This window comes from Aurantiacibacter odishensis, from assembly GCF_003605195.1.
Lineage (GTDB): Bacteria > Pseudomonadota > Alphaproteobacteria > Sphingomonadales > Sphingomonadaceae > Alteraurantiacibacter > Alteraurantiacibacter odishensis.
This window is the reverse complement of the sequence record NZ_QYOS01000018.1, coordinates 1-108,763: the sequence shown is the minus strand read 5'-3', so window position 1 is coordinate 108,763 and position 108,763 is coordinate 1. Positions and strand designations below refer to the sequence as shown.

Sequence of the window (108,763 nt, the reverse complement as noted above, 5' to 3'; positions counted from 1 at the left end):
GAGATAGCCGATGGCATTCTCGCTGATTGGCTTGAGGCCCGAACGCGCGCCGGGAAAGACAAACGGCGATCGCCCCGTAAGCCAGCGCACAGCGCGGAGAGCTTCGACAGCCTGCCGCGATAGCGGAATAGGATGGCTGAAGGCTTCATCGCTGCGCAAGTGAAGCTCCTGCTTGATCTTCTCCGCAGGGACCGTCCACAAGGCATCGCTGCTATCAGCCTGAGGACTAGCCCAGTCTATACCGATAATGTCGTCCCATTCCATGAAGCGCACCATACCGGGGCGTTGCGCGGTGAGTGCAAGTACCCGCGCTGCCAAACGATTCACCGGCGAAGCCCCTGCCCGATCGATATCTCCCATCAATTCAAGTATCGCCTCAACCGACAGCAAGGCCGGATAGCGCTTCGCCGGTGGCAGTGGCTTCAGCGCATCGTTGATCTCGGTAGCGGGGTTTTCGAGCTTAGCACCCTCGGCATTGGCATAGCGATAGACCGCAGCGACGCGCTGCTTGAGACGCCTAGCCGTCTCGATGGCACCACGGTTCTCGACCTTGCGCAGAACAGCCAGAAGCAGCGGCTTGTCGATATCGGCCAAGCGCATAGATCCGAGATCAGGAAAGATGTCACGTTCGAGGCTGGTAATGACATCGTTGGCGTGCACCGGCTTCCAGCGGCCCAATTGAAGCCCATGCCATTCGCGGGCCACCGTCTCGAAGGACTTCGGCGCCCCCTCCTCACCTACGAGTCGTCCGCGCTTCACCGCATGCCGAGGGTCCCGGCCCTCACGCAGTATCTTCTTCGCCTCGTCACGCTTTTCACGGGCCTCGGCGAGAGAAACCTCCGGATAGGTGCCCAAAGTGAGCAAGCGCTCCTTCTTCTCGAAGCGATATTTGTAGCGCCAGCTCTTGTGACCCTTGCCCGATATGTGGAGGTACAGTCCTCGGCTATCGGTGAGCTTGTAGGCCTTGTCCTTCGCCCCCGCCGCGCGCACCGCCTTGTCCGTCAGCATCCGATACCCCCAATCCGAGTTTTCGCTACCCCCAATTTACCCCAACATGCATTTGGCTAGGGGCAGACTGGCGTGGACGGGATTGGAGTCGCAAATGGCGCAATTGTAAAGGTTTTTGCGCATTTCTGGAGATGTCTGGATGGCCCTGAAAAGGCCGGTGGCGGAGAGGGAGGGATTCGAACCCTCGGAACCCGTAAGGGCTCAACAGTTTTCGAGACTGCCCCGTTCGACCACTCCGGCACCTCTCCGCAAGGGGTATCCGCTGTCTGCAAAACTGCAGTCGATAGGGAAGCGCGGCGGTTAGCGGAGTGATCCGTGCTTGCCAAGTCCCTTCCTCACGAAATCTCGCAAAATCGGGGGACTGCCAGGCCCCGACGCTTGTCGAAAGGCGCATCCAACATATATTTGCACTATGGATCGCTCGGAATTCTACTCGTCTCAGGCCGGTCGTCGCATCGATGCTCCCCGCCGGTCGCGTGCCCGCTTTGCCATCGGCGACATCGTGAAACACCGCAAGTTCGACTTTCGCGGTGTGATCTTCGATATCGATCCGGTCTATGCCAATTCGGAAGAATGGTACGAGCAGATTCCCGAAGGCCAGCGGCCCGACCGGGACCAGCCCTTCTATCACCTGCTGGCAGAGAACGAAGACAGCTCATACGTCGCTTACGTCAGCCAGCAGAATCTGCTGGCCGATACCGAGGGTGAGCCTATCGATCACCCGCAGGTGGATCAGTTGTTCGAGCACTTCAGCGCCGGGCGCTATCGCCTGCGCCGCAGCTTGACCCACTGATCCCTTACGACTTGATCTTCCAGCCGCTCTTCAGCACGCGGTAGGTAATCACGCCCAGCACCAGGTTGAGCACGCCGACGCCGATGGCCGCGCCGACCACATGGGCGTTGTCATTCCCGATATCGCTGACACCCAGGAAGCCGTAGCGGAAGCCCGAAATCATGTAGAAGAACGGGTTGGCCTTGCTCACCGCCTGGAAGAAGGGCGAGAGGTTGGAAATCACGTAGAACGTGCCCGACAGCAGGCTCAGCGGCGCGACGATGAAATTGGTGATCGCGGCGTTGTGATCGAACTTCTCCGCCCAGATGCTGGCCAGCAGGCCGAAGATCGCCAGCATGGTGGCGCCCATCAGGCCGAACCATACGACCGCCCAGGGATGCGCCACGGAAAGGTCGACATCCGGGTACAGCAGCATGGCCAGCGCCACCGCGCCGCCGACCATCACCGCGCGCGTGATGGCTGCCATGACGATGCCGATCATCAGTTCGGCCTCCGACAGTGGCGGCATCAGCAGGTCGATGATCGTCCCTTGCAGCTTGCCGGCCAGCAGGCTGAAGCTGGAATTGGCAAAAGCATTTTGCATCATGCCCATCATAATCAGGCCGGGCGCCACGAAAGTGCCGAAGTTCACCCCCAGGATTTCACGCCCGCCGCGCCCCAGCGCGACGGTGAAGATCACAAGGAACAGCAGGGTGGTAACGGCAGGTGCCCACACCGTCTGCGTCTGCACCTTGAGAAAGCGGCGGATTTCCTTAATATAGAGGCTCCACAGCCCGATCCGGTTGATCCCGGTGATCTGCGGCTCTCCCTTCGGCGGGAATTTGCGCCCGGCATTGCTGCCTGATGCGATGAATTCGCCTTGTGCGGAGTTTGTAGCGGGTGCTTGATCGACCATGGGGGCGCGACTATCTCCCTATGGCCGGGCTGGCAAGAACTAGAGATGGCCCTACAGGGGCCGACACGAACGGAATCTGTTTATCCCATGAGTTGGACCGAAGAACGCATCGCCACCCTTACCAAGATGTGGGAGGGCGGCGCGACCGCGAGCGAAATCGCCACCGAACTCGGCGGTGTCTCGCGCAACGCTGTCATCGGCAAGGCGCACCGGCTGGGCCTGAAGGCACGCCCCAGCCCGGTGAAGGCGAACGAGAAGAAGAAGGCCGCCAAGAAGAAGGAAGCCGCGGCGAAGCCCGCTGCCGCCAAGCCAAAGCCGAAGGCACCCGCGCCCAAGAAGGCAAAGGAGCCCGAAGCTCCCAAGGCGGCCGAACCCAGGAGCGAAGAAGCAGCGCCCACCAACGCCAACCAGCCCATGCCCGACAAGCGGGAAGACTTGCCCAAGATCGTTTCCTACGGTCCTGGCGGCTTCCTGCGGCAGGGTCCGGGCGACCAGCAGGCGCCGATTCCCCCTGCCCCGCCCCGTCGCCTCGTGCCGGCCAAGCCCGATCCCTCTATCGCGGACAAGACCAGCCTGCTCGATCTGAATGACCGGGTGTGCCGCTGGCCGATGGGCCATCCGGGCGAACCCGACTTCCATTTCTGCGGCGAGAAGGTGAACCCTGGTTTCCCATATTGCGTGGAGCACTGCGGTCGGGCCTATCAGGCGCAGCTTCCGCGCGGCGTGCGCCGCCCCCCGCCCCCGCTGCCTTTCGGTGGCCCGCGGGTTCGCTGACCGCGCGACAGCGACAGGCCATACTGAGTTGGAAAAGGCCCGCTATCCGAGACCGGATGGCGGGCTTTTTCTTTGTCCCGCAATGCTGGGAATCTGGCCTAACTGGCCTCTACGGGTTCCTTCCAGCCCCAAACAAGCAGACATGGTGGTATGTTGCGCCAGACGAAGCCAGTCTCGATCCGGTCGAAATATTCTTCCGTCAGTTCCTTCGCCGTCGGCCGGAACTGGTAGGTAAGGAATGCGCCGCCGGGCCGGATCACTCGCTGGGTGGCCTTTGCGATGGCCGTTGCGACGTCCTCCGGCAGGCTGGAGAACGGCAGGCCTGACAGCACGTAATCCGCTTTCTCGTGTCCCAGTTGCTGGACATACTTCTCGACATCAGCAGCCGAGCCGAGCACTGCATGAAAGCGTCCGTCGTCGATCGTCTCGTTCAGGTACTCGATAAATCGCGGGTTGGTGTCGATCACCAGCAATTGCCCCCCGGGCGGCAAGCGGTCGAGGATATGGGGACAGAATGTCCCCACGCCCGGTCCGTATTCGACGAACAGCTTGCAGTTCTTCCAGTCGACCCGTTCCAGCATTGCATCGATGGTGACGCGCGAGGACGGGATAACCGAGGCAACCATACCCGGATTTTCGATGTAGCCGCGAAGGAATACGGCGAAGGGGCCCAGCAACCGGCTGATAGGCCCGCGCCTCGTGCCGTTCCTGGTCAAAGCCTGCTCATTTGAACTCACGTGGCTGGCGCCCTTTTCTCTACTTCACGGTCCCACCGGCCCGGTGGATGCCACCCCATGCCAATCATGCGCGGCAATTCCAAGGGCGGCGTTGGATCAAGGCCCGACGGCTCGAACTTCTGCTACTCCCGACAGCATGGCTGTGTTCCCTCGAAATCAGGGGAAAACAGGACTGATCCACAGTCTGAACCGACGTGTCAGCCAGCTTGCCCGAGCGGAGGCACGTGCCGGTCGACGACAAATGCGGCGGCAGCGACTAGCGCCCCCGCAGCAGCAAGCGTACCGAAGAACGGCCAGACGCTTTCGCCTCCGAAATCCAGCAGCGCACCGCCCAGACCCGTGGCGGAAACGGCGCCCACGCGGCTCATGAAGATGCCGAAACCGATACCTCCTGAGCGGCAACTGGGCGGATAGCCATGCGTCATCATCACGTACATGCCTGCGATCGCGGCGCTGAATGCAAAGCCGGAGAGGCCGACAAGCCAGGTCACAGAACTGCGGGTTTCGTCGTCCAGCACGGCGGGAAGCCCCTCGATCGTGGAGCCGATAACCAGCATCCACACCACCATCATCGCGGAAAGCACTGCCATGACGATGCGCGAGCCGAAGCGGCGCATCACGATGCCGACGAGGATGGAGCCGACCATCGAGCTGATCCCTGCCAGCGCTACGGCGTCACCCGCCTGATCCAGAGTAAAATCCTGCGCCGTCAGGAACGTGGTTCCCCAGCTGAGAATGCCGTAGGCGACCAGCGTGGCTGCCGCGAAAGCGATACCGATGCCCAGATTGAGGCGGAAATTGCTTGGATGCAGCACGCCGATCTGCGGGCCGTCGGCAACATCTGTCTCGTGCCGGTCGGGTGCCAGATCAATGTCCTCGTCCAGAACCAGCTTCGCGTTCTTTTCCGCCTGTTCACGCCGTCCGCGCGCCAGCAGGAAGGACGGACTGTCCCGCAGCACGGCCCAGATCGCCACCACCACCAGCAGCGTGCCCATGCCGAAAATCAGGAAAGTGCCTTCCCAGCCGTATGCGCGTTCCAGGTCCGGTCCGATCCAGCCCACGATGGTTCCCCCAATGGGCGTGCCCACCGCCAGCGTGCTGACCACCACCGGGCGCCAGCGATCCGGCAACCATTCACCGGCCATCGCCAGCGCGTTGGCATAGGCCCCGCCAAAGCCGAGCCCTGCGAACATGCGCCAGAAGGCCATGGTCCAGACCCCTTCCGAGGTCGCCGCCGCCATCGTGCCCAGCGAGAATACCAGCGCCGCGATCACCAGCGTCCAGCGCCGCCCAATGGCATCGCCCAGCCAGCCCCCGCCCCAGCCGCCAAGGCCAAAGCCGATCAGCGCCGCCATCATGGCAATGCCGAAGGTGGAGCGGGTGACGTCGAAAGCCTCCATCACCTTGGGCGCAACAACGCCGAGCAATTGCAGGTCGATACCGTCGCACACCAGCACCAGCATACAGACGGTGACAATCGCCCACTGCACGGGTTTGACAGGCTGCGCATTCAACGCATCGCCGAACGTGGTCTTCACTGGGTTGCTCGCCATGGTCAGGTATTTCCTTCCGGGGGCCGGGAGCCGAGATCGAGTGTCATATCGCCATAGTCCGCTTGCGGCACGGGACGATTGCCGGGCGCCATCAGGTTCTTCACCATTGCGCGCCGGGCGTTTTCGAATTTCACGCGGCCGGGGGTCGGCTCGTCATCGGGGAACGCCTCCTCGATCTCGCGGTGCCGCTCCGTCACTTCCTCGAGGAATTCCCTGTTGGTGAAGATGTAGAAACGGTTCTCGCGAATGGCCTCCACCACGGCGCGGCCGGTATCTTCAGGGTCGATCGCTCCGCGCATCGCGTCCCACAGGTCCTTGAGGAACTGCGGCGCGTTTTCCTCGTCCAGTGTCGAATCGTCTTCCGGGGTCGGCACCAGAGCGGTGCGGGTGGCACCGGGAAACAGGCAGGACACGCCGATACCCTTCTCGGCAAGCTGGATACGCAGGGACTCAGAGAAACCGCGCACCGCGTACTTGGCCGTGGAATAGGCGGCGAGGCCCGGCAGCGGGACGACACCTGCCATCGAACTGGTGTTGACCACGTGGCCGCCCTCGCCCTGCGCACGGATGATAGGCACGACGATCTTGGTGCCGTTGACCACGCCGCCGAGGTTGACCGAAAGCGCCTTGTCCCAATCGTCGAAATCGGGGCTGGCTGCCGTACCGCCGCCGTTCACCCCGGCGTTGTTGCACAGCACGTGGATCTTTCCGAAATGCTTCAGCGTCTCGTCAACGGCGGCGCGGAGGTTGCCCCGGTCGGCCACGTTGGCTTTCACGAAATAAACGGCATTGTTGCCTGGCAGCGCGGCCTTTGCCTTGGCGATGTGATCGTCGTTCCAGTCCGCTAGACTGACCTTCATGCCCTCTGCCAGGAAGGCCTTGGCCATGCCGAGACCGATGCCGCTGGCACCGCCGGTGATGAAGGCGACGCGGCCCTCCAGATGTTCCATGAATCGCTCCCTCTCCGCGCTCCACAATGCCAGCAGGCTCGTGAATGTCACGCATAAAGGAATGAGGCCAAAGGTCCGTCCAAACTTGCAGATGGGTGCCACTGGTGGCAGCTATGAAAGCGGGCTGGCGCAGGGATACGCGCCGTATGAGGGAACAGACATGCCGATTTCGCTGTACGATGCCACGGTGCCGACCATGATCCAGATGCTGAATGCAGCGCAGGGCTGGATCGAGAAAGCCAAGGCCAGCGACATATCGGAAGAAACCATCGCCACGGCCTGCCTGCGGGAAGACATGGCCCCGTTCCCCAAGCAGGTGAACTGGATGATCTGCCACTCGCTGGGCGCGATCGAGGCGGTGCGCAAGGGCGAGATGAACCCCGACCTCGAAGACCCGACGACCGAGCTTGAACAGATGCGGCTGAACCTCGGCGCGGCGGAAAACAAGCTGCGCGCGCTCTCCATCGGTGAACTGGAAAGCTTCGTGGGGCAGGAAGTGCATTTCGTCTACAAGCCGCACAACGTCGACATTCCGTTCGCTGGCGAGCATTTCCTGCTCAGCTTCTCGCAGCCGAACTTCTTCTTCCACGCAACGACGGCCTACGCCATCCTGCGCCACGTCGGGGTGGACGTGGGCAAGATGGATTACCTCGGGCAGATCCGCGCCGCTGCGGTCTAGGCAGCGAAGTCGGATTAGACCCTGGCTTCGAGCACCATGTTCGACGGCGTCTCAGTCGCCCGGCGCACGTTCGCAAATCCTGCCTCGTTCAGCACCGCTGCCAGCCGTTTCTGCCCGGCCTGTGCGCCAAGGCCCAGCCCAACTTCCTGGGATAGCGACACCGGCACGCAGCCCATGCAGCTGAAGCCGTAGAATATCTGCCCCATCGGGTGCATGTTCTCCGCCATGGTGTCGCCCGCCATCGGTTCCACCACCATGAAGGTGCCGTCCGGTTTCATCGCTTCGCGAATATGCTTTGCCGCGCCGACAGGGTCGCCAATGTCGTGCAGGGCATCGAAGATGCAAGCGAAGTCGAAGCCGTCGCCCTCGAAATCCTGCGCCTTCGCGACGTGGAACTCCACGTTTTCCACGCCCTGCTCCTTCGCCCGCGCTCTGGCGGTCTCGATGGAAGGCTCGTGAAAGTCGATGCCGACGAAGTGCGACTGCGGGTATTCCTTCGCCATCAGGATGGTGGAACTGCCGTAGCCGCAGCCGATGTCGGCCACCTTGGCCCCGGCCGCCAGCTTCTCCGTCACGCCTTCGAGCGAGGGGAGCCAGTTGGAAATCAGGTTCGCTTCGTAGCCCGGACGGAAGAAGCGGTCCGTGCCGCAGAACAGGCACTGCGAGTGGTCCGACCACGGGCGCCCCTCGCCGGACTTGAATACCTCCACCGCCTTCTCATGCGTGTCGTACTGTGCCACCACGGCCTGGAAGAAGCCCTGCATGCACAGCGGCTGGCCTTCTCGAGTGAAGATCAGCGCGGCCTCTGGCGTCAGTTCGAAGGTCTCTTTCTCGCCATCGAATTCGACGTACCCCGCCGCCGCGACCGAACCCAGCCATTCGCGCAGGTACTTGGGCTCAATTCCGGTCTTCGCGGCCAGCTGGTCCAGCGTCATCGGGCCTTCACCGTCCATCGCCGCCCAGACCCCCGCCTGATCGCCCATGTATGCCATCATGACACTGACAGCACCTGCCACGTGCCCCATGACCTTGCCGGCCATCGCCTCCACCTTGCCGAAATGGATATCCTGTTCGCTCATCGCTCAACCTTCCCAGATTGCTTTTGTCCGGAAGACTAGCACCGGACTGCGCGGAGGGAAGATGGTTTGCGCTACCGCTGGCGGCGAGCGAACCAGATGGTGTGCTGGGGGCCCTTGTTGTTGGGTCGGGCACGCACGCGCTGCACGTCGACATCGAGCCCCGCATCCATCAGGCGGCGGGTGAACTTGTGATCGGGCGCGGCAGACCACACGGCCAGTACGCCGCCCACGTTCAAGGCATCGCGCAAGCGGCCGATGCCGGTGCGGGTGTAGAGCCGTTCGTTGCCCTCTCGCACGATCCCGTCGGGGCCGTTGTCCACGTCCAGCAGGATCGCGTCGTAGCGAGGCGTGGTGCCGTCCACCGCATCGTCCACCAGCGCGGCGACATCGGCGATGACGACATCACCGCGCGGGTCGTCCAGGCAATCGCTCGTCAACCCGGCCAGCGGGCCCTTCGCCCATTGAAGGATGTCCTCGACCACTTCGGCCACAACCACTTCGCCGCCGGTGTCGGGCAGCGCCGCCAACGCAGCACGGAAAGTGAAACCCATGCCGTAGCCGCCGATCAGCACGCGCGGGGCAGGCGTGTCCAGCCGCTCCAGCGTCAGGCGGGCAAGTTGCTCCTCGCTGAACTGCATGCGCGTGCCCATAAGCTCGTCGCGGCCCAGCATGATGATGAAATCGCGCCCGTGGCTGACCAGTGTCAGCGTGTCGCCGCCGGGTATCTGCGCGGTCGCCAGTTCCTCACGCGGTAGCATTGGTGTCCTCCTCCACGGGCAGGGGAATGACGAGGCGGGCGATTGCGCCTTTTCCGTCTTCGCGGTTATCGAGCGTGAATTCGCCATCGAGGCCGCGAGCGAGGCTTACCGCGATACGCAGGCCGAGGCTATCGGCACATTTCAGATCGAAGCCCTCTTTCAAACCTTGACCCTCGTCCTGGACGCAGATGATGTAATCGTCACCGTTCTCGCCTCCCACCAGCGTTACCTCGATCGGACCACCGCCATCAGCGTAACCGTGCTCGATGGAATTGCTGATGGCCTCTGCGACGATCAATGCCGTGGGCACCGCGCTCTCCGTCGGCAAGGCACCGCTCGCCTGGGCATCGAAGATATAGGAGATATCCGTCCGTCCCGAAGTCTCCAGCGTATCCTTCACGATACGGTCGATATAGCTCGCCAGAGACAGTTGCGCGCCATCGGCGCTGTAGAGCGTGCGTTGCAATCGGCCCACGAGCCCGAGCCTGCGTGACGCGTCGGACAAGGCCGACTTGCCCGGCCCTTCGGCCACGCGTCGCTCCTGCAGGTTGAGGATGGAAGACATCATCTGCAGGTTGTTGCCGACCCGGTGCTGCAATTCCTGGAACAGCATCTCGCGCGTTTCGGCGAGTTCGGTGCTGCGCTGCTGCTCTATCGCAAGTCGCGCGTTGGCCACCTGCATCCAGTGCACGAGGGCGATGTCCACCACCACGATCCCTGCAAAGAACAACAGCGCCACTACTGCACGGTAATCCAGCGCGAAGCTGCCGAGAGGCGGGATGAAGAAATACCAGCTCATCAACCCGCACAGCAGACCGGCCAGCGCGCCGGGACGAGCCCCGAAGAAGAAGGCGGTGAGGATCACCGGGGGGAAGAAGGTGATGTAGGGGAAGCCGTCCGGCAGGGCATCGCTCACCCAGACGCGGGCGAAGTATCCTGCCAGGCTCGCCAGCGCAGCCACGAGGTATCCCACCCACGGCTTGTCGCGCGCGAGCGGGAGTTTCTGCAGGAACGACAGGCTGCCTGCCGACAGGTTATCGAGAGTCTTCAGCATCTTGCAGCCGTATCAGTCACCGCAGTTCACAAAGCAATAGGGGCCGCAAGGGATATCCCCTCGCGGCCCCGATCACTTGCCCGGAGTATCGAGCGTGTGGCTTAGTCGTCCTTCAGGAAGGCGGGCATATGGTCTTCGCCACCGCCGTTGTCGCCGCCCTTGTTGCCGCCACGACCGCCACGGTCGCCGCCACGGCCACCACGACCACCGCCATCACGGCCGCCACGCGGTCCACGACGATCGCCGCCGCGACCACCACGGTCGCCGCCCTCACGCTTTTCGCGCGGAGGACGGGTGTCTTCCAGCTCTTCGCCGGTTTCCTGGTCGACAACGCGCATCGACAGGCGGACCTTGCCGCGGTTGTCGATCTCGAGGACCTTGACCTTAACTTCCTGTCCTTCGGACACGACGTCGGTCGGCTTCTCGACGCGCTCATTCTTCATTTCGGACACGTGGACGAGACCGTCCTTGCCGCCCATGAAGTTCACGAATGCACCGAAGTCCACGATGTTGACGACCTTGCCGGTGTAGATCTTGCCGACTTCGGCTTCTTCCACGATGCCTTCGATCCAGGCCTTCGCAGCCGCGATTTCATCGGCGTTGGAGGACGAGATCTTGATCGTGCCTTCGTCGTCGATGTCGACCTTGGCGCCGGTCTCGGCAACGATCTCGCGGATCACCTTGCCGCCCGTGCCGATCACGTCGCGGATCTTTGACTTGTCGATCTGCATGGTCTCGATACGCGGAGCATGCTTGGACACTTCACCGCGCGAGCCGGACAGGGCTTCGTTCATCTTGGCGAGGATGTGAGCACGGCCACCCTTGGCCTGCTCCAGCGCCTGCGCCATGATTTCCTGCGTGATGCCGGCAACCTTGATGTCCATCTGGAGGCTGGTGATACCTTTCTCCGAACCGGCCACCTTGAAGTCCATGTCGCCCAGGTGATCTTCGTCACCGAGAATGTCGGACAGGACAGCGAAGTTGTCGCCTTCCAGGATCAGGCCCATGGCGATGCCGGAAACCGGGCGTTCGATCGGAACACCGGCATCCATCATCGACAGACAGCCACCGCACACGGTCGCCATCGAGGACGAGCCGTTGGACTCGGTGATGTCGGACAGGACGCGGATCGTGTAGGGGAAGTCCTCATGCTTCGGCAGCACCGGGTGCAGCGCACGCCATGCCAGCTTGCCGTGGCCCGTCTCGCGACGACCCGTAAAGCCGAAACGGCCCACTTCGCCAACCGAATAGGGCGGGAAGTTGTAGTGCAGCATGAAGTGGTTGTACGAAAGGCCTTCCAGCCCGTCGATCATCTGCTCGGCATCCTTGGTGCCCAGCGTGGTGGTGCAGATCGCCTGCGTTTCACCGCGCGTAAACAGCGAGGAACCGTGCGTACGGGGCAGCAGGCCGACCATCGCCTCAATCGGGCGAACCTCGTCCAGCTTGCGGCCGTCGATGCGGGTGCCGTCCTTCAGGATGGAGCCGCGCACGATGTCGCTTTCCAGCTTCTTCACCAGCTTCAGGCGGCCCATGTAGCCAGCCGGATCGCTCTCGGCGAGATCGGCGAAGTGTTCGCGTGCCTTGGTGCGTGCCTCGTTGATCGCGTCCTGACGCTCGGCCTTGTTCGTGATCTTGTAGGCAGCTTCCAGATCGGCACCGATCACGCCGCGCAGCTCTTCCAGCAGGCCCGACTTGTCTTCGACCTTGTCAAGTTCCCACGGATCCTTGGCAGCCTGTTCGGCCAGATCGATGATCGCGCCGATGACCTTGCGGCTTTCCTCGTGCGCGAACATGACGGCGCCGAGCATTTCTTCCTCGGTCAGTTCCTTGGCTTCGGACTCCACCATCATCACCGCGTCCTGCGTGGCGGCGACGACGAGGTCGAGGCGACCATCTTCGTCCAGCGCCTTGTCCAGCGACGGGTTCAGTTCGTATTCGCCGTTGCGGAAGCCGACGCGCGCGGCACCGATCGGGCCCATGAAGGGCACGCCGGAAATGGTCAGCGCGGCAGAGGCAGCGATCATGGCAACGATATCGGGCTCGGTCTCACCATCATAGGAAAGGACCTGGCAGATCACGTTGATCTCGTTGTAGAAACCTTCCGGGAAGAGCGGGCGCACGGGGCGGTCGATCAGGCGGGAGGTCAGCGTTTCCTTCTCCGTGGCGCGGCCTTCGCGCTTGAAGAAGCCACCGGGGATACGGCCCGCGGCAGAGAATTTTTCCTGGTAGTGAACGGTAAGGGGGAAGAAGTCCTGCCCTTCCTTAACGCTCTTGGCGGCGGTCACGGCGCACAGCACCACGGTTTCGCCATAGGTGGCCAGAACGGCGCCGTCGGCCTGACGGGCAATACGGCCGGTTTCCAGAGTGAGGGTCTTTCCGCCCCACTCCAGCGATACAGTTTTCGTGTCGAACATTGATTTTCCTTCTGAACCCATGCGCCACATTGCGTCATGGGGCCTACTTTTTCCGGGAGATCCGGCCCGGTCCGGTGCGAGGCCTCTCTTGGCCTCATGGCCCCTTCACCGAATTGCGAAGGATGCCCTTTCAAAATGCCAGCCGAATGTGACGGCTTGCAGATAGACGAAGGGGCGGCTCTTGGAGCCGCCCCTTCGAGAAACTCTTACTTGCGAAGACCCAGCTTCTGGATCAACGCGTTGTAGCGATCGAGGTCCACCTTCTTGAGGTAGGCCAGCAGGCTACGGCGCTTGTTGACCATCTTGAGCAGGCCACGACGGGAGTGGTTGTCCTTGTGGTGATCCTTGAAGTGCTCGGTCAGGTTGCGGATACGCTCGGTCAGGATGGCGACCTGTACTTCCGGAGAACCGGTGTCGCCCTTGCCAACGGCGTTGTCCTTGATGATTTCCTGCTTCTTCTCGGCAGTAACCGACATATTTCATTTCCTTTTCGCAGTATCCTCAGACGTTGAACCCGCGCACGACTTTCATGTCGCCCCCTTCGAGTTCCACCAGTGCCACCGGAGTTTCCTCCAGCTTGGCGAAGTAGAGCCCGTCGGGTTGGGGCAATCCGGATACGACCCGGCCCTGTCGGGCCGCCTGCGCACTATCCGGATCGAGAGCGAGGGCCGGGATACCGTCCAGCCCCGCCTCCAGTGGCAGGAGGTGGTCTTGAAGAGGCGCGCCCTTACCGATTTCGTTCAGCTTGTCCAGCGAAATCGCCTGATCCTCGCTGAAAGGGCCTGCCTTGGTGCGACGTAGATAGGTGACATGACCCAGCGCTCCAAGGGCATGCGCGATATCCCGTGCAAGGCTGCGGATATACGTGCCCTTGCTGACACGGGCGACCAGCGTTGCCGTCTCCGCCAGTTCCAGCGGTGCCTGCGGATCGTAGGGATCGGGACGGCCGAGGGTGGTGGCGAAAGCGGAACCCAAGCGGTCGTCCGCCGCGCCCCCGCCCAGCACTTCCAGCGAATGGATCGTCACCCGGCGCGTTTCCAGCTCCACGTCCTCGCCTTTGCGCGCAAGATCATAGGCGCGCTTACCGTCCACTTTCAGCGCAGAATACTTGGGCGGAACCTGATCGATCTCGCCGGTGAAATGCTCGCAGATCGCCGCGATGGCCGCACGCGGGGGGCGACGATTGGTGCTGTCCACCACCTCGCCCTCCGCATCAAGGGTATCGGTCTCCTCGCCGAACTGGATGGTGAACTCGTAGGTCTTGTCGCTGTCCAGCATCCGGCCAGAGAGCTTCGTAGCCTCTCCCAGCGCAATCGGCAGCACTCCCTCGGCTTCCGGGTCCAGCGTGCCACCATGGCCGACTTTCACCTTGCCGAAGCCCGCTTCGCGCAGGTTCCGCTTTACCGCGCCCACGGCCTGCGTGGAGCCGAGGCCGCGCGGCTTGTCGAGGATGATCCAGCCGTTGACAGTGGGTTTGTCTGACATGGCGCATGCCCTAGCCCTGCCCCCGCGCCCCGTCCAGCAACAGTCCGCCCAAGGGTTTTTGCGTAGGGGCGGGTCCGCCGGGCCTTCACCGCCGATGGCTACTGCCACGGGCATGAAGCTGATCGTCCATCCCGGCCTGCACAAGACAGGCTCCACCTATCTGCAGCACGTGCTGAACGACAACCACGCCGCGCTGGCTGCGCAAGGCGTGTGGTATCAGCCGCAGCAGGGCTATCCTGCGCACCATCACGCAGCATGGCGCATCCTGCTGGGCGATCCCGCCCCGCTGGTGGCGATGGTGGAGAATGCCCGCAGGGCGCAGTGCCATACACTGGTGCTGTCTTCGGAAGACCTCGAGGGCGCGCTATACGACGATCGCCCGCTGGCGGCGATCGGAGCAGCGGCAGCATCAGCCGGTGTTTCCCACATCGAATGGCACGTGGTCCTGCGCGAACCGGGTAGCGCCTTTGCCAGCCTGTTCGCGCAGTTGCAGCACCACGTCTACGCCGATGCCTTCCAGCTGTTCTGCGACGTCATGCGGCGCGGTTTCGTGCACATGGCGCAGCCCACGCCCGGCCACGGCACGCCCTACTGGTATTACGCTTTCGATCACCTTGCCGATCTCGACCGGCTTCAGGAACGTGCCGACGCGCCGCTTTTCGCGCACGACTTCGCCCACGCCGCGCCCTTCCCCGGCGCGGGGCTACTCGATCACCTCGGCGTGCTGGATGCGCTGGTCACCTTTCCCGGACGCTCGGCTCGTAATGCGCGCCCCGCGACCGACGAGATCATCCGTGGCTTTGCCGAGCGTGTGGAGGAGGCCGTACCGAACGACGCCGACCAGGCGCGCATTCTCGACGGGTTCCTCACCTGCATGCAGAATGGGCTAGACAATATCGAGACCTACGCCGCGATCATAGGTGAACGTTACGCCGAGAGTCACAGCAAGGCACTGCGTTGCTTCGCGCCGATCCAGTCGGCCGTGGCCTAAAGCGCCGCAATCCAGTCCGCCACCGCGAAGTAATAACCCATCGCCCACTCGACCGGCGGCACGACGAACCTCTCGATGATGTTCGCTTCCGGGAAAACGTAAGGCACGACCAGCAGCAGCGCGAACAGCAGGATCATGCCGAAGGGGCGCAGCTTGTCGTAGATGCGCGCGGCGGAGGGCGGCAACAGTCCCTCCACGATGTGCGATCCGTCGAACGGCGGGATCGGCAGCAGGTTGAACAGCGCAAGGAAGAGGTTGATCGAGATGAAGTAGACGAGCGCGGTCGTAACAAGATCAGGCGCTGCCCCGCTGGCCGCGTTGCCGTCGAACGAAAGGCCCAGGAGCACCGCGCCAATCAGCGCCAGTATGAAATTCGTTCCCGGCCCGGCAGCGGCGACAGCCATCATGCCGAAACGCGGGTTATCCAGCCGCTGCTTTATCACCGGCACGGGCTTGGCCCAGCCGAACACCGGCAGGCCCGCCAGCGCGAGGCCGCCGGGCACCAGCAGCGTGCCGACAGGATCGACGTGGCGAATGGGGTTGAGCGACAGGCGTCGCTGCTCCTTCGCCGTGGGATCGCCCAGCATCAGCGCCGTCCAGCCGTGCGCCACCTCGTGAAACACGATGGCGATCACCAGGCAAGGGATAAGGATAGCCGCGAGGATCAAGGTCTCTGTCATCGCTTTTCAAGATGGGGAGAGGCGCCTCCCCGTTAAAGAGCACTGGACCGCGCGAAGGCCGCGTGACAGTCTTGCCGCCTTTCAGGCGGGGGCTTCGATGGCGGCAACAGCGGCACCAACAGCGCAGACAGGATTTCTCGGCTGGGTGGAGAGAACAGGCAATCGCCTGCCAGATCCCGTATTCCTGTTCCTGTGGTTCATCCTGGCGCTGGTGGCCGTCTCCGTCGTGGCTGCATGGGCGGGGTGGTCTGCCCCGCACCCCGTGGAGATCGACCCCGACACCGGCACCAACCGCATCATCGCGGTGGAGAGCCTTCTCTCGGGCCAGAACCTGCGCCGCCTTCTCACCGAAATGCCCGAGACGTTCACGCACTTCCCGCCGCTGGGATACGTGCTGACCGTGATGCTGGGCGCGGGCGTGGCGGAGCGATCGGGCCTGTTCGCCACGGCCATGCGGGCGAGCATGGCAAAGGTCTCGACCTTCTGGCTGACACCCGCCGTCGCGCTCGTATCCATGATGGGCAACCATGCGGCGGATGCAGCATTCGTCGTCATGATCCCGCTGGCGGGCATCATCTACCACGCCGCCGGTCGCCACCCTCTGGTGGGCATCGCCGCCAGCTTCGCCGCAGTATCGGGCGGTTTTTCCGCAAACCTGCTGCCGGGCCAGCTCGACGCGCTTCTGCTGGGCATCACCGAGGCCAGCGTGAACACCGTGTTCGAGGGCTGGACCGCCAATATCGCGGGCAACTGGTACTTCATCGCTGCCATGACCATCATCTACCTGCCGGTGATCTGGTACGTGACGGACCGGATGATCGAGCCGCGCCTGTCGGGCTACGCGCTGGACGGTTCTGCCGTGGAGGCCGAGAAGGGCGCGGGCGAGCAGACCGCGACCACGCCGGAGCAGCGCCGCGGCCTGAAGCACGCAGGGCTTGTCGTGCTGGCACTGGTGGCCCTGTGGGCCGTGCTGGTGCTGATGCCGGATGCGCCGCTGGTCGATCCCGACGCGCCGCCAGAAGGCCGTCTGACACCTTTCTATCGCAGCCTGCTGCCCTTTTTCCTGCTGGTCTTCCTGCTGCCCGGCTGGGCCTATGGCCGCGCGGCGGGCACCATCGAGAGCCAGGCCGACCTTGTCGAGATGATGGCAGGTGCGATGAAAGACATGGGATACTACATGGTTCTCGCCTTCGCTGCCGCGCATTTCGTGGCCATGTTCGCATGGAGCAACATAGGGCTGGTGCTGGCGGTGGACGGGGCCGACGCCCTGCGTGCCAGCGGCCTGCCAAGCTGGGCAATGCTGCTGGGCGTCCTGATCTTCGGTGCGACGCTCAACCTGTTGATCGGCTCCGCCAGCGCCAAGTGGGCGGTGCTTGGCCCGGTCATGGTGCCGATGCTGATGCTGCTGGGCCTGTCCCCCGAAATGACCACCGCGGCCTATCGCGTGGGCGACAGCGGTACCAACATCATCACTCCGCTGATGCCCTATTTCCCGCTCGTGCTGGTGTTCTGTCAGCGCTGGACCAAGGAATTCGGCCTCGGCAGCCTGACGGCGACGATGATGCCCTATGCGCTGGGCATCATGGTGACGGGCATGATGTTGACCGCAGGCTGGGTCATCCTCGACCTGCCGCTGGGTCCGGGCGCACAGGTGTTCATGGACGTGCCCGCTGCTGTTACCATGGGCGAATGACCACGCTTGCGATCATCTGGTACTCGCGCACCGGCGGCAGCCGCCAACTGGCCGAGGCTGCGCGCGATGCGGCGCTGGAAGCGGGCGATATCGATGTGCGGTTCCTGAAAGCGGAAGACGCTGAAGCGGACGACCTGCTGGAGGCAGACGGCTACGTCTTCGCCTGCCCGGAAAACCTCGCCGCGATTGCGGGCGTGATGAAAGCCTTCTTTGATCGCACCTATTACGAGGTGCTCGGCAGGATAGAGGGTCGCCCTTACGCCGCTATAATCTGCGCCGGATCGGACGGCGAGAACGCAAAAAAGCAGCTCGAGCGGATATGCACGGGCTGGCGTCTCAAGAAAGTGGCCGACACGCCGATCATCAACGTCGGAGCGCAGACGAAGGAAGAAATCCTCGCGGAAAAATCCATCGGTGACAGCGATCTTGAAAAGGCCCGCGAACTGGGCGGAACGCTGGCGGCGGGGCTGGAAATGGGCGTTTTCTAGCGTCTAGCGATACATTCCCAGCGCTTCAGCGAAATGCTTGCGGCACAGCGCGGTGTAGCGCTCGTTGCCGCCGATCTCGGTCTGCGCGCCCTCGCCCACGGCCTCGCCGCTCTCCCCGACCCTCAGGTTCATCGTCGCCTTCCGCCCGCAGTGGCAGACCGCCTTCAGTTCCTCCAGCGAGTCCGCGATGCCGAGCAGAACGGCGGAGCCGGGGAACAGGTCCCCGCGAAAATCGGTGCGCAGGCCGTAGCAGAGCACCGGGATATTGCCCTCGTCCGCAATGCGCGCGCATTGCCATGCCTGCTGGGCCGTCAGGAACTGAGCCTCGTCGATCAGCACGCAGGCGAGCGGGCCTTCGCGGTGCTGTGCCATAACTTCGCGCCACAGGTCCGTGCCGGGCGTGAATCGGCGCGCGTCGGCGGACAGGCCGATGCGGCTGGCGATGGGGCTTTCCGCGCGGTTGTCGATAGCGGCGGTCCACAGCATCGTCGCCATGCCGCGCTCACGGTAGTTGAAGTCCGCCTGCAACAGCGTGGTCGATTTGCCCGCGTTCATGCTGGCGTAGTAGAAATAGAGCTTGGCCATGGCCCGATTTATGGGAGGTAGGACCGCCTCTCGACAAGTTCAGGCCGAGCGGAAAAAGGGGAGAACTCCTAGTCCTCGTCGTCCAGGTCGCGACGGACCTTGGGATCGTCCAGCAAAGCTTCGATCCGGCTCGCCTCGTCGAAACTCTCGTCGGCGCGGAATTGCAGCTTCGGCGCGAATTTCAGGCCGAGACGCTGGGCGACTTCGCGCTGGAAAAAGGCGGTGTTGGTCCGCAGGGCTTTCACCACAACGTCCTCGTCCTCACCCAGCAATGGCTTCACGTAGACCTTGGCGTTGCGGAGGTCGGGCGACATGCGCACCTCGGTGACGGAGATGTTGTGCGCGCGCAGCACGTCGTCGTGCGCCTCGCCGCGTGCCAGCAATTCGGAAAGGATATGCCGCACACGCTCACCCACTTTCAACAGGCGGACGGACTGGTCGTCGGGCTTGGAATGACGAGCCATCAGCCGTCTCCTTCGACTTTCCCGCGATCGGGCCATTCGGTCGTCATGGTCGTCGCTGTGGCGCGGGCGCAGAGCTTCCCCTCGGCATCGAACAGTTCGCCTTCGACGAATGTGACACGCCGACCGCCCTTCACCGCGCGCGCTGTCACCGTCACCTTTCCCAGCGGCACCGGGCGCAGAAGCGACAGGTTGATGTCGAGCGACAGTTGCAGCTTTCCGCCACTGGACAGGAACACCGCCGCGCCCATGGCCTCGTCAAGCGGCCCCGCCAGCAATCCGCCCTGCACCGTGCCGCGCATATTGGCGAAGCTTTCGGGCAGGTCGAACGCCATGCGCGCCGTGTGGCTCTCGGCATCGTAGCCGACGAATTTCGCGCCCATCGTGCGGGCGGAAGGCCAGTGCGGCTCGGTCGGAAGGTTGTCCATTACGAAAACACCTCGTCATCCCGGCGCGGGCCGGAAGGCGGTTGAACTTGGCAGGCAGGGCCCCGACTTTCGCCGGGGCCACAGCCGCTATCAGAGCGTGCGCTCTTCTTCCTTCACCTCGTACACTTCCAGCTGGTCGCCAGCCTTGATGTCGTTGGTGTCTTCCAGAACCACGCCGCATTCGAGGCCCGCGCGGACTTCGTCCACGTCGTCCTTGAAGCGCCGCAGCGACTGGATGACGGTTGCCGAGACGATAACGTCGTCGCGGGTGAGACGGGCGTGCAGACCCTTGCGGATGACGCCTTCTTCCACCAGCAGACCGGCGGCCTTGTCGCGCTTGCCGGCAGGGAACACCTGCTTGACCTCGGCGCGGCCGACCACGTTTTCCACCTTGAGCGGGCCGAGTTCGCCCAGCAGCTCCTTGGTGATCTCGTCGGTCAGGTGATAGATCACATCGTGATACATCATGCGCACGCCATCGCGCTTCACCAGTTCGCGTGCCTTGGCATTGGGACGCACGTTGAAACCGATGATCGGAGCCTTCGAACCCGCGGCAAGCTGCACGTCGGTCTCGGTGATGGCACCCACGCCTGCGTGCAGCACGCGCACCTTGATATCGTCGTTCGACAGGTTGTGCAGCGCCGAGGTAATTGCCTCGACAGAACCCTGCACGTCGGCCTTCACCACCACCGGCCATTCGATCACGTTCGACTTGTTGAACATGGTGTCGAAGCTGGTCGGCGCGAGAGCGGTGCGCTTCTCGGTCGCCTTTTCCTGACGATACTGCGCCACTTCACGGGCACGCTGTTCGTTCTCGACAACGGTCAGCATGTCACCGGCCGAAGGAACGCCGGACAGGCCCAGCACTTCCACCGGAACCGACGGCCCGGCTTCCTTCACCTGCTTGCCCTGGTCGTTGATCAGCGCGCGGACCTTGCCGCTCTGTGTGCCGACAACGAAGGTGTCGCCGCGCTTCAGCGTGCCGCGGTTGATCAGCACGGTGGCAACCGGGCCGCGGCCCTTGTCCAGCTGTGCTTCCACCACGGTCGCCTCGGCATCGCGGTCCGGACGGGCCTTCAGCTCCATCAGTTCGGCCTGCAGGTTGATCTTCTCGATCAGTTCCTCGAGGCCGGTGCCTTCCTTCGCCGACACTTCCACGTCCTGCACGTCGCCGCTCATCTCTTCCACGATAACCTCGTGTTCGAGCAGGCGGTTGCGGATGTTCTGGGCGTTGGCCTCGGGCTTGTCGATCTTGTTGATCGCCACGATCATCGGCACGTTCGCCGCCTTGGCGTGATTGATGGCCTCGATCGTCTGCGGCATGATGCCATCGTCGGCCGCCACCACCAGCACCACGATATCGGTGACATTGGCACCGCGCGCACGCATTTCGCTGAAAGCGGCGTGGCCCGGCGTGTCGAGGAAAGTAATCTTCGACTTGTCCTTCGTGGTGACCTGGTAGGCCCCGATGTGCTGGGTGATGCCGCCCGCTTCGCCACGCGTGACATTGGTTTTGCGCAGGGCATCGAGCAGGCTGGTCTTGCCGTGATCGACGTGACCCATCACCGCCACCACCGGCGGGCGCGGCTTCATGGTTTCCTCGGGATCAACATCTTCCTCGGCGGAAATGTCGACATCGCTTTCGGAAACCTTCTGGATGTTGTGGCCGAATTGCTCGACCAGCAGCTCCGCCGTGTCCTGATCGATGGTCTGGTTCACCGTCACCATCATGTCGAGGTTGAAGAGTTCCTTCACGAGGTCGGCACCCTTCTCGCCCATGCGCTTGGCCAGTTCACCCACGGTGATGGCTTCCGGCACGATCACGTCGCGAACCTGCTTCTCGCGCGGCTGGCTGGAGCCGCCGCCCTGGGCACGGCGTTCCTTCTCGCGCGCACGCTTCAGCGCGGCGAGGCTGCGGGCGCGGCGACCCTCGTCCTCGTTCAGCGCCTTGTTGACGGTCAGCTTGCCGGAGCGGCGCTTGTCGGCTCCGCCACCGCCGGGCGCGCCGCCACGTTCGGGGCGGGCTGCCTTCTTGTCGTCCTTCTTCTTCTCCGGGCGCTTGGGCTCGGGACGGGCGACAGGCGTGAACTTACGCGGGCTCGGAGCCTTGGCCGTTTCTTCCTCAGGCGTAGCTTCGGGCTCGGAGGCAGGCGCTTCGGCCTCGGCGTTGGCGGCAGCTTCCTTCTCGGCCTTGCTCTGCTTGGCGGCTTCTTCTTCCGCCTTCTTCTTTTCCTCGGCGCGCTTCTTTTCGTCTTCGGCAGCCTGCTTGGCCTGCTCTTCCTCGCGCTTGCGGTTCTCTTCGGCCATCTTCAGGCGCTCTTCCTCGGCCTCGCGCTGCATGCGAGCAACGCGTTCCTGAGGAGTTTCATCGCTGGCGGCGGGCTTCCTGGGCACAGGCTTCTTCGGCGCGGGCGCGGGCGCGGGTTCGGGCTTCTTCGCCTCTGGCGCCGGCTCGGGCGCAGGTGCAGGCGTCGGCGCGGGCTCCTCACCCGGCTTCACGAGCTTGCGACGACGCTTCACCTCGACCGCCACCTTGTTGGTGCGGCCGTGGCTGAAGGTCTGCTTGACTTCCCCGGACTCCACAGCCCGCTTCAGTCCAAGCGGTTTGCGGGTGCGTTTCGGGGTTTCGTTCTCTTCGCTCATGTGCTCGTATTAGTCCTTCAAAATCAAACAGTCACGCTTCCCTGTCTCCGGGAAGCTTGGTCCGCCACCCGGCGAGGTTACGTTTCGGCCACCGCGTCGGCGGCCCCCAGAAAGGTCTGCAGACGCCCCAACGGAATGGCAATCCGCTGCGCCGATCTGGCATCGGCAAGCGCCAGGTGGACGACATTGTCGCGGCCCAATGCCACAGACAGGGCCTCCCGGTCCAGAGGCAGGCGTTCGCCTTTCCTTCCGGACCCTTCCTCATCGAGGCCGACGCGCCACGCCTGATCCAGCTTGCGGCAGCCGTCCTCTTTCGCATCCGCTGCGTGATACAGGGCAGCTACTGCCCCCATCCGCGCTTCGTTCGCGATACGGTCGGACCCCAAGATAAGGCGTCCGCTGCGCATTTCGAGGCCCAGTCTTTCCAGCACGGCCTTTTTCAGCGCGGATTCGATGCGTGTAGGCAAGTCTTCCGGCACATCGAGCGCGCCGGTCTTGAAGGCACGCGACAACGCGGCCTTCAGCTTTCCGCTGGCCATGGCGTCTGTGAGTTCGGCTTTCGAAACACCGATCCACGCGCCCCGTCCCGGCGCCTTTGCCAGGGCATCGGGCAGCACGTCGCCATCTGGTGAGACCGCAAGGCGCACGAGATCGTCGCGCGCCGACGTTCGTCCGGTCAGCACGCAGCGACGCTCGCTCCCCTTTTCAGGCGAGGCATCGGCTTCGGTTTTAGGCGAACCTAATGTGTCATTGCGAGGATTCCGCATCGGCGGCCTCCTCTGCTTGGGCCGGAGCCTCGCTGGCGGGCTCTTCGTCCTCGAACCAGTGCGCGCGGGCGGCCATGATGATCTCGTTGCCCTGCTCTTCGGTCAGACCGAAGGCACCCAGCACACCACCCTTGTCCTGCTCGCGCTGCGGGCGACGCAACGGCGGGCCGGCATCGTTGTTGCGGCGACGCGGAGCCTCGCGCTTCTTGGCGATCAGTTCGTCGGTGGCGAGATCGGCCAGATCGTCCAGATCCTTGATCCCGGCCTTGCCCAGCACCACTAGCATTTCCTCGGAGAGATGCGGCAGTTCGGCAAGCGCATCGTCCACGCCGAGTTCGCGGCGCGCTTCGCGGTGCGCGGCTTCCTGGCGCTCGAGCGCTTCCTGCGCACGGCTCTGAAGTTCCTCGGCCAGTTCCTCGTCGAAACCTTCGATGGTGGCGAGTTCTTCAAGCTGCACGTAGGCCACTTCCTCCAGCTCGGCGAAGCCTTCGGCCACCAGCAGCTGCGAGAGCGTTTCGTCGACGTCCAGCTCTTCCTCGAACATCTTGGAGCGCGCGGAGAATTCCTTGCTGCGCTTCTCCGAGGCTTCTTCCTCAGTCATGATGTCGATCTGACTGTCGGTCAGCTGGCTGGCGAGACGCACGTTCTGGCCGCGGCGACCGATGGCCAGCGAAAGCTGATCGTCCGGCACCACAACTTCGATGCGGCTTTCTTCCTCGTCCAGCACCACGCGGCTGACGGTGGCGGGCTGGAGGGCGTTGACCACGAAAGTCGCGGTGTCCTCGCTCCAGGGAATGATGTCGATCTTCTCGCCCTGCAGTTCCTGCACCACGGCCTGCACGCGGCTGCCCTTCATGCCGACGCAGGCGCCGACCGGGTCGATGGAGGAATCGTGGCTGATCACGCCGATCTTGGCGCGGCTGCCCGGATCGCGGGCAGCGGCCTTGATCTCGATAATGCCGTCGTAGATCTCGGGCACTTCCTGCGCGAAAAGCTTGCGCATGAAATCGGGATGCGCGCGGCTGAGGAAGATCTGCGGCCCGCGGTTGTTGCGCTCCACCTTGCTGATCAGCGCACGCACGCGCTCGCCCACGCGGGCGGCTTCGCGGGGAATCTGCTGGTCGCGGCGGATCACGCCCTCGGCACGGCCGAGGTTCACGATCACGTGGCCGAATTCGACCGACTTGATCACACCGGTGATGACTTCACCGGCGCGGTCCTTGAATTCCTCGTACTGGCGCTCACGCTCGGCATCGCGGACCTTCTGGAAGATCACCTGCTTCGCGCTCTGCGCGTCGATGCGGCCAAGGTCGTCCATGGCGGGCAGCGGATCGACGATGAAGTCACCCACGGCGGAACCCGGCTCCAGCTTCTGGGCCTGTTCCACGTCCACCTGCTTGAAGTAGTCGTCCACTTCCTCGACCACCTCGACCACGCGCCACAGGCGCAGGTCACCGGTTTGCGGGTCGAGCCGGGCGCGGATATCGTTCTCCTGGCCGAAACGCGCACGCGCGGCTTTCTGGATCGCTTCTTCCAGAGCTTCGATCACGATGCTCTTGTCGATCATCTTCTCCGACGCAACGGCGTTGGCGATCGCAAGCAGTTCAGCCTTGTTGGCAGACATTGGGCTGGCCATCAGTCTTGTGCCTCTTCTTCTTCCTGTTCGAGTTCTTCGATGTCTTCGACGCCGCTCATGTCGAGCGGGCGGGTTGCTGCCATCAGCTTGTCGGTAAAGACGAGCTGGGCGGAATGAATCTTGTCCAGCGGCACGGCAACACGGCCGGCCTTTCTGTCCTCGATGGTGACCACGTCGCCTTCGATTCCGACGAGTTCGCCCTTGAGGCTGCGATGCCCGTCGATCTTGTCAGCCAGGGCAATCTTTGCTTCGTGCCCTGCCCAGTCGGCGTAATCCTTCGGCCGGGTCAGCGGACGGTCGATGCCGGGGCTGCTCACTTCGAGGTGGTAGGCACCCTGCACCAGTTCCTCGCCACCTTCCTCGACTTCGTCGATGCGGTCGGAAATGCGACGGGAGAGATCCATGCACTGTTCCACCACCAGTTGTCCGGTGGCAGGGTCCTCGGCCATGATCTGCAGGGTGCGCTCGTCACCCGAACCGGTCATCTTCACGCGCACGAGTTCGAAGCCCAGAGCCTTGGCTTCAGGTTCGATCACTTCGGTAAGGCGCGCAATATCGGCCAAGTGGTTCTCCATCAATCAGCCCATCATTGCGGACAAAGCGGTTTGCTGCCGGCCCCTCTCAGCGCCAGCCCTTCAGAGTCACGACAATGTCGGGATGGCGGCTATGTAGGCTCAGCCGCCCAGAAAGGCAACATCAAAGCAAAAGGCCACAAAAGAAAAGCGGCAAGCCTTGCCAGCTAGTCCGCCAGGGCGCCTCGTGTGATGCTCGGCGTGCGCTGGCTGCTCGGTTCGCGAAAGCTGTCGCCCCAGCCGCCATTGTCATCGCTCGCGTAAAGCTCGTTGACCGGATCGCCGTAGGTGCCGACGACGTAATCGTCTTCGGCAAAGGCAGCCGGGCCATCGTCGTTGACTTGCCCCTGCCCTGCATCGCGCAAGGGTGCACCGCCCTCGAAGATTATCTGTGCCCCGGCTTCATCAGCTTCGTCGCCGGCCCGGAACCCGTCGATCCCCCAGCCGCCGACGACTGCAATCGAGGCAAACAGCACAAGCGCGCTCATGCCGATCGATTTCCGGCCGCGACGAGTCGTGGGGCGGCGGATACTCGGCCGATCGGGAATGGGAATTGCGGGTTGCGGCATGATATCCATCTCGAAAGCTTGTTGGCGCGACCCGGCCTTGCAGCCTTGCAACACAAGGCAAAGATCGCGTTACCGGCGCCTGCGCAATTCTGCTTAAAGAAGAGTTCCTAAGTCCTGCTTAACACGGGGTCACCAAGGCCCGCCCCGGCCCGGGCACCCGCTATTCCGTCAAGCCGTGCTTCTTGATGGCATGGCGCAACTGGTCGTAGGTGAGGCCGAGCGCCTTTGCCGTCTGGCGCTGGTTCCAGCGATTGGCGCCCAGCGCATGCTCCACAATCGCCTTCTCGTGCGCGTCCACCGCTGCCCGAAGATCGTCGACTTTGTCGTATTGCGGACTGGCCGGACGAGCCTCCCGTCGTACGCTCTCACTCTCCCGCTTGCCCGATTGCGACCCCGACACCGGCAACGGCTTCCACGGCGAATCGAACGGATCGAGAATGACTTCGCCGATGGGGTGGTCCCAGTTGTCCCAGCGATAGACCGCGCGCTCGACGACGTTACGCAGTTCGCGCACGTTGCCTGGCCAGGGATGGTCCTCCATCCGCTGCGCGACGTGATCGGCAAAGCCGGGCCATTCTTCCCAACCCAGTTCCGCCGCCATGCGCCGTCCGAAATAGTCGGCCAGCACCGGGATATCGCCTTCGCGCACACGCAGCGGCGGCAGGGTAATCACCTCGAAGCTGAGCCGGTCGAGCAGGTCGGCGCGAAAGGTGCCCTCCTCCGCCCTGCGCGGCAGGTCCTCGTTGGTGGCGGCGACGATGCGCACGTCGACGCGCGTCGGGCGGCTCGCACCGATGCGCGTCACCTCACCGTATTCGACCGCGCGCAGCAGCCGCTCCTGCGCGCCCATCGACAGCGTACCCAGTTCGTCGAGAAATAACGTGCCTCGGTCGGCTTCCTCGAACCGACCCTCGCGCGCTCTGGTAGCGCCGGTGAAGGCGCCCTGTTCGTGGCCGAAAAGTTCGGCTTCGATCAGCGTTTCGGGAAGAGCGGCGCAATTCATGGTGACCAGCGGCTCCTCCCACCGGTCTGACAGGCGGTGTAGGCGTTCGGCAATCAGCTCCTTGCCGGTCCCCCGTTCGCCGATTACGAGTACGGGCCTTGCCATGGGGGCGGCGCGACTGGCCCGCTCCACCGCGTCGAGAAAGGCGCCGGACTGGCCGATGAACTGATTGTCACGCTCCATGACCAAAATATAGTTATTTTTCCCAAGTCTTGGCAATAGGGACCAAACCAGTTTTCTTCACCTTTCTGAAAATCCGCAGAAAACAGCGATTCGGCAGGTTTGGCACGCCTGTTGCAATTCATCGGTTAGAAAGGGTTTAGGAGGAAACACCAATGTTCGATCGCCGCTTCTTCAGCAGCCAACTGGGCCAGGCCGCACTGGTCAGCATCGCTGCGATGGTCGCGTTCACGATCTTCGCCGGAATGCTGCCGACTGCCGGGTCCGAGACCATGCTGGTCGGCACCCCGCTGGTGGAACTGGCGTGACCGACAACAACCGCAACCCTTTGGCGCCGCTGGCGCGTGGCACGAAGCGGATTGGCTCTCGTCTCGATCAGGAGATAGAGCGTATCCGCACAAGCCCGACGCCAACCGGCAACTCGCTTAATATCGGAGGACCCTTGATGGGCATTTTCTCTCGCACGCGTGATATCATCGCCGCCAATTTCAACGAGCTTCTCGATCAGGCCGACGATCCTTCGAAGATGATCCGCATGATCATCCTCGAAATGGAGGAGACGCTGGTGGAAGTTCGCGCAAGCGCGGCGCGTACGATTGCCGACCAGAAGGAAATGCACCGCCACACCGTGAAGCTGGAACGGCTGCAGGCCGACTGGGCGGAAAAGGCACAGCTGGCCCTGTCCAAGGACCGCGAAGACCTGGCCCGCGCCGCGCTGATCGAAAAGCGCAAGGCATCCGACACCTGCGACCAGCTGAAGCAGGAGATCGCCGTGCTGGACGACGCGCTGCGCGCCTACGAGCAGGACATTGCCAAGCTGCAGAACCGCCTGCGCGAAGCCCGCAGCCGCCAGAGCCAGATCTCTGCCCGCCTCGAAAGCGCAGAGAACCGCGTGAAGCTGCGGAGCCTGATGACCAGCGACCGGGTGGACGAGGCGCACGCCCGTTTCGACCAGCTCGAACGCCGCGTCGACTACGCCGAAGGCCGCGCCGATGCGCTCAACATCGCGCAGGACAAGATGTCGCTCGCCGACGAATTTGCCGCTCTCGAAGGCGGTGACAAGGTCGACGACGAACTGGAGGAAATGAAGCGCGCACTCGGCAAGGGCAGCGCCGCTGAAAAGAAGAACGAAGGGGAATAACCGTGGAAGAACTCATCATCATACCGGCCATTTTCATCGGCCTGCCGTGGGTGGTGCTGCACTACGTAACGAAGTGGAAGACGGCCGCCACCATCACCACCGATGACGAGGCGCTGCTGGAGGAACTCTACCAGCTGGCCAAGCGGCTGGACGAACGGATGGACACGGTCGAACGCCTCGTCGCTGCCGACAACCCTGACTTCGAGCCCGCCCGTATTCGCCACGACAAGGCCGTCGACAACGTACCGCTGCGCGAGCTGGAGGAACTGCTCGCCGAGAAGAAGGGAGACCACGCATGAACACCCCCCGCACGACGCTTTATCGCGATAGCATGAACGGCAAGCTGCTGGGTGTTTGCGCAGGCATTGCAGATTACACCGGCATCCAGGCAATCTGGGTCCGCCTTGCCGCGATCTTCCTGACCTTCGCCGTCAGCGGGTTGACCATCCCCATGTACATCATCGCCGGTTTCCTGCTGAGCAAGAAGCCCGCGCACCTCTACACCGCGCCCGACGAGACGCAGTACTGGCAGCGCGTGCGGCAGAGCCCCAAGCGCACCGCGCGTGAAATCCGGGCCCGCATGAAGGATATCGACCGCCGCCTGGCCGACGTGGAAACCTACTACGTCTCCGCCAATCCGCGCCTGTCGCAGGAAATCGAACGACTGCGCTGAGGGGCGCGAACCACACAAGGTAAAAGGGGGACGCAAGCAATGGGTGAATTGATACCGATCGTGGCCATCATCATGGGCTGCGGCATTCCGATCACCGCCATCTGGGCCAAGCACAAGGAAAAGGTCGCGCAGCTCCAGGTCGATGCCACCGCGCAGAACACCGCAGAGCGCGCCGCACAGTACGCCAGCAGCGTGCAGCAACTGGAGGACCGGGTCCGCGTGCTGGAGCGCATCGTGACCGACAAGGGATACGACGTGGCCACGCAGATCGAGGCCCTGCGCGATCAGCGCGCCGTGGACGAGGCGGGCAGCGGCGTAACGCTGGACTTCGCGAAAAAGGAGAACGCATGATGGACTGGGGAGGCCCGATGTTCGTTGTTCTGCTTGTCGTCATCTCGACGCTTGGCTGGCTGATCAACAACTGGATTCGCGCCAGGCACGGATATCCGCTTGAAGATGAGCTGTTCGGAAAATCCGAGCGCGCCGACACTGAAGAGGCGAAGAAGCTTCGCGAACAGAACCAGCAGCTGCGCGACGTCGTGGAGCGTATGGAGGACCGCATGATCGTGCTGGAACGCATTGTCACCGACAAGGGATACACCGTCGCGGAAGAGATCGAGGCGCTGCGCGACAGGCCACATTCTCATGATAACGGCACAGGCGTGCAACTCGATCTCGGAAAGAAGGAAAAGGTCTGATGGAACTGATTACCGAGACCACCGTGATCGCCGGTGTCGCCATCATGACCGCAGGCTGGGTGATAAACACCTGGATGCGAATGAAGCACGGCTATCCGCTGGAAAACAGCTGGGGCAAGGCCGTCTATCCCAAGAACGACCAGGCCGTTGAGCGGGTGAAACTACTGAGCCAGGAAAACGCCGCGCTGCAGGCCGAACTCGGATCGCTGAAGGATCGCCTCGCCAATGTGGAGCGCATCGTCACCGACAGCGGCTATCACCTGACCCACGAGATCGAGAGCCTGCGCCGCGACGGGAAGGAAACCAACTGATGGACGGTGACCTGATGCTGATCTTCGGCTTCATCCTCTGCCTGCTGATGCTGATCCTGCCGTTCGCCTTTGTGATCAACCAGCGCGTGCAGCAGCACGAGGAGCGCAAGCTGGAAATCAAGGCCCGCATCGAGGAGGCCAAGGCTCAGCAGGCCGGCGGCCAGCGCCAGATGGCCGAGGACATGGAAGACCGCTTGCGCGTGCTGGAGCGTATCGTGACCGATCCCGGCGCGGACCTGACCCGCCAGATCGAGGAATTGCGCGCCGATCGAACGGCGCGGGAGGAGAGAATATCGTGAGTTTGGGGACAATGATCTTCCTGCTGGTGCTGGTCGGCGTGGCCTATGCCGTCTGGAAGCGGACGCAGGATGCGAAGGAAGGCATCGTCCGCGATAACAGGGGCGACCCCATCGCCTCCACGCGCCGCGAAGCCGAATTGCAGGAAGAAGTGGAGCAGTTGCGCGAACGGGTAAAAGTGCTCGAACGCATCGCCACCGATCCGGCCCGCCGCACGGCCGAAGAAATCGAGAAGCTGCGCGACGAGTAATCGTTGCTGCCACCGCAGGGAGGACCAAATGACGCAAATCGACCTGTTGATCGCCGCCAGCGCCCTGCTTGCGCTGGCCATGCTGACCGCCTCTGTCCTGATGGGCTGGCAGGGCTGGCTCGCCCTCAAGAACCGTGAGCTGGAGATGAACCGCGTGCCGCCCGAAATGGAAGGTGGATCCCGCGAAGGCATGGCGCGGATCGAGATTGCCGACCTGAAGGAACGCATCCGCAAGCTGGAAGCCATCGCCAACGGGGTGGACCTCTGACGCCGAGGCACTACATGCCTCGCCATGCGCACACTTGAAGACATCCAGGAAGAATACGAATTCCTCGAAGGCGACGAACGCTATCGTCTGCTGATCGAGCTGGGCCGCGAGCTGGACGAAATGCCCGCTGCCCTGAAAACCGACGCCACGCTGGTGCGCGGCTGTTCGGCGCAGGTCTGGGTCTATCCCACGACGGAGGCCGACAAGCTGCATTTCCTCGCCGACAGCAACGCTGCGATCACGAAGGGCATCGTTGCACTGGTGATTTCCACCGTGCAGGACAAGCCCGCCGCAGAAGTGGCGAAGATGGATATCGCGGGCGCGCTGGCCCCGTTCGACCTGAAGAACCAGTTGTCCTCCAACCGCACACAGGGCGTGCCCAACATGATCGCGCTGGTGCAGGAACACGCGGCACGCATCGCACAGGACTAACCACCGTCCCGGAACGCGAGACCGGCCAGGCCGTTGAATGGGCAAACGGAGGGGGTTAGTTTTTCAGGAGACCCCGAATGTCTATTCTTATCCTTATCGCCACGATCCTGCTGCCGCCGCTGGGCGTTGCAGCCAAACACGGCCTCGGCGGCACAACGCTGCTGAACCTCGTGCTGACCTTGCTCGGCTTCATTCCCGGGCTGATTCACGGCCTCTACGTGAACTACGCACGCTAAGCCCTAAACCACGCGTTAGAGATTGCGCCCACTCGCGGCGTGCGCCATGCTCGCCCCCTGTGACATCGGGGGGCCGGTATGCGCGACCACGAATTGCGGAAACAGGTGGTGTCGGAGATGCACCTGCGGCGGTGGCCCGTGCTTTCGGTCCCGTCGCTTGTCATCCAGTGGGTGCTGATCGTTGCGCCAGAAGAACGCGGCGAGGAAGCCGAACACCTCGATCGCGTCTCTCCTGCCCATGCGGAAGGCAATACGCCCACGCACCGCTCCGGCTTTATATCCGACGACGTGGAAGTGTCGTGGGAAAAGCACAGCGAGGGCAGCAGCATAGCCCTTTTCATCAGAAACATTTCCGAAAACGACCTGATTGCCGACACGCCGCCCAAGCATGTGGCGCAGGCGCTCGGGTGGGCGCAGGGCCTGCCCGGACAAGTAATGCGCGCGACGAAGATCATGGTGGTCGCCAACGACAAGGTGGCCAATCGCCTTCTCCCCTCGCTCGACCTGCTGCGCTCGGAGTTGATTTCCTGCAACTTCGGCGGTGCCGCGCGGATGTGGGGCGATTTTCGCCTCAAGGACGACGGGTTCGGGAAACTGCTCGTCGCGGCTAACGGGATGGACCTGCGCGATTTCAGCCGGCTGGTGCAGCGCCTTCAGGACCTCGGAAATTACCGCAACCGCGCCCTGCTGGGCTTGCCGACAGCGCAGGAGGCTTGGCCCCGGCTGGACGCGGTGGGCATGAAACTGTCCGCCGTTGCCGAGCGGATTGCCGGGGACGAGGCGAAAGACGATATGCTGCTCGACGAACTTTCAGCCTACAGCGCCGAACTGAACGCAATCGCCAATTCCATCGATTATCGGCTCAGCGCCACGGATGCCTACGCGCAGCTTGTGAACGAGCGGCTGGACCAGCTGCGTGTCACGCCGATAGACGGCTATGCCTCCCTCGTGGACTTCACCCACCGCCGTTTCCTGCCCGCCATCCGTACCTGCGCCGCCGTGCGGGAACGCCAGCGCAGCCTCTCCGAGCGGGCGGAGGGTGCCGCAAGCATGCTGCGCGCCCGCATCAGCACGCGGATCGAGAACCAGAACGCGGAACTGCTGCGCTCGATGGATCGCAGCACGCGGATGCAGCTACGCCTGCAACAACTGGTGGAGGGCTTGTCGGTGGTAGCGCTCAGCTATTACCTGATCGGCCTGGTCGGCTACGTGCTGAAAGGCGCAGCGCACAATTGGGCCGGATTCGATGCCGAAATGGCGTTGGCGATCATCACCGTGCCGGTCGTGCTGCTGGTCTGGCTGGCCACGCGAACGCTGAAAAAGCGGTTGCTACAGGTGCCGGAGCAGCGCGCGCCCTGACGAAACGCCGGTTCAGGCCCCGGCACTCTCGCGCACCACGGCAATGCCCGCTTCGCGCTGGCGGCGCAATTCGGCCTTCAGCCTGGCGGGATCTCGTGCGAAAACGAAGCCAAAGCTCACCCCGCCCTCTTTCCCCACGGTGGCGTGGTGCAGCTTGTGCGCCTGCACCAGCCGCTTGGCATAGCCGCGCTTGGGCACCCAGTTGAAGTACCGCTGGTGGACAAGGCCATCGTGGATCAGCGTGTAGATGAGGCCGTAGACCGTGATGCCGAGCGCGAACCACCAGAGGAAGTCCGACACGAAATAGCCCACGATGAACATGACGATCACGATGCTGCCGAAAACGACCGCGAACAGGTCGTTCTTTTCCAGCACGTTGTCGTGCGGTTCGTGGTGATCGCGGTGCCATGCCCAGCCCCAGCCGTGCATGACATACTTGTGCGCCCACCAGGCAAACGCTTCCATGAACACGACCGCCCCGATTACGGTGAGGACGATCTCGGCTACACTCATTGCTCAGCTCCGTTTGGGTTCCGCAAGCCCGCGGCGGCAACTCGGCAGCGCCCACCACGGCGTCTGCGGAAACCTGTGATGCTCGTGATGATACCCGAAATGGAAACAGGTTGCGAGGCTGACAAGGGGCGAAAAGGCGTCGGACCGAGCGTTGTGCCGGTCGGCAAAGCCGTCTGCGCGGTGGCGATGCGGGCGATAGGTGCCGAAATAGAACAGCTGCATGCTCGATGCGATGGCAGGCAGGCCGAACACCAGCACGATCTGCGCCATGGGCACGCCCACCACCAGCCAGTAGATCGTGACAATGGTGGAAACGTACAGGACCGACTGCCAGCCGAAGTAGCGAGTGAGAAAGGTGTAATACCAGCGCCAGAAGCTGCGCGGGTTGGCGTGGTCGAAATCCGGATCGCTCTCGCTGCCGGGATGGCGGTGGTGATCGAAATGCGCGTCCCGCATCCGGCGCCAGCCGAAGCCTGCGTAGAGGAACAGCAATCCGCCGCCGATGGCACCGTTAAGGCGCGGCATTCCGGGCGCGAGGGAGCCGTGCATGGCATCGTGGCTGATGATGAACAGCCCGACCGACAGCCAGCACTGAACCGCCGCGATGACAAGCGCCAGCGGAACGTTGCTCCAAGTGAGTTCGAATACGAAAATCGCGTAGATGTGCAAGGCCAGCCAGGCCGCGAAGATCAGCGCCGCAAGGCCAAGGCCGATGCCCGCCTGCGCGGCGCGCGCGATCACTGGCGTGTGCTGGCTCATCGTGGTGGGCCTTAGGCCAATTTCAGGCGCAGGCAAATGCGTCCCGTGGTCCATGTCTCTGGAGATGAGCAGTTCCGCCCGCTCAGAGATTCCGCGCGATGCCGAAGCAGCGCTCTGCCACGTCCTGATCGATGCGAGCGGGGCGATGGGTCTTGCTGTCGATGCAGCACCACATGGACTGGACTTCCGCCAGCACTTCCTCCCCGCGGCGAATCACGGTGTTATAGAAGCTGCGCGCGCCCTTGATCCGCTCCAGCACGGTCTCCGCAATCACGTCGTCATCGAGGAACGCCGGGCGGCGATAGGTGATCTCGTGCTTGATCGCGACCCAAGCCTTGCTCGCCACTTCCTCTGCCGGAGCGAGTTTCTGCCAGTGCTGCAGCACCACGTCTTGCACCCAGTTCAGGTAGCGTGAATTGTTCACGTGCCCCATGAAATCGATATCATCGGGCAGGATCTTGATCGGAATCGCGAAGGACTTGGGAGGCGCATTGGCTGACATAAGTGTAAGTTAGGCGTGAAATCTTAAATTTCCAAGACAGCAGAAACCGTTTTCTCGTAAATCTTGGCGGAATTGTCCCCGCGCGCTATCTGCCGCCCATGTCCAGCAAGCCACGCACCCTCTACGAAAAGATTTTCGACGCCCACGTGATAGAGCGCCGCGACGACGGCACCTGCCTGATCTTCATCGACCGGCATCTGGTGCACGAAGTCACCAGCCCGCAGGCGTTCGAGGCGTTGCGGATGAATGGCCGGACGGTGCGCCATCCCGAGCTTACCCTGGCCGTTCCCGACCATAACCTGCCCACCACCCCCCGGCTGGATGCGCAGGGTAATCGCGTGCCCATCGCCGACAAGGAAAGCCGCGAACAGCTCGCCGCGCTGGAGCGCAACGCGCCCCACTTCGGCATCCGCTATTTCGATGCGACGGCGCAGCAGCAGGGCATTGTCCACGTCGTCGGCCCCGAACAGGGTTTCTCCCTGCCCGGAACGACCATCGTCTGCGGCGACAGCCACACCGCCTGCCACGGCGGCCTTGGCGCATGGGCCTTTGGTATCGGCACCAGCGAGGTGGAGCACGTGCTCGCCACGCAGACGCTGCTGCTTCGCCCCTCGAAGACGATGGAAGTGCGCGTTGAAGGAGAACTCGGCCTTGGCGTCACCGCCAAGGACCTGATCATGCACATCATCGGCGTGATCGGGACGGCGGGCGGCACCGGCCACGTGATCGAATACCGGGGCACGGTGTTCGAGGAGATGAGCATCGAATCGCGCCTGACGGTCTGCAACATGAGCATCGAGGGTGGCGCACGCGGCGGCCTGATCGCGCCGGACGAGACGACCTTCGCCTACATCAAGGGCCGCCCTTTTGCGCCCACGGCAGACGAATGGGACGATGCCGTCGCCTACTGGAAGACGCTCTACACCGATCCCGATGCGACCTTCGACAAGTCCGTGGTGATCGACGCACGCGATGTCGAACCTTCCGTAACCTGGGGCACCAGCCCGGAGGACGTGGTGAGCATCGGCGGCGTCGTGCCGGCGCCGGAAGATTTCGCCGATCCCTCGAAGCAGGAAGCCGCCCGCGGCAGCCTCGAATACATGGGCCTCGAACCCGGCACCCGGATGCAGGACGTGGAAGTGCAGAACATCTTCATCGGTTCGTGCACCAACAGCCGCATCGAGGACCTGCGCGCCGCGGCCGAAGTGCTGCGCGGTCGCAAGAAGCATCCGAACATCAGGTGGGGCATCGTGGTCCCCGGCTCCGGCCTCGTAAAGATGCAGGCCGAGGCGGAAGGTCTGGACAAGGTTTTCACCGAGGCGGGCCTGGAATGGCGCGAGCCGGGCTGCTCTGCCTGCCTCGGCATGAACCCGGACAAAGTTCCCGCAGGAGAACGCTCCGCCTCAACCAGCAATCGCAATTTCGTGGGCCGGCAGGGTCCAGGCGCTCGCACACACCTCGTCTCGCCCGCCATGGCTGCGGCCGCTGCCGTGACTGGCCGTCTCACCGACGTGCGCGAATTGACGCGTGAGCCCGCGTAAGCAATCCTTTGCGGCCGTCGTCCGCCCGGAAACTCGGCTGCTGGTGCTTGGCAGCCTGCCGGGGGAAAGGTCGCTAGAGGCAGGCCAGTACTATGCCCACCCCCGCAACCTCTTCTGGAAACTGATGGAACAGGTGATCGACAGCGAACTTGTTGCGCTCCCCTACCGGCAGCGCCTCGACGCGTTGCTCGCGCACAAGGTCGGCCTGTGGGACGCAGTCCAGTCCGCGACGCGCAAAGGCAGCCTCGATTCCGACATTCGCGATGCAGAGGCGACCGACCTGCCCTCACTTGCGGCGACTCTCCCCGATCTAAAGGCCGTAGCGTTCAACGGGCGCGCGTCCGAAAAGACCGCACGCCCTCAACTGGCCCAGCTTGATCTCGCCCTGGTCGCCCTACCCTCCTCCAGCCCCGCCCACGCGGTGATGACTTTCGAGGAAAAGGCGCGGCACTGGGCAAAATTGCGACAATTCCTGTCCTGAATCTTGCAACCCTCCCGTCCCGAGAGCATTTGAACACCATGACTGACAAAATCCCCAAGACCGCCGCGATTGCAGCAGGTGCAATCGGCTCCGCCGCCGTTGCAGCAGCCCTGCTTTACGTGAACCGTCGCAAGAAGAAGAACGAGCCGAGCCAGCCCGGCCCGATTCCCAGCGGCGAGAAGCCGGAAACCGACTGATGGAGAAAGTCCGCCAGGTCGAAGGCCGCGCCATTCCGTTTGGCCGCAAGAACGTCGACACCGACGTGATCATCCCGGCGCGCTGGTTGAAGACGGTCAGCCGCGAGGGACTGGGCCAGGGCGCTTTCGAATCCGTGCGCGCCAATAACCCGGAAAACGTGTTCGACTCCGAGGAATTCGCCGAATCGCCGATCCTTGTCGCGGGCGACAACTTCGGTTGCGGCTCCAGCCGCGAGCATGCGGCATGGGCCTTGCTGGACCTCGGCATCCGCGCCGTGATCGCACCCAGCTTCTCCGATATCTTCGCAGGCAATGCGTTCAAAAACGGCATTCTCACCGTGGCCCTGCCGCAGGAACAGGTGGATCGCCTGCTGGAGGTGGCAAAGACGGACCCCGTTACCATCGACCTCGATAGCCAGACCGTGACCACGCCGTTCCAGGATCGTTTCGCGTTCGAGATCGATCCGTTCCGCAAGCACTGCCTGCTGGAGGGGCTGGACGAGGTGGGCCTTACCCTCACCCGCGAGGACGTGATTGCGCGTTACGAAAACCGCCTGACGAAGGACAAACCCTGGCTCGCGCGCGGCACCGGAGTTGCAGCCTGATCGCGGCTCGCGCTATCCATTGCGAGATTTCTCTTACAAGGACCGATTCACATGACTGATTTCAGGGACCGCGAACGCGCCGAAGAAGCCAAGTTCGCCATGGACGAAGAAACTGCCTTCAAGGTCGCCGCGCGCCGGAACCGGCTGGTTGGCGAATGGGCCGCGGGTCTGATGGACCTGACGCCGGAAGAAACCGACGCCTACAAGAAAGCGGTCGTCCAGGCCGATTTCGAGGAAGCGGGCGACGAGGACGTGATCCGCAAGGTGCTTGGCGACCTGACGCAGGCCGGCTGCGACGTGGATGAGGCGCAGGTGCGCGCCAAGCTGGAAGAAAAGGCCATCGAGGCCCGTCGCCAATTCATGAGCGAGTCCTGATCCGATGCCAATGCCCGCTGCTCAGATCGAAGCGCTCATCAAGGCCGCCATTCCCGACGCGACGGTGGAGATAGAGGCGCTGGTGGATGATAACGACCACTGGCTCGCCCGCGTAACCTCTGCCGAATTCGCAGGGAAGAATCGCGTGCAGCAGCACAAGATGGTGTTTGCCGCGCTGGGCGATCGCATGGGCGGCGAGCTTCACGCCTTGCAACTGCATACCAGCGTTCCCAACTGAGGCCTGACAGTTTTTAGCAATTCCCGGTGGGACAGATGACCGATACGAACGCCAATACCAACGAGCGCATTGCCAAGATCGTCGGCGATGCCGACGTCGTGCTTTTCATGAAGGGCACTCCGCTTTTCCCGCAGTGCGGTTTTTCCAACCGCGCCGTGTCGATCCTCGACCACTGCGGCGTCGCTTTTGACAGTGTTGACGTGCTGCAGGACATGGAAATCCGCCAGGGCATCAAGGCCTATTCGGACTGGCCCACGATCCCGCAACTCTACGTGAAGGGCGAGTTTGTCGGCGGCAGCGACATCATGATGGAAATGTTTGAAGCCGGTGAGCTTCAGCAGTTGATGGACGAAAAGCAGGTCGCCAAGGCGTCCTGATCCGGATGGACCGGTCGGGTCCGTTCCCATTCACATTAAAATGCCTAGTCTCCGGGCGAACGATTCGCCTGGAGACCGCATGATCCGCACCCTTTTTCTTGCCGCCACCATCACTCTCGCTGCGCCGGTCGCAGCGCAGAATGCCATGCCCGCCGACCTGGCAGAGAGGGTGGCCGCAGCCCGCGTGGCGGAGGCGACCGCGCGGCAACTGATCGAAATGCAGGAAGCCAGCGCTGCTGCCCAGATGCAGTATCTCGGCATGACAGGTGCCGAATTCGGCGATGGCTATCGCGGAGCGGTCGCTTTCCCTTCCGAAGATTCACTGGGCGTCTGGAATGTCGTCCTCGTCGCCGCGCGCGGTGATGGAACGCAGGCCGATCTCTTCGCACTGGCGGAATACGAGGTCACGCAGGGTGAAATCCTCAGCGAAACTCTGCACGACGCGGGTTCCGAACCTGCGCTTTCCGGCACGGCGCTACAAATGGCCCGCGCGAAATACGTTGCACCGCGCGCGGTTATCGCCGCGCCCGACGCCGGCTATTGCCTTGAGGGCGAACCTGCGGCGGTGGGCTCGACCCATTCGGTCAGCTACATCCCGCTGGTGCTGCCTCCCGACGATACTGGCGCGATGGACGCTTACGTCCTGAATGGCCCGATTGCCGAGGGTTCGGTGCCGCTGGGCAAGCATTACCGCGTGAGCTTCGACGAATTCGGGCAGGTCGGCGATCCCGAGGTAGTCACCGACACCTGCGAGCTGATCAGCTGGCAGACCGACGATGCCGATCTCGCGAATAGCGTTTACGTCACCGAATATGACGGGCGCGCTGCGCCCAACGTGATCCACGCGTTCATTTCCGCCCAGTTGCCTATGAAAATGGGCGTTGTGACCGACGACATCATCTGGCCCATGGCTGGCGGGATGATTGCGCCGCCCGTGTCTGCCGCTGAAGCAGGATACTGAACCTGCCATGTGCAACCTCTATCGCATGTCGAAATCGCAGGATGAGGTCGCGCATTTCTTCGATGCGATTGCGCAGGACCTGTCCGTCGCGCCCGGAGGCAACGCGCCGGAGATGATCTATCCCGGCTACCCCGGTCTCGTTCTGGCCGAAGGCCAACTTCGCCAAATGATCTGGGGCTTCCCGCTCGCCCGAACTGGGGCGAAAGGCCAGCCCCTGAAGCCCAAGCCGGTTAACAACGCGCGCACGGACAGGTTGAAAAGCCCGTTCTGGCGATCGAGCTTCGAGAACCGCCGCTGCCTGATCCCTGTCTCCGACTTTGCCGAGGCCGAAGGGCCGAAGGGAGGCAAGACACGCACCTGGTTTTCCCTTCCTGACAGCCCACTGATGGCAGTGGCCGGTTTCTGGCGCGGCAGCACAGAATTCGGGGCGGCCTACACGATGGTGATGACCGATGCGAACGATCACGTTCGCGGCGTGCACGACAGGATGCCGGTGATCCTGTCACCCGGCGATTGGTCGACGTGGCTGGATAGCTCTCCGCAGGAGGCGTTTACCTTGTGCCGCCCCTTTGCCGGAGACATGCAGATCACGCGCACGGATGAGCCTTGGGCCGGTCGGCGCTAGTCTTCGCGATTTCAGGGGGGAGGTCTTCGGGGAGGCGGAGCCGGGAGACTTGGTTGGGGACCATTTGATCGGCCCCGCCTCATTCGAAGAACCAGTGGTTACGCCGATAACATTGCATGCCCCGTGCCAGTTTTGCCAAACCGCAGGGTCCCGCGCTTCACGATGGTTGACGGAAAGTTGACGCGGCTGGCACCTGTTAAAAATCCCGACAGCTTGCGACTCCCGCTCGCTTGGCCGCGCTGGCATACTGCTTTGGCCCATGGCTCGGACCTTTGCGTTCGCTCAGGCGTCTTTTCTTCAAAGCGAACTTTTGAAGGATTTGAACTCCATGGCCACGATCACCACCGTCAACCCCGCCACTGGCAAGAATATCGACACTTACGAGGAATTGGCCCGCGACGCCGCGATGGCCAAGGTCGATGCCTGTCACAAGGCCTTTACCAAGTGGAAGCTGAAATCGCGCGAGGACCGCGCCGAAACGATCAAGAGCCTGGGCAAGGCGCTCCGCGACAACAAAGAAGAGCTTGCCCAGCTGATGACCGAAGAAGTCGGCAAACTGATCAAGGACAGCCGCGACGAGGTGGAGCTCTGCGCCGCCATCTGCGATTACACCGCCGGTTGCGGCCCGGCAGAACTGGCGCCCGAACCGCGCGATCCGTCCAACGCCGGGCGCGGCATCGTGACCTACGAACCGATTGGCGTGATCTACGGCATCCAGCCGTGGAATTTCCCTGCCTACCAGGTGATCCGCTACGCTATTGCCAACCTGATGGCAGGCAACGGCGTGCTGCTGAAGCACGCATCGAACTGCACCGGCAGCGGCCTGATGATCGAGAAGATTTTCCGCGAGGGCGGCCTGCCCGAGAACCTCTTCACCGTGCTGGTAATCGATCACGACACCTCTGACGAAATCATCACGCACGACAAGGTTCGCGGCGTCACGCTGACGGGATCGGATGGCGCAGGCAAGCACATTGCAGAAGCTGCCGGAAAGGTGCTCAAGCCCACCGTGCTGGAGCTTGGTTCGAATGATGCCTACATGGTGCTGGAGGATGCTGACCTCGACCTGGCAGCAAAGGTCTGCGCCGAGGCCCGCCTGTACAACAACGGCCAGACCTGCATTAACGGCAAGCGCTTCATCGTGACCGAGAAGGTCTACGACGAATTCCTAGAGAAATTCGTTGCCCGTTTCGAAGCAGTGAAGACCGGCGACCCGACCGCCGACGACACCGACATGGGCCCGATGTCGCGGACGGACCTGCGCGCCGATGTTCACGAACAGGTTGAGAAGAGTGTGGCCAAGGGCGCAAAGATCGCGTGTGGCGGGAAGATCCCCGATGGCCCCGGTGCATTCTATCCCGCTACCGTCCTGACGGACGTCGCTCCCGGCCAGCCCGCTTATGACGATGAAATCTTCGGCCCGGTCGCCTCGGTGATCAAGGCAAAGGACGATGAAGACGCCATGCGGCTTGCCAACGACAGCCGCTACGGCCTTGGCGGCGGCATCCTGTCGAAGGACGAGGATCGCGCGATCGAGCTCGCCTCGAAGCACTTCGATACCGGTATGGTATTCATCAACGTCTACGGCGTGGCGGACCCTTCCATGCCGTTCGGCGGGGTGAAGAACTCCGGCTACGGCCGCGAACACGGCGGCTTCGGCATGCGCGAGTTCACCAATGCGAAGAGCATCTTCGTCGGCAGCGCGTGAGCCGGACCCTAATGCGCGTCAGCCGGTGAAAACCATGAGTCCGAACAGGGCAAGGCTGAAGATGCAGAACGGGATGGCCCAGCGGTTGTGCTGTTTGCGGTATCGGCCGATCTTGCTCTTGTCGGCCACTAGGTAGGCCAACAGGATCACGCCCGCGGCGCCAAGTATGATAGGACCCACGCCCGCCCCCCTGCAAAACCAATTCCGGTAAAGCCGGACAAGTAACGAGCCTGGCACCCTTGCCGGGCTCGTTACTTTTGTGGCGCGCCCAGCAGGAGTCGAACCTGCGGCCTCAGGATTAGAAGTCCCGTGCTCTATCCAGCTGAGCTATGGGCGCGTCCCATGGGCCTCTAGCCATATTTGCGGCCGGAGCAAATGGCGCTAGCACTCGCACATGGACAATTCCGCCTCGGCCCACGCGCGCTTTCGCTATTTCGATCTGGTGATGGCGGCCTTCGTCGTGGTGCTGGTGCTTTCCAATGTTATCGGCGCGGCGAAACTTTCGACCGTGGCCGGTTTCACCTTTGGCGCGGGCATCCTGTTTTTCCCGCTCTCCTACGTGATCGGCGATGTACTGACCGAGGTTTACGGATATGCGCGCGCACGCCGGGTGATCTGGGCGGGCTTTGCCGCGCTGGTCTTCATGGCCGTGATGAGTTTTGTCGTCGTGGCCCTGCCTCCAAGTGCAAGCTGGACGGGGCAGGAAGCCTACGAGCAGGTCTTTGGCCAGGTGCCCCGCATCGTCCTCGCCTCAATCACGGCGTTCTGGGCGGGCGAGTTCGTGAACTCCTACGTCATGGCGAAGATGAAGCTCTGGACCAATGGCGAGAAGCTGTGGACCCGCACCATCGGTTCCACCGTGGTGGGCCAGGGGGTGGACAGCCTGTTGTTCTATCCCATCGCCTTTCTCGGCGTTTGGGAGACGAGCGACGTGGTGCTGGTGATGGTAACGAACTGGGCGCTCAAGGTCGGCTGGGAAGCCGTGCTGACGCCAGTCACCTACCGCGTGGTCGGCTTCCTGAAGAAGCGCGAGGGCGTCGAGATTTTCGATACCGACACCAATTTTTCCCCGTTTGCGTCACGCGAAACGCGCGGGAGTTGATGGGCGAAATGGCCGCCGGCTTCAATCAGCCAGCAGCCAGATCGCGAGATAGATGAGGATGAAGCTGCCGAACCCGGCAACGGCCCCCACCAGGAATACCAGCCGAACGATCAGCGGGTTGATCCCGAAGTACTTGGCGATGCCGCCGCAAACCCCGGCGATCTTGCCGTCTGCATGATCGAGCCGGAAGTTCTTCGAGGATGCGGGGCGGACCGCGTTGTGATTGCTGTCGAACTTGCTCATGCCAGCAGGCCCACAACGCTGGTGGCGTTGGGATTGGCAAAGCTGCTCACCAGCAGGGTGAGAGTGACGGCAGCGGCGGCAAGGCCGGCCATCAGCTTGTTCTGGAATTCGTTGGTCATGTCAGCCTCCTTGAAAGTGTGGTGGTTACGGTTGCTCTGGATCAGGCGAGAAGGCCGGCAACGATGCTGGCCTGCGGCGTCGAGAAGCTGCTGACGAGGATCGTCGTGGTGACGACTACGGCAGCGAGAGCGGCGGAAATGCGAGCGGTGAAATCGTTTGCGAAAGTCATTTTGTTTCCCTCTTGTGTTAGATCAGAACTGTTTCGTCCCATGATCCAGACTTTGCAGAGGGCGTGCCAGTTTTGAAAAACCGCAGAATTCTGCCATTTCTGTTCAGCATCCAGAAAGGTTGCGCGAACAGCCAGACTACTATTTGGGATTTTACACCAACTTTGGGGATCGCTGATGCGACTGCATTTGCAGTGGCAAGCGCTGCCCTGCTGCAATAGTGGTGCGAGCCACCCATGGCGCTCGACCGCATCACCCTTTCAACTTTCCGCAACCACGCCGGAACGCAGCTGGACGACACGCGCCAGCTGAACCTCCTGGTGGGGGAAAACGGGGCGGGAAAAACCAACGTGCTCGAGGCACTGTCCCTTTTCGCGCCCGGTCGCGGGATGCGCCGCGCGGCCTTGTCGGACATGGCCGCGCAGGAAGGCCCCGGTGGCTTCGCAGCCAGCGTGTCGCTCGACACGGGCGATGGCGGAGAGCCTGTGAAGCTCGGCACCGGCATGGCGGCAGACCGGCCCGGCAGGCGCATCGTGCAGGTCAATGGCGCTGAAGCGACCGCAATCAGCCTTGGCGAATGGCTGGCCATGGGCTGGCTCACCCCGGCGATGGACCGGCTTTTCGCCGAAAGCGCGGGTGCGCGCCGCCGCTACATGGATCGCCTCGCCGTTGCGCTGGAACCTGGACACGCCCGCTACGCCAGCCGGTACGAGGCGGCGCTGAGGGAACGCAACCGCCTGCTCTCCGACGAGCGGGAGCCCGATCCCGCGTGGCTCGATTCCATCGAAGCACAGATGGCCGAAGTCGGCGCAGGTCTGGCGCAGGGACGCGCGCGGCTTGTCGGTGCACTGACGGGGCGGCTGGCGGAATTGCCCGAGGCACCCTTCGCCCGCCCCTTGCTCACTTACGAGCCGGGAGGTGAATTGGCGCGCGAGGGTCTGGCCACACAGTGGCGCGAAACTCGCGCACGCGATCGCGCGGCGCAGCGAACATTATCGGGGCCTCACCGGGACGAGCTGGGCGTCACGATGGCGGGCAAGATGATGCCCGCCGCCGAATGCTCGACCGGGGAGCAGAAAGCCATGCTCGTCGCCATTACCCTCGCCCATGCGGAACTCGCGGCGCGCGGGCGGCCCGGCGTGTTGTTGCTGGATGAAGTGGCAGCGCATCTAGATCCGGTTCGCAGGGAGGCGCTGTTCGATCGCCTTCGCGCAAGCGGAACACAGGTGTGGCTGACCGGAACCGAGCCTGCGCCGTTCGATGGCATACTGTCGGAAGCGGCCGCCTGGCGCGTCGAAGGCGGCAAGGTGGAGCGGTTCTAGCTCGCGTCTTCCTCAGGCAAGGCTTCCACAACGGCATCCAGCGTGGAAGCCACCATGTCCTCGATCCCTTCCGCAGTCGGATGGATACGATCGCCCTGCATCAGCTCGGGATCATCGAACACCGGCTCCATGAAGAAAGGCACCAGCGCTGTGCCGTACTGCTCGGCCAGCGCCGGATACATGCCGTCGAACTGGCCGACGTAGTCCGCCCCCAGGTTGGGCGGAGCGCGCATCCCCATGAGCAGGACCGGAATGCCGCGAGACTGCACTTCCTCGATGATCGCAGCGAGGTTCTCGCGCGTCTGGTCGGTGGAAATGCCGCGCAGCAGATCATTGCCCCCCAGCTCGATGATCGCGAGGTCGATGTCGGCATCGGCGTTGTCGAGCACGAAAGCGATGCGCTGACGGCCCGCCGCCGTGGTATCGCCAGATACGCCCGCGTCGATCACGTTGGCATTGATGCCACGCCCGCGCAGTGCGCGTTCGAGCACTTCGGGATAGCCCTGCTCTTCCTCGACATTGTAACCCGCCATCAGGCTGTTGCCGAAACCCAGGATTACGCGTTCCGGCCCCATCATGGGCAACGTGTCCTCGGCATGGACTTCGCTCGCTTCTGGAGCCTCGGTGGTGGGGGCTGGTGCCTCCGATCCGCAGGCGGCGAGCGCCAGCGCGAGAGGGGCGATGATCGACGAAGCGCGGATGGCGCTATGCCACCGACTTAGGACTGGCTTGCTCATACCCCATAGCTATGCCATCGCCGCCCAGTGACAAGTCCTGACACTGCCAAACCCGTCATCGCTGCCAAAGACCTGCGCCTTACCCTTGGTGACGGCGAGGCGGCCGTAGAGATCCTTCGCGGAATAGACCTCGACGTGATGCCCGGCGAAACGCTCGCTCTTCTCGGCCCTTCCGGCAGCGGCAAAAGCTCGCTGATGGCGGTGTTATCGGGGCTGGAGCGGGCCACGTCGGGCTTTCTGACAGTGGCAGGCGAGGATTTCACCGCGCTGGACGAGGACGCGCTTGCCCTCGCCCGCCGGGGCCGTATCGGCATCGTTCTGCAGGCCTTCCACCTCCTTCCCACCATGACCGCAGTGGAAAATGTGGCCACCCCGATGGAACTGTCGGGCGATAAGGCCGCGTGGGATCGCGCGGCGGAGGAACTGGTATCGGTCGGCCTTGGCCACCGCCTCACACATTACCCGGCGCAGCTTTCGGGCGGCGAGCAGCAGCGCGTGGCGATCGCCCGTGCCATCGCCCCGCGCCCTCCGCTGATCTTTGCCGACGAGCCGACGGGCAACCTCGATGCCAGCACGGGTGACAGCGTTGTCGACGTGCTGTTCCGCCGTCGCAGGGAAACCGGCGCGACGCTGGTTATCATCACGCACGACCGCCACCTTGCCGAAATGTGCGACCGGGTGGTGACGCTGGGCGATGGCCGGATCGCTTCCGATACGAAAGCGGCCTGACGCGCATGGACTGGCGCACGGCATGGACCATCGCGCGGCGCGATCTTGCCAGCGGCTTTCGCGGCCTCAGGCTGCTGCTCGTCTGTCTCTTTCTTGGCGTGGGCGCGCTGGCGGCCATCGGCAGTCTGACCTCCGCCATACAGGGCGAACTCGATAGCCAGGGCCAGGCGATCCTTGGCGGCGACATGGAAGTGGAGCTGTGGCAGCGCATGCCCAGCGCCGAGGAAATGGCCTATCTGGACGGGCTGGGAGAAGTCTCCCCCGGCTACAGGCTGCAGGCCATGGCGACCACGCCAGATGCTGCAGTTCCGGTCGAGCTCAAGGCCGTTTCGCCGAACTACCCGATGTATGGCGAACTGCTGCTGGAAGATGGTTCCAGCAGCGGTGCTCCTGTGGCCGGGCAAGCCTACCTCGCCCCCGGCGCTGCGGAGCGGCTGGACGTGGCAACCGGCGACACCATTACGCTGGGCACCGAGCAGGTGATGATCGCGGGCATCATTGCCGAGGAACCTGACCGGCTTTCCGAGGGCTTCGCCCTTGGCCAGACTGTGATCGTGCCACTCGAATTGCCTGAGGCAGCAGGTCTCGTCGCGCCCGGAGCCATGTTCCAGACCAAGACGCGCGTCGCATTCGATGGCAACCAGGACCCGGACGAGGTCACGGAAGCCATGCAGGAAGCCTTTCCCGACAGCCCGTTCGATTTCCGCACCCGCAACCGCGCCTCTCCCGGAGCGGACAGGTTCGTCAGCCGCATGGGCGAATTCCTGACGCTGGTCGGACTGGCGGCGCTTGTAATCGCCGGGATCGGCATCGGCGGGGGAGTGAATTCTTACCTCGAGGCCCGACGCAATTCGATCGCCACGCTGAAGATCCTCGGCGCGACCTCGGGCGATATTGCCCGCATCTATGCGCTGGAAATCGGCATTGCTGCCAGCGTTGGCGCTGCCGCCGGATTGCTGGCGGGCGTGCTAGTCACGCCGCTGCTGGCGAGTGCGCTGGGTTCGCTTCTGCCCGTCACCACCAGTTTCGTTTTCGATCTGCTGGCGCTGCTGCGCGCGGCGCTATTCGGGCTGTTAGTGGCGCTTGTTTTCGCCGCTCCGCCGCTGACGCGGGCGCGCAATTTTCCGGCCATGGCGCTGATGCGCGCGCGGGTCTCTCCGCTGGCTCAGCAGTGGCGCGGGGCCGCGCTGCCTGTCGGCATTGGCATCGTCGGTATCGTGGCGTTGGCGGTTATCGGCTCCAACGACCCGCTGCTCTCGGCCATGTTTCTGGCAGGCGCTGCCGCGATCCTCGGCTTCCTCGCCTTGCTTGGCCGCGCAATTCGCTGGGCAGCGGCACGGATGCCGCGCCCGTCGCACCCGATTGTGCGCGCTGCCATCGCCAACATGCACCGGCCCGGCGCCGCGACAGGCTCTCTCGTGACGGCGCTGGGTTTCGGCCTTGCCGCATTCGTGCTGCTTGCAGGGGTGCAGAGCAGCCTGGACGGCAATATCCAGCGGTCGGTGCCCGAACGCGCGCCGGACTACTTCGTGCTCGACGTGCCGCGCGACGGGGTGGAGCAATTCCGCGCCATCGTGAGCGACATCTCCCCCGATGCCGCCGTGGACACCGTGCCGACCCTGCGCGGTTCGATCGTATCCTTTGGCCCTGAAGATGACATGATCCGCGTGGCCGACATGGAAGAGCGCGAAGGCACCTGGGGCCTTCGCGGAGAACGCGGCCTGACCTATTCGGACACGCTGCCCGATGGCAACGTGATCACCAGCGGCGGTTGGTGGGACGAAGGCTATGACGGAGAACCGCTCGTCTCTGTCGATGAGGAACTGGCGACCGCCGCCGGTATCGCCATCGGCGACATGATCACGGTGAACGTGCTGGGCGTGGAATTTACCGCGCGCGTTGCAAATACGCGGCGCATCGACTGGGAAAGCCTCGGCTTCAATAACGTCTGGGTCTTTTCCGCCAACACGTTCGAATCCGCACCTCATAACCTTGCCGCCACGATTGAATTGCCAGAGGGTACACAGGCGAGCGGCCTGTTGCGCGAGACTGTCCAGGCGTTTCCTTCGTCCAGCGTGATCGAGGTCGGTCCGCTGCTGACCGAGGCGCGTACCATCCTCGACCAGGTCAGTCTTGCCATCCTTGCAGCGGCCTCTGTGGCGGTGCTGGCGGGGATTGCCGTGCTGCTTGGCGCGATTGCCGCAGCGCGTGCCGCGCGCATCTACGACACCGTCATCCTGCGTGTTCTGGGTGCAAGCCGGGGCCAGTTGCTTGCCTTGCAGCTCGCCGAGTTCGGTCTGCTTGTTCTCGTGCTGGCCGGCGTTGCGCTGGCCTTGGGCACGGGCGTCGCCTGGCTGGTGATCGTGCAGATGTTCGAATTCGACTGGCTGCCCGACTGGACCGAGATCTTCGCGGTGCTTGGCGGCGGGCTGGTGCTGGTGCTGGCCTTTGCGCTTGGCGCATCTTTGCCGCTGCTGCGCGCCCGCCCGGCGCAGACGTTGCGTTCGCTGTAGCGCCTACGCCCTTCGGCTCAGGCGAAGGTATCGGCCACTGCCTCGGGCCCTGCCAGCGACGCGTGCAGCACGGCCATGAAAGCCGCCGAAAGCAGCGCCAGAAGGACCATCAGCAACAGGAAGCCAAGGAAGAAGACGATCATCGTGGCACCCATTGCGGGAGCCGCGGCATCGATGCTTCCACCTGCGGCAAAACCCATCATGCTTCCCCCCATCAAGGCAAACATCGCCAGGATGGCGCCGACCACGATGGCCGAAAACAGCAGTATGACTACGAAGATCTTGCCGACGTGTCCGCTCGTCAGGTTCCAGCTGCGCGTGACGGCGGTTATCGGGTTGCGCACGCCGTCGACGGCGATCACCGGCATGATCAGCGCCAGGCGGCAGGCCACGTAGATCATGCCCAGGAACACGGCGATCAGGAACAGCACCGATCCGGCATCCCCGGCAAGCGAGAAGATCGCGCCGACAATCGCAAGCACGAGGACCGCCGCGATGTAAGCTACCATCAGCAGCAGGGCGAGGCCGAACAGCGTAGGAATCTTGCGCAGGCCTTCCATGAAGGAATCGCCCAGCGTGGTGTCATGCACGGGCGAGGCGTTGTGAACCAGCGAGGCACCCTGCGCCATGTAGATCAGGAAATAGGCAATATAGGCGAGGATCATCGTCAGCAAGGCGCCGGCGCCCATGGCCATGGGGCTTTCCATCGCTCCGGCCATCATGAAACTTGAGCCGACAGCGCCCAACATGACGAACATCAGCATGATTTGCAGCACGAAATAGATGGCATAGATGCCAAGAAGCGAACCGATCCGCTGCTTGGTAACGCTGAAAGTCTGCGAGATAATACCGCCGATACTGAGCGACATAGCGAATCCCCCCTGTCGTTGCCCGCCATCCCATATCGAACACGAAAATCCGGATCGCGCAACAAAAAGGGGGCCGCGCCGGGCCCCCTTTCCATTTTCCTTGCAAACGCTTGATTTAGAAGCGGAAGCGACCAGTGACACCGTAGGTGCGCGGGTCGTTGGGATAACCCGCTACGCTGCGCGGCTGGGCGGGCGTGTCGAACACGGTGCCCAGGTTACGGTCGTCGGTCAGGTTGCGGCCCCAGACGGACAGCGACAGGCCACAATCGCATTCGTAGGTCAGCGACGCTGTCAGGTTGTCGATCTGTGAGGTGAACGGCAGGCCCGCATCGATGGCCGGCTGGCCGTTGACGATGGTGCCATCCGGTCCGCGCACCGCGAAGGCAGGCAGCCCTTCGACGAGCTGCGTTTCGGAGGACCAGAAGTAGTTCACGCGCGGGATCAGCAGGCCGTTGCCGACCTCGGCTTCATACTGCGCACCCACAATAACCGTCCATTCCGGGATACCGGAGGGCCGGGTGCCCGAGATATCGCCCTGCGCCGACTGCTCGAAGCTGTCGAAGGTCGGGTCGAGGTAGGTGACTGCCGCGTTCAGCGTCAGCGAACGGGTGGGGTAGAAGGTGCTTTCGAATTCCACGCCCCATGTCGACTGGCTGCCGGCGTTCGCCAGCACGAAGCCAGAACCGGTGAAGATGTTGGACTGGAAGCCCTCGATCTCCTGGTCGAACACCGTCAGGTTAGCAGAGAAGGTGTCGAAGTTGGCCTTGATGCCGACTTCCATTACCTTTGAGTCCTCCGGGCCTGCAAAGCGCGAGCCGTAGGTCTGGTTCGGACGGTCGAGCCCGGCCGCCTCGATCGCAGCACGATCGGCGAGCGACGGCCGCGCGTCGCGCGACAGGTTGACCGAGCTTGCCTTGAAGCCAGTGGCGTAGCTCGCGTAGATGTTCACGTCGGGCGTGAGATCGTAGGCAAGGCGTGCCGAATAGCTGAAGTTGTCATCGTTGATCCGGCCATCTTCCACGGCGTTGGGAACGCCCAGGAACGGCGGCAGGAACTGCAGCGCACGCAGCGGGTTCAGCGGGTTTGCCAGCGGGTTGTTGACGTTGCCCGCGGCAAAGGCCTGGGCCCCGGCCTGAATCTGGCCGAAGGCCGCCATGTTGTTGGCGGCAAAGGCACCGATCTCCGCAGCTGTCGCTGCACGGCCCAGCATCAGCGCATCACCCACGCCCTGCGCCAGTGCGCCCTGGAACAGCACCTGCTGGCGGAACGGCGCCAGTTGCGGAGCGTCGAAGTCGATCGCCGAGAACACGTCGGTCGAGTTGGCGTCCTGCGTGAACTGCTTGGTATCGTCGGTGTAGTTGCCGCCCAGAGTCAGGACGAGACCGTCGACGATCTCGAAATCGACCTGGCCAAACAGCGAGTACGCCTCTGAATCCAGCGTATAGGCTTCAGTGAAGCCCTGGCCCTGGTTGAAGAAGGTTCCGACGTAATTGGTGCTGAAAGCCTGGCTGAACACCTGTTCCAGCGGGGTTGCGTTCGGAGCGGCCGGGGTCGGGAACAACGAGAACGCGCCGCCCGAAAGATTCGCCACGACCAAGTTCGCGTAGTTGCGGAAGTCAGCGCCGTAGAGCAGCTGATTCGCCTGCGTCACGTCCTCGTTGATGTAGAATGCACCCAACAGCAGATCGACCCGATCGCCGATTGAACCCGCGATGCGGAATTCCTGCGTGAAGGTGTCGATCTCAAGATCCTGCGAGTTCGGGAAGATCAAATCGGCGCTGGTGAAGTCCGAATCCTGGAATGTCACGGCTTCCGTCTTGCGGGTGGCAGTGATCGAGGTGAAGGTGAAATCACCCACATCCCAGTCGAGCTGGGCGGAAAAGCCACGGTTCTCGATATCGTTGGTCGAATCGAAGTTGCTGTAGATAACATCGGCGAAAGGATCGTTCGGATCGGTCACGTTGCCGCCAACGCCGAGCACGGCCGCCGTCGTGGGACCGTTCTGCACGTTCACCACGCCGCAGCAGATTTCATCGATCTTGTCGATGTCAGCAATGAAGCGCAGGCGGATGTCGGAGCCGTTGTCGACCAACACCTGCGCACGGCCGTACCAGCGGTCACGATTGTTTGCGTCGCTGCCGGTACCCAGATCTTCGAAGAAACCGTCACGCTTGTTCAAGCCGCCGGCAATGCTGAAAGCAACTTCATCGGTGATCGGGCCCGTGAGATAGCCACGCAGGACCCGGGCGTCATAGTTGCCGTATGTCGCTTCGAACGAGCCGCCGACGTCGAACTGCGGCTCTTCGGTGGTGACAGAGATCACGCCGGCAGAGGCGTTCTTGCCGAACAGGGTCGACTGCGGACCGCGCAGCACTTCGACGCGCTGCACGTTGGGAAGGTCGGAGATGGAGGAGGCGGTGCGGCTGCGATAGACGCCGTCGATGAATACGCCGACCGAAGGTTCGATGCCGGCGTTGTTAGCACCGTTGCCGAAGCCACGGATGAAGAAGCCGGTGTTGGCCGAGGACTGGCGCTGGCCGACCGTCAGCGAGGGAACCACCGTCTGCAGGTCACGGATGTCGCGGATCTGGTCACGCTCCAGCGTTTCGCCGCTGGTGACGGACACGGCAACCGGCACTTCCTGCAGCGTCTGTTCGCGCTTGGAGGCGGTTACGATGATGCTGTTGCCCTGGTTGCTGTCCTCGCCAGCTTCGTCGGGATAGATGTCCTGTCCGGTATCGGCCTCGTCCTGCGCCATGGCGGCAGCCGGCGCGAGCAGGGCAATGGCGGCAGCACCGCACAGGCACTTGCGCGAAAAACCCGCAATGCGGGCAGTCTTCGTTGTCATTGATTTCTCCATCTCTCCCTCGAAAACCGATCCCGCCGTTTGGCTGTGCACCGGTTTCAAGCGACCTCTATTGGTCGCCCCTGAATAGAGGCCTGAAAAGCATCGCACAATCGGTACTCTACAAACCGATTACGGAAGAAACGGGCTGTGTTACATTTCCGCAACATGGAGATGCCTGACGTATACGTAAAGCGAAGGGCCCTGCATGAGCTTGCGGCGAAGGCCGTCATAGGCTATCGGCGCGCCAATTCGCAGTTGCAGCAATTGCCGCCTGCCCAATCAGAAAGCAAAAATCATGTCCGCCCCCCTTCGCAACGTGGCGATCATCGCCCACGTCGACCATGGCAAGACCACGCTCGTCGACCAGCTCTTCCGCCAGTCCGGCACCTTCCGCGAGAACCAGCGCGTCGAGGAACGCGCCATGGATTCCAACGAACTGGAACAGGAACGCGGCATCACCATCCTGGCGAAGCCGACCAGCGTGGAATGGAAGCCCGAGGGTGGCCAGCATTCCTACCGCATCAACATCGTCGATACGCCCGGCCACGCCGACTTCGGCGCCGAGGTGGAGCGCATCCTGAGCATGGTCGATGGGGTCATCCTGCTGGTGGACGCCGCCGAAGGCCCGATGCCGCAGACGAAATTCGTGACCGGCAAGGCGCTGGGCCTGGGCCTCAAGCCCATCGTGGTCGTCAACAAGATCGACCGCAGCGATGCGCGCGCCAACGAAGTGCTCGACGAAGTGTTCGACCTGTTCGTGAACCTCGATGCGGATGACGAGCAGCTCGATTTCCCCGTGCTCTACGCCTCTGGCCGCTCGGGCTATGCCAGCGAAGACCCCGAAGCGCGCGAGGGCGACCTGCTGCCGCTGTTCAACCTCATCGTGAACCACGTTCCCGAGCCCGATCTCGATCCCGATGGCGACTTCGCCATGCTGGCGACGCTGCTGGATCGTGACGCGTTCCTCGGCCGTATCCTGACGGGCCGCATCGAGAGCGGCCGCCTCGAAACCGGCATGCCGATCCGCGCGCTGGACGTGAACGGCAAGGTCGTGGAAGTGGGCCGCGCCACCAAGGTGTTCGCCTACAACGGTCTGGACCGCGAACCCGTGCTGCACGCGAAGGCTGGCGACATCGTCGCCATCGCTGGCCTGACGGATGCCACCGTGTCGAACACGCTGGCCGCTCCGCATGTTTCCACGCCGATCCATGCCTCGCCGATCGATCCGCCCACCCTCTCCATGACCTTTGCCGTCAACGACAGCCCCTATGCCGGCCGTGAAGGCGACAAGGTGCAGAGCCGCGTGATCCGCGAACGCCTGGAGCGCGAAGCCGAAGGCAATGTCGCCATTCGTGTTACGGAAAGCTCCGGCAAGGATGCCTTCGAAGTCGCCGGTCGCGGCGAACTGCAGCTTGGCGTGCTGATCGAGACCATGCGCCGCGAAGGCTTCGAACTCTCCATCAGCCGCCCGCGCGTGCTTTATCGCGAAGAGAACGGCCAGAAGCTGGAGCCCTACGAGACCGTTGTGGTCGACGTGGACGACGAATTTTCCGGCACGGTTGTCGAGAAGATGGCGCAGCGCAAGGCCGAGATGACCGAGATGCGCCCCAGCGGCGGCGGCAAGACCCGCCTGACCTTCATCGCCCCCAGCCGCGGCCTGATCGGCTATCACGGTGAATTCCTGTCCGACACGCGCGGCACGGGTATCATGAACCGCCTGTTCGACAGCTACGGCCCGCACAAGGGCAAGATTGCAGGGCGCCAGAACGGCGTGCTGATCTCGATGGAACAGGGCGAGGCGATGGCCTACGCGCTCAACACCATCGAGGAACGCGGCGTGCTGTTCGTCAGCCCCGGCGAGAAGCTGTACCAGGGCATGATCATCGGCGAGAACGCCAAGCCCGAAGACCTCGAGGTCAACCCGCTGAAGTCCAAGCAGCTCACCAACTTCCGCGCCAGCGGCAAGGACGAAGGCATCCGCCTGACCCCGCCGCGCAAGATGACGCTGGAGCAGGCAATCGCCTACATCGGCGACGACGAGATTGTGGAAGTCACCCCGCAGAGCATCCGCCTGCGCAAGGTCCACCTGGACCCGCACGAGCGCAAGCGCGCCAAGCGCGCCTCACAGGACTCTTGAACATCGTCCTGCCGCTCATCCCCCGCCAGCCGGGGGATGAGCGGCGGCGATGATGCTGCCCTGGTTGCCTAGCGGCACATTCGCAGGATGAAGGGGGATCGGTCGCCATAGCTTGCCTGCATCGTGTTCGTGTCCACCAGCGTCATTGAAAACGGCACCTCCCCCTGATCCAGTGCGAGGCGGGCAACCGCGCCCTCTTCCCCCACCTCGACGCTCTCCACCTCTCCTCCGAAACTGGCCGTATCGATGCGTCCGGCCGCGATCTCGTAGCGCCTCGAACTCGGCACCAGGCAGGCGGCAGGCACCTCTGCCCAGCGGCCACGGAATTCGCGCGGGATGATATGCGTGGTGGTTCTCAGAGCCGCGTCCTCGGCAACCTCCCCATCCTCGGCTGCGCCCGGCGCGCAGCCGATCAGGGCGAGTGAAATCGGCAGCAGGGAAAGGCAGGCGCGCATGCTGGAATTACCCCCGGTTCGGCTTCCCGGTTCCCGTTCCGGTCAGACCCAGTGGCGCTCTGCCATGATCAGACCTGCGTAGAGCATCACGCCGAGCAGGAAGGGCAGGAAATAGCTTTGCCGCTCCTCCGGCAATTCCTCTTTCAGCACGTTGAGGATGATCCCGCCTGCAAGGAAGGCGAACAGGCCGCCAATCAATACCGGGGGCAGCGCAATGAAGATGCCGAGCACCCAGCCGCTGACGACAGCGGCGCTGATGATCCACCGGGCCAGCCGGTCATATGCTTCACGGTGATCCTGCCGCATTCCGAAATCGGCAGTGAGGAAGTGCAGCGCCATGGCCACGAAGAACAATGCCAGTGCCCAGCCGCCCCCTTCCTCCCGGTGCAGCAGCAAGTAGCCGACCAGCGCATTGAACGAACCGTAAGTGACGAGGTGCAAGTACAGGACATCGTCCTGCATCCGATCCCCTTCCCCGGCGGCGCGCGCTTTCTCCCGGCTCAGCTTCACCGCGCGTTCCAGCCCGTAGAACACGACAAGCCCGGCAAGGGCCAGCGAATAGACCGCGCTTTCGGCAGCCGTGGGCGAAACGCCCAGTTCGTCTGAGAACTCGCGGCTGTGCATGCCGATATCGGGCAGCACGTGGAGGAACACGTAGGCCACGGCGACACCGCCGGCGAAGGAAAGCCAGCGGCTTCGCGGGGTCACGTCGAGGAAGCGCAGGCGATGCACTTGCAGGTGCACGGTGACAAATCCTGCCACCATGATCGCAGTTACAAGGATTTCACCGCTCTCCATCCCCGCCTCAACGCGGGCGCGCGGGAGTGCGTTCCAGTCAGGCCGCCTTGCGCGAGCGCCAGAACCACCAGCTGTAAGCCACAGGAATGACAGTCGCCATTGCGATCGAGGCGACCAGGATAATCGCCAGCGCTTCCGCCTGAACCTGCAGCACGGCTGCGAGAATGTTGAGTGCACCTGCCGCCATCATCAGCTTGCCGCCCAGGCGATGGGTGGCAATCCAGTTGTCGGTATCGGTGATGGCCCAGGGTGTGCGGATGCCGACGAAGAAGCCGGGCCGGCTCTTTGGCAGCGCATTACCGACCAGCAAGAGCAGAAACCCCATGCCCAGAACCAAGGCATTGATCGAAAGCGCGACGCCCCAGGCCGGAAGCCCGATGATCGCCGCCAGCACCAGGCTGAGCAAAATCATTCCGCCCCAGACCGCGCGAAGCACCGGTGCGCTCGCTTCCAGCTTTTTCTGCAGCGGCTCCAGCGAAGGGAGGATCGCAAACAGTGCGGTGGTAAAAGCCAGCATTCCCACCGGCAGTAGCAAGGCGATGAGCGCGGGCGCCCAGTCGTCCGCTTCCCCCGCTGCATTCCAGTGAATCGGCAGCTGTGCGCCTTCGGGCAGCCGGTTGTGCGTCAGAAAGGCGAAAACCAGCATTGCTGCCATGACGGCAATCGAAGCGACGATCAGCGGGCGTGTGTTCACGGCATCTGCTCCTTGGGATTGGCGGCGTCCTCGTCCTCCCCCAGCATCCCCATGCGTCCCATGAAGCCGTGCAGCGCTTCTTCCAGCGTGGACATGTTGAGCGAGTAGATCACCTGCCCGCCCCGATTTTCCGACAGCACCAGGCCGGCTGCCTTCAGCTTGGCGAAGTGCCCTGACATCGTGGGTTTGGAAACGGGAAAATGGTTTGCCAAGTCACCCGCGTTCATGCTGCCGGCTTTCAGCAGTTGCAGCACTTCGCGGCGGATTGGGTGCGATAGGGCATCGAAGACGGTAGTCATGATTGGTATTTAGCTAATATGCTAAATACCTTCTGTCAAGCGATCGATCGGCTGATGGATTATTCGCATCAGCGCCAAGCAGACGGTTACTCCCCTTACCTCTCGCCAAGCCGCAATGGCTCGCCTAAGGGCAGTGCGATGGATGTGAGTGAACTTCGCGTCGCGCTGTTCAGCGGAAACTACAACTACGTCCGCGACGGCGCGAACCAGGCTTTGAACCGGCTTGTCGATTACCTGCTGCGACAGGGCGCCGATGTGCGCGTCTATTCGCCCACCACCGATACCCCCGCGTTCGAACCCGCCGGAGAACTCGTCAGCCTCCCTTCCGTGCCTATTCCGGGGCGCGGGGAATACCAGTTCTCGACCGGGCTCAGCAAAGAGATCAAGGCCAACCTTGCTGAGTTCGATCCGCACATCGTGCACATCTCCAGTCCCGACGTTTCGGGCCATCGCGCCGCCACCTGGGCGCGGGCGCATGACAAGCCGGTGCTCGCCAGCGTGCACACCCGGTTCGAGACCTATCCGCGCTACTACGGCTTCGGCTTCATCGAGCCTGTCTTCGTCGCCCTGCTGCGCCGGTTCTATCACCGCTGCGATGCCATCGTCGCGCCGTCTGCCAGCATGATCGAGGAGCTGCGCGAACAGGGGATGCACCACGATATCGGCACTTGGTCGCGCGGGGTCGATCGGCACATCTTCACCCCCGCCCGCCGCGATGTTGAATGGCGTCGTTCGCTAGGCATCGGCGATGATGACATGGCAGTCGGCTTTCTCGGGCGGCTTGTCCTGGAAAAGGGCATCGACATCTTTGCCGAGACGATGGTGGAACTGCGCAAGCGAGGCGTGCCTCACCAAGTGCTGGTGATCGGGGAAGGTCCGGCAAAGGAATTCTTCGCCGAGAAAGTGCCGGAAGCGAAATTCGTTGGCTTCCAGCAGGGCGAGGATCTTGGCCGCGCCGTCGCCAGCATGGATGTGCTGCTCAACCCTTCTGTCACAGAGACATTCGGCAATGTCACGCTGGAGGCGATGGCCTGCGGCGTGCCCGTGGTGGCCGCCGATGCCACTGGCGCCTCCAGCCTCGTGATCGAGGGAGAAACCGGACATCTCGTGCCTCCGCGCGACGTCTCGGCCTATGCCGATGCCCTCGCCGCCTACGCCAGTGATCCGGAATTGCGCCGCGCACATGGGGAAGCAGGTGCCCGGCGCGCCGATGCTTTCGATTGGGATACGATCAACGGGTCCGTGGCCGATACCTACCTGCGGCTGATTGCAGCGCGCGGCAAATAGGACGCGGGATCAGCGCAGCACGCCGCGGCGCATCATTGTCAGGGCATAAAGGGCAAGCAGGATTTGGCTGGCCCAGATCACGAATGTCATGATCAGGCCCGTTCCGTCGAGAACGCCGTCCGGTGCCGGGTTGGTGAACTGATAGACGGACGAACCCGCCAGCCCGATCAAGCCCAGCACGAACGCGTGAAAGGCAAAGCGGCTGCGCAGCACCAGCAGGACCGCACCGAGGAATGCGCTCCAGACGCCGATCGCCCAGAACGCCTCCATCCACGCGGGGAAGCTGTAGAAATATTCGAGCTGCTGCGGAGTGAAGGCCGACATGTAGGCCTCGTTGCGCGTCTGCGTCATCAGGTAGTCGTAAGCGCCGAAGGCGTTCCACAACAGCGCCAGGATGCCGATCACCCACAGGTGCCACGGCGTGGCGGGACGTTCCATGATGGCCATTGTTGCCTCCCCTGTTTCGCGCAAGTCTAACACGCTTGCGCGAAACAGGGAATTGGCATCAAAAGTTACAGACGCTCGATCTTGCGCGCCAGTTCGTCGATCAGGTCGACAACCTGTTCCTTGTCGAGGTCCTTCAGCTTGCCGTCGGCAGCCTTGTTACGGATGACCTGTGCAAGGTTGCCCATCGCACGGAACAGTTCGGAGGAACCCTTGGGACGCGCCTTCTCGCGCTTGCGACCAAGCCGGTCCCACAGTTCCTCGATCTCGTCCTTGCGGTCTTCCAGTTCGGCAAGGCCGCTCTCCGTCGCCTGGAACAGCTTCTTCGCGTCCTCGCTGTCCTGCTCGGCAATCGCGCCCTCATCCGCCAGCATCTGCAAGGTCGGGTAGATCGTGCCGGGGCTGGGTGAATAAGAGCCAGCAGTCATGTCCTCCAGCGCCTTGATCAGTTCGTAACCGTGGCGCGGTTCCTCTGCCAGCATGGCCAGCAGCACAAGACGCAATTCACCCGGCCCGAACAGGCGGCGGCGACGCTGTCCCTCACCTTGGTGCGAGCGGGAGCGCTTGCGACCACCGCTTTGCGCGAACAGCCCACCAGGGCCGAACACACCGTCTTTGCCGAACACTCCGCCCCGGCCGAACGGGCCATCGGGGCCAAGCGGTCCGTCCCTGCCGAAAATGCCGGCCATGCCGAGCACGTCCTCCGCGTTGTACCGATGCCGATGGCGGCGGCGATAGCGGCGCGGGCCGCCCTCTTCCCAGTCGCCATCGTCATCGTCCATTTCGATCTCAACCTCGACTTCGAAATCCTCGCCCTCGGGGTGGTCCTCGATATCGCCCTCGACCGGTTCGAGGTCTTCAGGCTCGACGATCTCTTCCTCGCGGCGTGCGCGGCGCGGCCGCGATGCCGAGCTCTTTGCCGACTTTCCGGCTGCCTGCGACTTGCGCGGCTTCCTGCTATCCTTGCTCATTGCAACTCTCCAGTACGTCCCACTGGCCTTAAGATATATCTTAGACCTATCGTAACAAGAGGCATGCGGAAAAATTCCCGCCCTGCCCTACCTCCGGCGAGCCAAGCCGCTACATAGTGCCCATGGCCGACCTGTTTGCCGACGATGCCCCCCAGAAACCCACCGAAGAGGTGCGCGAGGATGCCCCGCTGGCCGATCGACTGCGCCCACGCAGCCTCGCCGAGGTGATCGGACAGGAACACCTGACCGGCAGCGATGGCGCCATCGGTCGAATGGTAGCCGCTGGCAGGCTCTCCAGCATGGTGTTGTGGGGCCCGCCCGGAACCGGCAAGACCAGCATCGCCCGCCTGCTCGCCGACGAGGTGGGTATGCGGTACGAGGCCGTGAGCGCCGTGTTCTCGGGCGTTGCCGACCTCAAGAAGGCCTTTGCCGCCGCCGAGCAGGCCCAGAAGGCTGGCCAGCGCACGCTGTTGTTCGTGGACGAAATCCACCGGTTCAACCGCGCGCAGCAGGATGGCTTCCTTCCCTTCGTTGAACGTGGCCTCGTCACCCTGGTGGGTGCGACGACGGAGAACCCCAGCTTCGAACTCAACGCCGCCTTGCTGAGCCGCGCGCAGGTGCTGATCCTGCACCGCCTCGATGCCGAAGCACTTGGCAAGTTGCTGGACCGCGCGGAGGAACTGGAAGGCCCCCTCCCCGTGACCGCAGAAGCGCGCGAGGCGCTGATCGCCTCCGCCGATGGCGATGGGCGATTCCTGCTCAACCAGGCCGAAACGCTCTATGCGGCGAAGATCGGCGATCCGTTGGACCCCGCGGCGCTCGGCCAGTTTCTCCAGCGCCGCGTGGCGGTTTACGACAAGGACCGGGAGGGGCACTACAACCTCATCTCCGCCCTGCACAAGGCCGTGCGCGGGTCGGATCCGCAGGCTTCGCTCTATTACATGGCCCGGATGCTGGTGGCGGGTGAGGAACCGCTGTTCGTCGCGCGGCGGCTGATCCGCATGGCGGTAGAAGACATCGGCCTCGCCGATCCACAGGCGCTGACGCAATGCATGGCGGCAAAGGACGCCTACCAGTTTCTCGGCAGTCCTGAAGGCGAACTCGCACTGGTCCAGGCGTGCCTCTACCTCGCCACCGCGCCCAAATCGAACGCCGTCTACAAGGCCCAGAAAGCCGCCTTCCGAAGCGCGAAGGAGACCGGCAGCCTTATGCCGCCGATGAATATCGTGAACGCTCCGACCAAGCTGATGAAGGACGTCGGCTACGGCAAGGGCTACACCTACGATCACAACGCTGAGGAAGGCTTCTCGGGCGACAATTACTGGCCGGACGACATGGACGCCCAGACTTACTACGAGCCGGTCGAACGCGGGTTCGAGCGCGAGATCCGGAAGCGGCTTGACTATTGGGACAAGCTGCGGGCGGAGCGAGGTTGAACCGCTTTTCGCACTACGTCGCGATAGACTGGTCGGGCGCGACGGGCGCGCGGCACAAGGGCATCGCGATTGCCATTGCTGACGCGGGCGGCGGACCGCCGGTATTGGTGGAGCGCGGGAAAGGCTGGAGCAGGTCGGACGTCCTCCACTTGCTGCGAGAGGAACTGCCAGCCGATACGCTGGTGGGCCTGGACCTTGGCATATCGCTGCCGTTTCTCGACGCGGGTGCCTTCTTCCCCGGCTGGGAGGAAAGCCCTGAGGATGCCAAGTCGCTCTGGGCGCTGATTGACAGCATCGCCGAGGATGACGAGCACCTGGCAGCCGGGAGCTTCGTCGACCACCCGGAGGCAAGCCGGCATTTCCGCCGCCACGGCGGGCGCGAAGGCGACCTGTTCGGCGGCGGACGCGGTCGCTTCCGCGTGACGGAAATCGAGCAGGCGAAACAAGGCTGCAAACCTTACTCAAACTTCAATCTCGTCGGTGCGGCGCAAGTGGGCAAGTCCAGCCTCACCGGGATGCGGATGCTTCATGCCTTGCGCGGGGAAGTCCCCGTCTGGCCCGTCGATCCGCTGCCCGCTGTCGGCCCGGTAATCGTGGAGATCTACACGACTCTCGCGGCCATCACGGCGGGGCGCACAGCCGCCCGTGCAAAGATGCGCACGATCGATGAACTGAATACCGCCCTTCGAAACCTGGGGAGTCCACCCGTCGTGGGTAGCGGCGCAATCGACGATCACGCGAGCGACGCGCTGGTTACTGCCGCGTGGTTGCGCACGAGAGGCCATGACGCCGCACTCTGGTCTCCGGAAAGCCTTACGCCGAAGATCGCGAGAACCGAGGGCTGGACTTTCGGCGTGCCATGACGAGCCGAGCGAACCAGTCAGCGGCGGCGCAATTCCCGGATCTCCTCGACCCGCGGATCCAGCGGACGCGGTGGTTCGTACTGTGGTGCAGAGATGCGTGAGCCGCTCTGGCCTTCGCGGTACCCGCTGAGCTCGCGGATCGTCTTCATGTTCTCCTCGCGAACCATCTCCGGGATCTGGAAGGCATCGATCAGCCACCAGAACGCTAGCGGGATGATCCCCACGATGGAAAGGCACATCAGCAACTGGGCAATGCCCGTGCCGGTCCGTCCGAGGTAAAAGCGGTGCGCACCAAGAAAACCAAGGAAGAACCACAGCAGGTAGCTGGCGCCCGCAGACTTGCGGTGCGCCTCGAAAATCAACTGTTCCTGGGTACGGGAATCCATTCGCTGCTCCAGGTTACGTCCCGTCACGATAGAAGCATAATCGCCAAGCGGTTTCAAACGCCACCTTCGCACACCCACTTGCCTTCCCTACTGCTTTGGACCAAAGGAGCCCCGCCCGCATGGCAAGCCGGTTTAGCTCAGTTGGTAGAGCAGTTGATTTGTAATCATCAGGCCAGGGGTTCGAATCCTCTAACCGGCACCATCGCTTGGCGTTACCGCCGAAACTCCAGTTCCAGAGTATGTGTGATTCATTTACCCTTCGCGGTCGTCCTCAATCCTGGGAAAGCGCGAGAGAGCAGGATGACGACGGGGAAGGTCATTATATAGGTCAGTGCGGCATATATGACCGAGGGCGTTGCAAGTATTGGGAAGCCGGCTGCATCGCCCCACAGTAAAGCACCCACCGCAAGCCCGAGCCCACCGTTCTGGACACCCGTTTCGATTGCGATTGTCGCCCGTTGAGGAGCGGACAGACCAAACGCCTGCGCTACCGCGAACCCGAGGGCGAGGAGAACGAAGGTCAAGAGCGCAAGCTGCCACCCGATCAGGATCAGACCCGATTGCAAGGTCTCCAGCACTTCGACGAAAGACCAGCCGATTATTGCAATGAACACGGCAAAGCAGGCGCGGAAGATGACCGGCTCGTGCTGGTCGACAAGGTGAGGCGCCAGATGTCGAATAAGCATTCCCAGCAGCACCGGGACCGTCGCGACCGCCACCACGCGTAACGCAAGAGATCCGAATTCAATGCCGGGCGTTGTGGTGCCAAGGAAATGGCTCGCCGCAAGCAAGGACAGCGCCGGAAGGGTCGCGGCACTAAGCAGGTTGCTGACCGCAGTCAGGGACACGGACAGCGCTACGTCGCCGCCAGCGATCCGCGTTAGCAGGTTGCTCATCGCGGCGCCGGGGCAAAGCGTCAGGATTACGATGCCAAGGGCCAGGTTCGGATCAACTTGCAGGACCGAGACGAAAAGAAAGCCGACAAGGGGCACGAGGACGATCTGGCATGCAACCCCCAGGAACAATGACTTCGGACGTCTGAGGGCGGATCGGAAGTCGGAGAACTTCAAGCCCAGGCCAAGTGCGAGCATCATCACGAAGACCGCAACCGGAACAACAAAATCGATGATCGTTTCGGACGTTACCATGACAGCCCCCTCGGCGAAGCCATATCTCGCAGTTCCCCTCCTGCTGATGATTACTTCGCATCCCGCTCTATCGGGGTGTTGTCGTTAGCAGGCGCTCAATTCCATGTCCGCCTTTTCCATTCCGACGTCGGACGCAAAGTCCGTTTCGCTAGGCAGCCTGAGCGGCGGCAGATCCATTCCGTATTGCGAGTTCACCTCGCTCATCCAGCATCGACAGTTCGTCAGCTCCGCCAATGCCGACGCCATCTATGAAAATCTGCGGCACCGTGCGCCTCCCGTCCGACCTGTTGACCATTGGTCCGAACAGGGTGGGATCTTCCGTTAGGCTATGCTCGACATAGCTCAGCCGGTGTTCCTTCAGGATGGACTTTGCAAGGGCACAGTAGGGGCAATAGTCCTTGGTATAGATTTCAATCTTCGGCATGATTTCTTCCAATCTGGGCTCGCAAAGGCGAAGGTAGTGTTGCCGACGCCCGATGGTTGCTGACGATCAATCTATTAATTCGCCTCCAGATGATAATTCAGGAAATTGTAAACACTCTATTCCGATAAGAGGAATAATAATCCGATCTTGCATGGGTCATCCTAACCCGACCATCCTTCTTCATTGATACGTTTCTTGAAATAGACTTATTATATATTTCAGCGTTAATATCGCATCCTGCATGACTTAGATGTTCCGGGAATAGTGAGTTTGACTGCGCGCCAAGCGGACCAGCTCACGCCACGAACGGAGTGATAAAATCATGCAAGGACACAAGGATGCACTGCTGGCGGCCTTCGCGGGCTTCGTTCTCACAACGACGTTGATGACGCCTGCGATCCTGGAAGCTCGCGCTCTGCAAGCAGCCCGGATCGCCGCTCACGATGACGTACTGGGCCCCGGAACGACAGTTCTAGGAAAGGATCAAGCAGCACGACTCGCCGCCGCTTTGCGCAAGGCTGAGCGAGATGCGGTTACGCAGACCCGCTGAATTCGTCGAAGCCGCTCGCGGCGGCAAGTCAGGTACGCTCGCAATGCCAAAGCGCTCCGGGTCTAGTACAAAGTTCTCAGCGCGAGTTCACTTCTTCTCCGTCTCGTGCTCTGTCGCCTTTTCGCGTTCTTTCATCTGCGCCCAGAGTTTCTCCGTCCCTGCTTCCACAGATCGATTCACATATTGGGATGCGACAAGCCACCCCTTGATTGGCCGCAGCGGCAAGACGCAGCCGAAGGCCATCAGCGGCGCGGCAATCAACAGCATCACGGTCACTGACGTCTCGAAAGTGACGTGAATCCAGACCACGAGAAACATCAGCGGAAAAGCGACGAAACAAAGCGAGAAGAATGCTGGTCCGTCGTCCGGCGAAGCGAAACTGTAGTCCAGCTTGCAAACCGTACACGTCTCACTCATCTTCAGCCACGAGGTGAACATGGCTCCCTTCCCGCAACGGGGACAAAGCCCCTTCCAGCCAGACCTTAATATCCACCTGCCTTTGTCTTTGTTTGGCTTGGTCATAGGGACTGCTCCTTTCGATTGGAGGTTTCGGGCTCTGGCCATCAAGAAAGGGTCAGGCGCCGATTGAATCCTTCGGGATCTCGCGAAACCGAAGAGCAAATGTCATGAAGAATTCCAGCTCATCGCCGGTCAATCCGCACGCGAGGGCTTGCTTCTCGGCCATGTCGTAAGCTTGCAGATCACCGTTCTTGAGTGCGCAGGCAACGGCCAGAACGGCCGAGGTTCGTACATCGAAACTTCGCTCGCCCAAGGCAGCATCGATCTCTGCGGCAGACAGCCCGGCACCGCGAGCCGCATCCTGGGCGCTTGAAAGCCTGTCCTCACAGCCGCAATCGCTGACCATCGCCAATCTGAGCTGGCTAAGGATCCTGTCGTATTCGGGATCAGCCATCGCGAGGCTGCCTGGTGTCGGGACTGAAAAGGCGCGGCATGCCTTGCCTGACTGCCGACACTGCCGCCACTGCGGTAAGGTTCAACAGTGCCGCGGTCAGGGAGCCGCTGGCGAAGGATGCAGTCACGATCGGCTGAAGCTTCAGCAAGGTCGCATCCAGGGAAGATCCGGCAAATTTCGATTGGACCCAGTACATGACGTATTCCAGCACCACAGGTTGCCGCCGCCTGACTAGCAGGCAGCGGCATCCGTCTGCGGTTCAAAAGTTGTAGCTGATGCCAACGAGGGCCTGGTGCTGGTCAAACTGACCGCCATTATTGCCAAAGTCGGTGTAACGGTATTCCAGGCGAGCGCTCACGTTGTCGGTCAGGGCGCGCTCGACACCGCCGCCAACAAGCCATCCGTCCAGATTGTCGGATACACGCGTGGTAGCGTCGTCTGTGACGAGCGCTGTGCGGACCCGTGAATTGGCATAGCCGCCGCGAACATAGATCAGCGTCTTGTCATTCACGAGGTAACCTGCACGAGCCGTCAGATCGAAGCTGTAACGGGGATCGATAGTGATCGCAGCCCCATCCGACTGTGCACGGATTTCGTCATCGAAAGCGCCGCTGAAACCGGCTTCCGCGCCGATTACAAGGCGATCGTTGATCTTGTAGTTGTAGCCAACGTAGCCACCGAGCACCAAGGCATCGCGAGAGGCTTCAGCGTCGACCGGCTGGGATTCGATCGTGGCATTAGCCACTTCTGCCCGGTTCCAGCCTGCCTGAACACCAATGTAGGGACCGTCGAAGTCCTCTGCCTGGGAAGGCGTTGCAGCAAATCCCGCAAAGGTAGCGAGAGCGGTGAGTAGCAATTTTGTTTTCATTTTTATCTCCATGTCCTGCCCCAGAGGCGGGGTCGGACGGGGAGATAGGCTCAACCGGATTTTGTGATAATCTTGCTTTCTCGAAAGAGATTATTCCACAAATCGGAATTACACATCAGTTGATGAAGCGGTTCGCCCGCAAACGTTCAGCCGCGAAGTCGACGAAGGCCCGGACCTTCGCGGATGCGTTTCTGCCCTCCGGATGGACGATATGCACCGGCAAGGGTTGCTCCTCGTACTCCTCCAGGACGGTTTGCAGCGTGCCCGCGACAAGATCAGGCCCAACTTGATAGGAAAGAACTCTTGTGAGGCCCCAACCCGATCGCGCCGCCTCGATGGCCGCAGGATTGGAGTTGCAGAACAGGCCAGGCGAAACCCGCACGTTTTCCTTTTCCTCTCGCCCGAATTTCCAGTCGACCGATGTCCAGGCGCTGGTGGCCGCAATGATCCGGTGCGACGACAGATCAGTCGGCCTTGCGGGGACACCCTGACGGGTGAAGTAATCCGGGGCTCCGCAAATCACGCGTCGGACCGATCCCACCTTTATCGCGCTATAGCTGGAATCCGGTAGATGACCGATCCGGATGGCCACATCCATGCCTTCGTCGATCAGGTTCGTGACACGATCCAGAAACACCAGGCGGCCCGTTACCTCGGGATAGGTATCCAAGAACTCGGTAACGATCGGCAATATGTAGATCTGTCCGAACATCACCGATGCGGTGATCGTAAGATTGCCGGTTGGCTTGGCGAAGGAACCTGATGCAGCCGCCTCGGCTTCCTCGACCGCTGCAAGAATCTGTCTGCAGTCTTCGACATATCGGGCGCCGACCTCGGTAAGTTTGACCGACCGCGTGGTGCGCGTGAGCAAGCGAGCGCCCACCAGATCCTCCAGCCCTGCAACAGCGCGACTTACTCCTGGAGGGCTCATGTTGAGCTGGCGCGCAGTCTCCGCAAAGCTCCCGGTATCCGCGATCTGCACAAGCACGCGCATGGCATGAATCCGGTCCAAACTCTCTCTCCATCAGCAATTGGACGACGAAGTCCATCTGCAAGGTTGCCGAGAAAATGAATCATAATTTCATTTTTCGAAATAGTGAATTCAGAATTATCCCGGTTCTTACAGCAACTGCATTGCTCCAGATGAAGGCAGTCGGATGAGCCGGCGTTCATTCAATCAGGAGCGACCCCAGTGAAACTCTACCACTTCCCACTCTCCGGCCATGCCCATCGGGCGCGGCTTTTCCTTTCGCTTATCAACGCTGAGGTCGAAGTGATTGATCTCGACCTAGCTGCCGGCGAACACAAGCAGCCTGGCTACTTGAAGCTTAACCGGTTCGGTCAGGTACCGGTACTGGTCGATGGCGATACCGTTGTCGCCGATTCCAATGCGATCCTGGTCTATGCGGCGAAGAAATACGACCGAACGGACTGGCTGCCGGAGACGCCAGCGGAGGCAGCAGCGGTGCAGCGGTGGTTGTCGGTTGCAGCCGGTCAGGTCGCATTCGGACCGGCGGCAGCGCGGCTGATCACGGTTTTCGGAGCAGCTCTCGACCCGGACGAAGTGATAGCCCGCGCACACGCGGTGCTCACCGTGATCGACGCTGAACTTGAAGGCCGCGACTGGATCGCCGGAGGACCGAAGCCATCCGTCGCCGATGTCGCCCTCTACAGCTACATCGCGCGCGCACCGGAGGGAAATGTCGAACTTTCCGGCTATCCCAAGGTCAATGCCTGGCTTGTACGCATCGAAGCACTGCCGGGTTTCATACCGTTCCAACCGACCCCGGTCGGGCTTGCGGCAGCAGCCTGACGCCCCTCGTGAGGCAGCGGTTCGTATCCCCCCTCTCCCGCATCGCTGCCTCGCAATTCTTGCATTCGGACCTCTGATCATGACGAACTTGATCGACAAACCCACGCGTAGGCTGTTCCACGAAGGCGAGATTGCCTTGCAGCGTTCGGTCGGTATGGCTGAACGGATCGAGCGCGTCGGCGCAAAGGTGGTGCGCGATTTCATGCCGGATCAGCATCGCGAATTCTTTGCGCGATTGCCGTTCATCGTTGCGGCAACCGTCGATGACCTAGGTGATGTCTGGCCAACGATCTTCACAGGCCAGCCTGGGTTCGTCAGTTCGCCTTCGCCCACTTCGTTGACGATCAATGCGAAGCTGGACGCCGCCGATCCCGCGGCATCCGGGGTCCATGCCCACGGAGCAATCGGCCTGTTGGGGATCGATCTCGGCACACGTCGGCGCAATCGTATGAACGGGAGGATCATGAGCCCGGCGGATGGTCTTCTGTCAGTTGAGGTCGGTCATGCCTTTGGCAATTGCCCGCAATATATCCAATTGCGCGACTTCGATTTTGCTCGCGACCGGGATCAGCCTGCGTTGAAACCTGCCGAGGTGGCAACCGGGCTGACGGACGAGGCCCGCGAGATCATCTCGGCTGCCGATACGTTCTTCGTCGCATCCTACGCGGAGCGCGTTGACGAGAGAGAAGTCGACGTTTCGCACAGGGGCGGCAAGCCTGGCTTCGTCAGGATTGACGACAACGGCCTGCTGACCATTCCGGATTTCTCCGGGAATTTTCACTTCAACACGCTTGGTAATTTCGTGGTGAACCCGCGCGCCGGATTGCTGTTTATCGACTTCGAAACGGGCGATCTCCTGCAACTCGCCGGCATTGCCACGGTCATCACGGACTCGCCGGAAATTGCCGCCTTCGAAGGCGCCGAGAGACTCTGGACTTTCCGGCCAGATCGCTTGGTGTTGCGCCGGGGGGCTTCGGCATTGCGATGGACAATGCGTGAGAATGCTTTCTCGGCCAAATCGCTGAGGACGGGGTCCTGGGAGCAGGCTACCCGTCAGCCCCGCCAGGGAGGTCTTGGGCAGAGCGGCGCAGCGGTGGACAGCGAGGTATGAATTTCAGCCTGATCCCCATGTCCGCGGCCGAAGAACTGGCGCTCGATTACGCCCCGTCCGCCAGCAGCAATCGCCTGCCTGCGGTCCTCTACCCGGTGGCTTTGTTCTTCGTGTTCCAGCTTTCGGCCGATGGCCGGTCCGCCGATGTGCCATCGGACACGGCAGGAATGGCTCTGTTTGCAGAAGCCTCCTGCGAGGATTGCATCCCAACGCCTATCCCAACCCGTCAAACGAAGGATTGAATCATGTCACGACCTCCGCTGCCTCCATTCGACGAAGCATCCGCCCGCGAAAAAGTCCGGCTGGCCGAAGATGGCTGGAACAGCCGCGACCCTGCCAAGGTGGCGCTCGCATACACGGAAGATACCAGATGGCGAAATCGCGCTGAATTTCCCCAAGGCCGCGACGAGGCGCGCCAATTTCTTGAGCGGAAATGGGCGAAGGAACTCGATTACCGTCTGATCAAGGAACTCTGGGCCTTCAGCGGCAACCGCATCGCGGTCCGCTATGCGTACGAGTATCGCGACGACAGCGGGAACTGGTTTCGCGCCTACGGCAACGAGAACTGGGAATTTGCCGACGACGGCTTGATGCAGAACCGCCACGCAAGCATCAACGAACATCCCATTGCAGAAGCTGATCGGCTTTTCCGCTGGCCCCTCGGGCGGCGTCCTGACGATCATCCGGGCCTGAGCGAGCTCGGCCTCTAGGCCGCGGGCGACCGCGCGCATTTGCTTATGCCAAGGAATTAGCCTCATGCGCCTTTGTTTCGATTGCTTGCTCAGGGAGGATACCTCCTGGGCGAAGCGCTATTGGTTGACCTGGTTGCCGATCCTTTTGTGGGGTGGCGGGGCCTTCTCGCTGCTCGACGGATCGTTTGCGATCAGCGCGCAAGCACTGTTCTTTCTTGCAACATTCGGCTGGTCTGTCTGGCCACTCTTCGCCGCGAGCCGGCCCGCTTCATCGAACCGGCAAGCTCCGCGCGCCGGGAGGAAGGACGCTAGCTGTGAATAGCGCTTCCGGTTTGGCCACGATAAGTTCTCGGGGTCGTCCCCGACCAACGTTTGAAAGCGCGGGTAAAGGAGCTTTGCTCGGAGAATCCGGTCAGGAAGGCGACCTGGACAAGCGAATGGCGCCCCTGGCTGACCAGCTTGAGCGCCACTTCCCGCCGAGCCTCGTCGACCAGCGACTGGTAGTTTTGCCCGAGCTCTGCCAGGCGGCGCTGCAGCGTGCGGCTGCCAATCCCGAGATGGCATGCCACATCCTCGAGCTTGGGAACACCATCGCTGAGGGTGTTCGCGACCTGCATGACCACCTCCCGGTCAATCCGGTCGGGCTCAGTCGTGCGGAGGATCTCTTCCAGATGCTGACGCAAGAAGTTCCAGATATGCTGGTCGCCGACGCGGTTCGGCCGATCGACATCCTGCTGGTGCATGATGATCGCATCGACGTCGGCACCATGAATCACGGGACACCGAAAATGCCCCTCAAGCGGCTTCACATCGCCCACCGGCGGGTGCGTGAACTGGACCCGTTTGGGCGTGAACTCCTCGCCATTCGCATCGCGCCAAAGGGAAACAAAAGTGCCGAGCGCAGCTTCGTTCGAAAGCCTGCCCCCGTCGTTATCAGGGGCTGCCCGGTGATTGATCCACCAGCATTCGGAGCCCTCGTCCGCCAATGCGAAGGCAGAATAGGGATTGTACAGCCTCGCATAGCGATCAAGCCGCTCGAACGAGCGGCGCAGCGTTGGAGCCGATTTGATCGTCAGGCCCAATGGCCCGAAATCCTCGCAGCGCATCGATGCCGATGTGCGCATGTGGAAGCTGATTTTCGGTCGTTCATCGCTGGCCAGCGCTTCGAACAGCAAGTGGTGCTGCTCAACCTGTACCCGGTTCGCAGGATCGGAGAGCGCTTCGTGCGCTATGCCCGCATGCGCCAGCGCACGCTCGACCGTGGCCGGCTTCGCCTGGGCAATCGCCTTGCGAGCGAAAAGCGCAGAAACCTCTACCAATTGGCCCCCTGCCTGCCTTCCCGTTGTCGAACCGATAACTCGCATAGCCGCTTTCGCGAACTTTGGCACCTCAGGTCAAATTTTTGGCAGGTGCGATCAATATTCGCGAGGACCGGAGTCGTATTCCAGCAAGCGTCAACTCAACGGCGACTTCCGACGAGCCACACTGTTCTATCAGCTGGTCCGGACACCTCACCCAAGACGAGTTGGCAGGTTGAAACGCTTGCTGAGGAAAAAACATGAACCGTCTCCCATCAACTTCGCGGAAGCTGACCATTGCGTTGGTGGCTTCGATCGCAACAATCGGCACGACGACCGCGAGTCTGTCGGCGCAGGAACAATCCCGTGCTGCAACGGCTCACCAGCCGCCCGTCAATGACGGACTGCCGATGCCCGGCTTCGAGATCGATCCGGCCACAACGGCAATCGTCATCACCGATCCCCAGAACGATTTCCTCTCGCCCGAAGGCGTGACCTGGGGCGTGGTGGGCCAGAGCATCACAGCAAACCGCACCGTCGAGAACCTCGGCGCGCTCTTCGAAGTGGCGGACGAAACCGGCATGCCGGTTTTCGTATCTCCCCACTATTACTACGAGCATGACCATCGCTGGCAGTTCGAAGGGGCGCTGGAAACGCTGATGCATGCCCTCGGCATGTTCGATCGTCCCCATGCCCTGACCCTTGAAGGGTTCGAAGGCTCGGGAGCCGACTGGCTGGAACAGTACAAGCCCCATATCAACAACGGACGCACAGTCGTGACAAGTCCGCACAAGATCTATGGGCCAGACAGTAACGACCTCGCGCTACAGCTTCGCAAGGCAGGCATCTCCAAGGTCATCCTCGGAGGCATGTCGTCGAACCTCTGTACGGAATCGCACATGCGATCGCTGATCGAGGCGGGCTTCGAGGTGATGGTTGTCACGGATGCCACGGCCGGTGCGATTACCGAGCATTACGACGGTTATGCCGCATCACTTGTCAATTACCGCATGATCGCCAGCGCAATCGATAACACCCGGAACACCGTGGCCGCGATCCGCCAGGCTTACGCAGCGCGGTAGGCCAATCCCGCCCCCGCTCGACCGAAGCACCCCGATCCCACTCCGGTCGAGCCGACGGCGGCAGGCGCGCAACCAGTCCCCCGCACCGCGCAATGCCTGCCGCCGTCCCCCACTCTCAAGGTCGGGCCATTCTTTAGGAGAACGAAAATGCGTGGAATTGTCTTTTCCGTCGCCTTGGTATCCAGTGTCGCCTGTGGTTTCTTCAATCCGGCACTGGCCGCCGACGAATACAATGTCACCAGCGGCTACACGCTCGATGGCGCCGGCCTTGGCGTCCACGGCGTCGATACCGTGGTGCTGAGCACGATGAACGCCGTGGCCCCTGGCGCCGCCGAACATGCCGTGGTCCATGACGGCGTTGCCTACTACTTCGCATCCGAGATGACGGCCGAGCGCTTCAGCGCAGATCCGGAACGCTACATGCCGCAGTATGGCGGCTACTGCGCCTATGCGGTGGCACTGGGAAAGAAGCTGGATGGCGATCCGCGCTATGCCGATATCGTCGACGGCAAGCTCTACCTGTTCGTCAACGCCACGATCTTCGAGCGCTATCTGGCCGACAAGGAAAACACCCTGCGGACGGCTGACGAAAAGTGGCCGACCATCATCCACGCAAGGGTCGAAGACCTCTGATCCAGTTCCGGGCGGCTGGTTCCCATCCTCGCCTGCCGCCCGGTTCCCGAGCCCGATTGCGGCTCCTCCATCCCCTCGCACAAGATCAAGGAAGGCCCCTCATGACATCCTTTACCGTTCACAATCTCGCAACCGCCCCGGAAGGTTCGCAGCCGTTCCTGAATGCCGCGAAAGGCGCCTATGGCTTCGTGCCAAATCTGCTGGGCACCATGGCGGAAGCACCCGCAATCCTCGAGGGTTACATGATCCTCGCGGGCATCTTCGAGAAAACGGACCTCTCTGAAACAGAGCGCCAGATCATCCTGATGACCAACAACAGGCTCAACGGCTGCCATTATTGCATGGCTGCTCACACCTCGATTTCCCAGGGAGCGGGTGTCCCCGCAGACGTGATCGACGCCTTGCGCACAAACACGCCGATTGCCGATACGAAGCTTGAAGCGCTTCGCACGTTCGCCGCTGTCATCAATGAAACGCGCGGTTGGCCTCAGCCTGCGGACATCGAAGCGTTTCTTGGCGCGGGTTACACCCGGCAGAACATGCTCGAGGTCATTCTCGGAACCGCGCTCAAGGTCCTGTCGAACTACACGAACCATGTCGCCGAGACCGAACTGGATCCCGCTTTCGCTGCCAACGCCTGGACTGCCGATCTCGCTGAAGTGGCCTGACCCACGCGAGCGCCCGCGGATGCCGATTTCGGACCCGGACCGATGGCCGGGGACTGCCGGAGTCTTCGCTCCGGCAGTCCCGCCGCCCCAACGATTACTCACAGGACCACGCCAGTGACCACACAGATTGCACGCACAAACGGCTCATCGCCAACCCCTGCAGAAGCGGTATTCGATTTCGATGTCGCGATCATCGGAGCGGGTACGGCCGGCATGTCCGCCTATCGCGAGGCTTCGCAATATACGGATAGCATCGCGCTGATTGATGGCGGCCCGCTAGGCACTACATGCGCGCGGGTGGGCTGCATGCCCTCCAAGCTGCTGATCGCTGCCGCCGAAGCAGCCCATGCCGGAAGCAAGGCACCTCAGTTCGGCGTTCGTTACGGCGAACCGTCGATCGACGGCAAGGCCGTCATGTCTCGCGTGCGGAGCGAGCGGGACCGCTTTGTCGGATTTGTCGAGCAGGCTGTCCTCGGCTTCGAGAAAGGCGAAGTGATCAGGGAGTATGCCCGTTTCGAAGATGATCATACCCTTCGCCTCAGCAGCGGGCGGAAAATCACTGCGCGAAGCATCGTGATCGCAACGGGTTCGCGGCCCTCGATCCCCCAGGAACTGTTCAGCGCAGGAGAGCGCCTGATCGTCAACGACGATGTGTTCAACTGGACAGACCTGCCCGGCTCCGTCGCCGTATTCGGGGCTGGTGTGATCGGGCTGGAACTGGGCCAGGCATTGCACAGGCTAGGCGTTCGCGTGCGTCTGTTCGCCAGGAACGATAACGTAGGCCCGCTCACCGATCCGCTTGTCCGCGAATATGCGGCCAATGCTTTCTCCGCCGAGTTCTCGGCCATCTGGCATGCGAAAACCCGGATCACACGCGAAGGTGAGGGCGTGATCGTGCGCTGGGGTGACGAGCCGGAGCAGCAAGAGCGCTTCGATTACCTCATCGCAGCCACCGGGCGGGCCCCTAATCTCGACAGGATCGGGTTGGAGAACACCACCTTGCGCCGAAGTGTGACAGGCGTGCCCGAATATGATCCGCTGTCGGGCCGCGCTGGCCAAAGCCACATCTTCATTGCCGGAGATGCCGCCCCGGACCTGCCATTGTTGCACGAGGCGGCGGACGAGGGGCGGCTCGCCGGAGAGAACGCCGCGCGCTTCCCGCATTCCTATCGTCGCGCTCGCCGAGCGCCGATCGGGATCGTTTTTTCAGACCCCCAGATAGCAATCGTCGGATTGAGCTACGCAGCCCTGATGGCTCGATCCGAGCGTGCGTTCGTCACCGGCGAAGTTTCCTTCGAAGATCAGGGAAGAGCACGCGTGATGGGCAACAACAAGGGTTTGCTGAGGGTCTACGCAGAACACAAGACCGGATTGTTCCTTGGTGCCGAAATGGTCGGGCCATCGGCCGAACACATTGCCCACCTGCTGGCCTGGACCATTCAGACCGGAATGACGGTCGAGCAGATCCTGCAGATGCCGTTCTATCATCCGGTGCTCGAGGAAGGCGTGCGAACGGCTTTCAGAACAGCCCACCACGCCTTGGGCTTTGCCCCCAACCCGCCGATGCGCTGCATCGATTGCGGGCCAGGGGCATGAATGCTGGGCAAACGGCCCGCGAGTTCCCCAGTGTTTCAAGCTTCCAACCATCATTTCAGGAGATAGCAAAAATGACCAGACTGCTACGCATCGATGCCAGCGCCCGCACCTCGCGCTCCTTGACACGAGCTCTGGCGGACAACTTCCTGCAAGGCTGGCAGGCGCGAAGGCCTCATGATGAGATCGTCCTGCGCGACGTCGGAAGCAACCCGCCTCCGTTCATCACCGAGGACTGGATCGCAGCGGCGTTCGCGACAGAGCGATCATCCAGCCAGGAAGCACTGCTTGCGCTATCCGATGAACTGATCGCGGAGGTCGCAAGTGCGGATATTCTCGTCATGGCAACGCCGATGTACAACTACGGCATGCCAGCGGCGCTCAAGGCGTGGTTCGACCAGGTCGTGAGGGTCGACAAGACGTTCACCTTCGATCTTGCCCGCGGCGATGCACCACTCGAACCGGTGTTCGCGGGCAAGACTCTCGTCCTGCTCACATCCTGGGGCGAATTCGGATTCGCTCCCGGAGGCCTCAACGAAGGACGCGACAGCCTGACTCCGCACGTGCGCACGGCTTCGCGCTATCTTGGCGTCGAAGCGTTCCACCACGTCGGAATAGAGTACCAGGAGTTCGGCGATGAACGCTTCCAGGCTTCGCGCGATGCTGCCTATGCAGCGATCGACCCGCTGATCGACACGCTGACAGGCGCGTGTGCACCGCTTTCGGCTCCCCGAAAGTCGGCAGCATAGCTCACGAGCAGATTACTTACTGGAAGGACCGCTTAAAGTGCCTGCTAAACTGGATCATCTTACTATCGCCTCGCGGGATCGAGAGGCGGCAGACCATCACTACGAGACCCTCCTGCCTCTCGTCGGCTTTCAAAAGGTCAAGAACGGCATCTGGACCGATGGCGAGGGATTCTATCTCCAGTTCATGACTGCGAACCCGGAGACGGGGCCTTATGAGCGTTATGGTGCAGGGGTGAACCACTGGGGGCTCTCGATGGATTGTGCCGAGGCGGTCGATAGGTTGCGCACCGCATTGATCGCAGCAGGTCTCGACGCACAGCCGGTTCAGGATTTGCATGGTGCCAGAGCGCTGTTCGTTCCCGATCCGGATGGACTGCGCGCGGAGTTCACCTGGCATCCCGAGGGCATGACGCCCGTGGGCTAGGGCGTGGTCAAGCGCCTGATCCGGTTATGGTGCCATCCATCCAGACCTGCAAAGGCTATATGTTGGTCGGAGAAATCCATGCGAGCGACAGGCGAACTGCGCACCATGCGATGGGCTGACGTTAATCTCGATGATGCCTGTTGGATTATACCAGCCGAGCAGATGAAGGTGCGGCGGGAGCATCGGGTTCCCCTATCGCGTCAGGCACTGGAAACGATCCGGTCGATGCAAGATACCGCTGCATACAGCGAGTATGTATTTCCCAGCGACAATTCCAAAAAGCCGCCTTCGGAGAATGCAATCAACGGTGCTCTGCGGCGCCCCGGCTACGGCGGTAGGATGATCGCTCACAGCTATGGTTCAACAGCGAGCTCGCTTTTGAACGAGAGCGGCAAAAGGAATGCAGACGCGATCGAACGAGCTTTAGCCCACCAAGACTCGAATCCGTCCGCGCAATCTACAACCGCACGGCATATTGCGGACGGGCGCGTAGCAATGATGCAATGGTGGTCGGACGAGATCGACGCGATGATGGCCGAGGCGAGCATCACACGTTAAGCAATGCAACACTCACTTGACCCCCAAATTCGCTTGTCGTCAGCGCCAGATCGCGCACAGCAGCGTACAAAGGCGACCGATAAAATCTCCGTTGGCGAAGTTTTCTGCACATTCGCCTGCTCTGGCGAATGTGTAAATGGTGCCAGAAGAGGACTCACGGGATCTATCTATAGATCTGTTAAATATGTATTCGTTCGATCTCCATATAGGTGAAGCCCCGATAGAGGCCCCTTTGCCCTAGAGCTGAAACGGATACGAGTCCCGGCTGGCAAAGATGCGCTCGCGAATCGCGCTTCTGATGTCTTCTTTGCGCCCTAATTTCAGTCATTCGAGATGCTGGCGCCTTGGTCAAAAAGCCGACGTTCGTTGAGTTTCGACTGAATGGCAGTTCCGCGTTCTTATTCCCGACCTAGAAACTTCACTTGGCCCCGAGATCGGACATTCTACCTAGCCGCGCCCAACGAACGGCATCGTAGTCGCCATAATGGTCATGAACTGCACATTCGCCTCGAGCGGAAGCTCGGCCATATGAACTACAGCGCGGGCGACATCGTCCACGTTCATCACCGGCTCGGCGCGGATCGAGCCGTCAGCCTGCAGCATCCCATCGACCGCTCCGCTGGCCATATCGGTTGCGGCGTTGCCTATATCGATCTGACCGCAGGCGATGTTGAGTTCGCGTCCGTCCAGCGAGGCGGAGCGGGTAAGGCCGGTGATCGCGTGCTTCGTGGCCGTGTAGGCGGCTGAATGAAGTCTTGGGGCATGCGCCGAGATCGAGCCGTTGTTGATGATGCGTCCGCCTTGCGGCGACTGGTCTCGCATGACGCGGAAGGCGGCGCGCAGACAGCGGAATGCGCCCGAGAGATTGACCTCGACAAGCCGGTCCCAGTCCTCGTCGCCCACCGAGTCTATCCGCGTGGCTGGCAGTGACAGGCCGGCATTATTGAACAACAGGTCGACCCGGCCAAACCGCTCGACCGTCTCAGCAAAAAGGCCATCGACAGACGCGCTGTCGGCCACGTCGGTTGGAAGGGCGAGTGCGGACTTGCCGATGGATGAGGCCAGATCTGCGAGCGGCTCGGGCCTGCGACCTGCCAGAACAACGCGCCAACCGGCCTGCGATAGCCCGAGAGCGCTGGCGCGGCCGATCCCGCTGCCAGCGCCGGTGATTACGGCGACGCCGTTCACGCGACGGGCGTGCAGGGCGGATCACCCGCAAGAACAGCGTCCACATTGGCGATGACGAGGTCCGCCATCGCCTTGCGTGTTTCCACCGTTGCACTGCCAACGTGCGGGGTCAACACGGTGTTCTCGCTGTGCCGCAGGGCTTCGGGAACCTGCGGCTCCTTCTCGAACACGTCCAGGGCAGCGCCAGCAATTTGTCTGGATTCCAGCGCCGCAATAACCGCCTGTTCGTCGACCACGGATCCGCGAGCGACATTCACCAGCACCCCTTCGCGGCCAAGCCTCTCCAGCAGGGCACCATCGACCACTTTTTGAGTCTCAGGCGTGGCTGCACACGCAACGATCAGCACGTCGCTCCATCGCGCCAGTTCATGCACTGTCGAACAATAATGGAAGGGAACGTCTTTCGCCGTGCGAGACCAGTAGCCCACTTCTCCCATGGGGGCGCAACGATCAGCGATGGCGTGCCCGATGCGGCCAAGGCCAAGCACACCGAAGCGTGATCCTGTCACCTTGCGGCCAAGTGGCAATTCTCCGTCTGCCCATTTTCCGGCGCGAACATGAACATCGCCGCTGGCGATGCCGCGCTTCAGGGCAATCACGAGACCGAGCGCCAGGTCCGCGACATCATCGGTCAGCACGTCTGGCGTATTGCTGACAGCCACTCCGCGTGCAGAGGCGTGGGGGAGATCGACCTTGTCGAAACCGACCCCGTTTATGGCGATCAGTTTCAGCGACGGCAGGCTGTCGATGAGATCGTTGGCGCAGCCTATGTGTCCGCCGGTGACAACAAGATGGCATTCCTTTCCCATGCCATCGAGGAATGCGGCGCGGCTTGCATCGTCCTCATCGAACCAGCGGAAGAGGCGCAATCGCTCTGCCAGTGCGTTTTCGAGATAGTCGGAAAAGCGGCAAAGCTGCACGGCAGCGGGCTTGTCTTGCGCCATGATCAGATCACTGTGGTTATGCCGCCATCGACATAAATCGTCTGTCCGTTGACGAAGTCGGATGCGGATGATGCGAGGAAAATGGCGATGCCGTGCAGATCCTTCAGATCTCCCCAGCGGCCTGCTGGCGTTCGCTTGCGGATCCAGGCGTCGAATTCGGGATCGGCGACGAGCGCCGCGTTGAGCGGCGTGTCGAAATATCCGGGCGCGATGGCATTGATCTGGAGCCCAGAGGCAGCCCAGTCCGCACACATGCCGCGGGTAAAGTTCCGCACGGCGCCTTTTGCCGCCGTATAGGGTGCGATGCCGGGCCGTGCGAGTTCGCTTTGCACGCTGGCGATGTTGATGACCTTGCCGCGTCCCCGCTCCAGCATATGCCGGGCGACGTGCTTGCTCGCGTAATAGACACCGTCGACGTTGGTCGACATGAGTTCGCGCCAGTCGCCGTCCTCGAAATCCTGCAACGGGCCGCGCCTCTGGATGCCGGCGTTATTGACGAGAATGTCGATCGCGCTCTCGGCTTCTATCTCTGCCACGGCGTCTGCCACGGCATCGGCATCGGTTACGTCGAATGCTGCGCTGCTGACCGACGCACCCGTTTCCGCGAGTTCACGAGCAGCCTGCGAAAGGCTTTCGGAATTGCGTCCATTGAGCACCACGTGTGCGCCGGCACCAGCGAGCGCTTCGGCCAGCGAACGCCCGATTCCCTGCGACGAGCCTGTGATCAGTGCCGTGCGTCCCGTTAGATCAAAAAGAGTATGAACCGTCCCCTCCTATTTTTCCCATGCATAGAAAGGGACCGGTCACATTACAACCGCCGATTTGCGAGCCCTGCGGCAGAGCGCACGAAATCGTATCGGAAGATGGACTCAACTGGCCAGAAATCCGAAGAGGAGTTTGCCCTAATCACTTTTCGATGATATCGGTCCCATAATTGTTTGAGAGGATACTAAGGTATGCTGGCAGCCGTTTGTCATGGCGCACGCGATTTGCGCGTTGAGGAATTCGATCCGGGTGAGCTTGCCCCTGACGAGGTCCTGGTGAGTGTAGCTTACGGCGGCATCTGCGGCTCGGACCTTCATTACTATCACCGTGGGGGCGTGGGCGACTTTTCGATCCGCGAACCGATGGTCCTTGGGCACGAGATATCGGGAACGGTGGCGGCCGTCGGATCTTCGGTCACGGCGCTGGAGCCGGGAATGAAGGCCGCGCTCGATCCCAGCAAACCTTGCCTGTCCTGCCGCTATTGCCGCGCAGGTCGGTCCAACCTTTGCCTCGACATGAAATTCCTCGGCAGTGCAGGACGCTTTCCGCACGTGCAAGGCGGCTTCGCTCGCCGGATCGTATTGCGACAGGACCAGGTCATCCCGGTTCCGCAGGATACGGATCTGCTCGCGCTGTCCGTGGCAGAGCCGCTGTCCGTCGGCCTTCACGCCGTCACCCGTGCAGGCGACCTTCGCGGCAAGCGCGTGATCGTGACGGGGTCCGGCCCGATTGGTCTCCTGACTGCATTGTCGGCCATCCACGCAGGTGCGGCCTTCGTCGTCGCCACGGATATCGAGGACGCAGCGCTACGCGTGGCGAAGAAGGAGATCGGCGTCGATGCGGTCGTCAACGTGGCGAGCGATCCCGACGGGCTCGCCGCTTTCTCCGACGACGATAGCCATTTCGACGTGGCTCTCGAGGCGTCCGGCTCGCCGGCGGCGCTAGCTTCGCTTTTCCCGGTGATGCGGCGCGGAGGACGCATCGTGCAACTGGGCATGATGCCGCCTGGCGAGGTGGCGATCCCGATCAACCCGGTGCAGACGCGCGAGATCGAGCTGGTCGGCGCTTTCCGCGCTCACGACGAATTCCGCCTTGCTGCTCAGCTCATCACCAGCGGGAAGATCGACGTATCGCCGATCCTGTCGGGAACATATGCGTTGGAAGATGCCGTAGAGGCCTTTGCTCTTGCCGGAGATCGCAGCCGCGTGGTCAAACTGCACCTCGCGATCGCGGGAGGGGCGGCATGATCACACGCCGCGCGATTTTCGAAGGTCGTATCAAGCCCGGCATGGAGGACCGCTTCTTCGAAGAGGTCGAGAGCCGTCTTGCCCCGTTGTGGCAGGCGTTCCCCCATGCGCTGGCAGTGCGAATGTTCCGCATCGAGGACTGCGACGACACAGAGCGTCCCGTCGTCATGATACAGGAGGTGGACTACCCGGATCGGGAGAAAATGCAGGAGGCTATCACCTCTCCTGCCCGCGATGCAGCGCGCGCCTGCACGATGGAATTGCTCGAGATGTTCGACGGACGCTTCTATCATGTTATCAGCGGCAAGAACCGACTTTCGGCAAAAGGCTGAAAGTCTGAAGCATGGGGCTGATTTCAATGGCTGAAGCAGATCGGGTGAAGAAAGCTGGCCCGCGTTCAACGGGGCGGCCCACGATCCGCGATGTATCCCAGCTCGCCGGGGTTTCGCGCATGACTGTGTCTCGCGCTATCAGCGATCCCGAACTGGTGCTGCCCGCCACTCGCGAGAAAGTGGCGAAGGCTATCGCCGCGCTGGGCTATGTGCCCGATCGCACGGCAGGGAGCCTTTCCAGTCGCAAGACGGGTTTCATCGCGTTGATGCTGCCGACGCTCACCAACGCCAACTTCGCCGCAGTTGCCCACGGCCTGACAGAGGCTCTGCGCGACGCCAATTTCCACCTCCTGATCGCCTACACCGAATACGACATGGTGGAAGAGGAACGGCAGTTGCGTAATCTGCTCGCCCGCCGACCTGAAGCCATCGTGATGACCGGCGCGACCCACAGTCCGGCGGCCAGCAAGTTGCTGCTGGCAGCAGACGTGCCGATCATCGAGATTGCCGACCTTCCGAGCCGCCCTATCGGCCACGTCATCGGCTTTTCGAACCATGAGGTTGGTCGCACTGCGGCGCGCTATCTGATCGACAAGGGCCACACTCGGATCGGTGCCATCGGCGGTACCGTAGAAGGTGAAGTGCGCGACCATCGCGGTGAAGAACGTATGCGCGGCTTCGAAGATGAATTGCGCCTTGCAGGGCTGTCTGCCGATGCGGTGCTGCGCTACGGGGAGGCTCCGCTCAGCTACGATCACGGTGCCGCTGCGATTGGTAGATTGCTGGAAAAGTCGCCCGATTGCCAAGCCGTGTTCGCGGTGTCCGATCTTTCCGCGGTGGGTGCGATGATGCAGTGCCAGCGCATGGGCGTGAGCATTCCGGATCAGCTTTCGCTAATTGGCTTCGGCGACTTCGAGATCGGGCGCATCGTCAATCCACCCCTCACGACCATCCATGTGGATTTCAACGAGCTTGGCCGGCGTACCGGTGCGACTCTGCTCGCTTTACTGGGCGAGGATGGCAATGCGCGTCCCGGTAGGGTCGATGTCGGCCTCTCCGTGGTGGAACGGGAATCGGTGAGAAAAGCATGACAAAAGTCGCCATGATCGGCGCCGGCGTGATGGGTTCGGCCATTGGCTCCCGCTTGCTCGACGAGGGCTGCACGTTGTCGTTCTTCGATGTCTCGCAAGATGCGGGCGGAGATCTTGCCGGGCGAGGCGGCATTCGTGCAGCATCTCCCGCGCAGGCTGCAAGCGAGGCGGAGTTCGTCTTCGTCAGCCTGAACTCCGCCGATATCGTGGAACAGGCCGTGTTCGGCGATGGCGGGGTGGCGGAAAGCGGCGGGAGCGATTCTCTCCTGATCGACATGTCGAGCATCGACCCCGGACGCACGGCAAGCATGGCCGGGAAATTGCGCGAGCGCTGCGGCATGGGCTGGGTTGATGCTCCCCTGTCGGGCGGTGCGCCTGCCGCCCGCGAGGGCCGCATGACCCTGATGATCGGCGGCCGCCCGGAAGACGTGGCGCGAGCAGAGCCTGTATTGGCGCTGCTTTCCGCGCGGCGCACGCACCTTGGCGATGCAGGTGCCGGGCAGACGGTAAAGCTCGTGAACCAGATCCTGTGCGCGGGGCATTTCATGATCGTGGCAGAGGCCGTGAAGTTCGCCGAGAGCCAGGGCATCGATGCTGCCCTGATCCCCGATGCGCTGGCCGGGGGCCGCGCTGATTCCGCAATCATGCAGGAATTCATGGCCAAGATGGCCAAGCGCGACTTCACGCCTACGGGCCGGATCGACAATATGCTGAAGGATCTTGAGACGGTGCAGGCATCGTCCTTCGCCACCCGCACGGCAATGCCTGTAACGGGCCTCGTCTCCGAGTTGCACCGGATGCTGGTGGCAGGCGGTCTGGGCCCTGCCGACAGTGCCGAATACATGAAGCTGTTCGATCTTGGCAAAGAGTAAGCCCCGCTATCGGGGGGTGGTCGTGATCGGTCCCAGCGGGAACGGCAAGTCCACCCTTGGTCGCGCTCTCGCCGAGCGGCTGAAGTGGAGTTTTGTGGAAGGCGACGACCACCATCCGCGTGCAAATGTCGCAAAGATGGCACGCGGGGAGCCCCTTACCGACGAGGATCGCGCGCCTTTCCTGGATTCGATCGCTCACGCGCTTTCGTCGGGCCAGGCTGTTGCCGCATGCTCAGCCCTGAAGCGCGTTTATCGGGAGCGAATGAGTGAAGCATCGGGCCTGCCGTTGCTTTTCGTCCTGCCACAGGTCGGCAGGCAGGAGTTGCAGCGCCGCATGGAGAAGCGCACCGGCCACTTCATGCCGCCCGCCATGCTGCAAAGCCAGCTGGACACGTTCGAACCACCTGCCTCGGACGAGGCCTGCATGGTTCTCGACGGGACACTGCCGCCAGAACAATTCGCCGAGGCCGTTGCGGCCTACCTGACCACCGGAAACTAGGCGCCGCCAAGCCACACTGCTTGCCCCCGGCAAGTGCCGATGGTATCGGTCACATCGGAGAGGGAGATTACCGAAAATGGCCACCACAATTCCTGCCGACAATGTCCGCGCGGCTGATGAGAGCGCTTGGCCCAAGCCATCGCGGGGATGGCTGCTGGTCGCCCTGCTGGCACTCGCCTCTGTCGTCTCACAGTTCGATCGCACGGTCATCAACCTGATGGTGGAGCCCATCAAGGCGGAGTTCGGATTGAACGACACCGCCTTCGGCGCCTTGCAGTCCGTGGCTTTCGGCATCTTCTACGTCATCGCGTGCATCCCCTTGGGCCGCGCGGCAGACAATACCAACCGAAAGTGGCTGATCGCGATCTGCCTGCTGTTCTGGAGCCTGTTCGCCATGGCCTCGGGCCTGGCGAAGACTTACTGGCAACTGTTTCTCACCCGCATCGGTGTCGCCGTGGGAGAGGCGAGCCTGACGCCCGCGGGCCTTTCCATGCTCTCCGATCATTTTCCGCCAGACAAGCTGGGCCGTCCCGTTTCCGGGTTCCTGATGAGCGCGCCTGTCGGACAGGGCCTCGCCTTCATTGGCGGCGGCAGCCTGCTGACCGCGCTGACCGGCTCGGAAATGCTGGAAAGCGGATGGCTTGCAGGCCTGGAGCCGTGGCAGGCGGCCTTCATCCTGATCGGCGCGCCCGGTGTGCTGCTGGTTCCCCTGTTCCTTCTCATCCGCGAACCCGCGCGGCGCGGCCCGCAGGTGGACCAGCTTTCGGCGAAGGACACCGCGCGTCTCATTGGCCGGATGTGGCGCGCCCTCGTGCCCATGTTCATCGGCTTCGCCATGGTTCTGCTGGTCGCCTATTCGATCGCAATCTGGACTCCCGCGCTGTTGCAGCGCACCTACGGCTGGAATGCGGAGCAGATCGGCTGGGGCTTCGGTCTCGTCCTCATCGTCTTCGGCATGACCGGCGTCATGGCGGCAGGCTTCGCCAGCGACTGGCTCGCCGCTAAGGGGCACCGCGATGCGCCCTTGAAGGTCGCCTGCGCGGGCTTTGCCGTCGCGGGCATTTCTGGTGTGCTCGCACCGCTGATGCCTTCGCCATATATGGCTTTGGCGCTGCTGGGCGTAACGCTGTTCTTCGGAAACATGCCCTTCCCCTGCGCGGCAACATCGCTGCAACTGATCGTGCCAAACCGGGCCCGTGCGCAGATCAGCGCGGTCTACGTCACTTTCACCACGCTGGTAGGGCTGGGCGTGGGGCCGACTGTTATCGGCATCATGACCGACTTCGTCTTCCAGGACCCCTCCCAGATCCGCTACTCGATGAGCGTCGTGATCGGCTGCGCGGCACCGATCATGGTGGTCATGTTGCTGCTAGCGATGAAGCCTTATCGCCGGTTCCACGAGGAAATGCAGGGCTAGGACACGCGAAACAGGGAAGGCGGCGCCCGGTTCAATTCCATTCCGCGGGATCGAGAGCGAACAGTTCCGCCAGTTCGGCATAGAGCGCCGGTTCATCCCGGCGCAGGACGCGGGGTTTCTCGAAGAAGGCCACTGTGGCTTCGGCAAAGAATTCCTGGTGGTTGATCGCTCCGTAGGGATCGATCAGGGTGCCTTGCCCGCTTTCCAGACGCTCCAGGTGCGAATGGTACGCATCCAGCATCGCCTTTTCCCAACCCCTGTAGTCCTGCCCCTTTCGCAGGATCGGTATGCCGTTGGTGTGGCCCGTAAGGCTGTCCAGCTGGTGCGCGAATTCGTGGATGACGACGTTGTGGCCGTCATCCGGGTTGAGCCCGCCTTGCAGCGCATGGTCCCATGACAGCACGATAGGTCCGCGCGTCCAGCTTTCGCCGGCCATCGTTGCATCGCTTTCGTGGACTACGAAGCCATCGTGGGTGGGGCGGCGGGTGTAGAAGGCAGCAGGATAGATCAGCACGGTCCTGATGGTTTCGTACCATACCGGACTGTTGACCACGAGGAGGCAGGCCTGCGCGGCGATCGAGAGCCGCATTTCCTCCTTCACCTCCAGTCCCTGGTTGCCGTGGAACGTGACCTGATCGAGGAAAAGGTTGATCTTGCCCTCAAGTTTAGGGCGCAGCGATTGCGGCAGTTGCCGGACCATCGGTACGAGCCTTTCCAGCATCACGCGCTGGTCGGGAGTGAGCGGTGTTGCCAGCAGTCGCTCGCGCTTGCGCTGCCGCAGGACGCGCCGAAGCAAAAGGGCACCGACAACGAGCAGGGCGACAAGGAGAAAAGGCAAATAAGTCATCAGGTCCGCACAAGATGGGTGATGACAGCTCAGGGCACAATGCGAGTCGCGTGCGGCCCCAACGGAAAAGGGGCGGCGGATCGCTCCGTCGCCCCTCTGAAATCGCTACATACGCTGCGGCTCAGAGTCGGTCGTCAATTTTCGAGCGCACGAAGCCTTCCGGGAAATCCTCGACCGCGTTGCCCACGATGGTGAAATCCTTCTTGTCGCCGCCAAACCGGCTCTCCAGTTCCATGTAGCTATGCGGATCGAACAGCGGCGTGGCGCTCATGCCCATGATCTTGGTCGCGTCTTCCTTCTGGCAGGTATAGTGGCAACCTTGCTGCGCGTAGTTGTGAATGCCGTGTTCCAGCATTCCGTCCATTGCCGCCTTCAGGGTGTAGTGCATGGTGAGGAAGTTGAAGCCGAGCGGGTAAATGTCCTCCGCCGTCACGCCGGGCTTGCCGTTGATGTCGCGCACATCGGGAAACATCTTCCAACCGGGCACTTTCTCGGAAACGATCTTGGCGTGGTCCATCGTGGAGATGCGCACCACGGTGCTCATCTTCGCGCCCATCTCGACGGCGGCGCGCATACGCTCGCATCCTTCGTCCATCTCCGTTTCAGGATCGGCGTTGGTGCGCGCGATCAAGAAACAGTCGCTGCCTTCCATGGCCGCCAGCGCAGCGCGGACCTTCTCGTAATACTTCTCCCGCGGGAGGAGGCTGGTGGAGTTTTCCATGTCGCCGCTGTCTTCAAGTTGCAGCGCCTTGGCTCCCGCAGCGATCATGCGCTTGGTGCTGCGATAGACCGCCAGGGGACCGCCGAATCCGTCCTCGATATCCGCGGCCAGAGGGATGGCGTTGGTCTGGGTGATGCGGCTGCAGATCCACTCAATATCGGTGAGGTTGGAAAAGCCGTAGTCGATCACCCCGTTCATTGCGATAGACACTTCGCCGCCCGAAAGCATGGCTGCCTCGAAGCCGACCATTTCCACCGCGCGCATCGAGGCGCAGTCGTAGACGCACGGTGCGACAATGCAATGATCGGTGGATTCGAGCAGTTCGGAAAGGGACTTCTTGGCCATCTTGGTATTCCTTCAAAAAACTTGGCCATCGCCCGCCGCTGCGACAGCAACGAGCGATGGCCCTGGTAATGCAGCGCCGCCAGGCTTGGCGGTTTTTTAAGTCAGGGCAGACGGATCCGGACGCCGACCTTGTAGTAGCGACCGATGGGATCGTAATACACCTGCGTGGTAGCCCCCTGGGCCGATGCGGCGTACGGCGGGTCGGAATCGAACACGTTGTTGATCACCCCGAACACCTCCACCTCGTCGGTGACCTGGTAGGCCAGGTTGAAGTCGAGCACGAAGGCGGAATCGATGGTGTTGTCGCTGACGCTGTTGGGCGCATCGATATCGAAGCCCGGCTGGCTCGGCCCGACAAACAGCGTCTCCCAGATGCTTTCCGGGATATACTGGGCGTGCAGGCCCGCCGTCAGTCGATCCAGATTCCAGCGCACCGTGCCGTCCACCAGCCAGTCCGGCACGCCCGGCGTCGTGCCGGGACGCGCGCCGGTTTGGCCGACGCGATCGACGCCGCCGACCGTCAGTTCGAGGTAATGCGTGGCCAGCAGGCGCGCATCCACCGAACCCATCGGGCCATCGTTGGAGCTGTAGGCGAGTTCGAAATCGATACCACGGGTATCCTGCTGCGCAATGTTGAGCAGCACGTCCTGCACTTCGGTCAGCAGGCCGTCGGAATTGCGCGTCACCTGGGCACACAGGGCGTCGTTGCCCGCGTTGCACAGATCCACGATGGTCTGGGCGCCAAGCGAGCCGATGGCATCGTCGATGCTGATATCGAAATAGTCGACCGAAAAGCTGAGGCGGCGGCCAAAGCTGATATCGGGCGTGAGCACCGCGCCGATCGTCCAGGTGTCAGCCTTTTCGGGGGTCAGCTGCGGGTTGGCACCCTGGAAGCCGTTGATCTGGATCTGGCTGCCGTCACGCGGATCTACCACAGTGGTGCGGCCCAGCGTGACCGGACCGAACAGTTCGGTGAGGTTGGGCGCACGGATATCGCGGCTACGGGTGACCCGGAAACGAAGCCAGTCCACTGGTTCGTAAATGCCGCCAAGCTTCCAGGTCGTGGCATCGACGCTGGAATCGCCCACGGCCTGACTGGAGCGGCTGTAGTGCGTCTGCCGGATGGCACCGTTGAGTTCGAGCAGGCTCACGCCCGGCACATCGGAAATGATCGGAGCCACGGCTTCGAGATAACCCTCGACGACTTCGATCTTCCCTTCGATTGCCTTGCCGTTGAACGACCAGAAAGCATTGGCAGCGGAAAGCGGATCGGCATCGCCGGTCATCGAATCGCTGCGGAATTCCCCGCCGCCTGCAATGGCCAGTGTCCCTCCCGGAAGCTCGACAAGATCGCCGCGGATGTTGGCGGCCACCACGTGCTGATCCGTTTCAGCTGTCTGGAAACCGTCCGCGAAGACCCAGGCTGCCGCTTCGCTCGACACGTTTCCGCGCCCGAATGGATTCAGCGGCACGCAGCCCGGAACATCGTTTGCTGCGTTCCCGTCCGCATTGACGCGGCACTGCACGCCGGATTCCGTGTTCACTGCATCGACGGCGAGCACGCCGCGCGAATTGACGTAGTTGTTGCGGTAGTCCTGACGAAAATCGTTGTTGCCGTACTGGTAATAGGCATCCCAGTCCCAGTTGGTACCGATCGATCCCTCAAGTCCGGCGACAATGCGGAAAGTCTCGTTCTGTGTCTCGTCCACGGCATTGCCATGACCGTCCGGGAACGGCGCTTCCTGCTGGTAGACGCGCCACAAGCTGACCGATCCCACATCGTTTGCATCCATCAGGTCGGCCAGGCCGTCCGGAAGGAACGCGTTGTCGCGCTGGATGGTGTAGGCCGCGCGCGGGGGCGAACCTTTGACGAGGCCATTCACACGGCCATAGGACGCATCGAGCGTCGCGTTGATGGTATCGCTGAGCTCGTAGGATGCGTGGGCGTAGATTGTGTAGCGTTCGACTTCCGGGATCAGCAGCGTGTCGGTGAGAAGCCCATTGTAGAGCGAATCTTCGCCACCAAGGTTGAGGATGTGTGTGATACCGCCGGTCAGCGCCTCGCCATACTCGAACTGGCGGAGGGTGCCATCAGGATTGAACGTCGTTCCTTGGAACGGGCCGCCAGCTGGGCCTCCGGATACGAGACCGTCCGGCCCCCACCAGCCCAGCTGCGCCGGTCCGTCTCGCACGGTCGTGGCGTATCCCGGCCCACCGCCAGGCAATTGCATTTCGTTGGGGCACCAGTCACGCGTGTAGCAATCGCCCATACCCTCGTTCTTGTTGTATTCGCCCGCGATCATGAAGTGGCCGCGCCCGTCCGCGAAGTCCGTACCCCAGGCGAGAGAACCAAAGTATTCCTCGTTGTCGCCCTCTTCGGCGATGCCGAACTGTGCCGTGCCGCGCAGACCGACGAAGTCCCGGTCGAGAATGAAGTTCACCACACCAGCGACAGCATCCGATCCGTAGGCTGCGGATGCACCGCCGGTCACGATCTCGGTGCGGGATACAAGTGCGGTAGGGATCAGGTTGATGTCGACGGTGCCGCGCTGTGTCGAGGGGACGAAGCGCTTGCCGTCCAGCAGCACCAGCGTGCGTTCGCCGCCAAGGCCGCGCAGGTCAAGTACGCTTGCCCCAACGTTTCCGCCCACGGCCTGCTGCGTTGCAGGGGTGACGAGAGGGCGGAAAAGCGGAAGTTCGTTCAGCGTATCGGCCACATTGGTGGCAGCGCGCTGTTCGAGCAACTCGTCGCCCACCATGGTGACTGGGGTGGGAGCATTCGTGCCGTCGCGCGCAATGCGCGAACCCGTCACGACGATTGGCGTGCCCTGATTGTCGCTTGCGGCTGCACCTTCATCCTGCGCGAGGGCCGGCGCAGCGAGTGCCATTAACGAAACCGATGTGACCGCACCCACGGCCAAACGATTCGCGCGAAATGCGATTTTTTCCCTTGTCATACAAACCTCCCAAACTTCGTTATCTGTTCTGGATGTGACCGATACCATAAAGACGGCAAGTGTCAAATGCGGGTTGGTTTGCGTGAGGTCTATGCTTGTTGTGAGAGAGATCGGAGCAGGGGGATATTCAGCTGCGCTTGTCCGCTTATTCGTGTCTGACCATCAAAAGGCGACGTTCCGCTTTCGGCCCAATTTCGGCCGCGAAGATCGGTCCTACTGCCGGACTCCAAATTTAAGGTTTGGATACTCGACTGGTTCGATTTTCTGATCCAGGTATTCTCCTGTGCCACTGAAAAAGCCCCCTCAGCGGATTCTCCATTCATAATGATAAGGTCACAGGTTTGAGTCCTGTAAGCGGCACCACCTCTTTCAGTAGGACATCGCTAGCTTTGCAGCTGAAAGAGCTTTCGGCTGTGGGAAGATCTTGGGTTCCGCTAAGAAACCTGTTTCGCATCAAGGCCCATGCGACCTGATTCCTCCCCATTCAAACCCATATTGTGCTTTGCAATCAGTGGCAAAAGGCGGAATGAAGGTGCATCACTTCATCTCAACCGAAAGCCACATAAATGCTCACCGGTGAAATCCGAAATCAAGTCGATCAAATTTGGAATGCCTTCTGGTCGGGGGGCGTCTCCAACCCGCTGTCTGTAATCGAGCAGATCACCTATTTACTCTTCATCAAACGGCTCGATGACTTGCATACTCTTGAGGAGAACAAGGCAGCGAACCTCGGCATCCCTATGGAACGACGGATTTTTCCTGAAGGCAACGACGATCAGGGCCGTCCCTATTCCGATCTTCGCTGGTCGCGTTTCAAGAACTTCGAAGCGCGCGAGATGATGGATGTAGTGGCCGAGCGCGTCTTCCCGTTTCTTCGAGAGCTTGGCGAAGAAGGGTCCAGCTACGGCGAGCACATGAAGGACGCGCGGCTTGGTTTCAGCAACGCCGCACTTCTCGCAAAGACCGTCGACATGCTCGACAAAATCCCGATGGATGATCGCGACACGAAGGGCGATCTCTACGAATACATGCTCGGCAAAATCGCGAGCGCCGGCACCAACGGCCAGTTCCGCACGCCTCGTCACATCATCCGTCTTATGGTCGAAATGACCCAGCCTATGCCCGACGACGTGATCTGCGATCCTGCGCTCGGCACGGCGGGCTTCTTGGTCGCAGCGGGCGAGTATCTCCGCGACAATCACCCGCAGATATTCCGTGACGAGAAGCTGCGGTACCACTTCCACAATGGCATGTTCCACGGGTTTGATTTTGACCCCACCATGCTGCGTATCGGCAGCATGAACATGACGCTGCACGGGGTGGACAATCCTGATGTAAGCTACCGCGACAGCTTAGCCGAAGAGCATGGTAAGGACGCGGGCAAGTACAGCCTGATCCTCGCCAACCCGCCCTTCGCCGGATCGCTCGATTACGATGCGACCGCCAAGGACCTCCAGCAGATCGTAAAGACCAAAAAGACCGAGCTTCTATTCCTCGCCCTGTTCCTGCGCTTACTTAAGACGGGCGGGCGCGCGGCAGTGGTTGTGCCGGACGGCATACTGTTCGGATCCTCCAAGGCGCACCAGGAACTGCGCACGCTTCTGGTTGAAAAGCACAAGCTCGAAGGCGTGCTGAAGCTGCCCTCAGGTGTGTTCAAACCTTATGCGGGTGTGTCGACCGCCGTGCTGTTCTTCACCAAGACCAGCGTGGGCGGAACGGATCAAGTCTGGTTCTATGATCTCCAAGCTGATGGCCTAAGTCTGGATGATAAACGCGCAGACTTGGTGCCACCTGAGAAACAAGGGCCAGTCCCTCGCGAGACGTTGGCCGAAAGTGAGCATGCCAAGAATAACCTACCAGATGTGCTGATCCGCTGGCGCAAGCGGGAGGACGAAGAGCGCGAGAACCCGCGCACAGCGCAGAGTTTCACCGTTACTAAGGAAGAGATCGCTGCAACCGGCACCTACGACCTTTCGCTCAACCGCTACAAGGAGGTCGAACACGAAGAAGTCACACACGAGAAACCCATCGACATCATCAAGGAATTACGTACGTTGGAGCAGGAAATCGGCGATGGCCTCTCCAACCTGGAGGCATTGTTGCGATGAGCTCGCTTCCGGCAGATTGGCAGCTACCTGAAGGGTGGACAATGAAAGCGGCGGGAGACGTTGCCACGCTGCAACGTGGATTCGACTTGCCGGTGCAGGATCGACAAGACGGAGTAGTTCCGATTTTTGCCGCCAATGGCTCGGTAGGAACACATTCCGTCCATAAAGTTGAGGGACCTGGTGTCGTCACTGGTCGAAGTGGTTCCTTGGGAAATGTCCATTTTGTCGAAGAAAACTTTTGGCCGCTGAACACGGCTCTCTGGGTGAAGGACTTCCACGGCAATGAACCAAAATGGGTGTCGCGACTGCTTCGTTGGATGCGACTTGAGCAATATACGCGCGGAGTGGGCGTTCCGACGTTGAACCGAAATTTGGTTCATGAGATTGAAATTCCCGTCCCCCCGCTCGATGAGCAGAAGCGGATTGCGGCGATCCTTGATCAAGCGGACGAGCTGCGCCGCAAGCGTCAGCGAGCGATCGACCGCCTGAATCAATTTGGTGAAGCGGCGTTCGCTCAGCTTGATATATCGAAGGGAAGATGGTCCGAACTCTCTGAGGTGTGTGAATTTGAGAATGGGGATCGAGGTAAGAATTATCCTGGAAAAAAATCTCTTCTAAGTAAGGGCATTCCGTTCGTTAGCGCCGCTGATCTGGATGCCAACGGGGAGGTGGTGCGAAGCAACCTATCTTACATTTCTGATGCTAGATTCGAGATGCTACGATCTGGGAAGTTCGCTGGTGGCGATTTCCTGTTTTGTTTGAGAGGGTCCCTCGGAAAATTCGCTCTGGTGCCTGATGGAATGTCAGGTGCGATTGCATCTTCTCTAATCATTATAAGAATTTCAGACTCTCTCGATCATGAGTTTTTTCGCGGCTACCTCGGAAGTCGCCTCGTAAAAAAGGAAATTGATTTTTACAGCAATGGGCTGGCGCAGCCCAATTTGTCAGGTGCGTCCTTAAAGAAATTTAAAATCTTCCTGCCGCCAATTGAGGTGCAAAAAAAATTTGGCGCGACCATGTCGAAAATTGGTGAGACGAGGGAGCGTCTCTTGCGATCGAAAGCTCAATTGGATCACCTCTTTGCATCGCTCCAACACAGCGCCTTCCTAGGAGGGCTGTGATCATGCGCGGTGAACTTCTAAATGTATGGGACAAGGTATGGTCAGAGGTTTTCGTAAAGCTCTCAAAACATAAAGATGCGCCGAACGAGCTTTTCTCAGAATTGTATGATGCAGTCATACCGTTGCCACTTCCGCCCACCGAGCCTGCAGAACCAACGCAATACGATGAAGACGGCAACCTCACTGACCCTGCCGAAATTGCGGAAGAAGAGGCCTACAAAGACGCCCTTGAGGCATTCAATGCGGCTCGGTCTCATTATGAGCAAGCCGTGTCGGGTAACACAAACGCTCGACGCTGGCTGCGCACTGAGTTGCCGCTACACATCACGTCTGAGAGTAAAGCTCTAAGAGCCCTAGCAGCGGTGCATGAAAAAGTTCGGGACATAGGCGGTGACGGATTGAGCAACCGCTACTTCATTCTCGTCCAAACCTTCATCGACAAATACAGCTTACGATATGATCTTCGTCGACCATTTTCGATACATCCTACACTGCCTGGAATCTTCGCTAGGATGGTGAGCAATTTAAAGTCTGCGGCAGAGGCTGATGCGCACTTGGCAAACGCCTTTCACGAATTTGAAGACGCTCTCCGTGATCTAACCATCGAACAGACGCCTAACCGCATTAAGACCTGCATTGCGAAGCAGACCAATTTCCTGGAAGCTATTGGCAGCCTTGCACCAAACGTCACTGGCAACACCCTGGGAGCAATCTGCAATCAGGTCGGGACCTGGCCGCACGAAAAAGTGAAAGATTCCGTCAAGGGCTTGTACGGTTTCGCCTCCGATTATCCTGGCATACGCCACGGGGGGACCCCCGCTAATAAGCTTCGGGAAATTGAGATGCGCGATCTCGTTTCGGTTTGTGTCGTCCTGTTTGGGTTTGCACCATATCTGACCGACCAATTGAACTCAGTTGATATCTATTCAATCGGGGAGGCCGCATGAGCCAGTTCGCCTTCCTCCGAGCTGAATTTGCCGAGGTCTTTCGCTTAGCAAGGAAGGCGGAAACACTCGCCCTGTCCGATCCACGCGGAAGCTGCTTTCATTCCCGCCTCGCGCTCGAAAGCGCGGTCAAGTGGATGTACGAGCATGATCGCAATCTGCATTCGCCCTATGATACAACGCTTTCCGCGCTGATCCATGAGGGCACGTTCCGCTCCTTGGTCGGCAATCCGCTGGTCACCAAGGCGCGGATCATCAAGGACCTGGGCAATGTCGCGGTGCATGAGACGCGGTCCATCCCGGAGAGGTCCGCGACCGACAGTCTGAAGCAGCTCTTTGATTTCTGCTATTGGCTGGTGCGCACCTATGCGCGCGGGGTTAAGCCCCACCCGGCTGTACAGTTCTCCATCTCCGACTTGCCGCGTGCGGTGCAGGTGGAGGCCTCCACCCTCAAGAAATTGCAGGCCATGGCCAAGGAGCGCGAGGACGCAGCGAAGGCGCTTGCCGAAGAGCAGGCCGCCCGCATCAATAGCGAGGAAGACCGCGCCGCGCTCGATGAGGAGATCAAACGGCTTCAGGCGCAGATCGAGGCGATCAAGGCCGAGAATGCCAAGGTCGAAGACGCCCACGATTACAACGAAGCCGAAACCCGCGACATCTGGATCGACCGCCTACTGGCCGAGGCTGGCTGGCCGCTCGATCAGCCGCGCGACCGCGAGTTTCCGGTCACTGGTATGCCCAGCACCTCTGGCGAGGGCTTTGTCGATTATGTGCTGTGGGGCGATGACGGCAGGCCGCTGGCGGTGATCGAAGCCAAGCGCACCAAGCGCGATCCGCGTGAAGGCCAGCAGCAAGCAAAGCTTTATGCCGACTGTCTGGAGCAACAATTCGGCGTGCGCCCGCTGATCTTCTTTACCAATGGCTATAAGCATTGGCTGTGGGATCACGGGGCCTATCCGCCCCGCGAGGTACACGGCTTCTACAAGAAGGGCGAGCTGGGACTGTGGCGCCAGCGCAAGGCTGCGCGCCGGTCCATTGCTACCACCAAGATTGATGAGAGCATCGCAGGGCGCTATTATCAGACACGCGCCATCCGCCGGATCGGTGAGACCTTCGAGAAGGACCGACAACGCAAGGCACTGCTGGTGATGGCGACGGGCTCGGGCAAGACCCGCACCGTAATCGCGCTGGTCGATCAGCTGATGCGCGCAAATTGGTGCAAGCGCGTACTGTTTCTGGCCGATCGCGTCGCATTGGTGAAGCAAGCGCACAACGCGTTCAAGGCGCATATCCCAACCACCCCGAGCGCGAACCTGATCGAGAAGTACGACGCGAAGAAGAACGACCACAATGGCGCGCGCGTTTGTGTTGCCACCTACCCCACGATGATGGGGCTGATTGACGAAATTCAGAACGGCCGGAAGCGCTATGGCCCAGGGCACTTCGATCTGATCGTGATCGATGAGGCACACCGCTCCGTCTATCGGAAATACCGTGCGATTTTCGACTATTTCGACAGCTTGCTGGTCGGGCTTACCGCTACCCCACGCGATGAGATCGACCGCGACACCTACTCGCTTTTCGAGCTTGAGCGCGGTGTACCGACTGACAGCTATGATCTCGAAGAGGCAGTGGGTGACGGCTTCCTTGTTCCGCCTACTCCGATATCGGTACCGACGCGCTTCATGTGTGAGGGGATCAAGTACGACCAGCTCTCCGATGAGGACAAGGAGAAGTGGGATATTCTCGAATGGGAAGGCCAGCTTCCCAGGGACGATGTCGATCCGACGGCGCTTAACAAGTGGTTGTTCAATGAGGACACCGTCGACAAGGTACTTGAGCATCTAATGGTCAACGGCCTCAAGGTTGCCGAGGGCGACCGGCTGGGCAAGACGATCATCTTCGCCAAGAACCACAAGCATGCGCAGTTCATCGCGGAGCGATTTGATACCAACTACCCGCATTTAAAGGGCTCATTCGCCCGTGTGATCGACTACTCGGTTGAGTACCCGCAATCCCTGATCGACGATTTCTCGATTGCCGACAAACCGCCGCACATCGCCATTTCAGTCGACATGCTCGACACCGGCATCGACGTGCCCGAGGTGCTCAATCTCGTCTTTTTCAAGGTCGTGCGATCAAAGACCAAATTCTGGCAGATGATCGGACGCGGCACACGCCTTTGCGAAGACCTGTTCGGGCCTGGGCGCGACAAAACTGAGTTCTTGATCTTCGACTATTGCCAGAATTTCGAATTCTTCAACCAGAACCCGAACCTGAAGGAAGGCACGCAATCTGCTTCCCTTACTGAGAAGCTGTTTGCCACACGCATCGAGCTCGCCATGCAGCTGGCAGGCTTGCCCGAAGAAGAACGTGGGCAAGGTCTGGCGCAGCTCGACATAGACACGCGCGACCGCCTTTTCGATGAGGTGGCCGCCATGAATCTCGATAATTTCCTTGTCCGCGCCAAGCGCAAGGAGGTTGAGAAGTTTCAGATGCGCGAAGCATGGAACGAGATCGGCCCGAATGAGCGTGAGGTGCTGATTGGCGAGATTGCCGGTTTACCGTCGGCATTCGAAGATACGGACATCGCTGCAAAGCAGTTCGACTATATCATCCTAAGAGGGCAGCTTTCTCTTCTCCAGAATCATGTGTCGTTCGCGCAGTGTCAGGAGAAAGTGCTCGCGCTAGCCTCTAAGCTCGAAGGTCTCGGGAATGTCCCGATGGTCGCAGCGCAGATGGAATTGATCCTCGAAGTTCAGACGCCTGACTACTGGACCGACATCGATGCTTGGACGCTCGAGCAGATGCGTCGCCGGCTCCGTGCTCTGATGAAGCTGATCGAAGGCGATGAAGCAGTGATCATCTACACCGACTTCGAAGACGAGATGGGCGAAGCGACGCGCATCCAATTGCCACATGCGGGTATTGGGACTGACAAGCCGCGCTTCCTGATGAAGGTGCGCCACTTCCTCAAAACCCATGCCGATCACATCACGATCCAAAAACTTTACCGCAATGAGCAGTTGACCCCGCAGGACTTGGTCGAGCTGGAGCGCATCTTGCGCGAGGAAACAGAGGCGAGTGACGCTGACATCGCCGTTATCACGAACGAGGGCGGCCTAGGCCTATTCATTCGTTCACTCATCGGCCTTGATCGCGAGGCTGCGAAGGAAGCGTTTGGCGAGCTTGTGGCGGGCAAGAACCTCAACGCGAACCAGATCGAGTTCATTAATCTGATCATCGACTATTTGACGGAACGCGGTGCGATGGACCCACGCCGCCTCTACGAAAGCCCGTTCACCGACTTGGACGATCAGGGTGTTAGTGGCGTGTTCCCGCAGGCAGATGTGCATCGCATTGTGCAGGTACTGAAGGATCTGCAAGGTCGAGCTGCCGCATGAAGTGAGGAAAATCCGGTATTTATTATGAGGCGAAACTTGCAGCCCCCTCCCCCAGCAAGCCCTCGGATGACATCCGGGGGCTTTTTCTTTGCCCGAAAGGAATCCCACCATGCGTGTAATCCGCACGGCGGGGGACGTGGCGTCCGCGCTGTCTGCCCCGCTCGATACCACTCTCAAGGAACGGCTGGCTGCCCAGCGTGAGTAACGGCTTCAGGTACGTTGAGGAAGCCAAATTCTCGATACGGGGTCAGGACGCAAACGCCGCTTGGCGCCAAGCCTATCGTCCTACAAAGAGAAACCGGAAACGACTTTTGCGCTCAGCAAAATGATGCAAAAAGGCTCTACGATGCAACCACTTGATATCGTCAGAGCTTCAGCCTGGAAGCGCTCACTATTCACCACCTACGCCTTAAGTCTATCCTTTTTCGAGGCAGTGGTGATGGATGCCTTCGTGCGAGGTGGAGGAAGGGATCCGCTGATCCTAGCCGACACACAAGGCATTACCCATGCTCTCGCTGAGCAAGGCGCTCGCCTGGTTGGTCGCGAATATGAGCTGCTACCAGTCCATCAAAATGCCGGGGTATTTCATCCGAAGATTTCGGCCTTTCTGGACGAGGAAGACGCTCATCTGTTGGTCGGTTCAGGTAACCTGACTTTCGGCGGCTGGGGAGGAAATGCGGAACTTCTCGAACATTTTCATACAGGGAACGCACCGCGCCTATTCTCTGACCTAGCCGACTATCTTGAACTTCTCGCGACAGGCGAACTCGTGGAAATTGCTGCGCCTGAGCGGATAATGACTTTCGCAGAAGAGTTACGCGCAACGATTAGCGGAAAGACGGACAATGGGCGGGTGCGTCTGCTCCATAATGCCGGTCAAACCATTGTCGGCCAGTTGCACGAGGAGGCAGAAAATCTCGGCGGTGCGACACGCATTTGCTTTGCTGCGCCCTTTTACGATCTCGATGGCCGAGGCGTCAGAGATTTGGCAAACCTGCTAAATTGTGAAGATATATGGGGTTACGTTCACCAGGGTGGCGAAGTCCAAGGCGTTTCGAGCAGCAACTGGCCGCACGATTCTGATTTGACGCTTCGAGCTGGACATATCTCCGAGGCTTGGGCGAGCGATCAAAGGCGGCTGCACGCAAAGAGCGTAGAGATAGTTTGCCGATCGGGCCGCTTGCTACTTTCGGGCAGCGCGAACGCAACTCGGGCCGGGCTCTTCGGTCCGAATTCAGAAGCAGCGGTCTTGCGAATTTTTCCAAGTCGCGACCAAGTTTGGTCCATTTCCGACTGCTCGCCGCCCCCCAGACAAGCGCTCGACGAACAAGACGATCTCGAAGCCGGAGCAGAAGCGACAAAAGTGCTTGGTGCTGAACTCCAGGGCTCCGCCGTCGTCGGGAAAGTAATGGGCGGGTGGCCTTTCGCTGATGGCAATCTGAGGTGTAGCATTGCAGGCACGACTCTTGACCTTGGAAACGTAACAGTCGGCGATGACGGCTCTTTTGCGCAGCACAGTTTGGAGATGGCGGACAAAGCCTGGCAAACTGGAAGAATCATTCTCACTCTCAGCAACGGCGACATTCAAGCGAGCGGTTTCTTGTCAGTTAAGGCTGTTTCTGACCTGGCCAAACGCACAGGCAAGACTGGTCCTCGTATCTTGGCCATCCTCTCTGGGACCGAAACGCCGACCGACGTTGCGGCGATAATTTCTTGGTTTCACGAAGATCCCGATCGCCTGCCTCGAGCATCCTCGACCTCAGACTTTGGCTCAAAGCGCCCTGAAGAAGTTCAAGTTGAGCTTGTCTCTGCTTCGGCCTTCGCGGCGAACTACAACGTGCACGACGACCACTTTACGGGGGCGGAGCGGGAATCGGGCCTCTCATATGCAATGCGTGCATTGTTGGATGCATTTCGCGCAACCAGCGGACCATTCAATGAAGAAGCTCAAGCCGCTCGGGATCGCGGCGAATTAGATGCGGGAGCTGAAGGGGATCTCGTCCGCGACGAGCAAAAGAATGAGCAGACGCTGCTAACCTTTGGGAAGTTACTCTCGGCAGCAATGGCTTCGGGCCATTCTGGCGCGCACGCTGAAGCTATGCTTGCGCTCGCCCACTACCTTACCGACCGAATACGTCCCGAGCCCGAGCAAGTCCTACAGTGGGTCGATCGGATCCAACGAGGCTGCGGAGGGAAAATCAGCGAAGAACTAGCCCAAGACCTCGTCGCACTAGCTGTTCTCCAAGTCGCAAATCGACCATACGAACAACAAATCCAAAGCACTCGCCGATTTCTTGTTCGACATGGATTGATCAATCGCTTGAAGAATGCGGATGCCCAGCGACTTCCTGCAATGGCGAGCGTCATTCCACTGCAAATCAAGCGGTCCGACGCGCTGCAGAAGATTGTAGATGCGAGAACCTGCTCTGAAGAACTACAAGTCCTCCTTTCGACGCCGACTGAGCAAGAACTGCCGCCTCTGCCCGCTCTAGAACAACACAATCTTTGGTCCAGTTTGCGATTGCTCCATTCCGATCCGGGGCGAAGAGAGCGTCTACTTACTTTAGAAGAGCCTGCGGACGCGTGCCCGCGCTGCAACATAGTTTTGGCGACATCTGCTAGAGAAGACCTGCGTCTCCTTGACGTCTCCAAATGTACTAATGGTCGATGTGGACGCCTGATCGCTGTGGTTGGGAGTGATCATGAACCTCGATGAATTGATCTCCGCTTCGGACGCAGCGATGGCAGCACGGCTTGTCGACCCCTCAAAGATCGACATCGGTGGTGTGGATCCGCTCGGACTTAGGCAGATAAATTTCGACATGATGGATCAAGTGCTGCCTGGACTGAACAATGTGGCTCGTCATGTTCGACCCTATTTGCTGATGACTTGGGCTTGGCGTCGCGCTGGGGTTTTGAATGAGCGACTAGGACCAAGAAGCGTTGGCGAACTTCGAGACTTCGTCGACCGAATCGAGACGATCTATGCTTGGTCGCAGTTCTTGATCGATGACGAAACCGACTTGCCGGGCGGTCAAGCGCTAGCGGGCCTGATTCAAAGCGAGACCTATACCTTTGGTGGGGAGGCTTGGGAAAAATTTCGCAATGTCCGGCGATATTCAACCGGCCTTATCGCTGCTGTGAATTACGGGCCCAGCTTACGGACAATGAATTGGATTGCGGACCTCGCGGACTTGGAGGACTCAACCGTCAACCAACGCGGCGCCTACAAAGCCAACCCACAGGCTGATCCGGGTCTAGAATTGGCCCTTCAACAGTTCGAAGCCAGTTTCTCTGACGCGTTGCCTCACCCGGCGTTTAATGAGTTTGGCGCGGTCACGGTGACGAGAGAAGAAGCCAAAGCCTGGGGGCAGATGTGGAGAATGAAAGACGTGACGCCCGAGGGTAAACAGGCTGCATGGACGCGCGTGAACTCTGGCTATGGTGGCGAAGTACGAAAGCGCGGCCTTCAGCTTGTCCGGTTCGCAGCAACCTACGGAACAAACAGCGTCAATGAGGAAGAACGGGTTCGCCGGATTATGAGCGATCCCTCCGGAGTTCCTTTCCCTGACGAGTTAAAGCCATATGCAATCGCCTGGCGCAGAATGCAGGTAAGGCAAGTTTTTCGCCTGGCACTTGAAGGCCTCCTCACCTGGACACAGCTAGCTCTAGTTGATCGCCCACTCTCGACCCGCCGTTTGGCATCGAATTTTATCGAAGAGCTTGGTCCAGTAAGTGAGCAGGGCACCGCGCAGGAATGGTGTTCCACGTTTGATTATTCGTCAGATCCGATAGATCACCTCAACTCACTGGAGCAGTCTCTCGATGATCAGGTTGGCTTTCCCTTGGCAGCCATGAAGGCACTGCGCTTTTGTGTTGCCGAAGCTCCATCTGAGGCTGAAGGATTTGAAAGAAGCGACAGGCTGCCCCTAATCAGGGCGGCGAAAGATTGGCACGCTTGGGAAAGCCTAACGCCCAAAGCGTTTATAGGAAATATGATCGAAGGCTGGCTGTTTGCGCAGCATACCTATTGGAGTGTTGGGCGAGGATTGCAGGACGCGAGAAGCAACGGCAAGACCATCCTCCGAATGCGCATTTTCATCGATGAGGGCGGCTGGCGGCTGGCTGACGGTTACAATCCAGGCGGTAGGCCGAACCCCACACCGGATCGCATCGAGACAGCATTGAGCCTGTTGCAAGAGTGCGGCCAGCTAGATGCTTAGAGGAATAATCGGATTTTCAATACGTCGCTTCTGCACCGTCGGCCGGTTAAAGGCACTTTGTTTCGGATAGAAGTTTAATCCGCGAGGCCAGAAATCGACTTCAGCATTTATTTGGGAGGAAATGGCAAAGGATAAATCGAAGAGGACGCTCGGCTGCTCGCTGATTTGTCTCCTTCAGTGGGACTCGATGTGCGGGCCAAATACCCCAGATCCACAAGCGTAATCGAATTCACATATGTAGAAGGCCCCCTTAGGGGCCACTTCGACTGCGGCGTCTGGATGCATCGTAAATCAATGGACCGCGCAATAATTTTGGACGGTATCGTGGACGATCGTCGGCAGGTCAGCGTTGAAGCTTTCAATCTGCCTGGTCTGGCGGCTGATAATGGTCTCGATGATCGCAAGCCTTTCCAGCAGTAGGCGCTCACCCTCTTCCATCGAGGTTCCATGGACCGCAAGGATCAAGCGGAGACGAAAATGTTCGCCATCGGGCCAATCATGTTCCTCGTCCGCGCGGAACATCCAAAGCTCGGCGTCGCCCACGAACGGAACAGAGAGCGTATAGCAATAAACCTGCTCGCCAGTTCCCCCATCTTGCCGGCTGGTTCGACTTCAATGTGCAGATCCTCAGTCCGTAGCTCAATCGGATACAGCTCTAGGTTCATGCATAAGGTATCTACCAAGTCCCGCTGATTGATGGGCAAAGAGACCGTTAGGAGGGTCTCCCGCAATCGCGCCTTACGCATCCTGAAGAGCTCTGAGAGTGGAAATTGCGCAAAGAGCGGGAGCTGGTATGCAGCGGTCATCCCAAGTTCCCTTTCAGTAAAGCCCCACAGATCGAGACTGATCCGTTCCGACAGTCATTCGCCGGAATCTTTCGCGTCCATTCTGATCACCTCACCAATGGCTCTCTGTACGACGATGCGAGGCTTCTCGCTCGGCTCAGCGGTATCCTCAGACCAGCTTCGTAGCTGATCAATCTTGTTGGCCCGGACTGCCCTATTGACGAAAATATCGCCGACCTCCTCAGCCGCCTGCTTCAAGACCTTCATTGCTAGGCGTAGATCTCCTTGCTCCATGGCCTGCTGCCTGATCTTCTCCAAGGCATGAAGGCGGTACGCCCGATAGTAGATCGGGATCTCCGCAATCTCGCGGTCAAAGCGTGCGCGAGCAGCCTCAAAATATGCTCGCCACCGTTCTCCGGCAGCGAATTGATAGGTCGTGGGGTCATAAGCCCTGACGTGCCTTGGCGTCATATCAATACCAAACTCAGCGCGGATCATCTGGGCGACCGTACCCGGTGTCCTGTAGGCTGCGAGATGCTCGATCAATCTCCGTTTTACGTGTTCTGGAATTCTCGTCATCAGGTAAGGCCGAGGTAAGTTTTCAGGAGGCTTGCGATTATTGTGGGCGGGTAATGCGGGTAAGATTCTCGACTCCTTGTGCGGGCCAAAGATAATGCCGAGCAGCAGTGCAAAATCTTACCCGCATAACCCGCTATACCCGCCGGACAGACCATAGCTTCTGCTTTGCATGACCATCATACATCGATTGAAATCGCAGGTTATCGACAATCCGGCCTTCTTCACGCCTAAGATAATAACCGAGCTTTCGCGGATCAGGCTCACCTCTGCGCCCTTCCGAAATTGCAAGGAGCGCTTGGTATAAATCTTCGTGGCATCGATTACCGAACGGATTTAGATCAAGAGCCAAAGTCACTACATCGCCAGTGGTCTTGCAATCGTCTCCAGCCGCTCGGTGCCAAGCACGAAGCAATGCGCCAAGGTCAGCGATTGCTGGATCCAGATTACGCACCGAACTCATAGTCTTGAGCGGGTCGTCTTGCCCTAGCCAAACCAGTGTAGAACGTACTAGCCTATTCCACTCTTCAAACGATCCAAGCGGCGGCATTGGTTCAGGACAGCCAGCAACCTGGTATGCCCTAACGACAGTAAGCGCCGCAGCGATAAATTGACCTCGATCTGCCAGAACCGTTTGCACCGGGTCAGCAGCAAACTCTCTTAATTCTGGTCTTTCGACCTGAGGATCTAATTTGCACTGGATTGTGCGACGAACCATATCGCCGACCAGCTGAATGTTATTGCCGGTTGCGAACCAGGTGGCGTAACTTTCAACTCTTACAAGCTCCGAACGGCCCAGTGGGCGAAGTGAGACAATGGGTCGTTCGACTGCTTGACAGAGTTGATCGCCACCCAGGTCTCCGTTGACGTTATCAATTGATATGACCGGATGGCCGTCGAGCAAAGCAGCTGCAACTCGCTTGTCAGTCTCGTCTTCGTGTTTCCCAGCTGAAAGGACGGGGGCGCGTTGACCAGTGCTAATGACCGATGCGAGGTCGACAATATAGCTCTTCCCGGATCCGGCGACCGGTGCTGAAATCGTGTGCAATGGTGCTACCGGAATCGCTCCGCGAACGATCGGCGTAATAAGCGCAGACAGAGCGACCGACCGGCTTGCACGATCTGCGAAAGGAAATTCCTCCAAGAGAGAATTTAGTAAATTCAGCCCCCTCTCAGCTTGTTGCTTGCTCGGCCGCAGCGGTATCGAGGGCATCATCACGGGATCTGCAAGATAAAGTCTTGTAAGCTTGTCGTAGCCTGGTGAAGACAAGATCGTTCCATCTGGTCTCAAGGTAGGTGTGCCGATGATCCCAGAGATCCGAGGAAAGCCCCACTCACCATCCCGGGCCAAAATTGTCTCGGCGACTTTGCGCGGTGGGTCTATCGGCACCCAAGTACCAAGCTGTTTATGGTATCGCTTCCATTTGGTCGCGCGAGAGAGATGATCAATTAAGGTTCTGATCTCGACCTCAACCAGCCGGTGAACCTTGGTGGTATTTCCGTAAGATGCGGCAAGCTCGTCGCTAACTGGTCGAACCAGGGTCGAACCACGCACAAAGAAGGGAACATTTGCATCGAGCAGCATGCGCTCAGCTTTGGTCGCAAACTGCGCAAGTTGCCCCTCGCGGAACCTGACTTCCTGGTGCAGCGACCTAGGCATCTAATGGAACTTCAATGTGAGGAAATGCTACGCTGCGATCCATCTTGCGCAGCAATCGTCGCCGTATTGAATCACTCTCGACGATTAAGCCTGGGCCTCGCCTAATCGCATTCCAGAAAAAACGAGGCGCATCCCAATCGAGGATCAGCATCGCCTCACCGGCGAGCGCCAGCCAGGCAAGCGGGTTCGAAACTACTCGCACAGGCTGGTCCTGGTCCAAATGTTCAATACCAAGAGCAAAACCGTCGCCAGTCCTTCGAAGAAACCGGGCCGGACAACAGGTTTGAAACGCAATCAGATCGACGATTCCAGTGTCCCCGAAGTCGGTATGGGGCGTGATCACCGGCATGATCATCGCCAGGCGACCTTCCGGATCCGGCTCGAAGAAATTCTCGGTTGTGTTGACAATTCTCGCGACGCCGAACTGGTCTTGAAATTGTCCAAGCTTGGCGATTGCGGACATGGGCACACCGCATGCTTCGACGCGATTGATTTCCCGCAGACCAACAGCCTCGCACGCCGCTGACATCTCCATGTCTAACAAGGTCGGCATCACCGCAAACCTTCGCCAGACTACCGATCCGCTACCCGTTCCCTTCCACAAGCGCGCGCAGCGATTCCGCATTCACCAAAGTGCGCCGCCCGATACGCGTTACCTTCAAACGGCCCTCATTGATGAGATCGTAAAGGCGGGTCTTTCCGATCGACGAAACCTGACAGGCTTCCGTGATCGAATAAGCGAGAGGTGTGAGACTATTCGGCATTGAGCTTCCCCGGTCATTGATGAACAGGGGATCTCAGTTACTCAGCTTTTTTCTTCGTCGCAAAGCGTTTTGGCGGCAAATTTGCGCCCCAAATAATCCACTTCGCCTCTGTCGTACATCTCTTGGAGCCGCTCCTGCTCAATGGCCTTCAACGCCATCTCGCGGTGGGGTGCTACTCTCTTCCGAACGTATTTGGAGCTCAAACCCATTGCCTTTCCAACTTTATGGCAAGCGTCCTTATGTGGTCCTCGTCTGAAGCCGCCAATGCGGGCTACAGCCAACGCCATGTCGGCGTCACGGAAAAGCTCCAGCTGGGAATTCTTTGTCGCGGTCGGCAGATCTGATCGTCGGACAACTTCCAACGTGTAGTAGGGATGCCCGCCCTCCATTAGCTCGAGGATCGTTTGACAAACCAGCGGGTGAATTCTTCCTCCGGTCGCCCGCAGATGCTCGGCGAACCAGCGAAGACGTCCCATGTGCAATTCGGTGGCTGCATAGTAGGCGCTCAAACCCGCGGGGACGGGCAACTCGTTCTCGCTCTCATCTGTATCCATCAACTCTTCTCCTGCTCTCAGCGTGTCAACACTGGCTTATCCTCAGTTCATCAAGGTGTTCACTCCACCACTGTGCCATCCTGACACGCTCCTCCCAGTGTTGGCCGCGGTGATAGATCCCGCGCACGACATTCTGATCCTGGTGGGCCAGTGCACGCTCAATGGCGTCGTGACTCCATAGTCCGGATTCGTTGAGAAGGGTCGAAGCCGTCGCGCGCAGCCCATGTGCCGTCATCTCGTCCCCGGAGTATCCCATGCGCCTCAAGGCTGCCGTCAGGGTATTCTCGCTCATCGGTCGCCCTCTCGCATGAAGAGACCGGAAGACGTAGCGTGAGCCGCCATTGAGATCGCGAAGCTGCAGGAGCAACTCCAGCACCTGAGTGGAGAGCGGCACGGCGTGCGGACGGCGCGCCTTCATCTTGCCCGCCGGGATCCGCCAGACGGCCTCGGCAAAGTCGATCTCGTCCCATTCGGCATGGCGAAGTTCGCCAGGACGCACGAAGACATGAGGCGCAATCTTCAGAGCGTAGATCGTCGTGTGGTTGCCTTCATAGCGATCAATGGCTCGCAGGAGACCGCCGAGTTCGGCAGGGTCAGTGATCGCCGCATAGTGCTTGGGCTTGGGATTGATGAGAGCGCCTCTCAAGGGAGCGCATGGATCGTGTTCTGCGCGCAGCGTCGCCACGGCATAACGGAAGACCCGCGAAGCAAAACTGCGTAACCGCTTGGCCTTCTCGTAGGTCCCTTCGCGCTCGTGCCGCTTGAGGACTAGGAGCATCTCGTGCGGGGTGATCTCGGCAACCGGCCGGTGGCCGATCGACTTGCTGAGCACGCTTGCGAGCCAGTTGTTCTTGACCAGGGTGGCCATCGCCAGCCCTTCGGCCTCGCGCTTGGCGATGTACTCGTAGGCGACCGCCTCGAAGGTATCGCCAGCCCGAATGAGTGCAGCGACCTTTTCTTCGCGTTTGCGCCTTGCCGGATCCCCTCCCCTTGCAATCTCGACCCGCGCCTCATCGCGCAGGAGCCTCGCCTCCTTTAGGCCGACCTCAGGGTATCTGCCGAAGGAAAGCTTCTTTTCCTTTCCGAGCTGGCGATACTTCATGCGCCAGAGCTTCGAACCGTTGGGGCGAACGAGGATGTAGAGCCCGCCGCTGTCGGAAAGCTTCCAGTCGCGCTCGCGCGGGGCAGCTTGTTTGAGTTGCAAATCTGTCAACGCCATGGGGGCCTCACCTCCATTTCGGGCGTTTTCCGTGCCTGTTTTCGTGGGGGCCTCGGGCAAAAAAGGCCCCCGAGGCCCCCAGATCGAAAACGAACGCTGATGAACGCCAGCGATCAAAACTAGCGTTTTTGTACCAGATTTCAGTGGGTTTTGAAATCGCGAACGAACGTCGGCGAATGTGTAAATGGTGCCCAGAAGAGGACTCGAACCTCCACGCCCTTGCGAGCGCCGCCACCTGAAGACGGTGCGTCTACCAATTCCGCCATCTGGGCACCGGAGCGGTGATGCGCCTGTTGCTGTCACCGCAAGGTAGGAGCGGGCCGATAGCGATCCTCGCCAGCGGCTGTCAACCAATTTACCTGCCAACAAGGCAGAAAATCACGCAAATCGTATTCTGCCAACCAGTTTACGAGGGCTTCCCCTCCTGCAGAGATGGCAGGGTGCGGACCTGTTGCGGTTGGATTGTCTGGATTCCGGCGACCTGCCCGCCCCCCGAACTGCCTCAATAGCTTAAAGAAAGCGCGTGCAGCGAGCGATTCGGCTCACCGCCCCACGGCGACGTATTCGAACCCGTGGCGTTCGACGTCGGTGCGGCTGTAGAGGTTCCTGAGGTCTACCAGCAGGGGCGTTTTCAGCAGGCCTTTCATGCGCTCCAGGTCCAATGCGCGGAAGGTGTCCCACTCGGTCACGATCACGGCGGCGTCGGCGCCGTCCATCGCTTCGTAGGGCCCCTCGCAATAGGTCACCTTGTCGATCACCTTCTTCGCCTGCTCCATGCCTTCGGGATCGTAGGCCTTCACCCTGATCCCTGCATCCTGCAACGCCTGCACCACGCTGATCGCGGGGCTGTCGCGCATGTCGTCGGTGTTCGCCTTGAACGTCAGCCCCAGCACCGCCACGGTCCTGCCGTGCTGGTCGCCGCCGCCAAGGGCATTGATGACCTTGCGCCCCATCGAGCGCTTGCGCTGGTCGTTGCTGGCGACAACGCTTTCCACGATCCGCAGCGGGCTTTCGTAATCCTGCCCGGTCTTCAGCAGGGCCAGCGTGTCCTTGGGAAAGCACGAGCCGCCATAGCCCGGCCCCGGCATCAGGAAACGGTTGCCGATGCGGCTGTCGAGGCCGATGCCCTTCGCGACATCGCGCACGTCCGCACCCACCTTCTCGCACAGGTCGGCGATCTCGTTGATGAAGCCGATCTTGGTGGCGAGGAAGGCGTTGGCGGCATACTTGGTCAGTTCCGCCCCGCGCCGGCTCATCACCACCAGCGGGCTCTCGTTGCGGGTGAGCGGGCGATAGATTTCCGCCAGCACCGTCTCGGCGTGCTCGTCGTTCACACCGATCACTACGCGGTCGGGCCGCTTGAAGTCGTCGATTGCCGCGCCCTCGCGCAGGAACTCGGGGTTGGAGGCGACGGAGAACTCGAGATCGGGCGCGGTCTCGCGGATGATGCGCTCCACCTCGTCACCCGTGCCGACCGGCACCGTCGACTTGTCGACCACCACCACGCCTTTCGGCAGCAGCGGCGCCATCTCTTCGGCCGCGGCATAGACATAGGACAGGTCCGCATGGCCATCCCCGCGGCGGCTGGGCGTTCCCACTGCAATGAACACCGCGTCCGTTCCCGGCAGCGCCTCGGCAAGGTCCAGCGTGAACGCCAGCCGCCCGGCTTCCACGTTCTTCGCCACCAGCTCGTCCAGCCCAGGCTCGAAAATAGGGATTTCGCCAGCCAGCAGCGCGTCGATCTTCGACTGATCCTTGTCGACGCACACGACCTCGTGACCGAAATCCGCAAAACAGGCGCCGGAAACAAGGCC

Annotated in this window: 120 protein-coding genes and 4 tRNA genes (1 of these 124 cut by a window edge); 61 read left to right on the top strand and 63 right to left on the bottom strand. The window is 61.3% G+C overall.

All coding sequences use genetic code 11. The features are described 5' to 3' along the window. Positions 1-1,008, bottom strand: the 5' portion of a protein-coding gene (locus tag D4Q51_RS02000) for a tyrosine-type recombinase/integrase (RefSeq protein ID WP_120076076.1). Its footprint begins 306 nt before the window's first position; the window shows 1,008 of its 1,314 coding nt (coding positions 1-1,008); it begins with the start codon at positions 1,006-1,008; the stop codon falls past the left edge of the window. 158 nt (positions 1,009-1,166) lie between these two features. Then, positions 1,167-1,256: transfer RNA gene (locus D4Q51_RS01995), tRNA-Ser, on the bottom strand. Positions 1,257-1,420: 164 nt separating this feature from the next. Between D4Q51_RS01995 and hspQ the strand changes: the two genes are divergently transcribed. Next, complete coding sequence (hspQ, locus tag D4Q51_RS01990) at positions 1,421-1,801, top strand: heat shock protein HspQ (protein WP_120076075.1); 381 nt, start codon at positions 1,421-1,423, stop codon at positions 1,799-1,801. Between the two features lie 4 nt (positions 1,802-1,805). Here hspQ and D4Q51_RS01985 read toward each other — a convergent pair whose 3' ends face one another. Beyond that, the gene (locus D4Q51_RS01985) at positions 1,806-2,696 is read right to left on the bottom strand and encodes an ABC transporter permease (RefSeq protein ID WP_120076074.1); all 891 of its coding nucleotides are present in this window, start codon (positions 2,694-2,696) and stop codon (positions 1,806-1,808) included. Between the two features lie 87 nt (positions 2,697-2,783). Between D4Q51_RS01985 and D4Q51_RS01980 the strand changes: the two genes are divergently transcribed. Then, positions 2,784-3,470: a GcrA family cell cycle regulator gene (locus D4Q51_RS01980; RefSeq protein ID WP_120076073.1), complete on the top strand. Its 687-nt coding sequence runs from the start codon at positions 2,784-2,786 to the stop codon at positions 3,468-3,470. A gap of 98 nt (positions 3,471-3,568) precedes the next feature. Here the strand turns inward: D4Q51_RS01980 and D4Q51_RS01975 are convergent, their stop codons facing one another. From D4Q51_RS01975 to D4Q51_RS01965, 3 genes are all read right to left on the bottom strand, one after another. Then, complete coding sequence (locus D4Q51_RS01975; RefSeq protein ID WP_240624518.1) at positions 3,569-4,186, bottom strand: class I SAM-dependent methyltransferase; 618 nt, start codon at positions 4,184-4,186, stop codon at positions 3,569-3,571. A gap of 218 nt (positions 4,187-4,404) precedes the next feature. Continuing rightward, on the bottom strand, positions 4,405-5,760 hold the full coding sequence (locus D4Q51_RS01970) for an MFS transporter (protein WP_120076072.1): 1,356 nt from the start codon (positions 5,758-5,760) through the stop codon (positions 4,405-4,407). Positions 5,761-5,762: 2 nt separating this feature from the next. Then, the gene (locus tag D4Q51_RS01965) at positions 5,763-6,761 is read right to left on the bottom strand and encodes an SDR family oxidoreductase (protein ID WP_162925099.1); all 999 of its coding nucleotides are present in this window, start codon (positions 6,759-6,761) and stop codon (positions 5,763-5,765) included. A gap of 109 nt (positions 6,762-6,870) precedes the next feature. On the opposite strand from D4Q51_RS01965, the gene D4Q51_RS01960 reads away from it, so the two are divergent. Beyond that, the gene (locus D4Q51_RS01960) at positions 6,871-7,389 is read left to right on the top strand and encodes a DUF1993 family protein (protein ID WP_162925098.1); all 519 of its coding nucleotides are present in this window, start codon (positions 6,871-6,873) and stop codon (positions 7,387-7,389) included. A gap of 14 nt (positions 7,390-7,403) precedes the next feature. Here the strand turns inward: D4Q51_RS01960 and D4Q51_RS01955 are convergent, their stop codons facing one another. The 6 genes from D4Q51_RS01955 to truB all read right to left on the bottom strand — a co-directional run bounded on the left by D4Q51_RS01955 (position 7,404) and on the right by truB (position 14,179). Further along, positions 7,404-8,468: a class I SAM-dependent methyltransferase gene (locus tag D4Q51_RS01955; RefSeq protein WP_120076069.1), complete on the bottom strand. Its 1,065-nt coding sequence runs from the start codon at positions 8,466-8,468 to the stop codon at positions 7,404-7,406. 71 nt (positions 8,469-8,539) lie between these two features. Then, complete coding sequence (locus D4Q51_RS01950; protein ID WP_120076068.1) at positions 8,540-9,226, bottom strand: polyamine aminopropyltransferase; 687 nt, start codon at positions 9,224-9,226, stop codon at positions 8,540-8,542. Then, complete coding sequence (locus D4Q51_RS01945; RefSeq protein ID WP_120076067.1) at positions 9,213-10,280, bottom strand: sensor histidine kinase; 1,068 nt, start codon at positions 10,278-10,280, stop codon at positions 9,213-9,215. Before D4Q51_RS01945 ends, D4Q51_RS01950 begins: the two co-directional genes overlap by 14 nt. Positions 10,281-10,381: 101 nt before the next feature. Then, positions 10,382-12,694 carry a polyribonucleotide nucleotidyltransferase gene (gene pnp, locus D4Q51_RS01940; RefSeq protein WP_120076066.1) on the bottom strand — a complete coding sequence of 771 codons (2,313 nt, stop codon included), beginning with the start codon at positions 12,692-12,694 and terminating at the stop codon, positions 10,382-10,384. Positions 12,695-12,900: 206 nt separating this feature from the next. Next, complete coding sequence (gene rpsO, locus D4Q51_RS01935) at positions 12,901-13,170, bottom strand: 30S ribosomal protein S15 (RefSeq protein WP_120076065.1); 270 nt, start codon at positions 13,168-13,170, stop codon at positions 12,901-12,903. A gap of 25 nt (positions 13,171-13,195) precedes the next feature. Continuing rightward, positions 13,196-14,179 (bottom strand): tRNA pseudouridine(55) synthase TruB, encoded by a 984-nt coding sequence (gene truB, locus D4Q51_RS01930; RefSeq protein ID WP_120076064.1) that lies wholly within the window; start codon positions 14,177-14,179, stop codon positions 13,196-13,198. 94 nt (positions 14,180-14,273) lie between these two features. On the opposite strand from truB, the gene D4Q51_RS01925 reads away from it, so the two are divergent. After that, a complete protein-coding gene (locus D4Q51_RS01925) occupies positions 14,274-15,170 on the top strand; it encodes a hypothetical protein (protein WP_120076063.1) in 897 nt (298 codons plus the stop codon). On the opposite strand, the gene D4Q51_RS01920 is transcribed toward D4Q51_RS01925, so the two are convergent. Next, a complete protein-coding gene (locus D4Q51_RS01920; protein ID WP_120076062.1) occupies positions 15,167-15,850 on the bottom strand; it encodes a site-2 protease family protein in 684 nt (227 codons plus the stop codon). The two genes, D4Q51_RS01925 and D4Q51_RS01920, sit on opposite strands and share 4 nt — an antisense overlap. A 97-nt stretch (positions 15,851-15,947) precedes the next feature. Between D4Q51_RS01920 and D4Q51_RS01915 the strand changes: the two genes are divergently transcribed. Then, positions 15,948-17,543, top strand: a complete 1,596-nt coding sequence (locus tag D4Q51_RS01915) for an AbgT family transporter (RefSeq protein WP_120076061.1) — start codon at positions 15,948-15,950, stop codon at positions 17,541-17,543. Further along, positions 17,540-18,031: a flavodoxin family protein gene (locus D4Q51_RS01910; RefSeq protein WP_120076060.1), complete on the top strand. Its 492-nt coding sequence runs from the start codon at positions 17,540-17,542 to the stop codon at positions 18,029-18,031. The genes D4Q51_RS01915 and D4Q51_RS01910 overlap by 4 nt, the downstream gene beginning before the upstream one ends. Positions 18,032-18,034: 3 nt before the next feature. On the opposite strand, the gene D4Q51_RS01905 is transcribed toward D4Q51_RS01910, so the two are convergent. The 9 genes from D4Q51_RS01905 to pspF form a co-directional block, all read right to left on the bottom strand. Then, on the bottom strand, positions 18,035-18,616 hold the full coding sequence (locus D4Q51_RS01905; protein WP_120076059.1) for a thymidine kinase: 582 nt from the start codon (positions 18,614-18,616) through the stop codon (positions 18,035-18,037). Positions 18,617-18,684: 68 nt separating this feature from the next. Beyond that, positions 18,685-19,080, bottom strand: coding sequence for a 30S ribosome-binding factor RbfA (gene rbfA / locus D4Q51_RS01900; RefSeq protein WP_120076057.1), 396 nt, complete (start codon positions 19,078-19,080; stop codon positions 18,685-18,687). Beyond that, complete coding sequence (locus tag D4Q51_RS01895) at positions 19,080-19,505, bottom strand: PaaI family thioesterase (RefSeq protein WP_120076055.1); 426 nt, start codon at positions 19,503-19,505, stop codon at positions 19,080-19,082. The genes rbfA and D4Q51_RS01895 overlap by 1 nt, the downstream gene beginning before the upstream one ends. Before the next feature lie 90 nt (positions 19,506-19,595). Further along, positions 19,596-22,148: a translation initiation factor IF-2 gene (gene infB, locus D4Q51_RS01890; RefSeq protein ID WP_120076054.1), complete on the bottom strand. Its 2,553-nt coding sequence runs from the start codon at positions 22,146-22,148 to the stop codon at positions 19,596-19,598. A 77-nt stretch (positions 22,149-22,225) separates the two neighbouring features. Then, a complete protein-coding gene (locus D4Q51_RS01885) occupies positions 22,226-22,915 on the bottom strand; it encodes a DUF448 domain-containing protein (RefSeq protein ID WP_120076052.1) in 690 nt (229 codons plus the stop codon). Further along, complete coding sequence (gene nusA / locus D4Q51_RS01880; protein ID WP_120076050.1) at positions 22,896-24,551, bottom strand: transcription termination factor NusA; 1,656 nt, start codon at positions 24,549-24,551, stop codon at positions 22,896-22,898. Before nusA ends, D4Q51_RS01885 begins: the two co-directional genes overlap by 20 nt. Next, positions 24,551-25,114, bottom strand: coding sequence for a ribosome maturation protein RimP (gene rimP / locus D4Q51_RS01875; protein ID WP_120076097.1), 564 nt, complete (start codon positions 25,112-25,114; stop codon positions 24,551-24,553). Before rimP ends, nusA begins: the two co-directional genes overlap by 1 nt. Before the next feature lie 176 nt (positions 25,115-25,290). Continuing rightward, positions 25,291-25,611 carry a hypothetical protein gene (locus tag D4Q51_RS01870; protein WP_162925097.1) on the bottom strand — a complete coding sequence of 107 codons (321 nt, stop codon included), beginning with the start codon at positions 25,609-25,611 and terminating at the stop codon, positions 25,291-25,293. A 241-nt stretch (positions 25,612-25,852) separates the two neighbouring features. Next, positions 25,853-26,878, bottom strand: coding sequence for a phage shock protein operon transcriptional activator (gene pspF / locus D4Q51_RS01865; RefSeq protein ID WP_120076046.1), 1,026 nt, complete (start codon positions 26,876-26,878; stop codon positions 25,853-25,855). A 152-nt stretch (positions 26,879-27,030) separates the two neighbouring features. Here pspF and D4Q51_RS15595 point away from each other — a divergent pair, with 152 nt between their 5' ends. From D4Q51_RS15595 to D4Q51_RS01805, 13 genes are all read left to right on the top strand, one after another. Further along, positions 27,031-27,183: a hypothetical protein gene (locus tag D4Q51_RS15595; RefSeq protein WP_162925096.1), complete on the top strand. Its 153-nt coding sequence runs from the start codon at positions 27,031-27,033 to the stop codon at positions 27,181-27,183. Further along, positions 27,180-28,016 (top strand): phage shock protein PspA, encoded by an 837-nt coding sequence (gene pspA, locus D4Q51_RS01860; protein ID WP_420807521.1) that lies wholly within the window; start codon positions 27,180-27,182, stop codon positions 28,014-28,016. Before D4Q51_RS15595 ends, pspA begins: the two co-directional genes overlap by 4 nt. Before the next feature lie 2 nt (positions 28,017-28,018). After that, on the top strand, positions 28,019-28,315 hold the full coding sequence (pspB, locus tag D4Q51_RS01855) for an envelope stress response membrane protein PspB (protein WP_120076041.1): 297 nt from the start codon (positions 28,019-28,021) through the stop codon (positions 28,313-28,315). Then, positions 28,312-28,689 (top strand): envelope stress response membrane protein PspC, encoded by a 378-nt coding sequence (gene pspC / locus D4Q51_RS01850; protein ID WP_120076039.1) that lies wholly within the window; start codon positions 28,312-28,314, stop codon positions 28,687-28,689. The genes pspB and pspC overlap by 4 nt, the downstream gene beginning before the upstream one ends. 39 nt (positions 28,690-28,728) lie before the next feature. Next, positions 28,729-29,040 (top strand): hypothetical protein, encoded by a 312-nt coding sequence (locus D4Q51_RS01845; protein ID WP_120076036.1) that lies wholly within the window; start codon positions 28,729-28,731, stop codon positions 29,038-29,040. Beyond that, positions 29,037-29,387 carry a hypothetical protein gene (locus D4Q51_RS01840; protein ID WP_338068444.1) on the top strand — a complete coding sequence of 117 codons (351 nt, stop codon included), beginning with the start codon at positions 29,037-29,039 and terminating at the stop codon, positions 29,385-29,387. Before D4Q51_RS01845 ends, D4Q51_RS01840 begins: the two co-directional genes overlap by 4 nt. Continuing rightward, a complete protein-coding gene (locus D4Q51_RS01835; protein ID WP_120076034.1) occupies positions 29,387-29,698 on the top strand; it encodes a hypothetical protein in 312 nt (103 codons plus the stop codon). Before D4Q51_RS01840 ends, D4Q51_RS01835 begins: the two co-directional genes overlap by 1 nt. Continuing rightward, complete coding sequence (locus tag D4Q51_RS01830; RefSeq protein WP_120076032.1) at positions 29,698-29,997, top strand: hypothetical protein; 300 nt, start codon at positions 29,698-29,700, stop codon at positions 29,995-29,997. The genes D4Q51_RS01835 and D4Q51_RS01830 overlap by 1 nt, the downstream gene beginning before the upstream one ends. Next, the gene (locus tag D4Q51_RS01825) at positions 29,994-30,245 is read left to right on the top strand and encodes a hypothetical protein (protein WP_162925095.1); all 252 of its coding nucleotides are present in this window, start codon (positions 29,994-29,996) and stop codon (positions 30,243-30,245) included. The genes D4Q51_RS01830 and D4Q51_RS01825 overlap by 4 nt, the downstream gene beginning before the upstream one ends. 28 nt (positions 30,246-30,273) lie before the next feature. Then, positions 30,274-30,513: a hypothetical protein gene (locus D4Q51_RS01820; RefSeq protein WP_120076028.1), complete on the top strand. Its 240-nt coding sequence runs from the start codon at positions 30,274-30,276 to the stop codon at positions 30,511-30,513. A gap of 24 nt (positions 30,514-30,537) precedes the next feature. Then, entirely contained in the window at positions 30,538-30,945 is a 408-nt protein-coding gene (locus D4Q51_RS01815; RefSeq protein ID WP_120076026.1) for a SufE family protein, read from the top strand. 77 nt (positions 30,946-31,022) lie between these two features. Next, entirely contained in the window at positions 31,023-31,181 is a 159-nt protein-coding gene (locus D4Q51_RS01810) for a YqaE/Pmp3 family membrane protein (protein ID WP_120076024.1), read from the top strand. A gap of 78 nt (positions 31,182-31,259) precedes the next feature. Continuing rightward, entirely contained in the window at positions 31,260-32,540 is a 1,281-nt protein-coding gene (locus tag D4Q51_RS01805; RefSeq protein WP_120076022.1) for a DUF3422 family protein, read from the top strand. Positions 32,541-32,552: 12 nt separating this feature from the next. On the opposite strand, the gene D4Q51_RS01800 is transcribed toward D4Q51_RS01805, so the two are convergent. The 3 genes from D4Q51_RS01800 to D4Q51_RS01790 all read right to left on the bottom strand — a co-directional run bounded on the left by D4Q51_RS01800 (position 32,553) and on the right by D4Q51_RS01790 (position 34,314). Next, positions 32,553-33,053, bottom strand: coding sequence for a sterol desaturase family protein (locus tag D4Q51_RS01800; protein WP_120076020.1), 501 nt, complete (start codon positions 33,051-33,053; stop codon positions 32,553-32,555). Between the two features lie 3 nt (positions 33,054-33,056). After that, complete coding sequence (locus D4Q51_RS01795; protein WP_120076017.1) at positions 33,057-33,812, bottom strand: fatty acid desaturase; 756 nt, start codon at positions 33,810-33,812, stop codon at positions 33,057-33,059. Positions 33,813-33,894: 82 nt separating this feature from the next. Further along, positions 33,895-34,314 (bottom strand): acyl-CoA thioesterase, encoded by a 420-nt coding sequence (locus tag D4Q51_RS01790; RefSeq protein ID WP_120076015.1) that lies wholly within the window; start codon positions 34,312-34,314, stop codon positions 33,895-33,897. 98 nt (positions 34,315-34,412) lie between these two features. Here D4Q51_RS01790 and leuC point away from each other — a divergent pair, with 98 nt between their 5' ends. The 10 genes from leuC (at position 34,413) to D4Q51_RS01740 (ending at position 41,422) form a co-directional block, all read left to right on the top strand. After that, positions 34,413-35,855 carry a 3-isopropylmalate dehydratase large subunit gene (leuC, locus tag D4Q51_RS01785; protein WP_120076013.1) on the top strand — a complete coding sequence of 481 codons (1,443 nt, stop codon included), beginning with the start codon at positions 34,413-34,415 and terminating at the stop codon, positions 35,853-35,855. After that, the gene (locus D4Q51_RS01780) at positions 35,842-36,336 is read left to right on the top strand and encodes a DNA-deoxyinosine glycosylase (protein ID WP_120076011.1); all 495 of its coding nucleotides are present in this window, start codon (positions 35,842-35,844) and stop codon (positions 36,334-36,336) included. Before leuC ends, D4Q51_RS01780 begins: the two co-directional genes overlap by 14 nt. Before the next feature lie 38 nt (positions 36,337-36,374). Continuing rightward, positions 36,375-36,533, top strand: a complete 159-nt coding sequence (locus tag D4Q51_RS01775) for an LPXTG cell wall anchor domain-containing protein (RefSeq protein WP_120076009.1) — start codon at positions 36,375-36,377, stop codon at positions 36,531-36,533. Next, the gene (gene leuD / locus D4Q51_RS01770; RefSeq protein WP_120076007.1) at positions 36,533-37,138 is read left to right on the top strand and encodes a 3-isopropylmalate dehydratase small subunit; all 606 of its coding nucleotides are present in this window, start codon (positions 36,533-36,535) and stop codon (positions 37,136-37,138) included. The genes D4Q51_RS01775 and leuD overlap by 1 nt, the downstream gene beginning before the upstream one ends. 51 nt (positions 37,139-37,189) lie before the next feature. Continuing rightward, a complete protein-coding gene (locus D4Q51_RS01765; protein WP_120076005.1) occupies positions 37,190-37,513 on the top strand; it encodes a DUF1476 domain-containing protein in 324 nt (107 codons plus the stop codon). 4 nt (positions 37,514-37,517) lie between these two features. Next, entirely contained in the window at positions 37,518-37,751 is a 234-nt protein-coding gene (locus tag D4Q51_RS01760; RefSeq protein WP_162925094.1) for a BolA/IbaG family iron-sulfur metabolism protein, read from the top strand. Between the two features lie 35 nt (positions 37,752-37,786). Next, positions 37,787-38,128 (top strand): Grx4 family monothiol glutaredoxin, encoded by a 342-nt coding sequence (gene grxD, locus D4Q51_RS01755; protein ID WP_120076000.1) that lies wholly within the window; start codon positions 37,787-37,789, stop codon positions 38,126-38,128. A gap of 79 nt (positions 38,129-38,207) precedes the next feature. Continuing rightward, positions 38,208-39,089, top strand: a complete 882-nt coding sequence (locus D4Q51_RS01750) for a hypothetical protein (protein ID WP_120075998.1) — start codon at positions 38,208-38,210, stop codon at positions 39,087-39,089. A gap of 7 nt (positions 39,090-39,096) precedes the next feature. Next, positions 39,097-39,714 carry an SOS response-associated peptidase gene (locus D4Q51_RS01745; RefSeq protein WP_120075996.1) on the top strand — a complete coding sequence of 206 codons (618 nt, stop codon included), beginning with the start codon at positions 39,097-39,099 and terminating at the stop codon, positions 39,712-39,714. 328 nt (positions 39,715-40,042) lie between these two features. Beyond that, positions 40,043-41,422, top strand: coding sequence for an NAD-dependent succinate-semialdehyde dehydrogenase (locus D4Q51_RS01740; RefSeq protein WP_120075993.1), 1,380 nt, complete (start codon positions 40,043-40,045; stop codon positions 41,420-41,422). A gap of 18 nt (positions 41,423-41,440) precedes the next feature. On the opposite strand, the gene D4Q51_RS15590 is transcribed toward D4Q51_RS01740, so the two are convergent. Together D4Q51_RS15590 and D4Q51_RS01735 are read right to left on the bottom strand one after the other, a co-directional pair. After that, entirely contained in the window at positions 41,441-41,602 is a 162-nt protein-coding gene (locus tag D4Q51_RS15590; RefSeq protein WP_162925093.1) for a hypothetical protein, read from the bottom strand. 80 nt (positions 41,603-41,682) lie between these two features. Beyond that, positions 41,683-41,759, bottom strand: a tRNA-Arg gene (locus D4Q51_RS01735). Between the two features lie 57 nt (positions 41,760-41,816). On the opposite strand from D4Q51_RS01735, the gene D4Q51_RS01730 reads away from it, so the two are divergent. Then, positions 41,817-42,524 carry a queuosine precursor transporter gene (locus D4Q51_RS01730; protein WP_120075991.1) on the top strand — a complete coding sequence of 236 codons (708 nt, stop codon included), beginning with the start codon at positions 41,817-41,819 and terminating at the stop codon, positions 42,522-42,524. A 21-nt stretch (positions 42,525-42,545) separates the two neighbouring features. Here the strand turns inward: D4Q51_RS01730 and D4Q51_RS01725 are convergent, their stop codons facing one another. Genes D4Q51_RS01725 through D4Q51_RS16005 form a run of 3 tightly spaced genes read right to left on the bottom strand, consistent with a single transcriptional unit; the run spans position 42,546 to position 43,056 of the window. After that, on the bottom strand, positions 42,546-42,767 hold the full coding sequence (locus tag D4Q51_RS01725; RefSeq protein WP_120075989.1) for a PspC domain-containing protein: 222 nt from the start codon (positions 42,765-42,767) through the stop codon (positions 42,546-42,548). Then, positions 42,764-42,886 (bottom strand): hypothetical protein, encoded by a 123-nt coding sequence (locus D4Q51_RS16010; RefSeq protein WP_276309481.1) that lies wholly within the window; start codon positions 42,884-42,886, stop codon positions 42,764-42,766. The genes D4Q51_RS01725 and D4Q51_RS16010 overlap by 4 nt, the downstream gene beginning before the upstream one ends. A gap of 41 nt (positions 42,887-42,927) precedes the next feature. Further along, positions 42,928-43,056 (bottom strand): hypothetical protein, encoded by a 129-nt coding sequence (locus D4Q51_RS16005; RefSeq protein ID WP_276309480.1) that lies wholly within the window; start codon positions 43,054-43,056, stop codon positions 42,928-42,930. A 234-nt stretch (positions 43,057-43,290) separates the two neighbouring features. On the opposite strand from D4Q51_RS16005, the gene recF reads away from it, so the two are divergent. Next, the gene (gene recF, locus D4Q51_RS01720) at positions 43,291-44,376 is read left to right on the top strand and encodes a DNA replication/repair protein RecF (RefSeq protein ID WP_120075986.1); all 1,086 of its coding nucleotides are present in this window, start codon (positions 43,291-43,293) and stop codon (positions 44,374-44,376) included. Here recF and D4Q51_RS01715 read toward each other — a convergent pair. After that, positions 44,373-45,113 (bottom strand): arylesterase, encoded by a 741-nt coding sequence (locus D4Q51_RS01715; protein ID WP_120075984.1) that lies wholly within the window; start codon positions 45,111-45,113, stop codon positions 44,373-44,375. The two genes, recF and D4Q51_RS01715, sit on opposite strands and share 4 nt — an antisense overlap. Positions 45,114-45,140: 27 nt before the next feature. Between D4Q51_RS01715 and D4Q51_RS01710 the strand changes: the two genes are divergently transcribed. Together D4Q51_RS01710 and D4Q51_RS01705 are read left to right on the top strand one after the other, a co-directional pair. After that, a complete protein-coding gene (locus D4Q51_RS01710; RefSeq protein ID WP_120075981.1) occupies positions 45,141-45,842 on the top strand; it encodes an ABC transporter ATP-binding protein in 702 nt (233 codons plus the stop codon). 5 nt (positions 45,843-45,847) lie between these two features. After that, on the top strand, positions 45,848-48,355 hold the full coding sequence (locus D4Q51_RS01705) for an ABC transporter permease (protein ID WP_120075979.1): 2,508 nt from the start codon (positions 45,848-45,850) through the stop codon (positions 48,353-48,355). Positions 48,356-48,372: 17 nt separating this feature from the next. On the opposite strand, the gene D4Q51_RS01700 is transcribed toward D4Q51_RS01705, so the two are convergent. Further along, on the bottom strand, positions 48,373-49,224 hold the full coding sequence (locus D4Q51_RS01700; RefSeq protein WP_120075977.1) for a hypothetical protein: 852 nt from the start codon (positions 49,222-49,224) through the stop codon (positions 48,373-48,375). Positions 49,225-49,339: 115 nt separating this feature from the next. Further along, positions 49,340-52,072 (bottom strand): TonB-dependent receptor, encoded by a 2,733-nt coding sequence (locus tag D4Q51_RS01695; RefSeq protein ID WP_120075975.1) that lies wholly within the window; start codon positions 52,070-52,072, stop codon positions 49,340-49,342. A gap of 295 nt (positions 52,073-52,367) precedes the next feature. Between D4Q51_RS01695 and typA the strand changes: the two genes are divergently transcribed. Next, positions 52,368-54,209, top strand: coding sequence for a translational GTPase TypA (gene typA, locus D4Q51_RS01690; RefSeq protein ID WP_120075973.1), 1,842 nt, complete (start codon positions 52,368-52,370; stop codon positions 54,207-54,209). A gap of 68 nt (positions 54,210-54,277) precedes the next feature. Here the strand turns inward: typA and D4Q51_RS01685 are convergent, their stop codons facing one another. Genes D4Q51_RS01685 through D4Q51_RS01670 form a run of 4 tightly spaced genes read right to left on the bottom strand, consistent with a single transcriptional unit; the run spans position 54,278 to position 56,455 of the window. Next, the gene (locus tag D4Q51_RS01685) at positions 54,278-54,664 is read right to left on the bottom strand and encodes a hypothetical protein (RefSeq protein ID WP_120075970.1); all 387 of its coding nucleotides are present in this window, start codon (positions 54,662-54,664) and stop codon (positions 54,278-54,280) included. A 42-nt stretch (positions 54,665-54,706) separates the two neighbouring features. Beyond that, positions 54,707-55,462 carry a hypothetical protein gene (locus tag D4Q51_RS01680; RefSeq protein ID WP_120075968.1) on the bottom strand — a complete coding sequence of 252 codons (756 nt, stop codon included), beginning with the start codon at positions 55,460-55,462 and terminating at the stop codon, positions 54,707-54,709. A 37-nt stretch (positions 55,463-55,499) separates the two neighbouring features. Continuing rightward, the gene (locus D4Q51_RS01675; protein WP_240624516.1) at positions 55,500-56,108 is read right to left on the bottom strand and encodes an SdpI family protein; all 609 of its coding nucleotides are present in this window, start codon (positions 56,106-56,108) and stop codon (positions 55,500-55,502) included. Between the two features lie 44 nt (positions 56,109-56,152). Beyond that, complete coding sequence (locus tag D4Q51_RS01670; RefSeq protein ID WP_120075965.1) at positions 56,153-56,455, bottom strand: ArsR/SmtB family transcription factor; 303 nt, start codon at positions 56,453-56,455, stop codon at positions 56,153-56,155. Between the two features lie 138 nt (positions 56,456-56,593). Here D4Q51_RS01670 and D4Q51_RS01665 point away from each other — a divergent pair, with 138 nt between their 5' ends. Beyond that, positions 56,594-57,742: a glycosyltransferase family 4 protein gene (locus tag D4Q51_RS01665; protein ID WP_120075963.1), complete on the top strand. Its 1,149-nt coding sequence runs from the start codon at positions 56,594-56,596 to the stop codon at positions 57,740-57,742. Between the two features lie 9 nt (positions 57,743-57,751). Here D4Q51_RS01665 and D4Q51_RS01660 read toward each other — a convergent pair whose 3' ends face one another. Next, the gene (locus tag D4Q51_RS01660) at positions 57,752-58,189 is read right to left on the bottom strand and encodes a hypothetical protein (protein ID WP_240624515.1); all 438 of its coding nucleotides are present in this window, start codon (positions 58,187-58,189) and stop codon (positions 57,752-57,754) included. Positions 58,190-58,254: 65 nt separating this feature from the next. Further along, positions 58,255-59,157, bottom strand: coding sequence for a PadR family transcriptional regulator (locus D4Q51_RS01655; RefSeq protein WP_120075961.1), 903 nt, complete (start codon positions 59,155-59,157; stop codon positions 58,255-58,257). Between the two features lie 122 nt (positions 59,158-59,279). Here D4Q51_RS01655 and D4Q51_RS01650 point away from each other — a divergent pair, with 122 nt between their 5' ends. Next, on the top strand, positions 59,280-60,593 hold the full coding sequence (locus D4Q51_RS01650; RefSeq protein ID WP_120075959.1) for a replication-associated recombination protein A: 1,314 nt from the start codon (positions 59,280-59,282) through the stop codon (positions 60,591-60,593). Further along, positions 60,590-61,456, top strand: coding sequence for a hypothetical protein (locus D4Q51_RS01645; RefSeq protein ID WP_120075956.1), 867 nt, complete (start codon positions 60,590-60,592; stop codon positions 61,454-61,456). The genes D4Q51_RS01650 and D4Q51_RS01645 overlap by 4 nt, the downstream gene beginning before the upstream one ends. Before the next feature lie 17 nt (positions 61,457-61,473). Here the strand turns inward: D4Q51_RS01645 and D4Q51_RS01640 are convergent, their stop codons facing one another. Beyond that, the gene (locus D4Q51_RS01640; protein WP_120076093.1) at positions 61,474-61,842 is read right to left on the bottom strand and encodes a TM2 domain-containing protein; all 369 of its coding nucleotides are present in this window, start codon (positions 61,840-61,842) and stop codon (positions 61,474-61,476) included. Positions 61,843-61,968: 126 nt separating this feature from the next. On the opposite strand from D4Q51_RS01640, the gene D4Q51_RS01635 reads away from it, so the two are divergent. Then, positions 61,969-62,044 (top strand) — tRNA-Thr (locus tag D4Q51_RS01635). A 46-nt stretch (positions 62,045-62,090) separates the two neighbouring features. Here D4Q51_RS01635 and D4Q51_RS01630 read toward each other — a convergent pair. From D4Q51_RS01630 to D4Q51_RS01595, 7 genes are all read right to left on the bottom strand, one after another. Further along, on the bottom strand, positions 62,091-62,990 hold the full coding sequence (locus D4Q51_RS01630; RefSeq protein ID WP_120075954.1) for a bile acid:sodium symporter family protein: 900 nt from the start codon (positions 62,988-62,990) through the stop codon (positions 62,091-62,093). A 148-nt stretch (positions 62,991-63,138) separates the two neighbouring features. Beyond that, positions 63,139-63,414 carry a glutaredoxin 3 gene (gene grxC, locus D4Q51_RS01625; protein ID WP_205689424.1) on the bottom strand — a complete coding sequence of 92 codons (276 nt, stop codon included), beginning with the start codon at positions 63,412-63,414 and terminating at the stop codon, positions 63,139-63,141. A 637-nt stretch (positions 63,415-64,051) separates the two neighbouring features. After that, positions 64,052-64,402: a DUF983 domain-containing protein gene (locus D4Q51_RS01615; protein ID WP_420807520.1), complete on the bottom strand. Its 351-nt coding sequence runs from the start codon at positions 64,400-64,402 to the stop codon at positions 64,052-64,054. 136 nt (positions 64,403-64,538) lie between these two features. Then, a complete protein-coding gene (locus tag D4Q51_RS01610) occupies positions 64,539-64,877 on the bottom strand; it encodes a hypothetical protein (RefSeq protein ID WP_120075946.1) in 339 nt (112 codons plus the stop codon). Further along, positions 64,870-65,091 (bottom strand): hypothetical protein, encoded by a 222-nt coding sequence (locus tag D4Q51_RS01605; RefSeq protein WP_120075944.1) that lies wholly within the window; start codon positions 65,089-65,091, stop codon positions 64,870-64,872. The genes D4Q51_RS01610 and D4Q51_RS01605 overlap by 8 nt, the downstream gene beginning before the upstream one ends. A gap of 45 nt (positions 65,092-65,136) precedes the next feature. Further along, positions 65,137-65,745, bottom strand: a complete 609-nt coding sequence (locus tag D4Q51_RS01600; RefSeq protein ID WP_120075942.1) for an outer membrane protein — start codon at positions 65,743-65,745, stop codon at positions 65,137-65,139. Between the two features lie 115 nt (positions 65,746-65,860). Further along, complete coding sequence (locus tag D4Q51_RS01595) at positions 65,861-66,739, bottom strand: LysR family transcriptional regulator (RefSeq protein WP_205689423.1); 879 nt, start codon at positions 66,737-66,739, stop codon at positions 65,861-65,863. Between the two features lie 198 nt (positions 66,740-66,937). Here D4Q51_RS01595 and D4Q51_RS01590 point away from each other — a divergent pair, with 198 nt between their 5' ends. The 4 genes from D4Q51_RS01590 to D4Q51_RS01575 all read left to right on the top strand — a co-directional run bounded on the left by D4Q51_RS01590 (position 66,938) and on the right by D4Q51_RS01575 (position 69,379). Next, complete coding sequence (locus tag D4Q51_RS01590) at positions 66,938-67,558, top strand: glutathione S-transferase family protein (RefSeq protein ID WP_120075937.1); 621 nt, start codon at positions 66,938-66,940, stop codon at positions 67,556-67,558. Positions 67,559-67,637: 79 nt separating this feature from the next. Then, entirely contained in the window at positions 67,638-68,669 is a 1,032-nt protein-coding gene (locus D4Q51_RS01585) for a pyridoxamine 5'-phosphate oxidase family protein (protein ID WP_120075935.1), read from the top strand. Then, entirely contained in the window at positions 68,666-68,911 is a 246-nt protein-coding gene (locus D4Q51_RS01580; RefSeq protein ID WP_120075933.1) for a hypothetical protein, read from the top strand. The genes D4Q51_RS01585 and D4Q51_RS01580 overlap by 4 nt, the downstream gene beginning before the upstream one ends. 3 nt (positions 68,912-68,914) lie before the next feature. Next, entirely contained in the window at positions 68,915-69,379 is a 465-nt protein-coding gene (locus tag D4Q51_RS01575; RefSeq protein ID WP_120075931.1) for a nuclear transport factor 2 family protein, read from the top strand. A 290-nt stretch (positions 69,380-69,669) separates the two neighbouring features. On the opposite strand, the gene D4Q51_RS01570 is transcribed toward D4Q51_RS01575, so the two are convergent. Then, positions 69,670-70,680 carry an AraC family transcriptional regulator gene (locus tag D4Q51_RS01570; protein WP_162925091.1) on the bottom strand — a complete coding sequence of 337 codons (1,011 nt, stop codon included), beginning with the start codon at positions 70,678-70,680 and terminating at the stop codon, positions 69,670-69,672. Positions 70,681-70,919: 239 nt separating this feature from the next. On the opposite strand from D4Q51_RS01570, the gene D4Q51_RS01565 reads away from it, so the two are divergent. The 7 genes from D4Q51_RS01565 to D4Q51_RS01535 all read left to right on the top strand — a co-directional run bounded on the left by D4Q51_RS01565 (position 70,920) and on the right by D4Q51_RS01535 (position 76,366). Then, complete coding sequence (locus tag D4Q51_RS01565) at positions 70,920-71,741, top strand: cysteine hydrolase family protein (protein WP_120075927.1); 822 nt, start codon at positions 70,920-70,922, stop codon at positions 71,739-71,741. A 147-nt stretch (positions 71,742-71,888) separates the two neighbouring features. Further along, the gene (locus D4Q51_RS01560; RefSeq protein ID WP_120075925.1) at positions 71,889-72,374 is read left to right on the top strand and encodes a YHS domain-containing (seleno)protein; all 486 of its coding nucleotides are present in this window, start codon (positions 71,889-71,891) and stop codon (positions 72,372-72,374) included. 101 nt (positions 72,375-72,475) lie between these two features. Then, the gene (locus D4Q51_RS01555; RefSeq protein ID WP_120075923.1) at positions 72,476-73,042 is read left to right on the top strand and encodes a carboxymuconolactone decarboxylase family protein; all 567 of its coding nucleotides are present in this window, start codon (positions 72,476-72,478) and stop codon (positions 73,040-73,042) included. A gap of 42 nt (positions 73,043-73,084) precedes the next feature. After that, positions 73,085-74,638 (top strand): dihydrolipoyl dehydrogenase, encoded by a 1,554-nt coding sequence (locus D4Q51_RS01550; protein ID WP_120075921.1) that lies wholly within the window; start codon positions 73,085-73,087, stop codon positions 74,636-74,638. A gap of 71 nt (positions 74,639-74,709) precedes the next feature. Continuing rightward, complete coding sequence (locus D4Q51_RS01545; RefSeq protein ID WP_120075919.1) at positions 74,710-75,384, top strand: FMN-dependent NADH-azoreductase; 675 nt, start codon at positions 74,710-74,712, stop codon at positions 75,382-75,384. A 37-nt stretch (positions 75,385-75,421) separates the two neighbouring features. Continuing rightward, positions 75,422-75,808: a VOC family protein gene (locus D4Q51_RS01540; protein WP_120075916.1), complete on the top strand. Its 387-nt coding sequence runs from the start codon at positions 75,422-75,424 to the stop codon at positions 75,806-75,808. Positions 75,809-75,886: 78 nt separating this feature from the next. After that, on the top strand, positions 75,887-76,366 hold the full coding sequence (locus tag D4Q51_RS01535) for a tyrosine-type recombinase/integrase (protein ID WP_120075915.1): 480 nt from the start codon (positions 75,887-75,889) through the stop codon (positions 76,364-76,366). Positions 76,367-76,813: 447 nt separating this feature from the next. Here the strand turns inward: D4Q51_RS01535 and D4Q51_RS01530 are convergent, their stop codons facing one another. The 3 genes from D4Q51_RS01530 to D4Q51_RS01520 are packed head-to-tail and all read right to left on the bottom strand — an operon-like array spanning position 76,814 to position 79,223. Next, on the bottom strand, positions 76,814-77,554 hold the full coding sequence (locus D4Q51_RS01530) for an SDR family oxidoreductase (RefSeq protein WP_120075913.1): 741 nt from the start codon (positions 77,552-77,554) through the stop codon (positions 76,814-76,816). Continuing rightward, entirely contained in the window at positions 77,551-78,498 is a 948-nt protein-coding gene (locus D4Q51_RS01525; RefSeq protein ID WP_120075910.1) for a 2-hydroxyacid dehydrogenase, read from the bottom strand. The genes D4Q51_RS01530 and D4Q51_RS01525 overlap by 4 nt, the downstream gene beginning before the upstream one ends. Positions 78,499-78,500: 2 nt before the next feature. After that, positions 78,501-79,223: an SDR family oxidoreductase gene (locus tag D4Q51_RS01520; RefSeq protein WP_276309482.1), complete on the bottom strand. Its 723-nt coding sequence runs from the start codon at positions 79,221-79,223 to the stop codon at positions 78,501-78,503. Between the two features lie 231 nt (positions 79,224-79,454). Here D4Q51_RS01520 and D4Q51_RS01515 point away from each other — a divergent pair, with 231 nt between their 5' ends. The 6 genes from D4Q51_RS01515 (at position 79,455) to D4Q51_RS01490 (ending at position 84,721) form a co-directional block, all read left to right on the top strand. Further along, positions 79,455-80,510, top strand: a complete 1,056-nt coding sequence (locus tag D4Q51_RS01515) for an L-idonate 5-dehydrogenase (RefSeq protein ID WP_120075906.1) — start codon at positions 79,455-79,457, stop codon at positions 80,508-80,510. Continuing rightward, positions 80,507-80,842: a hypothetical protein gene (locus tag D4Q51_RS01510; protein WP_120075904.1), complete on the top strand. Its 336-nt coding sequence runs from the start codon at positions 80,507-80,509 to the stop codon at positions 80,840-80,842. The genes D4Q51_RS01515 and D4Q51_RS01510 overlap by 4 nt, the downstream gene beginning before the upstream one ends. Before the next feature lie 26 nt (positions 80,843-80,868). Beyond that, a complete protein-coding gene (locus tag D4Q51_RS01505) occupies positions 80,869-81,933 on the top strand; it encodes a LacI family DNA-binding transcriptional regulator (protein ID WP_240624514.1) in 1,065 nt (354 codons plus the stop codon). Continuing rightward, on the top strand, positions 81,930-82,805 hold the full coding sequence (locus D4Q51_RS01500) for an NAD(P)-dependent oxidoreductase (protein WP_120075901.1): 876 nt from the start codon (positions 81,930-81,932) through the stop codon (positions 82,803-82,805). The genes D4Q51_RS01505 and D4Q51_RS01500 overlap by 4 nt, the downstream gene beginning before the upstream one ends. Beyond that, a complete protein-coding gene (locus D4Q51_RS01495; RefSeq protein WP_240624513.1) occupies positions 82,792-83,304 on the top strand; it encodes a gluconokinase in 513 nt (170 codons plus the stop codon). Before D4Q51_RS01500 ends, D4Q51_RS01495 begins: the two co-directional genes overlap by 14 nt. Positions 83,305-83,380: 76 nt before the next feature. Then, positions 83,381-84,721: a spinster family MFS transporter gene (locus D4Q51_RS01490; RefSeq protein ID WP_120075897.1), complete on the top strand. Its 1,341-nt coding sequence runs from the start codon at positions 83,381-83,383 to the stop codon at positions 84,719-84,721. A gap of 31 nt (positions 84,722-84,752) precedes the next feature. Here D4Q51_RS01490 and D4Q51_RS01485 read toward each other — a convergent pair whose 3' ends face one another. The 3 genes from D4Q51_RS01485 to D4Q51_RS01475 all read right to left on the bottom strand — a co-directional run bounded on the left by D4Q51_RS01485 (position 84,753) and on the right by D4Q51_RS01475 (position 89,522). Then, complete coding sequence (locus D4Q51_RS01485) at positions 84,753-85,568, bottom strand: M90 family metallopeptidase (protein WP_120075895.1); 816 nt, start codon at positions 85,566-85,568, stop codon at positions 84,753-84,755. Between the two features lie 121 nt (positions 85,569-85,689). After that, entirely contained in the window at positions 85,690-86,634 is a 945-nt protein-coding gene (locus D4Q51_RS01480; RefSeq protein ID WP_120075893.1) for an isocitrate lyase/PEP mutase family protein, read from the bottom strand. Between the two features lie 101 nt (positions 86,635-86,735). Next, complete coding sequence (locus D4Q51_RS01475; RefSeq protein ID WP_162925090.1) at positions 86,736-89,522, bottom strand: TonB-dependent receptor domain-containing protein; 2,787 nt, start codon at positions 89,520-89,522, stop codon at positions 86,736-86,738. Between the two features lie 635 nt (positions 89,523-90,157). Here D4Q51_RS01475 and D4Q51_RS01470 point away from each other — a divergent pair. From D4Q51_RS01470 to D4Q51_RS01450, 6 genes are all read left to right on the top strand, one after another. Continuing rightward, positions 90,158-91,699 (top strand): type I restriction-modification system subunit M, encoded by a 1,542-nt coding sequence (locus D4Q51_RS01470; RefSeq protein WP_120075888.1) that lies wholly within the window; start codon positions 90,158-90,160, stop codon positions 91,697-91,699. Then, complete coding sequence (locus D4Q51_RS01465) at positions 91,696-92,820, top strand: restriction endonuclease subunit S (protein WP_120075885.1); 1,125 nt, start codon at positions 91,696-91,698, stop codon at positions 92,818-92,820. Before D4Q51_RS01470 ends, D4Q51_RS01465 begins: the two co-directional genes overlap by 4 nt. 2 nt (positions 92,821-92,822) lie before the next feature. Further along, the gene (locus tag D4Q51_RS01460) at positions 92,823-93,767 is read left to right on the top strand and encodes a hypothetical protein (RefSeq protein ID WP_120075883.1); all 945 of its coding nucleotides are present in this window, start codon (positions 92,823-92,825) and stop codon (positions 93,765-93,767) included. After that, the gene (locus D4Q51_RS01455) at positions 93,764-97,168 is read left to right on the top strand and encodes a DEAD/DEAH box helicase family protein (RefSeq protein ID WP_120075880.1); all 3,405 of its coding nucleotides are present in this window, start codon (positions 93,764-93,766) and stop codon (positions 97,166-97,168) included. The genes D4Q51_RS01460 and D4Q51_RS01455 overlap by 4 nt, the downstream gene beginning before the upstream one ends. A gap of 346 nt (positions 97,169-97,514) precedes the next feature. Beyond that, positions 97,515-99,884 (top strand): phospholipase D-like domain-containing protein, encoded by a 2,370-nt coding sequence (locus tag D4Q51_RS15585; protein WP_162925089.1) that lies wholly within the window; start codon positions 97,515-97,517, stop codon positions 99,882-99,884. Further along, a complete protein-coding gene (locus D4Q51_RS01450; protein WP_120075878.1) occupies positions 99,871-101,391 on the top strand; it encodes a septum formation inhibitor-activating ATPase in 1,521 nt (506 codons plus the stop codon). The genes D4Q51_RS15585 and D4Q51_RS01450 overlap by 14 nt, the downstream gene beginning before the upstream one ends. A gap of 291 nt (positions 101,392-101,682) precedes the next feature. Here the strand turns inward: D4Q51_RS01450 and D4Q51_RS15580 are convergent, their stop codons facing one another. The 9 genes from D4Q51_RS15580 to D4Q51_RS01410 form a co-directional block, all read right to left on the bottom strand. Continuing rightward, positions 101,683-101,934, bottom strand: coding sequence for a hypothetical protein (locus tag D4Q51_RS15580; RefSeq protein ID WP_162925088.1), 252 nt, complete (start codon positions 101,932-101,934; stop codon positions 101,683-101,685). 317 nt (positions 101,935-102,251) lie between these two features. Next, positions 102,252-102,755, bottom strand: coding sequence for a DUF2280 domain-containing protein (locus tag D4Q51_RS01440; RefSeq protein ID WP_120075873.1), 504 nt, complete (start codon positions 102,753-102,755; stop codon positions 102,252-102,254). A 133-nt stretch (positions 102,756-102,888) separates the two neighbouring features. Further along, positions 102,889-104,337: a hypothetical protein gene (locus tag D4Q51_RS15575; protein ID WP_162925087.1), complete on the bottom strand. Its 1,449-nt coding sequence runs from the start codon at positions 104,335-104,337 to the stop codon at positions 102,889-102,891. Positions 104,338-104,404: 67 nt separating this feature from the next. Next, positions 104,405-104,875, bottom strand: a complete 471-nt coding sequence (locus tag D4Q51_RS01435) for a hypothetical protein (protein WP_205689421.1) — start codon at positions 104,873-104,875, stop codon at positions 104,405-104,407. Positions 104,876-104,996: 121 nt separating this feature from the next. Further along, a complete protein-coding gene (locus D4Q51_RS01430) occupies positions 104,997-105,176 on the bottom strand; it encodes a helix-turn-helix domain-containing protein (RefSeq protein WP_120075869.1) in 180 nt (59 codons plus the stop codon). A gap of 41 nt (positions 105,177-105,217) precedes the next feature. After that, complete coding sequence (locus tag D4Q51_RS01425) at positions 105,218-105,730, bottom strand: hypothetical protein (RefSeq protein ID WP_120075867.1); 513 nt, start codon at positions 105,728-105,730, stop codon at positions 105,218-105,220. A gap of 25 nt (positions 105,731-105,755) precedes the next feature. After that, positions 105,756-106,949 carry a tyrosine-type recombinase/integrase gene (locus D4Q51_RS01420; protein ID WP_120075865.1) on the bottom strand — a complete coding sequence of 398 codons (1,194 nt, stop codon included), beginning with the start codon at positions 106,947-106,949 and terminating at the stop codon, positions 105,756-105,758. Positions 106,950-107,134: 185 nt separating this feature from the next. Further along, positions 107,135-107,221, bottom strand: a tRNA-Leu gene (locus D4Q51_RS01415). Positions 107,222-107,491: 270 nt separating this feature from the next. Further along, a partial coding sequence (locus tag D4Q51_RS01410; RefSeq protein ID WP_162925085.1) for a UDP-glucose dehydrogenase family protein occupies positions 107,492-108,763 on the bottom strand: 1,272 nt, incomplete at its 5' end.

What these genes read in the sequence shown, in the direction of transcription:
- hspQ (WP_120076075.1), top strand. Translation starts at nt 1,421, where the DNA reads ATGGATCGCTCGGAATTCTACTCGTCTCAGGCCGGTCGTCGCATCGAT.
- D4Q51_RS01985 (WP_120076074.1), bottom strand. Translation starts at nt 2,696, where the DNA reads ATGGTCGATCAAGCACCCGCTACAAACTCCGCACAAGGCGAATTCATC.
- D4Q51_RS01980 (WP_120076073.1), top strand. Translation starts at nt 2,784, where the DNA reads ATGAGTTGGACCGAAGAACGCATCGCCACCCTTACCAAGATGTGGGAG.
- D4Q51_RS01970 (WP_120076072.1), bottom strand. Translation starts at nt 5,760, where the DNA reads ATGGCGAGCAACCCAGTGAAGACCACGTTCGGCGATGCGTTGAATGCG.
- D4Q51_RS01960 (WP_162925098.1), top strand. Translation starts at nt 6,871, where the DNA reads ATGCCGATTTCGCTGTACGATGCCACGGTGCCGACCATGATCCAGATG.
- D4Q51_RS01955 (WP_120076069.1), bottom strand. Translation starts at nt 8,468, where the DNA reads ATGAGCGAACAGGATATCCATTTCGGCAAGGTGGAGGCGATGGCCGGC.
- D4Q51_RS01950 (WP_120076068.1), bottom strand. Translation starts at nt 9,226, where the DNA reads ATGCTACCGCGTGAGGAACTGGCGACCGCGCAGATACCCGGCGGCGAC.
- D4Q51_RS01945 (WP_120076067.1), bottom strand. Translation starts at nt 10,280, where the DNA reads ATGCTGAAGACTCTCGATAACCTGTCGGCAGGCAGCCTGTCGTTCCTG.
- pnp (WP_120076066.1), bottom strand. Translation starts at nt 12,694, where the DNA reads ATGTTCGACACGAAAACTGTATCGCTGGAGTGGGGCGGAAAGACCCTC.
- rpsO (WP_120076065.1), bottom strand. Translation starts at nt 13,170, where the DNA reads ATGTCGGTTACTGCCGAGAAGAAGCAGGAAATCATCAAGGACAACGCC.
- truB (WP_120076064.1), bottom strand. Translation starts at nt 14,179, where the DNA reads ATGTCAGACAAACCCACTGTCAACGGCTGGATCATCCTCGACAAGCCG.
- D4Q51_RS01925 (WP_120076063.1), top strand. Translation starts at nt 14,274, where the DNA reads ATGGCTACTGCCACGGGCATGAAGCTGATCGTCCATCCCGGCCTGCAC.
- D4Q51_RS01920 (WP_120076062.1), bottom strand. Translation starts at nt 15,850, where the DNA reads ATGACAGAGACCTTGATCCTCGCGGCTATCCTTATCCCTTGCCTGGTG.
- D4Q51_RS01915 (WP_120076061.1), top strand. Translation starts at nt 15,948, where the DNA reads ATGGCGGCAACAGCGGCACCAACAGCGCAGACAGGATTTCTCGGCTGG.
- D4Q51_RS01910 (WP_120076060.1), top strand. Translation starts at nt 17,540, where the DNA reads ATGACCACGCTTGCGATCATCTGGTACTCGCGCACCGGCGGCAGCCGC.
- D4Q51_RS01905 (WP_120076059.1), bottom strand. Translation starts at nt 18,616, where the DNA reads ATGGCCAAGCTCTATTTCTACTACGCCAGCATGAACGCGGGCAAATCG.
- rbfA (WP_120076057.1), bottom strand. Translation starts at nt 19,080, where the DNA reads ATGGCTCGTCATTCCAAGCCCGACGACCAGTCCGTCCGCCTGTTGAAA.
- D4Q51_RS01895 (WP_120076055.1), bottom strand. Translation starts at nt 19,505, where the DNA reads ATGGACAACCTTCCGACCGAGCCGCACTGGCCTTCCGCCCGCACGATG.
- infB (WP_120076054.1), bottom strand. Translation starts at nt 22,148, where the DNA reads ATGAGCGAAGAGAACGAAACCCCGAAACGCACCCGCAAACCGCTTGGA.
- D4Q51_RS01885 (WP_120076052.1), bottom strand. Translation starts at nt 22,915, where the DNA reads ATGCGGAATCCTCGCAATGACACATTAGGTTCGCCTAAAACCGAAGCC.
- nusA (WP_120076050.1), bottom strand. Translation starts at nt 24,551, where the DNA reads ATGGCCAGCCCAATGTCTGCCAACAAGGCTGAACTGCTTGCGATCGCC.
- D4Q51_RS01870 (WP_162925097.1), bottom strand. Translation starts at nt 25,611, where the DNA reads ATGAGCGCGCTTGTGCTGTTTGCCTCGATTGCAGTCGTCGGCGGCTGG.
- pspF (WP_120076046.1), bottom strand. Translation starts at nt 26,878, where the DNA reads ATGGAGCGTGACAATCAGTTCATCGGCCAGTCCGGCGCCTTTCTCGAC.
- D4Q51_RS15595 (WP_162925096.1), top strand. Translation starts at nt 27,031, where the DNA reads ATGTTCGATCGCCGCTTCTTCAGCAGCCAACTGGGCCAGGCCGCACTG.
- pspC (WP_120076039.1), top strand. Translation starts at nt 28,312, where the DNA reads ATGAACACCCCCCGCACGACGCTTTATCGCGATAGCATGAACGGCAAG.
- D4Q51_RS01845 (WP_120076036.1), top strand. Translation starts at nt 28,729, where the DNA reads ATGGGTGAATTGATACCGATCGTGGCCATCATCATGGGCTGCGGCATT.
- D4Q51_RS01840 (WP_338068444.1), top strand. Translation starts at nt 29,037, where the DNA reads ATGATGGACTGGGGAGGCCCGATGTTCGTTGTTCTGCTTGTCGTCATC.
- D4Q51_RS01835 (WP_120076034.1), top strand. Translation starts at nt 29,387, where the DNA reads ATGGAACTGATTACCGAGACCACCGTGATCGCCGGTGTCGCCATCATG.
- D4Q51_RS01830 (WP_120076032.1), top strand. Translation starts at nt 29,698, where the DNA reads ATGGACGGTGACCTGATGCTGATCTTCGGCTTCATCCTCTGCCTGCTG.
- D4Q51_RS01820 (WP_120076028.1), top strand. Translation starts at nt 30,274, where the DNA reads ATGACGCAAATCGACCTGTTGATCGCCGCCAGCGCCCTGCTTGCGCTG.
- D4Q51_RS01815 (WP_120076026.1), top strand. Translation starts at nt 30,538, where the DNA reads ATGCGCACACTTGAAGACATCCAGGAAGAATACGAATTCCTCGAAGGC.
- D4Q51_RS01810 (WP_120076024.1), top strand. Translation starts at nt 31,023, where the DNA reads ATGTCTATTCTTATCCTTATCGCCACGATCCTGCTGCCGCCGCTGGGC.
- D4Q51_RS01805 (WP_120076022.1), top strand. Translation starts at nt 31,260, where the DNA reads ATGCGCGACCACGAATTGCGGAAACAGGTGGTGTCGGAGATGCACCTG.
- D4Q51_RS01800 (WP_120076020.1), bottom strand. Translation starts at nt 33,053, where the DNA reads ATGAGTGTAGCCGAGATCGTCCTCACCGTAATCGGGGCGGTCGTGTTC.
- D4Q51_RS01795 (WP_120076017.1), bottom strand. Translation starts at nt 33,812, where the DNA reads ATGAGCCAGCACACGCCAGTGATCGCGCGCGCCGCGCAGGCGGGCATC.
- D4Q51_RS01790 (WP_120076015.1), bottom strand. Translation starts at nt 34,314, where the DNA reads ATGTCAGCCAATGCGCCTCCCAAGTCCTTCGCGATTCCGATCAAGATC.
- leuC (WP_120076013.1), top strand. Translation starts at nt 34,413, where the DNA reads ATGTCCAGCAAGCCACGCACCCTCTACGAAAAGATTTTCGACGCCCAC.
- D4Q51_RS01775 (WP_120076009.1), top strand. Translation starts at nt 36,375, where the DNA reads ATGACTGACAAAATCCCCAAGACCGCCGCGATTGCAGCAGGTGCAATC.
- leuD (WP_120076007.1), top strand. Translation starts at nt 36,533, where the DNA reads ATGGAGAAAGTCCGCCAGGTCGAAGGCCGCGCCATTCCGTTTGGCCGC.
- D4Q51_RS01765 (WP_120076005.1), top strand. Translation starts at nt 37,190, where the DNA reads ATGACTGATTTCAGGGACCGCGAACGCGCCGAAGAAGCCAAGTTCGCC.
- D4Q51_RS01760 (WP_162925094.1), top strand. Translation starts at nt 37,518, where the DNA reads ATGCCAATGCCCGCTGCTCAGATCGAAGCGCTCATCAAGGCCGCCATT.
- grxD (WP_120076000.1), top strand. Translation starts at nt 37,787, where the DNA reads ATGACCGATACGAACGCCAATACCAACGAGCGCATTGCCAAGATCGTC.
- D4Q51_RS01750 (WP_120075998.1), top strand. Translation starts at nt 38,208, where the DNA reads ATGATCCGCACCCTTTTTCTTGCCGCCACCATCACTCTCGCTGCGCCG.
- D4Q51_RS01745 (WP_120075996.1), top strand. Translation starts at nt 39,097, where the DNA reads ATGTGCAACCTCTATCGCATGTCGAAATCGCAGGATGAGGTCGCGCAT.
- D4Q51_RS01740 (WP_120075993.1), top strand. Translation starts at nt 40,043, where the DNA reads ATGGCCACGATCACCACCGTCAACCCCGCCACTGGCAAGAATATCGAC.
- D4Q51_RS01730 (WP_120075991.1), top strand. Translation starts at nt 41,817, where the DNA reads ATGGACAATTCCGCCTCGGCCCACGCGCGCTTTCGCTATTTCGATCTG.
- D4Q51_RS01725 (WP_120075989.1), bottom strand. Translation starts at nt 42,767, where the DNA reads ATGAGCAAGTTCGACAGCAATCACAACGCGGTCCGCCCCGCATCCTCG.
- D4Q51_RS16010 (WP_276309481.1), bottom strand. Translation starts at nt 42,886, where the DNA reads ATGACCAACGAATTCCAGAACAAGCTGATGGCCGGCCTTGCCGCCGCT.
- D4Q51_RS16005 (WP_276309480.1), bottom strand. Translation starts at nt 43,056, where the DNA reads ATGACTTTCGCAAACGATTTCACCGCTCGCATTTCCGCCGCTCTCGCT.
- recF (WP_120075986.1), top strand. Translation starts at nt 43,291, where the DNA reads ATGGCGCTCGACCGCATCACCCTTTCAACTTTCCGCAACCACGCCGGA.
- D4Q51_RS01715 (WP_120075984.1), bottom strand. Translation starts at nt 45,113, where the DNA reads ATGAGCAAGCCAGTCCTAAGTCGGTGGCATAGCGCCATCCGCGCTTCG.
- D4Q51_RS01705 (WP_120075979.1), top strand. Translation starts at nt 45,848, where the DNA reads ATGGACTGGCGCACGGCATGGACCATCGCGCGGCGCGATCTTGCCAGC.
- D4Q51_RS01700 (WP_120075977.1), bottom strand. Translation starts at nt 49,224, where the DNA reads ATGTCGCTCAGTATCGGCGGTATTATCTCGCAGACTTTCAGCGTTACC.
- D4Q51_RS01695 (WP_120075975.1), bottom strand. Translation starts at nt 52,072, where the DNA reads ATGACAACGAAGACTGCCCGCATTGCGGGTTTTTCGCGCAAGTGCCTG.
- typA (WP_120075973.1), top strand. Translation starts at nt 52,368, where the DNA reads ATGTCCGCCCCCCTTCGCAACGTGGCGATCATCGCCCACGTCGACCAT.
- D4Q51_RS01685 (WP_120075970.1), bottom strand. Translation starts at nt 54,664, where the DNA reads ATGCGCGCCTGCCTTTCCCTGCTGCCGATTTCACTCGCCCTGATCGGC.
- D4Q51_RS01680 (WP_120075968.1), bottom strand. Translation starts at nt 55,462, where the DNA reads ATGGAGAGCGGTGAAATCCTTGTAACTGCGATCATGGTGGCAGGATTT.
- D4Q51_RS01675 (WP_240624516.1), bottom strand. Translation starts at nt 56,108, where the DNA reads ATGCTGGTTTTCGCCTTTCTGACGCACAACCGGCTGCCCGAAGGCGCA.
- D4Q51_RS01670 (WP_120075965.1), bottom strand. Translation starts at nt 56,455, where the DNA reads ATGACTACCGTCTTCGATGCCCTATCGCACCCAATCCGCCGCGAAGTG.
- D4Q51_RS01665 (WP_120075963.1), top strand. Translation starts at nt 56,594, where the DNA reads ATGGATGTGAGTGAACTTCGCGTCGCGCTGTTCAGCGGAAACTACAAC.
- D4Q51_RS01660 (WP_240624515.1), bottom strand. Translation starts at nt 58,189, where the DNA reads ATGGCCATCATGGAACGTCCCGCCACGCCGTGGCACCTGTGGGTGATC.
- D4Q51_RS01655 (WP_120075961.1), bottom strand. Translation starts at nt 59,157, where the DNA reads ATGAGCAAGGATAGCAGGAAGCCGCGCAAGTCGCAGGCAGCCGGAAAG.
- D4Q51_RS01650 (WP_120075959.1), top strand. Translation starts at nt 59,280, where the DNA reads ATGGCCGACCTGTTTGCCGACGATGCCCCCCAGAAACCCACCGAAGAG.
- D4Q51_RS01640 (WP_120076093.1), bottom strand. Translation starts at nt 61,842, where the DNA reads ATGGATTCCCGTACCCAGGAACAGTTGATTTTCGAGGCGCACCGCAAG.
- D4Q51_RS01630 (WP_120075954.1), bottom strand. Translation starts at nt 62,990, where the DNA reads ATGGTAACGTCCGAAACGATCATCGATTTTGTTGTTCCGGTTGCGGTC.
- grxC (WP_205689424.1), bottom strand. Translation starts at nt 63,414, where the DNA reads ATGCCGAAGATTGAAATCTATACCAAGGACTATTGCCCCTACTGTGCC.
- D4Q51_RS01615 (WP_420807520.1), bottom strand. Translation starts at nt 64,402, where the DNA reads ATGTTCACCTCGTGGCTGAAGATGAGTGAGACGTGTACGGTTTGCAAG.
- D4Q51_RS01610 (WP_120075946.1), bottom strand. Translation starts at nt 64,877, where the DNA reads ATGGCTGATCCCGAATACGACAGGATCCTTAGCCAGCTCAGATTGGCG.
- D4Q51_RS01600 (WP_120075942.1), bottom strand. Translation starts at nt 65,745, where the DNA reads ATGAAAACAAAATTGCTACTCACCGCTCTCGCTACCTTTGCGGGATTT.
- D4Q51_RS01595 (WP_205689423.1), bottom strand. Translation starts at nt 66,739, where the DNA reads ATGCGCGTGCTTGTGCAGATCGCGGATACCGGGAGCTTTGCGGAGACT.
- D4Q51_RS01585 (WP_120075935.1), top strand. Translation starts at nt 67,638, where the DNA reads ATGACGAACTTGATCGACAAACCCACGCGTAGGCTGTTCCACGAAGGC.
- D4Q51_RS01580 (WP_120075933.1), top strand. Translation starts at nt 68,666, where the DNA reads ATGAATTTCAGCCTGATCCCCATGTCCGCGGCCGAAGAACTGGCGCTC.
- D4Q51_RS01575 (WP_120075931.1), top strand. Translation starts at nt 68,915, where the DNA reads ATGTCACGACCTCCGCTGCCTCCATTCGACGAAGCATCCGCCCGCGAA.
- D4Q51_RS01565 (WP_120075927.1), top strand. Translation starts at nt 70,920, where the DNA reads ATGAACCGTCTCCCATCAACTTCGCGGAAGCTGACCATTGCGTTGGTG.
- D4Q51_RS01560 (WP_120075925.1), top strand. Translation starts at nt 71,889, where the DNA reads ATGCGTGGAATTGTCTTTTCCGTCGCCTTGGTATCCAGTGTCGCCTGT.
- D4Q51_RS01555 (WP_120075923.1), top strand. Translation starts at nt 72,476, where the DNA reads ATGACATCCTTTACCGTTCACAATCTCGCAACCGCCCCGGAAGGTTCG.
- D4Q51_RS01550 (WP_120075921.1), top strand. Translation starts at nt 73,085, where the DNA reads ATGGCCGGGGACTGCCGGAGTCTTCGCTCCGGCAGTCCCGCCGCCCCA.
- D4Q51_RS01545 (WP_120075919.1), top strand. Translation starts at nt 74,710, where the DNA reads ATGACCAGACTGCTACGCATCGATGCCAGCGCCCGCACCTCGCGCTCC.
- D4Q51_RS01535 (WP_120075915.1), top strand. Translation starts at nt 75,887, where the DNA reads ATGCGAGCGACAGGCGAACTGCGCACCATGCGATGGGCTGACGTTAAT.
- D4Q51_RS01525 (WP_120075910.1), bottom strand. Translation starts at nt 78,498, where the DNA reads ATGGCGCAAGACAAGCCCGCTGCCGTGCAGCTTTGCCGCTTTTCCGAC.
- D4Q51_RS01515 (WP_120075906.1), top strand. Translation starts at nt 79,455, where the DNA reads ATGCTGGCAGCCGTTTGTCATGGCGCACGCGATTTGCGCGTTGAGGAA.
- D4Q51_RS01510 (WP_120075904.1), top strand. Translation starts at nt 80,507, where the DNA reads ATGATCACACGCCGCGCGATTTTCGAAGGTCGTATCAAGCCCGGCATG.
- D4Q51_RS01505 (WP_240624514.1), top strand. Translation starts at nt 80,869, where the DNA reads ATGGCTGAAGCAGATCGGGTGAAGAAAGCTGGCCCGCGTTCAACGGGG.
- D4Q51_RS01500 (WP_120075901.1), top strand. Translation starts at nt 81,930, where the DNA reads ATGACAAAAGTCGCCATGATCGGCGCCGGCGTGATGGGTTCGGCCATT.
- D4Q51_RS01490 (WP_120075897.1), top strand. Translation starts at nt 83,381, where the DNA reads ATGGCCACCACAATTCCTGCCGACAATGTCCGCGCGGCTGATGAGAGC.
- D4Q51_RS01485 (WP_120075895.1), bottom strand. Translation starts at nt 85,568, where the DNA reads ATGACTTATTTGCCTTTTCTCCTTGTCGCCCTGCTCGTTGTCGGTGCC.
- D4Q51_RS01480 (WP_120075893.1), bottom strand. Translation starts at nt 86,634, where the DNA reads ATGGCCAAGAAGTCCCTTTCCGAACTGCTCGAATCCACCGATCATTGC.
- D4Q51_RS01475 (WP_162925090.1), bottom strand. Translation starts at nt 89,522, where the DNA reads ATGGCACTCGCTGCGCCGGCCCTCGCGCAGGATGAAGGTGCAGCCGCA.
- D4Q51_RS01470 (WP_120075888.1), top strand. Translation starts at nt 90,158, where the DNA reads ATGCTCACCGGTGAAATCCGAAATCAAGTCGATCAAATTTGGAATGCC.
- D4Q51_RS01465 (WP_120075885.1), top strand. Translation starts at nt 91,696, where the DNA reads ATGAGCTCGCTTCCGGCAGATTGGCAGCTACCTGAAGGGTGGACAATG.
- D4Q51_RS01460 (WP_120075883.1), top strand. Translation starts at nt 92,823, where the DNA reads ATGCGCGGTGAACTTCTAAATGTATGGGACAAGGTATGGTCAGAGGTT.
- D4Q51_RS01455 (WP_120075880.1), top strand. Translation starts at nt 93,764, where the DNA reads ATGAGCCAGTTCGCCTTCCTCCGAGCTGAATTTGCCGAGGTCTTTCGC.
- D4Q51_RS15585 (WP_162925089.1), top strand. Translation starts at nt 97,515, where the DNA reads ATGCAACCACTTGATATCGTCAGAGCTTCAGCCTGGAAGCGCTCACTA.
- D4Q51_RS01450 (WP_120075878.1), top strand. Translation starts at nt 99,871, where the DNA reads ATGAACCTCGATGAATTGATCTCCGCTTCGGACGCAGCGATGGCAGCA.
- D4Q51_RS01440 (WP_120075873.1), bottom strand. Translation starts at nt 102,755, where the DNA reads ATGACGAGAATTCCAGAACACGTAAAACGGAGATTGATCGAGCATCTC.
- D4Q51_RS15575 (WP_162925087.1), bottom strand. Translation starts at nt 104,337, where the DNA reads ATGCTGCTCGATGCAAATGTTCCCTTCTTTGTGCGTGGTTCGACCCTG.
- D4Q51_RS01435 (WP_205689421.1), bottom strand. Translation starts at nt 104,875, where the DNA reads ATGTCCGCAATCGCCAAGCTTGGACAATTTCAAGACCAGTTCGGCGTC.
- D4Q51_RS01430 (WP_120075869.1), bottom strand. Translation starts at nt 105,176, where the DNA reads ATGCCGAATAGTCTCACACCTCTCGCTTATTCGATCACGGAAGCCTGT.
- D4Q51_RS01425 (WP_120075867.1), bottom strand. Translation starts at nt 105,730, where the DNA reads ATGGATACAGATGAGAGCGAGAACGAGTTGCCCGTCCCCGCGGGTTTG.
- D4Q51_RS01420 (WP_120075865.1), bottom strand. Translation starts at nt 106,949, where the DNA reads ATGGCGTTGACAGATTTGCAACTCAAACAAGCTGCCCCGCGCGAGCGC.